Raw genomic sequence first — 107920 nt, 5'->3', positions numbered from 1 at the left:
TCCTCCCCACGCAGTGGGGAGGGGGACCGCATATCCTTCCCATCTCTGATGGGGAGGGGGACCCCGAAGGGGTGGAGGGCCGGTCGCGCAGCGACCGGTGGGGGTGGAGGGGCGATCCGCGTGAGTCCCCCGCGCCTCCGCCCTCTGAAAGAATTTGTCCATCGCCGCATCCGCCCCACAGGCGTCCGTGATCCCGCGATAGTCCCTGCGCTCCGCCATCTCCGCGATCTGCACCCTGAGCGCCGCCCGCGTCCGTTCCGGATTCCCGGGATCGATCACAGGCCGAGGCGGACCCACAAAGTCTCCTCCCCGTGCCTCCGGCATGGGGACGCAGCCCGGCTCCCCTTCGGCCCGTGACGGAGGGGGCGACACCGCGTCCACCGCAGACCCCCGCCGTCTCCTCCCCACTCCGTGGGGAGGTGGCGCGACGCATCTTCGCGTCGTGACGGAGGGGGCGACACCGTCTCTCCGCTCACCCCCGCCCGCAAATCCGCCCGCCGGATCCCCGCGCCTCCGCCTGCGAACAGATCGTCGCCGCCTTCACCCCGAACCGCACCACCAGAACCGTATCCGGCGTCCCCGCCGCCCTCAGGGCGAACAGAGCCCGCCACTGCCCCTCGGTCAGCCGGCTGTTCGGATGCCGATACTCATCCGCCCGATCCGTAAACGCCGGCGCCCCGCGCCTCGCGGGATGCCCCTCGGGCAGGTCCCCGATCCGCATCCCCAGCCGCTTCGCATGCGCCGACCAGGTGTCCGCCGAGACCCCGGCCTCGGCCCTCAGCGCGCGAGTCCTCCCCGCATGCCAGCGCCCGAACAGAGCCCGCCACGCCGCGTCGTCATGCTTCGAATTGAAATGCTTCCCCATCCCCAAAGGATAAGGCCCCCGCCCCCTCAGGCGGGCTCAGCGGCCGGGAAAAGCGCAAACCCAGGCGGGGTTTGGGATTGGGAGGCCGAGTTATGATGGCTGGCGGATTTGGACGGGGGCATCCAACCCCCCCTATGAGCAACCTTCAGTAGGAATCCCCCCGGACTACCTTCAACTGCCGAATCGACGTTCAATTGGGCCGCCAGCCACACGTATGGTCGGTTAACAATCCGTCGACCACAACATGTTGTGGGTAAGGCGTCGCTTTCGTCTAGACTCGCTACGAAAGGCGCCTTAGCTGCAGTTTCATTGAACACCGTTGCCGAGGAGGCTCAGCGAACGAACTAGCAACATTATTTTCTGGGTGGGGGCCTGCATGAGCAGGAGGATGCCAAGAAGACTGAGAGGAGCGGCGGGCCAAAGTTTCTGAGGCCGAGGACCGACCGCCCCCCTCTCGACAGCACCGAGATATGACGCTGTGCGAATCACTTCGCTCGCGCGGGCTTAGCACGCAAGACGGGTTGTCCACAGCGTCTCCTTTTCAATGTGAATCCCGTGGAGGATTCATACCGGAGACTACGACAATGGGCTTCAAGCCTGGATCCAATACCGGCCGCAATGGCGGCATCTTCCAAGAGGTGGGGCCGCGTGGCGGCTCCAAACCCAACTATGCGGCGGTGCCGGACAATCACCGGCTCCCGCCGACGACCGCGCCGGGTTCGACGTGGAAGCCGACCCATCGCACTCCCAACAGCACCCGCTGAGGTCAGTGTGATGGTTCAAATTCCGCAACGCCCTCTCGTGCCGAACGTCCCGTTCCCTTCGCGGCCTTCGGTTCCCTCAACGCCCCATCGGCCGTCGTACCCGACCGTGCCGCGTCCCGGGCATAGATAACAATGCGGCGGCTCGGAAATCCGGGCCGCCGTTCCATCACAACAGGATATCAAACATGGCAGACGTGCATGTCACCTGCATCAACAAAACGCCGCGCGATAATACCCATGAGGGCATCACGCATCTCGGCGGTAGCACTTGGAAGTGGACTCGAGAGCAGGTCATTTCCTCGATCGAGGCCAAGACGAACACCTTCTATACCAAGGTGAACGGCAATCGCGGCGATATCGGTGTCGTGAATGGGCCGAGCGGCAAATACGTTCGGACCTACGCAGACGGCAAATGGAACGACAACTTACTTTCTTTGCCTGAATGTGCATGAACATTTTGGGCCATGCGAACTCCGTTCGCATGGCCCAATTATTTTTCGCCGTCCTTGGTTAGCTCTGCCATTGAAACGACGTCTGCAGCCGTGACGCGGATTGAGCGGCTTATTCTGTTGTTGAATGGGCTTTCGTCTGTTGATTTGGATCCGTCCGGTTCAGTAACGCGACGACTGTCGCTCGAAGGTCTGGTATTTTTTCCAGTGCCCTTTGAAAGCCAGCGGAGGCCAACAGCGACTCGTAGGGACTGCTGTGCTCTTCCATCGACAGAAAGCGCAGTGGTGCTTCTTCGAGTCGATCTAAGGCAGACGCAAATAACCGAGCTTCAAGTTCTGGGTCTAGTCGAGCTGCCTCCTTACGGTATCCCTCATAGGCGCGCGCTACGGAGGCCTTAAAAGCATAGTCTTCGGCTAGCCGGAATCTCTGCCCGATTTGCCTCGTTGCCAGCCAAGCAAACCAAACCGGCGCGGCAATAGCGAATATTGACATGCCCGCGTTTAACCAAACCCATTCATGATCGATTGATTGCGCAGATATCAAGTCTTGGAGAGATTTTAGTCTGAAATATCCTAGATACCCTCCGGCACTCAAGGCTGTAAATAGAAATGCAACCCAAATCCAAGTCGATCTATTGAGTTGTGATGCTCTTTCCGTAAACGACGCAGCCAGTCCAGCGGTAGTGGCTGCGCTGTACGCGGCTTCAATGTTAGATATTAGCTTTTTAGCTTCCGACTCCTGTCTAGATATTGAATCTATGTCTAGAAGAGAAGATTGAAAGCTTTCTTGAATCTTATTTGAGTAATTTGATGCGGATTCTGAATATGAAACAATCTCGTCTCTAGCTTCCTTCAGCGATTGTAGGTCCGTTGGAAGGTCGAGGGCCGCTGCGTGGGCTTCGTTTATGCGTGCGACTTGATCATCCATCTCGGCTGTGCGAGGTTCTAGACGAGTAATTGCTGCTTCTAAATTTCGTATTCTTCGAGCTATATTGTGAGGAACCAAGCTCTTGTCATCGATCGCTTCCCAATTAGGGGTGTCGCTCGTCGATAAGGACTCAATGTTGGAGATTATTATCTCGAAGTTCGCCAGTACCTGAGGTGCTGAGCCTGTTATCTGTGGCACAGTATTTGCTTGAAACCATGAAATTTGCTCAGGCAATCTGGAGAGTTGACCTCTCGCTGCCGCGTCAAAACTCTCATCGCTCTGTTGAGACAGCCTGTGAGCTAACCGGCGGGCTCGGTTAGCCATATCGTCTCTACTAAGGGGTGGCATATTCCAGCCGCCGATCGCCAAATGGTATGGCTGCTCAGTCCAGTATTCTTCTATAAATGTCGCGAAGCCTTCCAAAGCATTTGTCGCGCTCACCACTTCAGACAGCATGATTTTCGTTCCTCCCTCAAGGTTGTAGCTTAACCTTAAGAGCGAGCGAGGCAATGTCGACCCGTGTGGAGAGCAGGCCCGCCGCCTAGTGCGCCTCGTCCCAGTTCTTCGCGGCCCGCGCATCCACCACCAGCGGCACGGACAGCTTCACGGCCGGTTCGTCCGCCGTCTCCATGACGCGGCGGATCACGACCATGGCCTTCTCCGCCAGACCTTCCGGCGCCTCGAAGACCAGTTCGTCGTGGACCTGAAGCAGCATCTTCACTTCGCCTAGCCCGGCCTCGGCCAGGGCCGCGTGCATCCGCATCATGGCGCGGCGGATGATGTCGGCGGCGGCGCCCTGGATGGGGGCGTTGATGGCGGCGCGTTCGCCGAACTGGCGCTCGGCGCCCGATTTGGAATGGATGGCCGGGATGTGGATCTTGCGGCCGAAGACGGTGGAGACGAAGCCCTGCCGGCGGACCTCGGCCTTGGTCCTGTCCATGTAATCGCGAATGCCGGGGAAGCGCTCGAAATAGGTCTTGATATAGGCGCCGGCCTCGCCCTGATCGATGCCCAGCTGGGCGGCCAGGCCGAAGGCCGAGATGCCGTAGACGATGCCGAAATTGATCGCCTTGGCGCGGCGCCGCGTCTCGGACGGCATGCCCTCGACGGGGACGCCGAACATCTCGGACGCGGTGGCCGCGTGGATGTCGAGCCCGGCCTTGAAGGCGCGTTTCAGCTCGGGGATGTCGCCGATATGGGCCAGCAGGCGCAGCTCGATCTGGCTGTAGTCGGCTGAAATCAGGACATTGCCGGGGGCGGCGATGAAGGCCTGACGGATCTGGCGGCCGATCTCGTTGCGGACCGGGATGTTCTGCAGATTGGGGTCGGAGGAGGCGAGGCGGCCGGTGGTGGCGGCGGCCAGCTGATAGCTGGTGTGGACGCGGTCGGTGGCCTCGTCCATGGCGGCGACCAGGGCGTCGGTATAGGTGCCCTTGAGCTTTGAGAGCTGGCGCCAGTCGAGGATGGCGCGGGGCAGGGGGTGGGTCTCGGCCAGGGCCTCCAGCGTGGCGGCGCCGGTCTCCCACTGGCCCGAGGCGGTCTTCTTGCCGCCGGTCAGGTTCATTTCGCCGAACAGAAGCTCGCCGATCTGTTTGGGGCTGCCGATCGAGAAGGGGCGGCCGGCGATCTCGTGGGCCTCGGTCTCCAGCTCGGCCATGCGGATGCCGAACTCGCTGGAGAGGCGGCGCAGGCGTTCGGGATCGACGCGGATACCCTCCAGCTCCATCTTCGACAGGGTCGTGGGCATGCCGCGTTCCAGCGTCTCATAGACGGTGGTCAGGCCTTCCTTGGCCAGACGGGGCTTGAGGATGCGCCACAGACGTAAGGTGACGTCGGCGTCCTCGGCGGCATAGGCGGTGGCCGGTTTCAGTTCGACATGTTTGAAGGATTTCTGGGCCTTGCCCGTGCCCGCGACGGTCTTGAACGGGATGGGGTCGTGGGCCAGATGGAGGCGGGCCAGCTCGTCCATGCCGTGGCCGTGCAGGCCGCCTTCGAGGACGTAGGAGATCAGCATGGTGTCGTCGGTCGGGGCGACGGCGATGCCCCTGCGCGCCATGACGGCGATGTCGTATTTGCCGTTCTGGGTCACCTTCAGCACCGCCGGGTTCTCCAGCAGCGCCTTCAGCCGGAGGAGCACCGTCGGCTTGTCCAGCTGCTGCAAGGGCTCTCTGGCGTCGGGCGCATCCCCGAAATCGAGCCCCCCCGACCCCGCCATCGGCTCATGCTCATGCGTCAACGGCACATAGCAGGCGTCGTTCGGCCCGATGGCCAGCGACACCCCGCACAGGCCCGCGTGGGTCGCGCTGAGCGAATCCGTCTCGGTATCGAAGCCCACGACCCCCGCCTCGGTCGCGCGGGCGATGAAGGCGTCCAGGGCCTCGAGGTCCTGAATGCAGGCGTAGGACTCGTGGTCGAAGACATGGGCCTCGACGTCGGCGTTGACGGCCTTGGGGGCATAGCGCGGGGAGATGACCGGCGCGCCGAGTTGGGGGATTTTGGGCGCGGCGCGGTTCTGGGGGGCGGTGAAGGCCTGGCCGTCGTGGTCGGAGGTCTTGCCGTCGCCGACGCGGCGGGCCAGCGAGCGGAACTCCATCTGGTCGAGGAAAGCCGAGAGGGTGGCGGGGTCCGGGTCGCGGACGGCGAAGTCCTCGATCGGCTCGGGCGCCGGGGCGTCGCAGGTCAGGCGGACCAGCTCGCGGCTCAGCAGGATCTGGTCCTTGAAGTTGATCAGGGTCTCGCGGCGCTTGGGCTGTTTGATCTCGCCGGCGCGCTCCAGCAGGGTGTCCAGGTCACCGTATTCGTCCAGCAGCTGGGCCGCGGTCTTGGGGCCGATGCCGGGGGCGCCGGGGACGTTGTCGACGCTGTCGCCGATCAGGGCCTGAAGATCGACCATCTTGTCCGGGGTGACCCCGAACTTCTCCATGACCGCGTCTTCGGCCAGCCTGCGGTCCTTCATCGGATCGAACATCACGACGCCGTCGCCGATCAGCTGCATGAGGTCCTTGTCGGAGGACACGATGACGGCCTCGCCGCCCGCCGCCCTGGCCTTGCAGGCATAGGTCGCGATCAGATCGTCCGCTTCATAGCCCGCCAGCTCGACGCAGTGGACGCCAAACGCCGCCGTCGCCTCCCTGACCAGCGGAAACTGCGGAATGAGGTCCTCCGGCGGCGGCGGCCGATGCGCCTTGTACTGGTCGTACAGCGCATTCCGGAACGTCTTCTCCGAATGATCGAAAATCGCCGCCAGGTGCGTCGGCCCGTCCGACCCCTGCATGTCCTGCAATAGCTTCCAGAGCATGTTGCAATAGCCCTGCACCGCCCCGACCGGCAGACCATCGGACTTGCGGGTCAGGGGCGGAAGGGCGTGGTAGGCGCGGAAGATGTAGGCCGAGGCGTCGATCAGGTAGAGGCGCAGGGGCGGGCCGTCCTGCGTCAGGGGGCGGGCGGCTTCGGTCGGATCGGCGGGGGTGTCGGACATGGCCGGCACCATAGGGGGCGTCGGCGGCGGCGTCAGCCCGGTTTAGAACTCGCGCCAGCTGTCGCCGGGGTCGCGCTCGCCGGGCGAGAGCGACTGCTGGCCCCAGGCGATGACCATCATCACCTTGTGACTGCGGATGCGGAAGGTGCCGATCATGGGGGTGACCGCGCCGAGCGGGGCCCCGGTCTGGGCGTCGTAGAGGAAGCCCGAGAACTCGGCGACGCCGACCCGGTCACGCCGGCTGTAGACCGACAGTTCGGGGATGGAGACGACGTTGAAGGTCTCGTTGATCGGCACGGCCAGCGGCGGCAGGCCGACGACGCGGCGCATCTGTTCCAGCGACAGGGCGCCGGCGCGCAGCTCGAACACGGCGTCGGCCTTGTCGCGGGTGTCGGCCAGGGCGTAGCCGGCCTCGGAGATGGCGGCGCGGATCGAGCTGATGGCGTAGCTGGGATTGTCGACGTTGAAGAAGGCGCCGTCGACGAAGATCCGGCTACCGACGGGCAGGGGCAGGGTCAGATGCTCGACCGCCCGGTCGGCGGCGCGGGCCAGAAGCAGCTGTTCGGTCGCGGTGCGGCCGGTGTTGCTTTCGGTCGTGGAGGCGCAAGCCGAGGCGAGGGCGCAGGCCCCGGCGAGGCCGGCCAGGCGCAGGGCGCGTCCTACCATGCGCCGACGTTGGGCATGGAGACCCAGGGCTCGGCCGGGGCGAGGGGCTCGCCCTCCTGCAGCAGTTCGATGGAGATGCCGTCCGGCGAGCGTACGAAGGCCATGTTCCCGTCCCGGGGCGGGCGGTTGATGGTCACGCCCGCGTCCATCAGCCGTTGGCAGGCGGCGTAGACGTTGTCGAACTTGTACGCCAGATGGCCGAAATTCCGGCCGCCCGTATAGACCTCGGGATCCCAGTTGTACGTCAGCTCGACCTCGGGCGACCGTTCGGCGGCCGAGCGGGTCCTGTCCCCGGGGGCGGCGAGGAAGACGAGGGTGAAGCGACCCTTCTCGTTCTCGGTGCGGCGCACCTCCTCGAGCCCGAGCGCGTCGCACCAAAAGCGCAGGGAGGCGTCGAGGTCGGCGACCCGGACCATGGTGTGGAGATAGCGCATGTTCGGAACCTTCGGGGGAGAGGCGGGGCCTTGTGAGCCCCAATCCGGACTTTCTGAAGTCGAGTCTCAGTGCGCCTCGGGCGGGCGGGCCGCCGGGTCGAGGTATTCGCTCTCGCTGTGCGGATGGGCCGACAGGACGAAGCGACGGTCGCAATAGCCGCACTCGATGAAGTCGTCCTCGCCCATGTCCAGATAGACCAGCGGATGGCCCAGCGTCGCGCCGTGCACGCCGTTGCCGCCGTCGCAGGCGACCCGTTTGGACGAGACCACGATCTCTTCGGGCGGCGGGACGGGAGTGTCGGACTGACGAGGCGGCATTTCGGAAGGCTCACAATATCCCGGCGGGCCGGGTCTTGGCGGGGAGGGCGGCGACGCATAGGTATGCCCGCGCGCTGCTTATCGTCAAACGGCGCGAACCGATAGACGCCCGAAAGCTCTTCATGACCGAGACCGAAGCCCTGCCCGTCAACGCCATCGAGGTGCGCGGGCTGGAGAAGACCTACGCCGGGACCAAGAAGGCGCCGCCCAAGACCGCCCTGCGCGGCGTGGATCTGGTGATCCCGCGCGGTTCGATGTTCGGCCTGCTGGGGCCGAACGGGGCCGGCAAGTCGACCCTGATCAACATCCTGGCCGGGATCGTCAACAAGACCGGCGGGACGGCCGCCATCTGGGGCCGCGACATCGACAAGTCGCCGCGCGACGCCCGCGCCGCCCTGGGCGTCGTGCCGCAGGAGATCGTCGCCGACGTCTTCTTCACCCCGCGCGAGGCGCTGGAGGTGCAGGCGGGCTTCTATGGCGTGCCGGCCAATGAGCGCCGCTCGGACGAGCTACTGGCTGCGCTCGGCCTGTCAGACAAGGCCAACGCCTATGTCCGGGCGCTGTCGGGCGGGATGAAACGCCGGCTGATGGTGGCCAAGGCCCTGGTGCACAATCCGCCGATCCTGATCCTGGACGAACCGACCGCCGGCGTTGACGTCGAGCTGCGCCGCCAGCTGTGGGAGTATGTCCGCCGCATCAACGCCGAGGGCGTGACCATCCTCCTGACCACCCACTATCTGGAGGAGGCGCAGGAGCTCTGCGACACCATCGCCATCATGAACCGGGGCGAGGTCGTGGCCTGCGAGCCGACGCCTCAGCTGCTGCGCCGTCTGGATACGCGCAATGTCGTGGTGACGCCGGAGCATGCGCTGGACGGTCTGCCGACGGTCGCCGGTTTCGATGTGGTCGCCCGGGCCAACGGGGCCTTCGCCATCAGCTACAAGAAGGGACAGTCGTCGGTCGAGCACGTCCTGGCCGCCGTCCGCGCCGCCGGGGTGACCATCGCCGACATCACCACCGAGGATCCGGATCTGGAAGACGTCTTCCTGGCCCTGACCTATGGCGACGCCAACGCGGTCAGTCCGACGAAGGACTGAGGGCAGGGTCGAGGGGCGAGGGTCCCCGCCTTCGCGGGGGTGAGCGGAACAGGGCGGCGCTCAAGCCGCGAGCGACCGCGTCGAGAGCATAGCGCCCCTTTAAAGCACCATCACCGTGCCCAGCAGCACGACCGCGCCGCGTTTGCGCAGGATCTTGAAGGTGGCGACCTGGAGGTCGTGGGCCAACTGGTCGAGGTCCGGGACCTGTCCGGGCAGCAGGGTCCCGGCGGTGGTCTGGATGACCGAATTATGGGCGTCGGCCAGGCGCGGAATGGCCTGGGTCGCCTTGGCGTGAAGTTCGGCGTCGGGGACGTCCAGGCCGATCTCGACCGTCATCACCCCGCGTTGGCCGTCGGGCCTCACCACCGTCGCGGTAAGGGTGCTCAGCCGCATGAAGCTTTCCTTGGGCGCTTCACTTTCGCCGCCCCCTCCGGAGGCCTGGGCGGGCAGGGCCGTCGCCGCCAGGGCGAGGCCGGCGAGCGGAGCGAGGGAGAAGAGGGCGCGACGGTTCATGCGCCCACCCTGACACACGGCGTTTAAGGTCGGGTTACGGGCGCTGGTGGGTCCGGGCGGCGGCCAGGTTGGCGATGGTCCGCAGGTCCGCGGCGCTGACGTCCAGCGGCTCGCCGAAGGTCTGGAGCGCCGCCTCGATGTCCGCCTCGCTGATGGGCGGGGGCGGCGCGACCGGGGTCGGAACGGCCTTGTGCGGCCAGGCGTGGCCGGTGAAGCGGTGGAACAGCCAGCCCGAGGCGACGACCAGAACGGCGTTGAGGCCGACCGGCACGAAGGCGAACATCCAGCCGTGGCTGGCCAGGGCCGGGCCGCCGAGGGCCGCGACCAGGGCCGACCCGCCGCCGGCCGGATGCAGGCTGCGGGTCGCCGACATGGCGGCGATTGAAAGGGCGACGGCGGCGCCCGCCGCGATCATCGGCTCGGGGATCAGATGGGCCGCGACGACCCCGGACAGGGCGGAGACGACATTGCCGCCGATCACCGGCCAGGGCTGGCCCATCGGGCTGGCGGGGACCGCGAACACCAGCACCGCCGAGGCGCCCAGAGGCGCGGCCAGCAGCATGGCCAGGTCGAGATCGCCGAGGATCGCGCGGCTGACCAGTCCGGTCGCGGCGATGCCGATCAGGGCGCCGAGGCAGGCGACGGCGCGGTCGCGCAGGGTGGCGCCCGCGAGAATGGGCGTGAAGGCCTTCATGCGTCGGATCAGGCTTGCAGCGGCTGCATCGGCTTCAGATCGAGCAGGGCGAACAGTTTCGCGTTCTCGTCCTGCTCCGGATTGGGCGTAGTCAGGAGCTTGCCGCCGACGAAGATGGAGTTGGCGCCGGCGAGGAAGCAGAGCGCCTGCATCTCCGGGCTCATGGTCTCGCGACCGGCCGACAGTCTGACCATGGCCCTGGGACAGACCAGGCGGGCGACGGCGACGGTGCGCACGAACTCGATCGGATCGATCTCGCCGGTCTTGAGGACCCGCTCGCCCAGCGGGGTGCCGGTGACGGGCACCAGGGCGTTGACCGGCAGGCTGTCGGGATGTTCGGGCAGGGTGGCCAGGGCGTGCAGCAGGCCGGCGCGGTCGCGGCGGCTCTCGCCCATGCCGACGATGCCGCCGCAGCAGGTCGACATCCCGGCGTCGCGCACGTGCTGAAGGGTGTCGAGCCGGTCCTGATAGGTCCGTGTGGTGACGACCTCGGCGTAATACTCCGGCCCGGTGTCGAGGTTGTGGTTATAGTAGTCCAGCCCGGCGTCCTTGAGCTGCTGCGCCTGATCGGCGGTCAGCATGCCGAGGGTGGCGCAGGTCTCCAGACCGAGCGCCTTCACCCCCGCGATCATGGTGGCAAGCTTGGGGGTGTCGCGGTCCTTGAGCTCGCGCCAGGCCGCGCCCATGCAGAAGCGGGAGGCGCCGCCGGCCTTGGCCGCCATGGCCTCGGCGATGACGGCGGTCGCGTCCATCAGCTTTTCGGCCTTCAGGCCGGTATCGAAGCTGGCCGACTGGCTGCAGTAGCCGCAGTTCTCGGCGCAGCCGCCGGTCTTGATCGACAGCAGCTGGGACTTCTGCACCTCCGACGGGTCGAACCAGCGGCGGTGCACGGTCGCCGCGTCGAAAACCAGTTCCATGAAGGGGCGGGCGAACAGGGCCTCGACCTGATCCAGCGTCCAGTCATGGCGCGGCAGGCTCAGATCAAAAGTCGCGGTGCGGATCGGGGATGCGTCATCGGCCATGCGGGATTCCGTAGACCTGTCGCTGCGTCCCGCCAAGCGATCGCGCTCACATAAGGATATCCTTATATGTTTATTGCCCGATTAACCCGGGCGGGTTATAGGGCGCTCAATCGCCAATTCGCGACCGGCTCCGGCCGTGCGCTCCAGGAGCCCCCTGCATGACCGACTATATCGTCCGCGACATCTCGCTCGCCCCGTTCGGCAACAAGGAAATCGCCATCGCCGAAACCGAAATGCCGGGTCTGATGGCTCTGCGCGAGGAGTTCGGCAAGCAGCAGATCCTGAAGGGCGCGCGCATCGCCGGCTCGCTGCACATGACCATCCAGACCGCCGTCCTGATCCAGACGCTGGAAGCCCTGGGCGCCGACGTCCGCTGGGCCTCGTGCAACATCTTCTCGACCCAGGACCACGCCGCGGCCGCCATCGCCGCCAACGGCACCCCGGTGTTCGCCACCAAGGGCGAGACCCTGGAAGAATACTGGGACTACGCCCACAAGATCTTCGAATGGGCTGACGGCGGCTATCCGAACCTGATCCTCGACGACGGCGGCGACGCGACCTTGCTGTGCGTGCTCGGTCCGAAGGCCGAGAAGGACCTGTCGCTGATCTCGAACCCGCAGAATGAAGAAGAGGAAGCCCTCTTCAAGGTCATGAAGCGCTACATCGCCGAGAAGCCCGGCTTCTACTCGGCCATCCGCGACGCCATCGGCGGCGTGTCGGAAGAGACCACCACGGGCGTTCACCGCCTGTACGAAATGGCCAAGAAGGGCGACCTGCCGTTCCCGGCCATCAACGTCAACGACAGCGTCACCAAGTCCAAGTTCGACAACCTGTACGGCTGCCGTGAATCGCTGGTCGATGCGATCCGTCGCGGCACCGACGTCATGCTTTCGGGCAAGGTCGCCGTGGTCTGCGGCTACGGCGACGTGGGCAAGGGTTCGGCCGCTTCGCTGCGCAACGGCGGCGCCCGGGTGATCGTCACCGAGATCGATCCGATCTGCGCCCTGCAGGCGGCGATGGAAGGCTATGACGTCCAGACCCTGGAAGACGTCGCCGACAAGGCCGACATCTTCGTCACCACGACGGGCAACAAGGACGTCATCCGCGTCGAGCACATGCGCGCGATGAAGAACAACGCCATCGTATGCAACATCGGTCACTTCGACTCGGAGATTCAGGTCGCCGGCCTGAAGAACTTCAAGTGGGACGAGATCAAGCCGCAGGTGCACCACATCGAGTTCCCGGACGGCAAGAAGATCATCCTGCTGTCGGAAGGCCGTCTGGTGAACCTGGGCAACGCCACGGGCCACCCCTCGTTCGTGATGTCGGCGTCCTTCACCAACCAGACCCTGGCCCAGATCGAACTCTGGACGAACATCAAGTCCTACGAGAACCAGGTCTACACCCTGCCCAAGCACCTCGACGAAAAGGTCGCCATGCTCCACCTCGGCAAGCTGGGCGCCAAGCTCACCGTGCTGACCCCGGAGCAGGCCGCCTACATCGGCGTGCCGACCGAAGGCCCGTTCAAGCCGGAAGCCTATCGCTACTGAGTGAGGGCGAAAGCCCGAACGAAAGAGCCCCGCGACACGGTCGCGGGGCTTTTTCTTTTGGCGTCGATAGGGTCTAGGCCGCCAGGGAAATACCGCCGGGGACGTCGTCGCGGCCGGTCAGGCTGACCTCGAAGTCGGCGAGGAGATCCAGCAGTTCTTCCGGCGACGGCATGGGCTTGCCGGGCGCCATCCGGTATTTCCAGAAGCTGACGATGTGCTGGACCGCGCCCAGCCGCTCGCCCAGCTTGGCGAACAGGTGCGGGGCGTCGCGCAGGAAGTCGCGGAAGCCGGCCGGGTCGCCTTCCTGCGTCAGACCGATGAAAGCGTCATCATAGACGCGCAGCATGGTCGCGGTGCTGTCGCAGGTGGACTGGATGCGGCGTCGCACCGTCTCGCGGCTGCGGTCGAGGGCGACATATTGCTGGTCCGTCGGACGGCCGCGCGGCTTGACCGTCCGCACCGCCTCGACGACCGCTCCGACGTCGCCGATGACGCCGCGCAGAACCCATTTGTAATAGAGGAAGCCCTTCCAGCAGAAGATGCCTTCCTCATACTCTTCGGGCCGCAGACGCAGCGTCATGCCGAGCGCCGAGAGGTCGTCGCCGGCCGAGTTGGACAGGATCTTGTCGGTCAGGCGGGCGACCGGGTTTTCGGCCGAAAGGTCAGCGTCCGGGCCCATCGACAGATCGACCAGCGGGGTGATTTCCTCGCCGACGAAGGCGATCATGGCCCCCAGGTCGGCCTCCGACAGGTTGAAATAGCAGGTCGCCGGGGTGACTCCGTTGCGGCGCAGGGCTTCGCGCAACAGGAAGGGGTCCAGGCCGGGCAGGGTGTCCATGACCTTCAGGGTGGCGAGGTCAGGGTGGTCGTGACCGATGCCGAAGACCTGCTGCATCGTGGCTTCGTAGCCGATCTCGCCGACGAAGATGTAGCGGCCGCCGACGCGCAGGTCGCCGGCGTCGATGGGCAGGACGATCTTGGTGGCCACGTGACGGCGCAGCCGGAACCGGTCGACTTCGTCGCGGCGCAGCCGGTGCTTGATGATCATGGCCCGGTTGAGCAGCGGGTTCCTGAACAGGGGCGCGTCGGACCAATCCTCGGTATGGCCGTGCTCGCGATGGACGGCCGTGAGGTTCAGGACCCGGGCTGTCGACGCCGAGTCTTGCAGATTGGCCAGGTTTCGGATCGAGCGGTCGGTCATCAAGGGTTCCGGGGAGGAAGCGCCACCGTACGCAGGAAAGGTTGACCAAGGCGCCAGCGAACACGGTCACCGGAGCGTTAACCCGCTTGACCGAAACACGTTACATACATAGTTATATATCGAGTTATATAGCTGGGTGCGCCATGGTCTCCGACGTCATTCGCGAACGGCCCTATCTGTTCCTCGGCAGCCGCCTGAAGCGGATCGGCGAGAGCATGCAGGCGGATGTGCTCAAGGTGGTCGAGCAGGCCGGTCTGCGGGTGCAGCCGGCTCAGTATCCGGTGCTGGCGGCGCTGGACCGGCATGGACCGCTCGGCGTCGGCGATCTGGTCGAGGCGACCGGGGTCAGCCAGCCCGGCGTGACCCGCACCTTGGCGAAGCTGACGGAGATGGGGCTGGTCGAGGCCGCCGCCGCCTCGGCCGACCGCCGTCGCCGCACGGTGCGGCTGAGCCCCGAGGGTCTGGAACTGATGGCCCGGTCGCGCGTCGCCGTCTGGCCGGCGGTGGAGGCGGCCGTGGTCGCCCTGTGCGCGGAGTTGAAGGGGAATCTGTTGGAACAGCTGGACGCCATCGAAGCGAAATTGACCGAAAAGCCTCTCGATCAGTGGGGCAAGGCCGGCGCACGGCCGACGGTCGAGATTCTGCCCTTCGACGACAGCCGGGCCGGAGACTTCCACGACATCAACGCCGAATGGATCTCCTCGATGTTCGTGCTGGAGCCGACGGACCGGGAGGTGCTGGAGAATCCGCAGGCGCGCATCCTCGCGCCGGGCGGCGACATCCTGTTCGCGAAGGCCGGCGATCTCGGCGTGGTCGGGACCTGCGCCCTGCAGAAGACCGGCGAGAACCAGTTCGAACTGACCAAGATGGGGGTGCGCGAAACCGCGCGGGGGCTCAAGGTCGGGGAGGTGCTGCTGGAGGCCGCCATCGCCCGGGCAGGCGAACTGGGCGCCGAGACCCTCTATCTGCTGACCAACTCGAAATGCGCCCCGGCCATCCACCTCTATGAGAAGCTGGGCTTCGTTCACGACGCGGACATCATGGCCCGGTTCGGGGCGCGCTACGCCCGCTGCGACGTCGCTATGCTCTATCGGGGGCGGTCGAAGGGTTAGGACGCGAAATCCGCTCCCGTCCCCGTCGGCGATGGGTTAGGGTCGGGGCATGGAAATGGTCTTCAACATCCTGATCCCGCTGTCGATCCTGGCCGTGGCGATCACCCTGGGCTTCGGTCTGTATTCGCTCTACCGGGGCGGGGACTATGCGCGGTCCAATTCCAACAAGCTGATGCGGTTGCGCGTCGCCCTGCAGGCCACGGCGGTGGTGATTCTGGTCGCCGGCCTGTGGTGGAAATCGACGCACGGGGCCTGACGCCTTGGTTGTCCTGAACAAGATCTACACCCGCACCGGGGACGCCGGGACGACCGGCCTGGCCTCGGGCACGCGGGTGTCCAAGACCGACGTCCGGGTCGAGGCCTATGGGACGGTGGACGAGCTGAACGCCGTGATCGGCGTGGCCCGGCTGCATTCCGGCCAGAACGACCGCATCGACGCCATGCTGGCCCGCATCCAGAACGAGCTGTTCGATCTGGGCGCCGACCTCGCCACGCCTCTGGATCCGCCGCCGAAATGGGAGGCGCTGCGCATCGTCGCCTCGCAGATCGACCGGCTGGAGGCCGAGATCGACTGGATGAACGAGAGCCTGAAGGCGCTGGACAGCTTCATCCTGCCGGGCGGCTCGCCCTTGGCCACCTATCTGCATCTGGCGCGCACCGTGGCGCGCCGGGCCGAGCGTGACGCCATCCGTCTGGTCGAGACCGGAACCCCGGTGACGCACGAGGCCCTGCGCTATCTGAACCGCCTGTCCGACCACCTGTTCGTCGCCGCCCGACGCGCCAATCGCAACGGGGCGGACGATGTGAAATGGGTTCCGGGCGGGACGCGCTAGCGTTTTACTTCGACATCCAGGGCTTGGACTTGCCGGCGGCGACGCGGGCGGCCTGTTCGCGCTGGAAGCGGCCGCCGCGAGGCGGCTTGGGCTTGGCGTCCTGGATCGCCTTCTTCAGGCGCAGAGCCTTCTGGATCGGGGTTTCGCCGGGAATGTCGTCGGTCGGGGTGTCGTCGCCGGTGTCGCTCATGCCGAGACTCTATCACGTCCTGCGGCCCAGGCCGCCTCTGCATCTGGATCCCGGCTTTCGGCGGGATGAGCGGAAGGAGGGATCAGTGGCCCTCGGCCTTCATCTTGGCCCGCTCCTTCTGGACGGCGGCGTCGATGGCGGCCTGCTGGACCACGGCCTGGTTTTCCAGCTTGACCAGTTCGGCATTCTTGGCGGCCGAGGCCTCGGCGCGGGTTACGCCGGCGGGGCGGTGGGTGATGTCGGGAATGTAGATCGGGGTCGCGCAGGTGCGGCTTTCGACGTCGTACCAGTTGCCGTCGGCCTCGCAGCGTTTGCCGGGATTCAGCCAGAAGGCCTGGAAGGTCATGGCGCCCGCGACAAGAACCGCGAAGAGGCCGAAGAACATGAAGCTCAGGCGTTTGATGCTCAGGAAGCGTTTCATCAGGTCTCTCTACGGCAAACTTTTCGAGCGGCTGGGCCCATTTAGTTCACGCTACGTTACGTTGACAGGGGCTTCGCCCCGTACCATTCCCTGCCCCAACAATTCGACGAAGATATGGATAGGCTTCCCATGAAGGTACTCGTCCCCGTCAAACGGGTGATCGACTATAACGTCAAGGCCCGCGTCAAGGCGGATCAGACGGGCGTCGATCTCGCCAACGTCAAGATGAGCATGAACCCGTTCGACGAAATCGCCGTCGAAGAGGCCGTGCGCCTGAAGGAAGGCAAGGAACACCACGCCGCCGGCACCGCCGCCGAGATCGTGGTCGTCTCCATCGGCGTGACCCAGGCCCAGGAAACCATCCGCACCGCCCTGGCCATGGGCGCCGACCGCGGCATCCTGATCCAGTCGGACGCTGATCTGGAGCCTCTGGCGGTCGCCAAGCTGCTCAAGGCCGTGGTCGAGGAAGAGAAGCCCGATCTGGTCCTGATGGGCAAACAGTCGATCGACGGCGACAACAACGCCGTCGGCCAGATGCTGGCGGCCCTGCTGGACTGGCCGCAAGCCACCTTCGCCTCGAAGATCGAGATCGCCGGCGGCAAGGCGACCGTGACGCGTGAGGTCGACGGCGGCCTGCAGACCCTGGCGGCGACCCTGCCGGCGGTCGTGACCGTGGACCTGCGCCTGAACACGCCGCGCTACGCGTCCCTGCCCAACATCATGAAGGCCAAGAAGAAGGAGATCGCCGTCAAGGCGGTCGCCGACTATGGCGTGGACGTCGCCGACCGGCTGAAGGTGGTCAAGGTGACCGCCCCCGCCACCCGCTCCGCCGGGATCAAGGTGGCCGACGCCGCCGAACTCGTGTCCAAGCTCAAGACCGCAGGAGCGCTGTAAGATGGCCGTTCTCGTCATCGCCGACCACGACGGTTCGGCTGTCCGCGACACCACCAACAAGACCGTGACGGCGGCTCTGGCCATCGGCGGCGACGTTGACGTCCTGGTCGTGGGTTCGGGCGCGAAGGCCGCGGCCGACAGCGCCGCGAAGATCGCCGGCGTCCGCAAGGTCCTGTTGGCCGAAAGCGCCGGCCTGGGCCACCAGCTGGCCGAGGACGTCGAGGAGACCGTTCTGGCCCTCGCCGGCGGCTATGACGCCATCCTCTCGCCCGCGACCATGGACGGCAAGAATTTCATGCCGCGCCTGGCCGCCAAGCTGGACGTCGCCCCGATCTCGGACATCGTCGAGGTCGTGAGCGCCGATACCTTCGTGCGCCCGATCTACGCCGGCAATGCGCTGGAGACGATCCAGTCGTCCGACGCCAAGAAGGTCATCACCGTGCGCCCGACGGGCTTCGCGGCGGCGGCTGAGGGCGGCTCGGCTCCGGTCGAGACCGTCTCCGGCGTCGAGGCCGGCAAGGCGTCGTTCGTCGGCGAAGAGCTGGTCAAGTCGGACCGTCCGGAACTGGGCGCCGCCAAGATCATCGTCTCGGGCGGTCGCGCTCTCGGTTCGTCGGAAGAGTTCCACGCCGTGATGGAGCCCCTGGCCGACAAGCTGGGCGCCGCCATCGGCGCCTCGCGCGCCGCGGTCGACGCGGGCTACGCCCCGAACGACTATCAGGTCGGCCAGACCGGCAAGGTCGTCGCGCCGCAGCTCTACATCGCCATCGGCATCTCGGGCGCCATCCAGCACCTGGCCGGGATGAAGGACTCCAAGACCATCGTCGCCATCAACAAGGATCCCGACGCCCCGATCTTCCAGGTCGCGGACTACGGCATCGTCGGCGACTACAAGACCATCGTCCCCGAGCTGATGAGCGCTCTGGGTTAAATGACTGCACTGATCGCGGGGCGGGCGTGACCGCTCGCCTCGCCGTCAGGCTGACTCCCGGAGCCTCCGCCGATCGGGTGGACGGATGGGATGTCGATGCGGATGGACGGCCTGTGTTGAAAGTCCGCGTCCGCGCCCGTCCGGTAGAAGGCGAGGCGAATGAAGCCCTTGTGAAACTGTTGGCGAAAGCGCTCGGTGTTCCGCGATCGTCGGTCGACCTGATGCGGGGCGCCCAGTCCCGGTTGAAGATGATCGCGGTAGACAATCTGGACGACGAGGCGGTCCGGACAAGATTGTCCGCTTCCTGATTTTCGACCTTTACAGGTCGGGGAACGCACCGTTTCTATGTCGCCGTTCGGAAAGCCCGGCGGTGGTCGGGGACACGGGGAATATCCATGAAGATGTCTCGCCTGCGGGGAGCCAGCCTCGGCGTGCTCGCCTGCGCCATGGTCGGCGCGCTCGGTCTGTCGGCCTGCGCCACGACCGGAACCTCCTCCTCGACGGCCGGCACGGAAAACAAGGGGCCTGAGCCGCTGGCGACCGGCCTCGACTATGCGGCCAACCGCGACCCCTATCCCTCGACCTACCAGCCCCTGCCGCGCCAGAACTCGGCGATCGTGGGCGCGACCGTCTTCACCGGCACAGGCCAGAAGATCGAGAACGGCGTCGTCCTGATGGCCGACGGCAAGGTGCAGGCGGTCGGCGGCGCCGATCTGGCCGTTCCGGCCGGCTATACGGTCATCGACGCGCGCGGCCGCTGGGTGACCCCGGGCGTGATCGACGTGCACTCGCACCTCGGCGTCTATCCTTCGCCGGGCGTGCAGGGGATGTCGGACGGCAACGAGGCGACCAACCCCAATACCGCCCAGGTCTGGGCCGAGCATTCGGTCTGGCCGCAGGATCCGGGCTTCAACACCGCCCGCGCCGGCGGGGTGACCACCCTTCACATCCTGCCCGGTTCGGCCAATCTGTTCGGCGGTCGCGGCGTGACCCTGCGCAACATCCCGGCGATGAGCGTTCAGGGCATGAAGCTGCCCGACGCCCCCTATTCGCTGAAGATGGCCTGCGGCGAAAACCCCAGCCGCGTCTATGGCTCTCGCAACCAGTCGCCGGCCACCGGCATGGGCAATGTCGCCGGCTATCGCGCCGCCTTCATCGCCGCGCGCGACTACAAGGCCAAGTGGGACAAGTGGCGCGACACGGGCAAGGGCGATCCGCCGACGCGCAACCTGCAGCTCGAGACCCTGGCCGACGTTCTGGACGGCAAGATCCTGGTCGAGAACCACTGCTACCGGGCCGACGAGATGATCGTCATGCTCGATATCGCCAAGGAGTTCGGCTACCACGTCACGACCTTCCACCACGCCATCGAGGCCTACAAGATCGCACCCCTGCTGGCCCGCGAGCACGTGTGCGCGGCCATGTGGTCGGGTTGGTGGGGCTTCAAGATGGAGGGTCTGGACGCGGTCGAATCCAACGCCGCCCTCGTCGACGCCCCGGAAGGTTCCTGCGCGGTCATCCACTCCGACGACCCGCAGCTGACCCAGCGCCTCAATCAGGAAGCCGCCGCGACCCTGGCCGCCGGCCGCGCCGCCGGGCTGAACATTCCGGAAGAACGGGCGGTGGCCTGGTTCACCCTGAACGCCGCCAAGGCCATCGGCATCGCCGATCAGACGGGTTCGCTGGAAGCCGGCAAGCGCGCCGATGTGGTGATCTGGTCCGCCGACCCCTTCTCGGTCTACGCCCGCGCCGATCAGGTCTTCGTCGACGGCGGCAAGGCCTTCGACCGGTTCGACCCGGCCTATCAGCCGACCTCCGACTTCGAGCTGGGCCAGCCCGGCTATGGCCTGCAGGCCGCCACCGTGAACGAGGGAGCCCGCTGATGCGTCGCCTCATGACCCAGAGCGCCCTCATGGGCGCCGCCGTGTCCCTCACTGGGGCCCTCGCCCTCGCACTTCCGCTTGGGGGCGCGGCCTTCGCCCAATCCACTCCGGTCGCCATCACCGGCGGCAAGGTGCTGACCGGGACCTCGGTGATCGAGAACGGCACGGTGGTGATCCAGAACGGCCGGGTGGTCTCGGTCGGGACCGGTCCGGCCCCGTCCGGCGCCCGCGTCATCGACGCCACGGGCAAGACGGTCTCGCCCGGCTTCATCGCGGTCGACAGCGGCCTCGGCGGCTCGGAAGTGTCCTCGGTGCAGGGCTCCAACGATCTGGCCAGCGGCGCCAATACGATCTCGGCGTCGTTCGACGTGTCGTATGGCCTCGACCCCTGGTCCTTCACCCTGCCGGTGGCGCGTCTGGGCGGCATCACCCGCGCCATCGTCGTGCCGAACCATCCGGGTGGCGGCGGCGGCAACCACAAGGACGACGGCGAGGACGATTTCGCCGGGCTGGGCGGCGGTGGTCTGCAGTCGCCAGGCCTGTTCGCCGGTCAGGCGGCCATCATCACCCTGGCGCAGGGCAATGACATCCTAATCAAGCCGCGCGTGGCCATGATCGCCCCGTTCGGCGAGGCGGGCGCCCGTGTCGCCGGCGGCGCGCGCGGGGCCGAGTTCATCCAGTTCAAGGAAACCCTGGCCGAGGTCCGCCTCTATGCCCGCAACAAGGCGGCCTATGACCGCGCCGCCCTGCGCGATCTCAGCCTGTCGCGCGCCGATCTGGAGGCCCTGATCCCGGTCGCCAACGGGACCATGCCGCTGATCGTCACCGTGCATCGCGCGGCGGACATCCAGCAGGTGCTGCGTCTGGCCAAGGAGGAGGGCGTCAAGGTCATCCTGGACGGCGCCGAGGAAGGCTGGCTGGTCGCGGCCGACATCGCCGCCGCGGGCGTGCCCGCCCTGATCAACCCGATCGACAACCTGCCCGGAAACTTCGAGACCCGGGCGGCGCGGATGGAGAATGCGGCGGCCCTGAACGCGGCCGGGGTGACCATCGCCATCAAGGGCAATGAGGGCTCGATCCACCGCGCCCGCGAGATGCGCTACAACGCCGGCAACGCCGTGTCCCACGGTCTGCCCTATGCGGCGGCCATCGCGGCAATGACGATCAATCCGGCGAAGATCTTCGGCGAGGCCGGTCAGGCGGGCGAGCTGACGCCCGGCGCAGCCGCCGACGTCGTGGTCTGGACCGGCGATCCGCTGGAGCCTCTGACCACGGCGACCAATGTCTTCATCGCCGGTCAGGAACAGCCGATCTCGAGCCGTCAGTTCCTGCTGCGCGACCGCTATCGCAACGGCGGGACGCAGGCGAGCGGCATGCCGGCGGCGTATAATCCGCAGTGACGTGACCTCACCTCTCCATTCGCGTAGGCGAATGGAGAGGACAGATCGCGTAGCGATCAGGAGAGGGTGACGCGGTGCGAGACGATCGGCGACCAATCGGCAAGGGCGGCGTCGCCCCCTCCTGGTCGTCGCTGCGCGCCAACCTGTCCTCATTCGCCTACGCGAATGGAGAGGTGAAATGACCGCGCTCCCCCGCCTCTTCATCGATGCCGACGCCTGTCCGGTGAAGGACGAGGTCTATCGGGTGGGCGCGCGCTACGGCCTGCATGTGTTCGTGGTGTCCAACAGCTGGATCAACACCCCGCGCGAGAAGTGGATCGAACAGGTGGTGGTCGATGCGGGGCCGGACATCGCCGACGACTGGATCGCCGAGCGCGCCGTCACCGGCGACGTGGTCATCACCGCCGACATTCCGCTGGCCGACCGTTGCCTGAAGGCCGGAGCGCAGGCGATCAAATCGAACGGCCAGTTCTTTACGCCCGACATGATCGGCTCGGCCCTGGCCGGGCGGATGGTAGGCGAACATCTGCGCTCGATCGGTGTGGCGACCTCGGGGCCGCCGCCGTTCGGGCCGAAGGACCGGTCGAACTTCCTGCAGGCGCTGGATCAGGCGGTGGTGAAGGCGAAGCGGGCGCTGGCGATGCAGGCCGCGGGGGCGCCGCCACGATGACCGTCATCCCCGAGAGCGAGCTGGAGTTCCGCTTCTTCCGCGCCGGAGGACCGGGCGGCCAGAACGTCAACAAGGTCGCCACCGCGCTCCAGATGCGGTTCGACGTCAAGAATTCGCCGTCCCTGCGCGATCCGGTGCGCGAGCGGCTGATGAAGCTGGCGGGCAGTCGGCTGACGCTGGACGGGGTGATTGTGATCACCGCCGTCCGTTTCCGCACCCAGGAACGCAACCGCGCCGACGCCATCGAGCGGCTGCAGGAACTGGTCGACAAGGCCTCGGTGGCCCCGACCTATCGCGTGCCGACGCGGCCGACGAAGGCCTCGAAGGAGCGGCGGCTGGTGGCCAAGTCGCATCGGTCGGGCATCAAGAGCGGTCGCGGCAAGCCCGCCGCGAACGATTAGACGGCGGGATCAGCGCGGCGGGCCGCCCCGCCCGCCACGTCCGCCTCGGCCCATGCCGCCACCCTGCTGAAGCTGGGTCTGGGGCAGTTCGGACAAGGTCAGGCCGCCGTCCTTGTCCGTGTCCAGCAGGTCGAACCAGCGGTCGCCCGCGCGCGACCATTCCTCGGGGGTGATGCGCTGGTTGATGTCGACGTCGGCCGCCTTGACCGGTTCGGGCACATTGAGCAGCCCGGCCATGGCGAGGATGGAGGTCGCCGCGCCGCCGCCACGCGGGCCGCCGCTGCGGGGACCTTCGCCGCCGCCGCCGCGAGGACCGCCGCGACCGCCACCGCCGGGTCCGCCCATGCCGCCGCCAGGCATGCCCATGCCGCCGTCCTGAATACTGGCCTGATCATTGCCGGCGAAGGACAGGCCGCCGCCGGGACGGCCGCCCCAGCCGCCTCCGCCCGGACCTCCCGGGGCGCCGCCGGGACCGCCAGGACCGCGCATGCCGCCGCCGAGTTGAGCGGCCATGGCCTCATAGGCGACGATCTCGGCCTGACCGATGACGCCGTCCCGGTTGACGTCCAGCTTGCCGAACCAGCGGACACCGTCGTCCATGAACTCGGCGCGGGTCAGCTTGCCGTCGTGATCCGTATCGGCGCCCGCGAACCAGGCGGCGACTGGATAGGGTTCGCCCGGTTCGGAGCGGAAGGGCTCGCCGAAGGGGCTGACGAACAGGCCCGGCGCCATGGGCGGCGCGCCGTCAGGCCCGCCCGGCCCGCCAGGGCCACCCGGGCCGTGTTCAGGGCCGGAGGCGCAGGCGGCGCAGGTCATCGCAAGGCAACCGAGCGCGACTGGGCCGAGGGCGGCCAGGGACTTTCGCATGGGGGTATCCGGATGGAGAGAGTGGAGAGAAGTCAGGTCGGCGGCGCGGCCGGGGCCGGGCGGAACAGCAGGGCGTTGATCTTGCCCTCGGGCGTCAGGTTGATGATCCACTGGGTCGGGGCGTTGGCGAACATGACCAGGAACAGCTCGGCGCCCTCCTGTGTGCCCACGTGCTGGAGACCGTTCAAGGCGCCGAAGCCCTGGATCAGGGGCGTGACCGTCGTGGCCTGCGCGCGCACCTTGGCAGCCAGGTCGGGGGTCATGGCGTCATAGTTGGGCGTGCCCGCCTGCATGGCGGCGATGGTCGCCTTCAACGCCGTTTCAGCGGCGGCGATCTCAGCTGGACTGGAGGGGGCGGCCGGTGCGGCCTGGGGCGCGGCGACGGGCGGCGCGCTGCGGGCCGCCGCAGGCTGGTCGAAGGTATTGGGCAGGGTGCCGGCCGCGCCAAGGTTCTGTGCCGAGGCGCCGGCCGGTATGGCGAGAGCGGCGACGAGGGCGGCCAGAGCCGTCAGGGTGGTCTTGGTCATGGGTGATCCGCGAAACCGGTCGTCACCGATGGATGATCGACCAAATGGACAGAAGAAGGGCGCCGATGGAGGCGCTTGTTGCAACGCTGATACAAACCACCAGCCAGGCGGGTGTTCCCGACTTCTGGATGACGACCGTCTCGGGGCGCGGCGGGTCCTGAACCAGACGCGACAGGGCCCGGGCGCCGGAGATCAGTTCGCGCACCCCGTCACGGATCTGGGCTCGGGGGCCGAGTTCGCGCAGGATCCAGCGCTCGACCACCGGCCGGGCGGCCGCCCAGAGGTCGTGGTCGGGGTTCAGGCGGCGGGCCACCCCCTCGACGGAGACCATGGTCTTCTGCAGCAGGATCAGTTCGGGCCGCAGATGCATGTCGAACAGGGCGGTGATCTCGAACAGCTGGCCCAGCAGCCGGCCCATGGAGACCTGGGACGCCTGTTTGCCGATGACCGGCTCGCCGACCGCGCGCAGGGCCTGGGCGAAGGCCTCGACCGAATGGTTGGGCGGGACGTATCCGGCCTCAAAATGCACCCGGGCGATGCGCGGGTAGTCGCGTTGCAGGAAGCCCCAGAGGATCTCGGCGAGGTAGCGCCGCTCGCCCGGACCGAGGCGACCCACGATGCCGAAGTCGACGGCGGTCAGCTCGGCCGGGGCCGAGGCGAACAGATTGCCCTCGTGCAGGTCGGCGTGGAAAGCGCCGTAGTCCAGCGCCTGGCTGAGGAAGGCGCGCACGACATTGTCGGCCAGGGCGTCCTTGTCGAGGCCCGGCTGTTCGATGCACAGGGGATCGGTCATGGGCATGCCGTTGGCCCATTCCAGCGTCAGGACGCGCTTGCCGACCCCGTCCCAGACCACGCCCGGCGCGGTCATATGGGCCCCATCCTCGGACGCTGCCTTGTCCATGATGTCCTTCATCTCGGAGGCGGCGGCGGCCTCCAGACGCATGTCCAGCTCCAGCTCCATCGAGCGGGCGATGGTCTCGACGAAGGCGTCGGGCTCGAGCCTGCGGGCGACGGGCACGAGCCGGTGCACCATCCGGGCGGCGAGGCGCATGGAATCGAGGCCCCGCGCCACGCGGCGTTCGACGCCCGGCCGTAGCACCTTGACCGCCACCTTGCGGCCGTCGGCGAGATAGGCGGGGTGGGCCTGGGCCAGGGACGCCGCGCCGATCGGGTCGCCGAAGTCGAGGAACAGGCTGTCGACCGGCCGGCCGAGCGACCGCTCGATCTCGCGCCTTGCCTGATCGGTCGGGAAGGCGGGCAGCTTGTCCTTGAGGCGGCCGAGGTCGGTGGCGAACTCACCGCCGAAGATGTCGGCGCGGGTGGCCAGCACCTGACCGAGCTTGATGGCCACGGGCCCCAGATGTTCGAAGGCCTTGCCCAGACGCTGGCCGGGGCGGCCCTCGCGGCCTTCGCGGCCGGCGAACAGATGGACGAAGGCGGCGATCGGCCGGACCCAGGCGGGCAGCAGGGGCGTGATCTCGCGCGGGATCAGGGCGTCGTGACGGGCGAGGACCGAGCCCCAGCCCATCAGCCGCCAGGCGGCGCCGACGGGATCGCGCACGGGCACGGCCTTCGGCGCGGCCGGAGCGACCCGGAAGGTCGCGGGATCAGGAGGCGGCGGCGTGGTCAGATCGCCCACCCGAAGTGGATGGCCGCGACCCCGCCCGACAGATTGGTCACCGAGACATTGCGGAAGCCCGCGGTCTCGATCATCGCCTTGAAGGTCGACTGGTCGGGAAAGCGGCGGATGCTCTCGACCAGATACTGGTAGCTGTCGCGGTCGTGGGCGACCCACTGGCCGATGGCCGGAATGGCGTGGAAGGACCAGGCGTCATAGGCCTGACGGATGACCTCGGTCGTGGGCCGCGAGAACTCCAGGCAGAGGAAGCGGCCGCCGGGCTTGAGCACCCGGCGCGCCTCCGACAGGGCGACCGCGATGTCGGCGACGTTGCGGATGCCGAAGCTGATCGAATAGGCGTCGACCGAGGCGTCGGGCAGGGGCAGGTGCATGGCGTCGCCGACGGTCCACTGCATCTCCGGCTCGCCGCCCTTCTGCACCCCCGCCATGATCATCTCGGCGTTGTAGTCGAGCACGATGACCGAGGCATCCTCGCCCCCGCGCCGCTCCTGGGCCCGGCGCGCCATCCTGGAATAGCGCCGCGCCATGTCGCCGGTGCCGCCGGCGACGTCGAGGATGGTCTCGCCCGGGCGCGGGTTCAGCTTGGCAGCGGCCGCGTCCTTCCAGAGCCGGTGCACGCCGCCGCTCATCAGGTCGTTCATCAGGTCGTAGCTGGAGGCGACGCTGTCGAAGACGCCGCGCACCATCTTCACCTTCTCCTTCGCGTCGACGTCGCGGAAGCCGAAGGAGGAGGTGTCGCCGGAGGAGTGCGGGCCGTGCGGGGAAGCGCTGGTCATGAGAGCGGTTTAGCCTCTGCGGAAGCCCGCGTCACCGGGCCGCGTGATCGATCGCGTCGGTCAATTCGACCCAGACCGGGGCATGATCGCTGGCATGATCGGCGCCGCGCACGGCCCGGTCCACGCCCGCGTCGGTCAGTCGCTCCGCGGCCGGGCCGTTCAGCAGCATATGGTCGATCCTGAGGCCCGCGTTGCGCGCCCATGACTCGCGGAAATAGGACCAGAAGGTCCATTGCGGTTCGTTCGGGAAACGCGCCTCGAGCGCGTCGGTCCAGCCCTGTTCCAGCAGCCGGGAGAAGGCGGCGCGGCTTTCCGGCTGCAACAGGGCGTCCTTCTTCCACGAGCGGGTGTTGTAGATATCGGCGTCGGTCGGGACGACGTTGTAGTCGCCGGCCAGCACGACCGGGGCGCCCGTGTCGAAAAGGCCGGCCGCATGGGCGTTGAGCCGTTCGGCCCAGGCCAGCTTGTAGTCGAACTTTGGTCCCGGGCGCGGATTGCCGTTGGGTTGGTACAGGCAGACGATCAGGACGCCGTTAACCGCAGCCTCCAGATAGCGGCTCTGGCAGTCGCGGGGATCGCCCGGCAGGGTCCGGCGGGTGACGATCGGTTCGGCGTCCCGTGAGAGGATGGCCACGCCGTTCCAGCGATGCTCCCCCTGCCAGACAGTGTGGTAGCCGGCGTCGGCAATGGCTCCGGCCGGAAACTGCGCGTCGGTCGCTTTCAACTCCTGCAAACAGACGACATCGGGGCGGGTGTCCTTCAGCCAGGCCAGCAGATTGGCGAGCCGCGTGTTGACGCCGTTGATGTTGAAGGTCGCGATCCTCACCCGGTGACGGCTTACGCGGCTCGGGGCCGAGGCAGTCCGAGATCCTTCATCACGCCGCGCATGATGCCGTAGCAGCCGCACGAGGCCTGTTCGAGCGCCTCGCGGTCGGTGACTTCGACCCAGCCGCGTCCGCGTTTGATCAGGTGTTTGCCTTCCAGCAGGGCGCCGACCTCGCTGACGGTGGCGCGGCGCACGCCCAGCATGCCGGCGATGTCGGACTGGGTCAGTTCGAAGCGGTCGCCGTCGGACCGGTCATGGATGGTCAGCAGCCAGCGGGCCAGACGCTCGTCCAGCCGGTGCTGGGCGTTGCAGGCGGCGGTTTGTTGCACCTGGGCGAACAGGCCCTCGGTGAACTTGGCCAGAGAGGTCCGCATGGCCTCGCTCTTCTCGAGCGCCTCGGAGAAGACGTCGTTGGGCAGGCAGGCGGCGACGCCGTCCGACTGGGAGATGGCGCGGCTGAAGGCGCGGGCATTCATGGGGCCGCAGGTGACGCCGATCAGGCCTTCGCGGCCGATGGCGGCGGTCTCGATCATCTTGTCGTCGGGCAGCATGGTCATCAGCGAGACTACGCCCTTGAGCGGGAACCAGACCTCGTCGACGGCCTCACCGGCGTCGTAAAGCATCTGACCCTGATCAAAGGTCTTTTCGTGCAGATGGGGCTCGATCCGCTTGCGGTCGGCGGGCTCGAGCGAAGCGATCCAGAGATTGTCCATGGGTTCACCCCTTGCTTTGCCGTTTCAACGGCGACGCTCGGTAACGCTCAAGCTTTGGACTGCGTTCCTTTGTCGCGAAGCCGACTTGTGACGAACCTTCGAGCGGGTTAGGGCGGAGGCAGGCGAGGAACAGAAAATGGCGCAAATGCCTGTTGACGTTGCGGAAACCCTGGCCGGGTTGCCCCTGTGGAGCCGCGCGGACGACCCGCGTCCGGCCCTTTCCCGTACCTTGATCTTCAACGATTTCAACGCCGCCTTCGGCTTCATGACCCGCGTCGCCCTGATGGCCGACAAGATGGATCACCATCCGGAATGGTCGAATGTCTACAACCGGGTCAGCGTCGTCCTGACCACCCATGACGCCGGCGGCGTCACCGAGCTCGATATCAAGATGGCCCGTTTCATCGACGAGGCCGCGCAAGCGCTGGGAGCGAAAGAATGAGCAAGTCGGGACGCGTCGAAGGCAAGAAGGCCCTTATCACGGGCGCCGCCGGGGGGCTGGGCGAAGCCTTCGCCTGGATGCTGGTGCGTGAAGGGGCCAAGGTCGCCCTCAGCGACATCGACGGTGGTCGCGCCGAGGCTCTGGCCCAGGCCATTAATGCCGAAATCCCGGGTTCGGCCTTCGCCTACGCCCACGACGTCGCCTCGGAAGAGCAGTGGATTTCGGTCGTCGCGGCCGCCGCCGCCGATCTGGGCGGGCTGTCGGTGCTGATCAACAACGCCGGCGTCGGCGGGCCCCTGGTTTTCGTCGAGGAAGACACGGCCGAGAACTGGCAGCGCCAGTACGAGATCAACCTGCGCTCGGTGATGTTCGGCTGCAAACACGCCATGCCGCACCTGCGCGCCGCCGCGCCGGCCTCGATCATCAACATCTCGTCCATGGCCGGTCTGGCCGCCGCACCCGGCATGGGCGCCTATAACGCCACCAAGGCCGGGGTCTGGAACTACAGCCGCACCATCGCCCTGGAGGCCGCCAAGATGGAGTGGAATGTCCGCTCCAACTCGGTCCATCCGGTCTTCATCAAGACGCCGATCCTGGATCCCTTCGTCGCCATGGCCCACGGCGACGAGGCCAAGGCCCATGAACGGCTGGCGCGGGGCATTCCGCTGAAACGGATCGGCGAGCCGAACGACGTGGCCTATGCGGTCCTTTATCTGGCCTCTGACGAGAGCAAGTTCGTGACGGGTTCCGAGTTCCGCATCGACGGCGGCATGCTGGCGCAATAATTCCGCTCATCCCCGCAGAGGCGGGGACCCAGATCTGTGGGCGACTGGCGCGGCGGGGAGCTCGCGCCCTCAATCCAACAGGCAACGTGTGAAAGCACTGGGTCCCCGCCTTCGCGGGGATGAGCGGCCTTTTTACGCGCGTTCCATCACCAGGCAGGTCGAGGTCGCGGTCGCATAGAGCTTGCCGTCCGTGCCTCTGAGCTCGGCTTCGGAGAAGGCGGCGCGGCGGCCCATCTGGACGATCTTGCCCACGGCGCGGACCGGGATGTCGGCCTTGAGCGCCTTGTGGAAGACGGTCTTGAGCTCAAGCGTCGTATAGGTCTGGCCGGGCTTCAGCATGGAATGGACCACGCAGCCGCAGGCCGAATCGAGCACCGTGGCCATCCAGCCGCCATGGACGGTGCCGAGCGGATTGTAGACGGCGCGGGTCGGGACGGCTTCGAAGACCACCCGGCCCTCCTCGACCTCCACCAGGTCGAAGCCGACGGTCTTGGCGATCGGCGCGATCGGCGCCTTGCCCTCCATGCCGAGGCGAAGCTGCTCGAGCCCGGACAGGTCGGTGAGGGTGGCGGTGATGGAATCGGACATGCGACGCTCCGGGGAGGATGCGATAGGGTCCGTTTACAATAAGGACGCACAAGCCGGTGGCAAGCGCGTCCTTATCTCAAGTGCGTGAGTGCGAGCCCTAGAGGCCCGGCAGCTTGAAGCCGTTGGAGCGGCGTGGCTGGATGCTGATGCCGGAATTCGTGCCGGTCAGGGCTTCCAGGCGGGCGTGTTCACTGGCGGCGTCGATGGTCACGGCGCCGGCGGCGGTCTGGCTGACCGTCGGGGCCTGGCTCTCGGCGCTGTCCTTGCGCCAGAACATGACGCGATTGGCGAAGCTTTCTTCCTTGTGCGTCAGGTCGCCGAACTCATCGTCGACGACATAGCGGGCCAGCGGATCGGCGCGCTCGGCGCCGGCGGCGGTGACCAGGGCGGTTTCACCCGGGGTGCGGGTGATCGACTGACGCTGACCCAGAAGAATCTGGCGGGCGGCGCTTTCCGGCGCCAGCTCCTGCGGGCGCGGCTGGCCGGGCGCCGGCGGACGCAGGCCGTATTCCGGCGGCACGCTGAGCGGGGCGGTGGAGACGGTGACGAACTCGTCCGGAACGACCTTGGTCAGGCCGATGCTTTGCTTCAGGCCGCCACAGGCGCCGAGCGCCAGGGTGGAGACGGTCAGCAGGCTGACGGCGGCGAGGCTGCGAATGCGCATGTGTGGGCTCAACTCCGGCGGCGCTTGAGGGTGCGCGCCCCTGGGAAACTCAAGAATGGGGAAACACTCAAGAGCGGCTGATTACGACTTTTCGTGGACAACGCCAACCTGAGCGGCCCTGCGATCCGACAAAACGCTGTCGAGGATAAGCAGAACCACGCCGATGGTGATGGCGCTGTCGGCGATATTGAACACCCAGGGGAAGACGCCGGTGCCGGAAAAGTCGAGGAAATCGACGACATAGCCGAATCGGATCCGGTCGATGGCGTTGCCCAGAGCCCCGCCGATGACGAAGCCGATGGCGGTGATCAGCAGGCGACGGTCGGCTTGGGTGGCCCACCAGGCCAGGCCTGCGGCGACGACGACCGAGAACAGCGACAGCACCCAGCGCGCCGAACCGCCGCCGAACAGGCCGAAGCTGACACCCGTGTTTTCGACGTAGCTGATGTTGAACACAGGCGGGAAGACGAACACCCGGCCTACGTCACGCAGCTCCAGGCCGTTCAGGATCCAGGCCTTGCTCCACTGGTCGAGGACGATGATGGCCAGGGCGAAGCCATAGGCGGCCCAGGCGATGCGGGGGATACGGTCGGGGAATTTCATGCGGTGCGGTGGTTAGCAGGATGAAGGGGGAGGGTCGAGCAAAAGCGCGCCGCCCCTATTTCAACAGATCCACCGGCAGGATCTGGCTGGCCAGCAGGGTCTCCATCCCGCGCCAGTGGTCCGGACCCTGACCTTCGACCCAGGCTTGAACGGTGTCGCGGCCGAGGCCGTAGTTGATGATGTAGCTGCGATAGGTGTCGATGAAACGCAGGCGCTGGGCCGCTTTGTCGGGCTGCATCAGCAGATATTTCGACAGCATGGCGATGCTCTCTTCGCGACCGACCCGACCGGACAGATAGTCGTCGGCGATGGTGTATTCAGCGCGGGCCAGCTGACGGGTCAGCCGGCCGAGCTCGGCGTCGGCGGCGATGTCGGCGGGCGGCAGGCCCGCCAGCGGCATCAGCACGTCCCGCGTGAACGCCTGGGCCTCATTGCCCGGGAAGGCCAGGTCGATGCCGTAGTTGGCGCTGCCCTCGGCGACGAAGGACATCGGCGAGAACAGCGGATAGACGCTCATCTCCACCCAGCCCTTCTCCTTGACGAAGGTCCGCTCCAGCAGGGCGTTGTAGACATGGTGACCGGGGTAGCCCTCGTGGCAACCGAGATCGATGGCGCGGTCGACGTCGATGGGGAAGTCGGCGTTGATCTCGATCTTCGAGGCCGCGTCGCCGAGGTAATAATTATAGCCCGACCACGGTTTGTCGCCGACGAAGGCCAGGGTGAAACGCTCATTGGCGGGCAGGGCGATATGAGCGGCCGTGCGGCGGCGGCATTCGGTGATGGCGGCCGAGATGACGGGCTCCAGCCGGGCCTTGGGAATGACGAAGCCGGCCTTGAAGGCCGCGATGCGGGGCGTCAGCGGACCGGTCCCGGGGACGAGGGCGTCGATGCGGGCCAGGATCGGGTCGTAGTCCGCCAGAGGCTTCAGCTCGGGCCGGATGCCGAACAGGGCCCAGGCCTCGTCGGCGAAGCTCATCTTCTCGCCCGACAGCATGCGCAGGCGGGCCGAGGCGGCGGAGACGTGGGCCTTCAGATACTTGCGCCGCTGCACGCTGGCGGCGTCCTGACCCCTGTCGGACACGGCGTCGAGGCGCTGGGTCAGAACGGCGGCGCCCTGGATGAGCTGGGGCAGGGTGCGCGGGTTCGCCTTCGCCGCCGCCTGCCACTCCGCCGGGCCGTAATAGGCGTCGACATAACCGGGCTCGCGCTCGCCGATTTCCAGCGTCAGGGCGACATAGTCCTTCGCAATTCGGTCCAGGCTGTCGCCGGTCGGATCCGCCCTCGGCATGGTGGCGCAGGCGCCCAGCAGGAACAGCAGCATCAGGACGGCGGCGCGCATGGCGGAACTCCGGGATCAATCAGGGGCGGACGCTAGGCCCGCCGTCGGGGTTCGCCAAGTCCTGCGAACCGGTTTGCCGTCGGTCTTCATCGCTTTGGGATTGAGGCCGCCCGCGTCCTGCTGTAAGGCCCGTCGTCCGTCGCGTCGTCGCCGGAATGCACCCGTAGCTCAGCTGGATAGAGCGTTGCCCTCCGAAGGCAAAGGTCACACGTTCGAATCGTGTCGGGTGCGCCATTTAGCTGATTTGAAATCAGTCACTTAGCCAATTCGATAGGTGAATCCTGTGGCAGCTCCGGCGAGCTGGTCATCACATGGTCATCACGGAATTCCGCGCATCCTTGCCCTCGGAAAGCACGTCTCCAGCCGCCCTAGCTGCCGATCGAGCGCGGCGATCCCGGGCCGCTAGCACTCGCCGCGCGTACGAATCTGATTGGCGGGATTACCTGTCCGCCTGCCGCGATTTCGGTTTGCCGGAGCGCCCCACCACTGCCAGCGTCGCCATATACCTCGACCAGTTGGCCAGGCGGGGCGCTAAGGTCTCGACGATCCGCCGGCGCCTGGCCGCAGTCAATTACCGCCTGCGAATGTCAGGCAGCCCAGCGTTGTCAGCCCGCGATGAGCCCCTAGCCTCGGTGCTCCTCGGTATACGTCGAGAGATTGGGGCGCCTCTCAGACAAGCCCGGCCGATCGAGGTCGCCGAAATCCGCAGTCTGGTGGCAGCTTGTCCTTCCAACAGAAAAGGGATGCGGGATCGGGCCTTGCTTCTGCTCGGCTTCTCGAGCGCCCTTCGCAGATCTGAACTGGTCGGCTTGGACTGGGATGCTGACGGCGATGGTGACGGCTGGGTGGAGCGCGTCCCCGAGGGGCTTCGCCTGCATCTGCGCCGCTCGAAAACAAACCAGATGGGCAAGCTCGAGGAAGTTGCGGTTTGCCGCGGCGCGTTCGCGGCAACCTGCCCTGTCGCCGCCCTTGAGGCTTGGCGACAGGTGAGCGGAGGGAAAGGGCCGGTCTTCGTGACGGTCAGTCGCCATGGGCAGCAGGGCGGCCGAATGTCCGGGGGCAGCATAGCTCGCGTTCTGAAGCGATGCGTCGCTCGCGCATCGAGCGCAGCGGGAGCGAGCGATGAGGAGGCTGGGCGCCTCACAGCCAGGACGTCTGGGCACTCGCTTCGTGCTGGACTTGTCACTGCCGCCTTTGCCGCCGGCCTTACCGCAGAGGACGTCATGCGCCAGACGCGACATCGTGACGTGAAGGTGCTGCTTGGCTACCGCCGGCACGCCACGGCGTTCGTTGGGAACGTCAGTGGACGGGTGGGTCTGTGATTGCAGAACCGACGGACGCGCCGTTCGACTTCGAGCTGGCCAAGGGGTTAGCGAGACGGTTTATGCGAACTCGATTTTCTGAGCGCTCCTAATTTTTCAGAAAGAGACGAGGCGATTCCGTCGGGTAGGTTTATTTTCCTATCATGAGCTCGCCTGAGCTCCGCCGTCCCGCATCCTCCTCGAGTAGCCGCTGCACACCGCACCGGCACTTTTGGAGACTGAAAAATGACTGACACCGTTGGAGACGTCATCGTCACTGGCCAACGCCGGCCTGCTGGCAGCAGCGAACCCTTTCCCAAGGACGAACCTGTAATCGTCAATGGTCCTGTGGATCCGAACGACGCCACGATTGGCGAAGAATCCACCACGGTTCAGGAGCAGCAGTGCGCCATCCCGAAGAACCGGAAAATCTGGGATGCCGATGCTCGGGCAGCCCAGGGCGTGAAGGATTTTATGACCTATTCGGCTGGCCAGAATATCTTTGGCCGGGAACACCAAGCTTATATCCGCTTCAACGGAACGCAGATGGAGTTGGGCAATATCAGTGTCGGCCCGGTTCCTCAGCCCGGCCAAACCCCATACGTGTCCCCCAACATTACGGGCATCACTGGCGCCAACTGGATGGGCGACGTGCACACTCACGTCAGCACCATCGGCCAGCCGAGCCAAGAGGACATCAATGACTTCAACATGTGGTACGATCAAGCCGTTGCGGCTGGCCGCACCGACTTGGCTGATGTCGCCATGTACATCGCAGTACGGGACTCGAGCGCTCCCGACGGCTATCGCATCTACGCCTACACCAAGACGTCCGATCCGAACGTCAACGGTCGCGAGGTCGATCCGAACGGTCAGCCTTGCCCGGCGTAAGGCCTTCCGTCCCCGGTCATCAGATTGAGTAGAGCCAGGCCGGGGAGACGTCTCCGGCCTGACCTTCTCATTAACTTCGAAGGAGCAACCGATGCGTCGAACAGTAGGGGCGCCAACGATTAAAACCGCGCCACAGCACGATGAGCGCATGGCCATCGCTATGGAACGGATCGCTGACAGCCTCGACGATTTGAAGCCTGCGGCGGATGTCGTTCATGACTTGGCCGATCGCCTCGGCCGGCTGTGTCAGTTCGTTCGCAAGCGGGGACCGTGGATCCTCGGAGCCATCCCTGTTGTGCTCTCAGCGATCGGCGCGATCACGCCGGAGCTGGCTCAAGGCCTGAAGAGAGTGATCGCCGCCCTGTCCAGCCTGCCACAGTGATCGCAGCCCCGTTGTGATACTCTCCCGTCATGGCCGAACCGCTGCTCCGGGGACGACGACGACCTCTCCGACCTGCGCCCGAAGACCTTCTGGGAAAAGCACGGGTTCAAGGTCCTGCTGGCTGGCTTCGCCGTGGCCATGTTTGCCGCGCGGCTGACTTTCGGATTGCGCTTCCTCCTGACCCGCCGGCAACATCGGCCGCGCCGCCTTCATCGACGGCGATACGATCGAGATCCGCGGCAAGCGGATCAGGCTATGGGGCGTTGATGCTCCCGAAGCAGGTCAGACCTGTACGCAAGCCGGCGAAACCTATCGGTGCGGGACTGAGGCCGCCAGGGCGCTGCGTGCTGGCTTGCGGGCCGAGCCGTTCCAGATGCTTGGGAGTGGCGGGCGGCGAGGTAACACCTCAGACCCCGTACCGCTTGTTGCCGCCCGAGGTGATGCAGTACCGGCCGCCGCGTGGGCCGATGCAAACGTGGTGCCCGCGGCAAGGGCATATGCCAGCGTACGAGTAGTCCGGCGTGCGCCGACGCGTTGTCGATGAGCCCGACGAGCGTCGCGTCGATCCCGACGAGTTGCTGCTGCGCCTTGTGTCCGAGGTGCTTTCGGTCGATGCGAACTCCCGCACCCTCACCGGCGGCGGAGACGTGTTGAGATAGCGGGTGCTCACCCAGCACGGTGTCGGGCGATCCAGAAGTGACCAACCCCCTTTGTCCTGGACCACGCCGACCGACGCGCCGCTCGTGAGGGATTCAACACGGACAGCCGAAGCACTGCCTGAAGCCCGGCAATTGAGTGACGGCGCCGAGACGTAAACGGTACGCTGGACGTTCGGCTTTGTGGACGCCGCCGCTGCCAGTGAGCTGGCTGGCGGCGAGCTGTTCCCCACGCACTTCCCCATCAGCGCCAAGGCCAGAAGTCCAGCTACACCCCATCCCGTAGCGGCCGCTTTGCCTGCCATCATTCACTCCCCGAGTTGCCAGCATCTGGCCGGCAACCATGGCGAGAGTCTACACGGTTGCGTCACAGGCCATGTTCGCGATCCACAGCGAATGAGAACAATTCAGGAACACGCCTCTGGCGACAAACCGGGTTTGCCCGTAGGAGTCAGTTTCCTCGGGTCGGCAAACCGGAGGCGAACATGAAGAACGATCGAGCCTTAGCCGACATGCTGGCTGAGTTAGACGCGGAGCTTGCGGCGCGCGCGGATGCATGGCCGGCAGCGCGCGAAATCCTGACCCGCGTCGAAGGTCGGAGCCCGGGCTCCGTCCAGCGCCTGGCGGCAGAGCAGCAGTTGCGCGCGCTGAACTGCCGCGCAGCCCAGTACGTCCTGTGACGCTATGCCGGATCCGAATCGCTCCCGGACCGCCCGGGAAGACATTGCGCCGAAGGTCGGCCGGCGGATGGTCGTGCGCTGTGAGCGTATCGGCTGTGGCCACGCGGCACTGATCGATCCTCGCCCCCTTTTCGGCCCGACGGGCTGGCCCCGGGAAGGGCGATCCAACCGCTTTCGCTGTGTCTGCGGCTGCCGCGACAGCCAAGTCACCTACACGCGCAATACGGACCAGAAGGACGGCCCGATCAGTGGCGCCGCGCTCGCTCTGTGGGTTTGATAGAGCGGCGTTGAGGCCATGAGCTATGTGAAGCTGGAGCGGCGACCGATCAGTTGGTGGCGTGTGCGTGCGAACTCGATCGGCCAGATGATCGATCAGGGGTGGGTCGTCTGGTCCGTCTGCAACCGCTGCCTGCTGGTCCTTCCGGCGGATTTGGAGTGGCTGGCCTGGAAGCTGGGCGACGGCGAGACGTTGTGGAATCGACACCCAAGTTGCCGGCGGTTCGGGTGCGAAGGAGTGATCACCTTCCACGGCACGCCGCCAGAAACCAACCGGTGCATGGAGCTGAAGGCCGATTGGCCCAAGGAATGGCAGGGGGAAACACCATCGATCCCACCCCGCCTGGCGCCCGAGAAGCGCGCGGAACCCTTGGCGGATCCGAAAACACCTGAGGCTGCGAAACGGCCTTGGGCGCGTTAAACCGACCACTTGAACGTCTGGGGTTTGATTCCGGCCGAACCCAGCAAAGCGTCATAAAACGCCTACGCGTCGTCCATCGGTCGATCCGCCCAACCGAGGTGGATATTGGCGCCCAACCCCGATCTGATGCATGATGCCTGCCTCCGGCTGTCAACGATACAGACCCTTGGCGACAGGCCCGCGAGGGCATCAGCCGATCCCAGTGCGACTAGTGGCGTTCTCCATGACTTACTTCTGCTTCATCGAGACCCGCGCCGCGTCCGTACCCCATATGGAGCCGCTGGACGCCGAAGATCTCCCTAGCGCTACCGCGGAGGCGCGCCGACTACTCCGTCAGCACACAAGCGCGATCGCGGCTCATATTTTCGAGGGCGATCGACGCCTGGTCACTCTTCATCCCGGCGACTGACCTTCGATAGGGCGCGCCAGTATGCCGCCATGCCGGCGTAGGCGGTCTTGAGAAACTCGTCAGTTTCCGCTGCAGCCAACCGGTCGAGAAAGTCAGCGTGCTCAAGGCATTCGGCATCCGTCAGCATGGATGCAAGAAGGCGCTGAAGACCTTAAGGTTCACGGCTCGGCTTGGGTCTAAGCGGAACCACCCCGGCACGCCCGCGCTGAGTCCGGTCATTTGATCGGACGTGCTGCGATGGCGGTCAGAAGGACGCTGTTGAAGTCGGACACCGGCGTCTGCCTGACGCAGGTTGACGAGGTCGCCGGCGTGAAGGTTAGGGCTACCCACTATCGGCTCACGACGCTCCGGCCGAACCAGCCGCGCGTGATCGCTGACCACGACCTGGCCGAGCAGGCCTTCGCAGCCGAGGTGGCGGCGTCGAAGCGGGATCCGATCGCCGTCCGCATGGCCGACACGCTCTAGCGTCGGTCTCCGCACACAGGAACCGGTCGCCGCCGTGTCGATTCCTTCCGGTGGAAGGAGACCACCATGTCAGACGACAAGACCAAGACCGGCGGCCAAGACCGCGAACTCATCAGCCTCAGCGAAGATTACGAGGCTCGCGACTGGGCCGAGAAGTTCGGGGTGAGCGAAGACGAGGTCCGTGCGGCGGTTCAAAAGGTCGGCAATCGCGCTGAGGATGTCGAGCGGGAGCTTGGCAGGGCGTGATGAATCCCAGCAATCATCCTGCGCCAGGCATTGCGACCGTTGCCTCGATCGGCTCGCTCGTCGGTAGTATCGTCGGCTTAGCGATCTACTGGCTCTGTCACGCGGTCTGACCGGGAGAGTTCCGACATGGGCGAGATCAAAGACAGCGAAGCCGATCGGAGAGCGGTTGTCGCCCTGGCCGAGCGATTTGATTGGCCGCCCGACCTTCATGAGGCGACGGTCGCGGAGCTGAACGACACATGGGCCCAGATCGCCGCAACTCTTTCCGCCAATCCGGCAGAGTTAGCGGCCCAGATCGCCTACTTCGGCTCGGGGCCCGACCTTGATCCCGAAGGCGCCGCCCGCGCCGTGAGCCTGCTCGAAATCGTGCTCGACTTCCAGCTGGAGGATGAGACGCTTGAGGCAGTGGGGATGTTCAATGACCAGAACGATGAAAGCCCGCCACCCCGTGAGGCGTGACGGGCTTTGATTTGCAGGACATGCGGTTCGGTATCAGCAGGCCGCTTTAGCCGCCTCGGCCTTCGCGGCGTTGCTCGCCAATCGACAGGCTTTCAGCCACCCAGGTCATGAACAGCCGGAAGGCGTCCTTCTCCGCTTCAGTGACGGGCTGGACGACTGACGCACCGGCAGGCATGGGCGACGCGTGTCGGACCTCAGTGCAGAGACTGGGCGAGAGCGGCTTGGCCGCGGGCGCCCGGCTGAAGAGCGTCCCGCAACTCGTCAGCAGGAACAAGCTCGCGAACAGCGCAGCCTTGGGTATCGACATGGACAGTCCTCGTGATGATGCGTTCGATGGTCTGGGCGGTTGGCGGGCGTTGGCCTCGCGGGCGTCGCACTGGGTGGCCTGCGTCTGGGCGTCGCGATCGGCGACGTCGAGGCGGGCGGCCAGCGCCTTCACCTGTTCTCGCGACAGGGTGAGGTCGTGCTTCACCCTGTCGATGCGCCACGTCTGGACCCCGGCTAGGACGAGGGGCAGCCCAAGGACGGCGATCAGGTTCCGGATCATCGGGCGAGCTCGAAATGTGGGCCGTCGATGAAGTCCGGGCCGGGATGACGGCGCGCAGTAGGCCGAGACAGCCGCCTGAATGCCCTTGGCGTCCGCAGGGAGGTCGGAGAGCGCTTTATCCCTGACGCCACCCCAGCGAATGGCCACGCCCTGCTCAATGGCGGCCTCTCGCACCGCCCGGGCGATTTCATAGATCGGACCCCATTCCCAGCGCGGCGATCCGTCGATCCAGGGCACGAGGTCTACGGCATGGCCGACACCGTCAGCCTGCTTGATGTGCATCGAGTGCATGGTCTTGCTGGCACCCGAGGCAACGAGCTTCTTCTGACGATCGACGGTCCGCAGGCCCTCATAAACGGTGAAGTCCTGCCGGCTCTTCGCGATCGCCGCGATGACGACAGCAGCCAGCTTCGGCGCGACGCCGACGAGTTTGGCGCGCGACTTCGCACCCAGCGAGTAGGTCATGGTGGCCTCCAGATTGTCAGGATGGGCGGGGGCGACCTAGAATGTGGCCATGCCGATGAAGCACGACCGACCGAACCCGTTCTGGCCAGCCGCGCCGAAGTTGCGCCGGCGCCGTTCAGGGAGGCGCATCTGGGTCATAGTGGTGGTGGTGGTCGTGGTCGCGCTTATCGCGGTCCGCTTCGCAGCGCGGGTGATACTTGGCTGATCATCACGCCCTCAAGCTCGCCTGGGGCGAGGGGTCCGCTATTAGGCGGCAGGCGAAAGACCGCTCTCGACCCATAGCGGACTTAAGAAGGCGAGCTTTCCAGTGCCGGTCAGGCATGCAAACATTTAGCCATGCGTGAACAGCTCTACGCCGTTTCCTTGTGCGCCGCCTTGGCATTCGCCTCATGTGCCAACGCGACTGTCTTGTCACAAACAACGGATAGCCAAGCCCGTCAGCAGGCGCGCGTCGCGCCTGCTGAGAGCGGCGATGACGTCCTGTGGAACCACCGCTCGCCATCGCTCGGTTGGCGCTGGAGGGATGCCTTTCAGACCTTGTCAGGCTCGGTCTCGATCTATTTCGACCCCACCAGCGAGGGGGCTCCGGAAGGGCAGCCAACACGTCTTCGCTTGGTCGCGCGTCAACTGGATCGCCATGCGGGGAAGCCGGATCAGATCAGTTGGACTGATAGTGACCGCTGCCCCACCCTTTTGCGTTTGGTGCAGGAATTTCAGTCGTTCACCCCGCCCCGCACCGTCATACCGGGAATGACATGGCCGCCGGAGTTTCCGGTCATCGTGCTGGACGGCACGAGTTGGACGCTCTGGAGCAGCACCGCGCAGCAGGCAGAGCGTTATCCCGCCTACGTGGAGTTTTCCTCGAACGCCGGCGCGATTGCGGATTGGGGCATCGCCGCACGAAACGCCACGGAAGGCTGTTGGGAGCGACAAGAACCGCCGGGTAGAACCCACTCAAGTTGATCCAAGGCCTACCCGCCCGCGTTCAGGTCTTCAACACGTCCGCTTTCAGACAGGTCCGCCAAGGTCCGCTTTCGGGCTGAATGCCGAGGACTGAAACCGACCCTTAGGAGACCTTCGGCGGTTCGCGCCTTGCCACCGCCCCGCGATGAACCCGGCTGCGCTTCCCGCCGCCCAAAGCGAGAGCGGCAGTGCCGCATAAATCAGAGCAACGAGCCAGGTCCACCGCCCAAACATTCCGGACGGAGAAAGCGCACCCCATGCGGCGAGCGCGATTGCAGGGGCGACGATCCACGCGGCGATCAGCATCCCGCGCAAACGAGCAGGCGAAATCCACCCGATACCAAGGCCACCTGCCGACCCGATCAGAATGGCCAAGCCAAGCATCATCATCGTTCAAGCTTTACCTAAGCCGGGGTCCGGGGCAAGCCAGACTTTTGCCGCCCAGATTGGGCAAAGCGGGAGGGACGAAACTGCCGCGCTCGACGACCGCTCTCCACCCCTAGCAGACTTCCGGAAGGTCCGCTTCCTCGCCAAGACCAACTCCCGTTTGTGTGAGGGCGTGGGCAGGTCGCCCTGTGCTATGCCGTTGAAGCGCGACAGAAGCGGCTGGAGTCCGGGACAAGAGGTTCTAGAGCACTATGGGAGCCAGAACGTCTCCTTCCGCCCCGCTTGAGAGATCCCGACACGCCAGCTCGTGAGGGCTGAAAGCGTCCCTCTCGCGGCAAGCCTTTGGCCAGTATCCAGGTCGATAGCGCCCATGCGCTCGCCTCCATAAAGGTCGACCTTTATTGCTGCGACCAACGCTCCGCCCGAAGCCAGGAAAAGGCCTCGGCCAAGGGTCTTAGTCCCAACCGGAAAGATCGGGTCGCCTTCCCTGGGCTCTAGCACCAGCTCCCCATCTATCTTTCCGAGCGACTCCCTAAGCTCGGCCAGCTCGTAAGCGACCGGGAAGTGACTGCAATCCGCGTCCTCGGCCCAGAGCCCGACAAAGAGGTAATCCCTGTCGTCGTCGGTCCCGACCACGCCGACCGCACGGGCCCCAGAGGGCAGGCGGGCAACAACCACGTCTCCAAGAGCGAACTCTTCCCAAGCAACTCGCCGGGCGAACCCAAATGCCTTCACCGTCATGATCCTGAACTCCTGATGATCAGTTCGCGGGCCTCAGTCGGCGCGCCGCTGAGGCGATAGGTTACGCCGACGGGCTCGATATGAAAGGCGTCGTCGGCGAACAGGGCGCGGGTTTCGGGGCGGTCGTTGTTGGTCAGGATGAAGCGCCCCTTAGCGGCCGCTAAGCGGTCCCTGAGGGTGTCGAAATCGGCCCTTGAGAACATGCCTTTCCCATAGTCGTCCTCATTGCCCCAGTACGATCGCCCCGATCTATGTGAGGGCGTGGGGCTTAAGCCGGCCTCAACGGTCTCGTGGCAGAAGGCTCAGATGAAGCGAAATCGACGCCACCGCGAGTTGATCGTTACGCTAATCGCCCCCATCGAATGGTGGCGCGGCCTCAAGGTGCTCTGGAACCTTGTCGACTGACTCGTCAGGGACGTGGGGGCTTGCGCGGGCCAGTGGTCCATCGGACAGTAGATCGCTACGCGGTGCCTGACAGCTTGCGCAGCAGGCGGCCCGGCACACCCCACCCAACCGGCCGGGCCGCCACCCGAATCGTCTGAGGCGTGGTGCGTTAAGGCTACTGCAAGGTCACCATGTCATCTTCGCTCTGCCTCCGGGGGGAGGCTTGCCGCGCGGCGGTCAGTCCTCAACCTCAGGCGCAACGAGCGCCGCGCGTGCCCATTCTCGCTGGGAGCGATGGGGTCTGGGCGCACGCTGAAACTCTGATACGACAGCGGTATGCATGGACCGCCGCCGCCGCTTACTGCCGACCAAATTGCAGCGGGTTACGCCCAATGGATGGTTTTCTGGAACAGCCTGATCCTCATGCTGTCGATCCCCGCAACCAGATCAATGGCGAGGCGGACACGAGAACCGATCGGCAAAACCATCTTCTATGGGATGGCCGTCTTTTGTGCGGTCTTCGCTACCTTCGCTGGCGTCCGACTGGCCGGTCTCGAAGCGATTGCGGCCCACGCAATACTCCAGAAATTCTCGGCCCCTGCCTGCGGTCGCGCCTTGGACCGCGTCGATCTGCAACGGCTGGTCCGACGTGTTTGTTAGCTTCAGATATTGGGTCAGACCGCTATCAAGCCGATAATTCTGCTCTCCGATCATCAAGGGACACGAGACTTGGTTGGTGCGGGAGTTGGCGCAGGTCGCGTCTCTGGTGACGGCCGCAGCGGGAGCTTCCTGGCAGTTACTGAGCAACCATGCCGCAAATAGCGATGTCACGACGACGGCGGCCGAATGATGGAGCTTCAAGGTGGCCGTCCCTTCAGCTTGGCGGGTTGAGCCGCTGCGGTTTCGAAAGTTCCAGGTCTCGCAACGAGCAATCAGGTTAGTCGCGAGTTAAGACGCTCGTCGAAGATGGCGGTTTCTGGGAAATCACTCTCGGCGCCAGTCGTGACGCCATCTTAGCGTTGAAGGCTTCGCCGGCGAACGTGCCGACACTTACCCAAGGGGTCATAGCCGCTAGGCCATGACCTGTTCAACGATGGTGGGTGCCGTGGTTCCGGTGAACCGTTCCCAACTCCCGCCCTGATCGACCACCAGCTCGCCCGACGTATTGGGCAGCAGCACGTCGTTCACCTTGTAGGTGTTGCCCGTTCCGCCACCGAAATAGATCCGCTTGGTGAAAGGGGTGGTGTTGTATTGAATCACGTTGACGGGCGGTGCGGGAATGGCCTGAGTGACAGCATAGTTGGAGTTCGCATTGCCGGAGACGCGACGCTGCAATGACGGGGCGGCGTTCGGGGCGAGCATCCAGGCCTGAACCGCCCCTTGCGCATAGGCGTCGACCGAATAGGCGTCGCAGTCCGCACCGATCTTCACCCCATAGGCCGATTGAGAGGTGAACCCGATGGCGGGATCGGTGCCGCCGCATCGCGTCGCTGCAACCGTGAAACGGGTACATCCTGCAGCGAACTCCAGGGCCCCGCGCGGCGCTGGGTCCGCCGCACCGATCATGTCGGTTTGATAGACTTGGACGCCGTTGATCACAGTGTCCTCGACGCCTTTGTCGATGAGGATGCCTTGATACCGGGACAGGAAGAACTCGCCGTCAACGATCGTGACGCGCTTGATGAGCGACCCTGCGCCCGGGTTCGTGTCACGGTCCGTCGCGAGCCGAAGCGCGAAGCTCCCGAGGCCTTGGTGATAACCTGACACCTTGACGAAATGGATGATCCCGCCGTTCTGGGCGCGCATCGTCACGCTATTGTTGACGTAGTCGTTGACACCGCTTCCATCTACCTGGACGCAGTAGACGATGTTCCCCGCACTCGCGCGAATGAAGACGTTCCGGTCGAAGCGCTGGAGGAAGTTGCGGCCGATCAGCGCCGTGTCGAGATCACGATCCACCGACGCAAAGAAGAAGGTCCCCGCCGCGACGTTGACCGGCGCGAAGGCTACCGGAGGCGCGACGCCCGCCACATAGAAATCGTTGTCGTCGGCAAAACGCCCGTTGCCGTAGCGATGATCGAGCGTCGGCTGTCCCGAGTTGCCGACGAAGCCGTAGTTGCGGTGGAAATGGATCGACGCGACCGGCTTGGTCGGGTCCGTGCCGTATTGGATAATGCGGACGCTTCGCTCGAAGTTGTTGTTCTCGAAGCGCAGGTTCGAGCAGTTCGACAGCTCGAACAGTAGGGTCGTCGCGTCGCCCATCACTGGGTAGCGATAGTGCACCTGGTAGGACCCGCCGCCGTCGATCGTGTTGGCGGCATTGTTGCCCCACTGAAACGCAACGCAGTCCTTCGGCGGGACGAGGATGGAGGAGTCGCCGTCGCCGCGCAGCCGGAAGTCGTCGCAGACGATGCGCGTGAACGGCCCGAGGTTCGAACAGTCCCACGTTCCGGCGGGGATATAGACGACGCAGTTCGACCCCAGAAGGTTCGCCTTGGCGATGCAGCGGTTCATCGCCGCGTGATAGTTCGAGGCCGGGTCCTGCTGGCGACGGTTCTGGACGAGGTTGAACGTAAACGGCTCGTTGTTCTGGCCCTGGATCGTGACCTTGGCGATAGCCACGTCCGTCCCGACGTAGGTCGGATCGGAGGGCGGCGGGATGTTGATCGTCGCTCCCAGGATCGCGTCGGCGAAGCGGAACTCGTTGACGCTGTTCAACTCCCACGTCCCGCCGAGCACGTTCAGATAACCAGCATTATGCTGGATATGGCAGAGGTGCGTCGCCCACGACCGATGACCAATGATCTCGACCACGGCGGACGGATAAGGGTCAGCGTCTGGCGCGTTGTCGATGATTATCGATGAGCCCTGCGCCGCAGTCTGGCACGCCATGATCTCTACCGAGCGCGAGCCCGGCCCCACATAGATGCCGATAGTGTCCGTCTTCGCCAGCGAGTTGACGTTGTCGAAAGCGCAGCCCAGCAGCGTAATGTGGTCGGCCTGCTGTGTGTTGGTCCCCTGACCATAGCCGAAAGAGAAACAGTTGGTCGCCTTCAGCCAGTCGCCTGTCCCGGAGTAGCGATAAGCGATGCCGTCGCGGAACAGGATGTTCTGGTCGCCGCCCGGGGCGACATAGGCCGTCAAGAAGGGCCAGAAGTGGCAGTTTTCCAGACGGGTCACGTCGTAGCTGTCGGTGATCCAGATGCCATTCAGGCAGTCGCCTTTGACGTTATCGCACGTCAGGCGGCCGTAGCCGTTCGAACGGATCGCAAGCTCAAAGCCGAGGGGCATGATGTTGGTGATACGGCAGTCTTCGCCCTGCACCGTGATCGCAATCGAGCCATCGTCCCAAGTCGCGAGATCATCCAGAGCCGCTGCGTTCGAGCCATATGGAACCGAGCGCCCGGCGTGGATAATCACAAAACCGTCGATCGACGCGCCCGGCATCAGCTTGATGGTCTTGCCCGCAGCCATGCGGATTGTCCCGCGGCTGAAGTCATAGTTCGCGCTATTCAACTGCGCCGGCGTGAGAGGGCCTTGCAGATGCACACCCTCGGGCACGACAATGTCGCCCGTCGCGTTGATGAAATCGTTGAATAACAGCGGTCCGTAGCCGACAGTCGGGTGCACTGCGAGCGCGTTAACCAGCTTGGCATAGGCCGTGGCGCCGGTGCGGTCTTCGACGTTGGAGGTGCGGCGCAGCTTGTCTTGAATGCTCTGAAGGAGTGCGGCGGTTCCAGCTGGCAGGAAGGAAATCCCGGCAGCCAGAGTAGGATTGAAGCCGCCGTCGAACTGACGCTGCAGGTCTTGCTGCGCGGCTGTCAGACGGTTTAGCGCCTGATCGATTGAGCCGACCGGCACGGTGTTTGCGGGCGCAAACTGGCTGGCGCGCACGGGGGCGACAAAGCGGCTGATGATGACGACCTGGCCGGCAATAGCAGCAGTGTTGAGAGTGACCACACCGCCCTGATAGCCGCCGGACTCGGTGATTGGGCCGCTCAGCACAAAGTCCGACTGGCCCAGCGGGGCGCCGTCAACAGTGACCCTAAGGTCCGCCTTGGCAAACACTGCGAACGTAAACGGAAACACGGCCTGCGCCGTCGTGACCGTGTACGTCTGGAACGTCGGTTCGTCGGGAATGTTGAGGCGCGCCAAATGCAGTCTCCAATGCGGAGATCAGTGTCGGCGGTCAGATGAGGTGGTGCGACGCACGCTCCGCCGCGGCATCAGCGTCGTCGGTTAAGATGTGGCGCACCTCAAACCGACGACGCTTCAGAGCCGCGCGTAGGGGAGCGGTCCAGCGCAGAGTGTATCCGGTCCGGTGTTGATCACGCGACGCACGGCTTGGTGGTCTGGACCTCTCTGAGAAAATTCGCTCTCGGGCTTTGGAAGGGATGTCTGCATGGGGCTCAAAGCGGCTGTTCGCAATGTCCGCTTGCGGCCATCCTGTCCGCCTTCGGCGACAGCTCAGACACGGCGTCGGATTCGGCGTTACGATCTCAGTCCTTCGTCACGCTGACGCTCCGGGAGGATGCCCCGAGCTATGGGCGTGATGCGTGCTGACCTTGCTCAAGCAGGCTGCTTACGGGCCGGCAAGAGCCACAGTTACCGAAGCGTCGTCGCTCATTATGTCGGGAGGTTATGATTACCGGGTTTAAAACTCCTCCCAGCCGTCGTGCACAGTCCGCAGTTGAGGCTTATGGGCTGCGCCGCCATGACCAACGGTGCGCAGTTGGGCGACAGGACGGTGGGCCGGAGTAGCGGACGGGCGCGTTGAAGTTTGCGGAGTGCGAGCCGGAGCCGCTGCCCCGCGCGCAGACGAGGCCGGCGAGCCGATCTTGAAGCGCGCGACCGATCCGGCCAGGCTTTCAGCCTCCTGCGACAGCGAGTGGCTGGCGGCGGTCGACTGCTCGACCATGGCGGCGTTCTGTTGCGTGACCTGGTCCATCTGGTTGACGGCGGTGTTGACCTGCTGGAGGCCGGTCGCTTGTTCCTGGGCCGAGGCTGCGATCTCGGAAACCAGGCCGTCGATTTCGGCGACGCGGCCGACGATGCGCTGCAGGGCCTCGCCGGTCTGGCCGACCAGATTGACGCCGGCGTTGACCTGGGTGGTCGAGGCCGAGATCAGCACCTTGATCTCCTTGGCGGCTTCGGCCGAGCGCTGGGCCAGGGCCCGGACTTCCGAGGCCACGACCGCGAAGCCGCGACCGGCGTCACCGGCGCGCGCCGCCTCGACGCCCGCGTTCAGGGCCAGAAGGTTGGTCTGGAAGGCGATCTCGTCGATCACGCCGATAATCTGGCTGATCTCCTGGGCCGACTTCTCGATGGCGCCCATGGCCGAGACGGCGTCGCGCACAACGTTGCCCGAGGTCTCGGCGTCGCCCTTGGCGGCCTGGACCGTGTCCGAAGCCTGACGCGCGCCCGAGGCGGTGCGATTGACGGTCGCGGTGATCTCGTCCAGCGCGGCGGCGGTCTCTTCCAGGGAGGCGGCCTGTTGCTCGGTGCGGCGCGACAGGTCGTCGGCAGCCTGGCTGATCTCGCCCGAGCCGGAGCGGATGGCCGCGACATTGGTGACGACCACGGACATGGCGTCCTGCAGCTGCGCGATCGCCGCGTTGAAGTCGGTCTTCAGCTTCGCGTATTCCGCAGGGAAGGGCTGTGTCAGGGTGTAAGTGAGGTCGCCCCGCATGAGGTGATCCAGCCCCTCGCCAAGAGCCGAGACGACGGCGGCCTGTTCGCGCGCCGCCGCTTCCGCCGCGCGCTGGTGTCGTGCGCGCTCCTCGTCTGTCTGACCGCGCAGGGCGGCGCCCTCGGCTTCCAGTCGCGTCTTTTCGATCGCCGCATCCCGGAACGCCAAGACAGCCCGGCCCATCTCACCAAACTCATCCCTGCGGCCGCTCTCAGCCACCTCGAAAGCGGTGTCTCCGCTGATCAATCGACGCATGTGGCCGACCAGAGTGGCGACGGTGCCGCCGATAGCGCGAGCCAGAAGCATGGCCATCGCGGCGGCCATGGCCAAGGCTACCAGTCCCCCGACGATAAGGCCCATCACGGCGGCCTTCACGCTGGCGTTTAGGTCGTCAACGCGGCCATCGTTCTTCTGGTCCAGCAACGCTGTGATGGCCTCGGCTGACTCGCGTGATGCCTTCAATCGGCCCTCCAGCGTCATGGCGGCTGCCTGTTCCAGGGTCTGTGGATTGTCGGCCAGATTCATCTGGCGTTCGAACTGGCTCTGTACGGCGTCGAGCTTGATCGAAAGGTCCTCGATCCCAGCCTTCACATCCGGTGAAATCGCCGTTTCGCGGGCGGTTTTGAGAGCCGCATCCATAGTCGCGCGTTCACCCGCGAACGCCGCCCGGAAGCTCAGATCGCGCGTCAGCACATATCCGCGGACGGCCGCCTGCTGCGCGACTGCTGCAGACCACATGTCGTCGACCGCAGTTGCTGTTTCTTCGCCGCGGATGGCCTGATGGCTTTTCGCATCCACCGTCCTGAGGTTCATGAAGACGACGACGGTCATGACGGCGATCGTCAGGAGAATCGCACCGAAGGCGATCAGCAGCTTGTGCAGGACCTTGATATGTCTGAGCATCGGATAAACTTTACGGGCTGTGGGAGCGAGCGCCCTAACCTTGGCGTGTGTCCTTCCTAAAAATCGTTAACAATGGGGGTGTTCGACGCTCTATCGGAGCTTCGCGCGGCCGATGCGCTTATCGAGAGTCCGCGGATCGAGATAAAAACATCGCCGCCGGCGAAGCCTTCAACACCCCCTGTCCGCCTCGCATAGCGTGGTTGAGGATGGTTCAACCTAGTGAGGTTCTTGGGGGATGACTGACGAAATGCAGCCGCTTTGGCCGCCCACGGTGAGTGGCTTTGAGCTTCCTGCCACCGCCGACCTTGAAATCGTCTCAAAGCTGGCTTTCAGCCGCAGCTACAATGTCCGGTGTTGGCGCAGGCCCAGAGTCGCAGTTTGCGCCATTAGTGCCGGGGGGCTTACGCTTGCGTGATCCTGAACAGCCGCTCGGCATTGGCGTGGCAGATGCTGGCGCGCTGCGCCGGCGTGAGGGCTGCCTGATCAATGAAGGCCGCAGCGTCTACCGAGGACTCGAACGGGTAGTCGATGGCCCACATCACATTATCGATCCCTGCACGATCGATCACGAGGTTGAGGGCTGCTTCATCCTCGAAGCCGCTTGTGGTGACGGCGAAGTTCCTTCGAAAATATTCGCTGGGCGTGAGCGAAGTGGGGGTCAGTCTGCCGTCCCTCGCACGCCGCCGATACATGTGGTCCAGCCTCCACATCCAGAAAGGAAGCGCCTCACCCATGTGTCCGAGCACGATGCGCAGCTTGGGAAAGCGGTCGAATGTGCCGCTCAAAATGAGCCGAACGGCGTGAGTTCCCGCCTCCATGCCGAAGCCCCAGATGGATCCGCCCAGCCCATATTCCCGGAATGGACCGGCCATGCCGTTCGAGGGTGCCCTCGGGTGAAGATAGATCGGTCGGTCCAGCGCCTCCGCCGCTTCGAGGATCGGTGAAAAGCGCGGGTCGTCGAGATAAAGGTCGTCGGTGTGCGAGTTGACGATGAACCCGTTGAGCTTGAGTTCGGTGACAGCGCGTTCCATCTCGCGGGCGGCCCCTCGCAACGACTGGGGAGCGAAACAGGCCAACCCCGCGAAACGCGTCGGATGTTTCGCGATCGCGGCGGCAAGGTGATCGTTCGTCGCGATCGCCAGGGCGTCCGCCCGGTCAGGGGCGAACATCTGGACCCCAGGTATGGTAACAGACAGAAGCTGGACGTCGACACCGGCAGCATCCATTTCCTGCAAGCGTTCGGTTTCGACATCGAGCAGCTGCCGTCGAAAACGATCCTGGTTCGACCCCGGCGCGGGATCGTTGAAGATCGACAGGATTCCCGTGGGGACATCGAGACTCGCCGCATGGCTGTTTTTCGCGACGTCCAGCCAGGCCGTCTGCAATTCTGTCGTGGCGAACGCTTCCTCAGTCGCGATCTTGCGGAAGCGGGGCGGAGGCCCGGCTATAGCCCGGCTGGCCATAGCTGATGCGGCAACGCCGGCCGATGCCGCTGCAAGTAGAGTTCGACGGTGGATGCTCACGCAGTACCCCTCAAGCTCAAGGTCGAAGGTGGAGCCTATCACCAAATGCAGGCAAGGCATGCCCTCACCGGCAGATGACTATGGGCAGGCAGTAGTCTAAAACGCTTTCAAGATTGGGGCTAACTCTGGCTTCTTGAGATTCGCTAGCGGCGGCGCTTAGCTCCTAAGCGCTAAGGCAAGATCGATCACGGAACGCGCTCGGCTTCGGCAGCCTGCGACATCTCGCCGAGCCAATCCCGGATCACTGCGGAGCACTGTGATGCGTTCAGGGGCTCGGAGCCGTATCGTACGACGCCTCGGTCAAACTCTTCCAAACCTTCTTGTATGACCTCCCGTCCAACGACGGTATCGGCGAGAACGCTGTCGTCCCACCACGTCTTCCAGTGTTCGATCTGATCAGCGCGCAAATGCGTATGGCAGCGCCCCATAAGGTGCATGCCTTCGCCCCAGAGCAGGACTTCAATGAAAACCTGCTCGCTGAGCCCTTCCGCTTCGAACCGGTCTAGGTAAGCGGCCCGGTCCTGCCGACTGGCTTCTGCTACTGCAGGCCCGCTGGCCGAAACGAGAAGAGCGAACCCGTAGACGATCTTGAGCACCGCCTTGCCCACGCGCTTCATTTCACTCTCCGGTATCAGTTTAAGGTCTTCGCTCCCGCAGGGACGGCCGCGCAGTCGGATTCGCCGGCGACTTGTCGCCGACGAGACAAGGGTCAAAGCAAAGAATCCTGCCCGTCAAGCCTTGCGTCCTGGTTGGATCAGAGATGGTATGTCGTAAGATGCAAGTCAGGCTCCAGGGGGAAAGATGAAATCGCTTCTGCTCGCGCTCGCCATCGTAGTGACGGCGTCATCGCCAGTTGTGGCTACGCAGAGCCCGGACCGGGTCATCGTCCAGTTCGCGTCAGACAGTGACGAAGTTCCGGCCGCTAGCCTCGCAGAGCTCGCGCGCTTTGCGCGTGCGCATCCAGACCGGGATTTCTCGATCGAAGGCCACGCCATCCTGAGCGAGTCGGACAACAGTCCGAACTACGCGATCGGTCTGTCACACCGACGGGCAAACCGTGTTCGCGCAGCGATCTGGAATGATGATTTCGAGCGCTGGCAGCTGTCGAGGTCACGCACGATGATCGTGTCAGCCTATGGCGCAAGCCGACCCCTCGCCGGGGCGGCGCCGACTGACGGACGTAATCGCCGCGTTGAAGTTATGATCACCGAATCGGCGACGGGCCGGTAGCTTGCGCTCCGCAGCGGTCGAGGGGCTATCGGGCGCCGGCGCTGGCCCGGCGGGGTAGCCGTAGCCTCACACAATGGCGAATCCGCGTGTTGGCGTCCGTCAGCGGTCAGGCTCCCTTGGGTTTGGGCAATCGGGCGGTCAGACGCCTAGGGCGATTCTAACGCGCTCAGGAAATCGATAAGGTCCGAGCTATTGGTCGCTTCGAGTCTGAAGTCGTGGGCCTGATCCCGTGGCAGGGCGTCGAAGCGTGTCCGTATTGAATGTGCATGCCCACCACTGGTCAGCGTCACGGTCGCCGAGCAAATGACCTGAATCCGGTCCGGATGTTCGAAATCGAAGCGTTGATCGGAGAAGGCTACATCCATCGCATCGCGCTGGGCGGCGCTGAATTTCCAGGTCGGAAGAAGGCCCTTCACCACAACACTGGCGCGCATCCACACCTCGGGGTGGGAGCAGAACCGTGCATCCTCCTGGTCCAGCAGTTCACGCGCGGACTGGGCGTTCACAGGGTGCGCGAGAAGGGCGACGTACAAGCCGGCGGCAGTTGCGGTGAGGATGCGGTTCATAGGAAGTCCCGGAGTTGATCACCTCAAGATTACGGGGAGGCGATGGACAATCAAGCTTGGCAACCCCCTTGCCATGACGCTCGTCGTCAGATGTGATCAGGGGTGCCAGCCTAGGCTGAGAGAGATAATCGGGTGCTGCAGGGAGTGATGACAATGAAGGTCGCGACCGGTCTCATCATTTGCGCGGCGCTAGCTGCCCCGGATGTCGCAAACGCCTGTCGGCGATCGCCCGACCCCGGGACGCTCATGTCGCGTGACTACGCGACTGTCGCGATCGTAAGAATCGAGGAAGTTGTTCCGACAACGCTGTCCAGGCCAGAACTTGAGTGGCGGGCGATGGCGTCCCGGGTGAGTGTGGTGGCAGGAGCTGAACCCGCCCTGAACCTGCAACTCGGGCATGCGGAAATCCCGAACTGCCGGGAACGCCGACCGGCTCCACGCACCGGCGAGTACTGGGTTGCGTACATTGAGGGTATCGGCGGCCCGGACAGCGTCGTTTACAACGCCTGGCCGCTCGATTTCGCCCGGAGTCTCGATCCGAGATTTAGCGGCACGCCGACGCGGTAAGGGAATCGGGCATGACTGTATACGCTTCCATCATCGGCGCATTTGCGGTGCAACTGGGACCGCCGCCGCCCCTGATCTCGGTTGTCGAGCTTGCCGACCAGAGTGCTTCGGCGGAAAGCCGCGCCGCTACGGAGTTGATCATCGGGAAGTTGCAGCCCGGTTACGTCCGGCTCCGACGCAGTGAGGTGCCAGCCGCGGCGCTAGAGGCCTGTCGCACGGACCCGGCAGCCGCGGCGTCCTGCTTGTCGGAAGCGTTGAGCCAAGCTGGTGCGGGTTCGGGACATGTCGTGCTGATCACTCTTGAGCAGGAGGGGGACCTGCACTGGCTTTGCGTCGGCAGAAATGCTGGACCGTTCACGGCATCGCGCCAATCCGTATCGCTTGGACCATTGACGGATCTGTATGCCGACGGCGAGAGCGAAGTTCTCCATAGGGCAGCGGCATGCCTCACCTATGCCGGCAATCAGAGCGGCTGGTAGGCTTTGACGCTTCATTGGCGGCGCGGCAGGACTGTGCTGCTGTCGCAGTGGTCACCGGGTCGCCGCAGACGACCCGTCACAAGCATGTCGGCCTCTGGAGCTTCGTCGGGGAAGACATTGGCGAACATGGGCGCGTTCGATCCATCTCGCCGGTCTTCCACGCGCCACCGACCGATCACCCCTGCCTGATCGGAGGTAATTCGCAGCGTGTAGGCGCGAGACTCGCCGCTCGACGACGGCTCGCCGGCGGCTTTGAAGAACGCTCCGGTTTCAGCCCCCCCTCGCTCGTCGGAGATGCGGGCGACGACCTGTCCCGCAGGATCGATAACCTCCAGCACAGCGTTGAAGTCCGGCGACGAGACGCTCAGCCAGATTTGCTGAGCCGGGGCGAGGCTCGTCCCGCTGGTGTGAGACCACCACCCCGCCTGGTCGAGTCGATCGTGCAATCTGAGCCAAGCACGCCCCGCAGACCCGTGCCTGCCGCCAACGGGGGAGGTCGTCCCGGCATGGTCGGGGGGAGGGGAGGCGGTCCTGTGCTGAAAGCACCAGACCGACGTAAACGGCAAGCTGGATCATGGCGACACCATGAGGTTGAGAGCTCTACGGTCTGGCTGGACAGTCGGGCAACCGTGTTCGCCAAGGTCTGGAAATGGATAGTGTCGCCTGCCCGAGCTCAATGTCCAGTCGCGGGCTGTCATAGACTGGTCGGCTCTTGGCTGGGTGCTTCCTGGATTGACCGCCTGGGAGGATGAAGCGGACCATTGTCCCGATGCCCCCTTGCTCCCGACTGGCATCTCACCGGGTCGCATTCCATCTTCAAGAGCCAGTGAAGGATGACGTCGATGATCTCCGGTCTTCTGGCGCGCTTTAGCGGTGGCCGTGCGACACGAGGAGCTCTGTCGGTGGCCACGTCGGCGACGTCACACGGCCATCTCAGGATGGAGGTCGCCTATGCCTGCGCCGATCAGGATGAGCCGGTCATACTGGAAATCATTGTCCGAAAGCCCAGGCGGGTCGTCGCTGTCTGCGAGTCGCTGAGGAGCTGGACGATTAACGAAGAGCTTGGATGGAAGGTTGTCGCCAAGGCGGACATGGACCGGGCCCGGCGGGCCAAGGCGCCCATGGTGCTGGACAGGCCTTTGGGCCAGGCGACAACAACGGCATATCTGGCCGATTTTGGCGAGGGGTACCGATACAGCGTGTCTTCGGGCGAAGTGACTTTGCGGGTTATCGACGCGACGTCCGGCCGGTGCCTGCTATCCCGGCGGATGACAATCGAGCCAGCGTAGCGAGCCTCTGCATCCGTCTGTTGAGCCGAGTTCAGAGTCTTAAAAGCCGATACCCTACGGATGTCTGCTTCGGGGCGGCGGGCCATTGTCAGTTCATGGCGCGTTTCGGGCTCGATAGGAGTATGATGGACTAGGGGTCTTGTCCTGAGGAGATGGCCATGGGCCAGCTCGATCTTTTCCGCTCACCTCGCGCCCCTTGGAACGTCGGTCGGATGATCGGCGCGAAGGCACCGCTCAAGCCCAAGCATATCTGGGCAATCCGCTATCATCTGAAAATTCGCGGAGCGGTGCGAGATCTTGCGATGTTCAACATCGCGCTGGATGCCAAGCTCCGCGGCTGCGATCTCGTGAAGCTGCGTCTGTCCGACGTCATCCACGGCGGTGAAATCCGCCAGCGGTCCGTCGTTGTCCAACAGAAGACGGGCAGACCAGTGCCCTTCGAGATTACAGAGCCGGCGCGCGAGGCGCTTCGAGCTTGGCTTGAACAGCGCGGAGCTCGCTCCAATGATTGGCTGTTCCCGAGCCGGAGCCGGGACGGGAGCCACATCGGGACACGGCAATACGCGCGTCTAGTTGATCAATGGGTCCAGGCCATATCGTTGGACCCTGCAGGATACGGAACTCACAGTCTGCGCCGTACCAAGGTGGCCCTGATCTACAAAAAGACCGGGAACCTGCGCGCAAGTCAGTTGCTGCTCGGCCACGGCAAACTCGAGAGCACCGTGCGGTACTTGGGCATCGAAGTGGATGATGCACTCGAGATTTCTGAGCAGATCGACCTCTGACGTCAGACGCCTAACGGATGTTGGAGGCCGAGAAGGTCGGAAGTGGCCGGCTCCTAGTTTTAGACCCCTGCAGGTTTCCGAGGACTCACGGTTTCGGAGACTTGGCTGACGATTGGTCGACGGGAGAGGCTATAGCTCTCCGGTCTCCGCTGCGCCGGTCGGCCTGCCTCATGCCGCCGTTGCCCATCATGAGTTCAAGACGTATTTCGATGAGCCGCTGCTCGAGACTTCCGAGCATCAGGGCGAAGAGGGAAGTCACAACAGCAGCCGCGCTCACCGCCAGGGCCATCCAAGGGATTTGGGTCGAAACGAGGATCGTCGCCAGAAAGACGATTGCGAAGATCGCGAACGACATGCCGGTCGCCCAGGCGCCGTAGGCCTTCATCATCGAGCGCCGTGGCGCCGCCTTGTTGATACGGCCGCCGACCCGGCGTTCCTTGCCGCGTCGCTCCGACCGGGCTCGCCGGTCGTTCGGGGACCGTTCGGCCGCCTCGAGGACTCGTTCAGCTTCCAGCGCCATGGCTCTTCTCCTTGGTCCTATTGGACAAGTTGTGATCCGCCATCGCGCGGACCCACGCCGGTCGGGACCGGCACATCGGTGGACGCATAGTTGGCGTTGATAATGAGAGACGGCGCGCCCTTGAGCTGGAGGGATCTCGCCACGATGACTGTCCAGGCGCTGTCGCGCGCGATGTCGGCCTTGCCGCCTTCGACGATCAACTGGGCGTCCGGGACATAGATGACGCCGAGCAGGCTCTCGACGTGATCGCTCGATATCCCGAAGTCCTGGGTATTGCCGCGCGCGGCGACCATGACCATGCCCGCCCAGGCGCCGCGTTTGCGGCCGTCCAGATTGACGGTGGAGTGGTCCTTGAAGTCGAAATTCGACTTCTTGTCGAAGAAGAGGACGACATCATTTCCTTCAAGGCGGGAGTTTCCCTTCATCTCGAGCTTGCCCTCCAGAAACCAGTGCTCCCCAGGGTCGAGCACGAGCACCGAGTCTCCCGCCATCTTGAACTGTCCGCAGTGCACGCCGGGGGCGAGGTGGAAGGTGCCTGTCAGGACGTCCGGGACCGCAATGTCCACCAACGGACAGGGAGACTGCTCCTTGAGGCTCAGTGTCTTGAACGGGTCGTCGATCGGTCGGGCGCCCGTGCCCGGATCCGGCGAAATTATCCCCCGCGCGGAGGTGACGGCCTGGACCTGGTAGGCTTCCAGGCTCCCGCCCTCGACAAGGATGTCGCGGTTTGAGTGAACCAGGCATTTGGGGGCGGAGATTCGTCCCGTGTCCTTGATGTTGAGAAGCTTCGATCCGGCATCCCCACTGACGAGGACGCAAAGCGGCGTGAGGCCGACGGCGACCGCGCGCGCCTGGGCCTCATAGTTCCAGCCGCCGGGCGGAAGCATATTGGCGAAGAAGGAGGGATTGTGACCCTTGAGCACGACCTGGATGACTCTTTGCCCATCGCGCGAGAAGACCGTTACATCCGACTGGATCTCCGGCGCGCCGTCCCATTCCGCCACATGTCCGCGCACAAAGGCGTCGGCGCGCTCAATCGCGGCCTTTTCGTTGATGGCGAGGCCGAGTTCGTTGGCTCCGGCCAAGGCGGCGGTGTCGGCGACGTCCTGCAGCCTGACCCGACTGGACTGCACATGGGCGAGATCGATGGCGCCGACCGAAAGAAGGATCACCGCCGGTCCGCACAGGGCGAACATCAGCGCGATGTTGCCCCGTTCGTCGGTGTGGAAGGCTCCAAGCCGCTGCTGGAGCCAGGTCAGGGCGCCTCGCGCAAGACCTCGCCTCACCGTGGGACGGCCAGACGTAGCGCAGCCTCGGCGCGCGCGGCCCGCAAGGTGAAGCGCAGCTGGTAGGACAGGAGGCGCCAGTTCAGGGGTTTGGTGACGAAGGCCGTGGCGCCGGCCCGGAAGGCGCGGTCGATCGCCTCCACATCCTCGCGGCCCGTCTCGACGACGATGGGGAGATGAGCCGTGGCGGGATCGGCGCGCAGATGGGCGAGGAGCTCGAAGCCGTCCATGCGGGGCATGTCAAGATCGACGAGCAGGAGATCGTAGCGGTGGCGCGAGAGAGCCTCCAGCGCTTCTACGCCGTCGGCCGCGACATCGACATCGGCTGCGGCGGAGGCGAGGTTCACCTGGGCGAACTCCCTCAGGATCGGGTCGTCATCGACGAACAGAAGTCGTGCCTCGTCGTCGAGGACATAGAAGAAGCTACTCATCAGAACATCCCGAGGCAGCAGCCTCTCCAGTCCCCCGACTAGACGCTCACCTTAAGGGTCGGGTCATTAACATCGCGTATAACCAAAGCAGTACAGTGACTTGGGAGCGCTTGAGTGTACGCAAGCCGACTTATTGCTCGAGGCGGCATCGCGCGAAAGCTGACCGGCTTGGTGCTGGCCTCTTTGCTGGCGTCTTTTCTGGTGACGGCGACGGTGTCGACCTGGATCGACCTTCGCCGACAGACGGCTCTGGAGACCAATCGTCTGACCCAGACGGCGCGCGTCATCGGCTCTCTTGCCTCCGATGCCGTGGCTGCCGACGATCGGACAGAGAGCTTCAAGGCCATTCGTTCCGTCGCGCAGATGCCCGGCATCACCTATGCGAGGCTGCGGTCCAGTCGGTCAGGTCTGCTGGCGGAAACAGGCGCCGGCGCCCGGCTCATTTCGGATGCGACCGTCGATGGCGCAGAGGGAAAGCTCTCGATCTGGTCCGTTCTGAGTACGGGATCCATTCAGGTCACGGCTCCGGTCATGAGCGAAGGCGAGACGGTTGGAACCATCACAATCTTCAGCCGGACGCCCGAGCTGCGGGGACGCGTTCTCTCGACGATCTGGACCACATTGGCCGGGGCTTTGGTCGCCGTCGTCGCGGGGCTGATTGTCGCCCAGCGGATGGCTCGCAAGATCAGCGCGCCGATCGTCGCCTTGGCCGGCCTGGTCCGTCGGGTCGATGAGACCCGGGATTTCTCAGCCAAGATCGACATCGAGGCGGACGGCGAGGTCGCGGATCTGGTCGCCGGCGTCGATACCTTCCTGGCGGGCATTCGCGAGCGGGACGCGCGTATCGCGGCGCAGGTGGAGGGACTTGAGATCGAGGTCGCCGCGCGCACTGAGGAGCTGGTCGTGGCGCGTGACGCGGCCGAGCAGGCCAATGCCGCCAAGTCAGATTTCCTGGCGGTGATGAGCCACGAGATCCGCACTCCGTTGAACGGCATTCTCGCGCTTAGCGACATGCTGGCGACCTCCGATCTGCCCCAACGCCAGCAGCGATACGCTGACGTCATTGCCAAATCGGGCAGGTCGTTGCTCAGCATCATCAACGACATCCTCGACTTTTCGAAGGTCGAGGCTGGCAAGATGGATCTGGAGACGGTCGAGGTCGATCTGGCGGAAGCCGCGGAGGATGTGGCGAGCCTGTTCTCCGAAAAGGCCGCCAGCAAGGGGCTCGACCTCGCCGTCTTTGTGGATCCCCGTCTGCCCTTGGTCCTCGCCGATCCGACCCGCCTGCGGCAGGTCATCGGGAATCTGGTCAACAACGCGATCAAATTCACCGACGCGGGGGGCGTGCTCATCGCCATCGACCGCGACCCGGACGGAGGCGATCATGTGCGCGTCTCGGTTCAGGATACGGGGCCCGGGATTGCGGAGGACAAACTGCCCACGCTGTTCGAGGCCTTCGCCCAGGCGGACCAGAGCACAACCCGCACCCATGGCGGCACGGGCCTCGGCCTGGCCATCTGCGATCGTCTCGTCCGCTCAATGGGCGGTGTCTGGGCCTTGTCCAGCACTGTCGGCGAGGGATCGACCTTCGCCTTCAGCGCTCCGTTCGAACGGGCGGGGCCTGTGATCGAAGCCTCTGCGGTCGCCCTCGGAGGGAACATCATCGTTCGCGGCCTTGCGGGCCAGACCCGGGCCGCCGTACTGCGCTATCTCTGCGCATGGGGCGTCGGGGCAAACGGGGTCGAAGATGGGGCCGCGATCGTGGGGGCCGGCGCGCCGGTTCCCGCGTTCGGGGTGACGATCTGCGACAGCGAAGACGCCGCGGAAGACATCGTGAAGACCGCGGCGGACGCCTGCGTCCTGGTCAAACCTGTCCGGCGCGCGGATCTGAGCGAGGTCGTCGGCCAGATGCGCGACGGCGTCCGACCTCGGTTGACCCACAGGTCGGGTCAGCCCCGCGCCGGAACGACCTTCCCGGGCGTCCGCGTCCTGGTCGTCGACGATTCCGACGTGAACCGGGAAGTCGCCGTCGAGGCGCTGTCGCGACTGGGGGTGGAGACCTTCACGGCTGAAGACGGACGCCAGGCGGTCGAACGGCTGCGCAAACAGACCTTCGATCTCGTGCTCATGGACGGTTCGATGCCTGTCATGGACGGCTTCGAGGCGACCCGGGCGATCCGCGCCGAGGAGGCGGTCACGCAAAGACCCCGCGCCGCCATCGTCGCCCTGACGGCCCATGTGGTCGGATCGGGCGCCGACGCTTGGAAGGCGTCGGGTATGGACGGTGTCGTGCACAAGCCCTTCACACTTGAGGATCTGGTCCGCACCCTCGGGCGGTTCTGCGCCGACCGCGCCGTGGTCGAGGCCGATCAGCCGAGGGTCGCCGTCCTCGCGCCGCCTTCGGCGACCGACGCGGGCCAGGACGACGTGCGGACCGATCTTTTCGATCCTGTGGTTCGGGGCGAACTGCTGGCCATGGGCCGGAACGGACGCGCGGACTTCGTTCAACGGGTCCATGGCCTCTATGCCGCCAATGCGCCCCTGCGTCTGGCCGAGATCGTTGAGAGCGCAAACAACGTCGATCGGGACGGCCTGGCGCGGGCCGCCCATGCGCTGAAATCCATGAGTCTCAGCCTCGGCGCCGCCGCCGTGGCGCGCGAGACCTCCCGGATCGAGACCGCGGCGCGGTCGGGCGAGGCGATCCCGGCGATTGGCGTGGACGACATTCAGTCCCTCGTCTCGCTCACCCTGGCCGAGATGGAGGGCGCGGGCCCGGCTCCGGCCGCAGCCCTGACCGCCGAGGAGGAACTGGCGGCGGGCATCGAGCGCGGGGAACTGCATCTGGTCTACCAGCCGCTGGTCGATAGGCGAGGCCAGCTCTCCGGCAAGGTCGAAGCCTTGATTCGCTGGATCCACCCGCGACAAGGGCGTCTGAACCCTGACGACTTCATACCCCGACTGGAATCCGAGGGCGGGATCGCTCGGCTCACCGATTTCGTCATGACCCGCGCTATGCAGGACCTTGGGGATCGGCCCGACGTCACGGTGTCGATAAACGCGTCCGCCTCAGAGTTCCAGGCTCCGGGCTTCGCTGATCGGGTCGCCGCCGCGGCCGCGGCTGCCCGCTTTGCGCCCCAACGGCTCGAGGTCGAGGTCACAGAGACTGCAATGCTGGACGTGCCGGCCGCAGGCCGGACCATCGACGCGCTCCGGGAGAAAGGGTTCGGTGTCGCCCTGGACGACTTCGGTGCGGGGTTCACCAGTTTGCACGCCCTCAGGGAACTGAAGTTCACCACACTCAAGGTCGACCGGAGCTTTGTCGAACGCTGCACCCATGACACGGCGTCTGCGGCGATCATCCACGCCGTGATCGGAGTAGGCCGGGCGCTAGGCATGAAGGTCGTCTGCGAAGGGATCGAGACGGCCGAACAGGCGGAGTTTCTGCGTATCGCCGGCGCCCACTATCTGCAGGGCTATCACTTCTACCGACCGCTCACACTGGACGCCCTGCCCGGGGCTGACGAGGAAGCCGCATGACTGAAACCGTTCCCTACTCGAGAGCGACGATCCTCATCACGGATGACGATCCGACGCTGCGCGCCATTGGGGCGGAGCTCCTCGCCTGTGAGGGCTACCGGGTTCTTGAGGCGCAAGATGGCGACGAAGCCCTTCGCCTGATCGAGGCCGCGCCCGTTGATCTGCTGATCCTCGACATGCTCATGCCGAACAAGGACGGGCTGGAAACCATCATGGAGCTGCGACGCCGCGGATCCGAGGTCCGGATCCTTGCGATCTCTAGTGGCGGGAGCATGGACATCAACACCCTGCTGCGATCCGCGATGGTGTTCGGCGCCGACCGAACCCTGTCCAAGCCCCTCCCTATCTCGACCTTCGCCGATACGATCGCCGATATGCTCCTGAAGCCAGCCGTCAAGAATGATATGTTCACGTGAAGAGGTCGCGGGAACGATGCCCCGGATGTCTTAGGAAGGGACCGGCCGATCAGCGCTCGTCCGGTTTAGGGGTTGCATCGTCCAGTCCCTCAAGGTCGCGCGCCTTGGCCTCGAATTCCTCGGCAAGTTTGAGGAACTCGGTCTTGATCTCAGGATTGGACGAAAGCTCCGCCGCTTTTAGGCATTTCCGGGCCTTGGCTCTGGATGAGGCGGAGGTCAGACGTTCACGCATCACTGAAGTATAAGGGAAATTACGGACGCTGAAACACGTTGAATTGTAAAATTCCCTAAGCCTTCAGCGTTGGACCGGCGCGTCTGTTTGCCGCCGTACCGCGTGCCCGCCACAAGAGACGGGCACGGCGCTCTCCGTAGGACACAGCGGCCTTGAAGCGGGCCTCAGCGAACTCCTCGTCAGAGGACGAAGGCAGCGAGAATTGTCGCGAGAGTGATCGAGAACCCGCACGCGGCTGCGAGGCCGACAACCATGAGGGCGCGATCTTCCTGGATGCGTTTGATCATCTTGTTTCCCACAGCCTCTAAGCCGTCTCGTCAACCTAATGGCAACTGGCGGACATCGTTCCGATCTAGTGGCACCGCAGGTTTGGCGTGGTGCCGAGCTGGCTAACAGCGCAGTGGTTCGGCAGGGGAGTTGCATGATGTCCGACGACAACCCCAATACTGGCAGCCAGCATCAAGAACACTCTAGTCACGCAAAGGACTACGAGATGCGAAGATTGTCCGAGACGTTCGGGGTCATTTCGCTATCGTGTTGAGCCGTTGTCGTCAGCGTTTGGAGCGCCCTGTCCAGTTTCCGGCAGTCTGCCAATGTCTGCTCTTGGCGCAAATCAGACCCTCGCTACGCGCCTGCACTGCCTGATATTGGAGCTTCACGAAGTCCCAAAAATCTGAGCCAAAGCCTTTTGGCGCTCAAAAAATATGGGGCGGACCCGGGTCGTAAGCGGTGAGTGCCGCATTTTTTCCCTACCCCCACCCCACATTCAGATCGCGCGAATTAAGCCGGAGATCCGAGCCGCGCCCCCAGACACGGGCCGCGAACGGCGCCCCGGAAACAGAGGCCGAATTACAGGGCGGGTGTGTGCTACCGGCTGTCCTCAACGTCGCCGACCCGAGCCTCAAGGTCATCGATCCGAGCCTCCAGTTCGTCAGCCCGGATCTCGGCTTGCTCGGCCCGATAGTGCGCCGCGTTGGCGCGCTCCTCCGCAGCCGATGCTTGGTCTCGCGTTTCTTGGTCCGCACAGGCTGTGAGGAGCACGCAGGCCGAAATCGCAAAGCCTGTTCGCGTCATTCGCAGCCCACGCCATCGCCGTCGCGGTCGAGATGCCGGCCATATCCCGGCTCACCGCGGCGGACAGGAGCGGCGCCGGCTGCTCTGGCAGCAGCGCAATTTGCGAACGCGCCGCCCGCTGAGCTGGACAATGCCTGTGGGCGGGAAGGGGCAGCGCTAGAGCGTCCTCCGCCATGGCAGTGCCTGATGCCTGTTCTGCTGTCCCGATGGCAGCCCTCTCGGTCAGTGCCGCCGCTGTGGGCGGAAGCGCTCGCCGGCACGACTGTGAGCAAGGCTGCGACGATGATGAGCGATTTCATGGCTTCCCCCGAAGTTGCTGCATAAGGCGCGCGCTCGGGAGAGTTGTCTAGGGCACTGAGCTCTCATCCTCAGGCCGACCCGACAGAATCAACCGCACCTCATCGTCATCTTCGGCCACCAGGATGCTCAGTGACCCGGACAGGAAGATGCGCGTGCCGTCCTCGGAGCTGACGAAAGCTTGGACGCGGTTCTCACGGATGTAGACGCGAGCGCCCTCGGGCGTGGTGAAGCGGACGAACATTGGTGGGCTATACCCGCCGCCCGCGTGCCACGCGAGGGCGTCAGCTTGTGTGACGCCCCTCCGCGAACTCCTCGATCATCTTGGCGCAGAACGCTGGCAGGTCATCGGGCTTGCGGGAGGTCACGAGGCCCTGGTCGACCACGACTTCCTCATCGACCCAGTCCGCGCCGGCGTTCCGCAGATCGGTTTCGAGGGACGGCCAAGAGGTCATGCGGCGGCCGCTGACGGCGCCGGCGTTGATGAGCGTCCACGGGCCATGACAGATGGCTGCAACAGGCTTGCCGTTCTGGGTGAAGCCTTGGATGAACTCGATTGCCTTAGGCTCCAGTCGCAGCGCGTCCGGGTTGATCACGCCACCAGGCAAGACGAGGCCGTCGTAGTCGCTTGAGGAGGCATGCTCGAGCGTCTTGTCGACGGCGATCATGTCGCCCTTGTCGTGATGTTCGAAGCCCTGAATCTCGCCCGCCTTGGGCGACACGATCTCGACCTTGGCCCCGGCGGCCCTCAGAGCCTCGACGGGCTTGGTCAACTCCACCTGCTCAAAGCCGTCGGTCGCGAGCACTGCGATGGTTTTGCCGTTGAGCGAAGGGGTGGTCATTTGAGGCTCCTGATCAATAGGTCAGGTCTCAACGGAGAAATGCCGTCTTCGTTCAGGCTTTGCTGCAGGTAGGCTAGGGCGGGCATTGACCCAACCTGGCGCCTGGCTTGCCGTCGCCCAGCAGTTCTACGCCATGATCGGCGAAAGCTTGGGCGATCTTGGTGGCCGTTGCCGCCTGGGGAGGGCGTGGCCGCTTGCTATTTTCGATCGCGTTGATGGTCGCCAAGGCGACGCCGCTCTCTCGCTCCAGATCACGCATCGTCCATTTGAGGAGCGCGCGGGCCGCTCGCATAGCTGCTGGGGTGAGTTCGGTCATAGCAGACCAATAACGACAACGGACGTACTTGACCAGCGGCAAAAACGAGCGCACCTGTTATCAAGTTAACCATGCCGGTTAGCGGAACGAGGCGGCTGGCAGCGTTTGCGAGGCCCTGCCAACCGTCTCTCAGCCAAGGGACTGAACCCCATGACCACCACCACCATATCCGAATGGAACGCTCTCGTCGCGACGCACAAAGCCGCGCTGGCAGCGGAGATCGCGTCAAACGACCCCAATGCCTCTCTCTCCGAGGCAGAACACGACCTGATCGACGGCGCCGAATGGCAAGCGCGGAAGACCGTCCTGCACGCTCCTGCCCCCGACCTGAACGGCATGGCTTACAAGCTCTGGCTGCTCGTGGACCTCGAGGGCTCCTGGGCTGGAGATCAACCGGACAACCTGGCCTTCCTGCAGCGGCTGCTGGACGACGACGACATCGATGGCGGCTTTCCCATCGTGCGGCTACTGCAAGACTGCCTGCGACTGGCGGGCGTCGACTCGCCTATCCTCGCCCTCACTAGGTCCGAGGATAAGCAGTGGCCTGAGCTGGTCGAGGCGTTCAAGGAAGCCCACGCTTACATCAACCGTCCCGGCCCGGACGAAGTCACTGAGGAAGAGGCCGCGAACTTCGGTCCGATCAGGGACGCGCTCTACGTCTACCCGGTGGCGAACTTGGCAGAGCTGCGCGAGAAGTTGGCTCTCATCAAGTCGGACGACGGAGGGGATGACCGCGGCTTCAAAGCGATCGCCGAGGACATCGAGCGTCTAAGCGGGATCGCGGCGTAACTGCAGTTCCTGCCGGCGATTGGCAGAGCACCGACGGGCCCGGCGCATCACGCGTCGGGCCTATCTTCTTGCGGGATCAAACCCCGCTTGATTTGAGCATTTCTGGCCACCGTCCCATCCCGCGGCAGGTAGGTCGACAAGATACCGTTCACCGACCCGAACGTGTGGCCTGTGATGCTGGCGATCTCCGGCACGGTACATCCGGCCCGAGCAAGCTGGATCACACACGAGTGCCTCAATTGCCGGAGGACGAGACCGCGACCACCCGCCCTCTCCACCGCGGTCCGAACCCGCCGGAACTCGTGGCTCAGACGGTAGGTGTCGAAGGCATTGCCTGTCGCTTCATCCAGGAACAGCGCCTCGCCGTCGGAGCGACACAAGTCGGCGAGAACGCCACGCAACATCGAACTGACCGCAATCGTCACCTGTGCGCCTGTCTTGGACTGAGCGAACGAGAAAACACCGCGACCAGCGTCATAGTCGATGCCGGCCTTGAACTGTTGAAGGTCCGTCAGCCGCTGACCAATCTCCCAGACCAGGATGATCATCGCCGCGACGCTGTGCCGGCCTTGCAGGGTGGCCTCCGCCGAATAGGCGTCGACGTCGCTCTGCTCCCAGATCGCCAGTTTGGGCGTCTTGGGAAGGCGAATACGGATGCCCTGAACCGGGTTGTCCGTGCGCCAGCCAGCCGCCACCGCCTCGCCCATGATGAGCCGCAGCACCTTGGCGACATGCTTACGCGTGGTCGGCGTTTTTTCGAAGTTCGCGAGGAAGGAGCGAACCGCGGGCTGGGTCATCAGCCGGGGGTCAGGATGTCCGCACTCCCGCGACCATGCCATGACCCGAACAGCGTAGTAGGCGTATCCCTGGCGCGTCTTCGGGGTGAGGAGGCGCCATTCCGGGGACGTCTGCCACCTATGAACCAGCGTTGCCATTGGCGTGCGGGGTGTGGGGGCGATGCGACCGGTCAGCTGCGCGCGCTTCATATCGGCATAGGCCTTGGCGGCGTCCTCCCGTATCGCGGCGATTTCGAGCGCGTCCAGGCGGCCGGTTCGCTGGTCAGAGTGGGGAAGGGGAATGACTGGCGGCCAACCCGGAGGGCGGATGCGCGCCGGGACCTGAAACAGGATCCTATAGGTCCCGTTTGGCCGTGGCTTTGCTACGACGTACTTCCCAAGCGAGAGCTTGCTGATATCGCTTAGGATCAGACATCCATGGGTCTTCCACCCGGGCCTCTTCATCCGGCATCAATCCTATGCGTTTGAGGAGCTCGTCGCGAACCAGCAGCTTGGCCGCCGCTCCCGGCGCGAAAGGCGGGATCAGTCCGGAAGTCTGGTGACGTTTGAACTGCGCCGGCGTGCAGTCGATCAGCGCGCAGACCGTCGCGATGTTGAGCAAGGGAGGCAGCTCACGCGGGTCTGCCGGGATGGGAAGAGGTGCGCCGATCGCCATACGGGCAACCGACCATTTGGCAGGTTGAGGCACAAGCTAAGCCACCCTCACATCCGCGTTCCCTGAAGCCCGATAATCGGGTGTTATCAGGCCTTAGAACGCCGTGGCATCAATGACCGCCTATTGGCGCCGCGGACAGCTTCTCTCGCTGTACGATCCATCGAACCACGAGGATCGTCCATGACCAGTCAAGCCCATCAGCCCGAGGTTAGGGCGGCGCAGTATCTGCGGATGTCTACCGAGAGCCAGAGGTACTCGCTCGACAACCAGGCGAACGCTATCCGCGATTACGCTCAGCAAAATGGCTACTCCGTCGTCGAGACCTATCGGTATGCCGGCAAGAGCGGAGTGACCATCAAAGGCCGGACCGGATTGGCCAACCTCCTTTCCGAGATCATCAGCGGCAAGTGCGGGTTTGAGGCGCTTCTCGTTTACGATGTCAGCCGCTGGGGGAGATATCAGGATCCCGACGAGGCCGCGCACTACGAGTTCATGTGCCGGCAGGCTGGGGTTCGCGTCGTGTACTGCAGCGAGAGCTTCGGCGACGATCCAGCAGGCTCGATCATGAAACAGCTCCGCCGGGTAATGGCTGGCGAGTACAGTCGCGACCTCTCGCGACGCGTCTCCCGCGCCAAGGTCCATTTGGCCGAGATGGGGAATGTGTCAGGGGCGGCCTGCCCAATCGGAGTCGGCCGCGTCGAGGTGAACCCAGATGGATCGCTCGGGCGGTTGTTGTTGCGCGGCGAACGAAAGAGCCGGGCTACGCAGACCGTGCGTCACATGCGCGGCGATCCGGCCGAGATCGCCATCGTGCGACGGATATTCAGGCTGACCCTCGACAAGAACATGCGCCCCTCCGAGATCGCGCGCGCCCTGAACAAACGCGGCGACACCTGGATCGACGGGACGCCCTGGACAAACCAGCGGGTTCGACACGTGCTGACGTGCGAGTTGCTGACGGGCGTAGTGACCTTCGGAAAGACGACCAAGCGCTTCCACGGCGCCGCCATCGCGAAACCGGAAGATCAGTGGATCAGGCGGCAAGCCTTCGACCCGATCATTACCAAGTTGGATTTTCGCCGGGCGGCTGGGCTTAGGGGAACGCCAGGCTACCGCCGCCACCGCACGAACCAGCAGATGCTCGATGATCTCAGATTGGTCGTCGCACGACACGGACGCGTGTCCCACTCGCTGATCGACCGCACCCTGGGGCCGGACAAGGCGTCGAACTACTACAAGCGCTTCGGGTCACTCTCGAACGCCTCTGAGCTGGTCGGCCAGCCGCGCATCACCAACCGGCTCGGCAGACCAATAGGCACTCGCATTTCCGACGAGGAGATGCTGGGAGCGCTGAGAGCATTACACGCGCGCGAGGGGCGGATTTCGACGGGATTGATTTCAGCGGATCGGTCGATGCCGTCGCTGACCGCCTACCACAAGCGGTTTGGTTCGATGCGCGCGGCCTATGCGGCTGCGGGAGTGGGTTTCCCAAAAAGCGAACCTTAGACCTCCCCGTACACTCGAAGGGCGAAGCACGAATAGGACGTTGCCGCCCGCGGGTAGGTGCCAGCCGGCGCGTTTCGCTTCACGCGACCGACATGGCTCGACAACGCGGATCGGTCGATCTGGTAATGGTCCGCTGCCACCGGCACGCCCAGGCGAAGCGCCATTGCGACAGCATCCTCAAGCTGGGGAGGAAGCGGCTCATCCCCCGTGGGCTCGTTCGGAGCGGGCAAGGCAAGCCGTCGCGCTTCAGCAATCGCGATCCGGTCTGGATCGGGCCCCACGCGAAAATGGGTCGAGCCGACCACTTCAGCTCACACTTGGCCGATGCGTTGGTAGAGGGCCTGCATCGCGGTCTCGATGGCTTCGGCCTCGGCCTTCAATGTCGGATCCGCTGCGACATACGGATGATCGATCACGGCCGCGCGAAACGCTTCGGCTGCGACGTGGGTGCGGTCGAGGACTTCGAAAGCAGGGGCTGACATAGCGGCGTACCTTCCACTGACAACTCGGCGGCGGGCATGGCCCTGGGCCGTTGGATTTGTTCGGGGTGGGCGAGGGGGCGCGGGTTTGGCGCCTATGAGGTCGGCGGTGGCTCCGTCGACGAGGACGAGACGAAGCCCCAGCGCGGTCAGCCAGAGTTCCGCCATCCCCGAGCAGCGAACCGACCCGCCAGGCAGGAACTCCGTAGGAAACTCGAAGTGAAAGCCCAGCTTGCCGGACGGCGAATGGGGGTTTTCCAGCTTCGTTGCGAACCTATCCGCCCAGCCGGTGTGAGCGTCGAACTCCTCGCAGGTTAGGCCGAGTGATAGCCGGCGCTGTGCCAAGGCGTGGGCGAGGTCGCCGCGCTCATGGACCAGCAGAGGCGGGAAGGGCGCCTCAGTCTTCATCGTCGACGTCCGCGGTGGCGGGCAGGGACGGGCTAAATGGCTCCGCTTCGAACACTCCGGCGGAGTTCGGCTGCGTAATCACCACGCCAGTTCGATCGGGGGACGAGTTGATGATGATTTGAACGGCCTGATGCCCGCTGCTGCCCTTGTCTGACGGCGGCAGAAGTTCGCCGGCGCGCTCAATGAAGACCTTCAGGCTCTTGTGGCGGACATCCTCCGAGATGGCGCTGGAAGCCAGCTCAGCCATACCAACCCATGCCTCGAAGGTTTTGGAGGCGAACCACTCACGCCTGACATCTGCTATCCGGTCCACGATCCATGGCTTGCGAAGGGCGATGGCGAGAGATTTCTTCGCCATTCCAACGGAATGCGCTGCGTCCGCAATGCTGGCTCCGCGGGTCACGATTTGCTGAATCGCGGCCTCAACTGGGGGTCTAATCTGCCGAGCGCGCGGCTTTATCGCTTTGATGTCGGTGGTTTCGCCGTCCATGGATGCATTTGAAAGCAGCGCACGGCCCTATTCCACGCACGCTCAGAAACGCGCTCACTTCCGACACACAGCGTCCAGGCTCACGACTTCGCAGGGCTTGTAGAACGACCCTGCACGAGCGAGCGCCAGGTCGTAGGCGAGGAACCGGGTTCGGAAGAGGTATTCCCGTTCGTCAGCGTCGGGAGCTGTCCAGCGCTCCTCGCAAGCACGAGCATGTTCCTTGGCGGCTTGGTCGCGAAGGGGCTCCATAGCGGCCGGATCGAGGGCGACGGCCACCTGCACCAGATCCTGGATGAGGGTGCTTTGGGCTTGGACCGTTCGGACGAGCTGGGTGAGGCAGGCCTCGATCTCGTCGGGGGAGAGGTCGGATGGAGCATTGGTCATTCGAACGACCGAGCCTGGCGAGCTGGCGAGTTTTGAATTCTTTCAAGGGGAGGGGGGTACGGACCTGTTTCGTTGAATTTGACGGAGGTCCCTCTCTCTTCTTGAAAGAATCGATGTTGTCCGGCGCGACCAGTGGTGGCGGGCATTTGCGGGCCGCATTCTTTCAAATAGGCACCTTGAAAAATCGCGAAAGAATTGCCCATCAGAGTGCGAAATAGCCAGTCGGCTTTCGCCCGGCCCCTTTCCGATCCGATTCTTTCAAGCGGACCTGACCCGCATCCACCAGCCCTTCAAGCACGAGATCGAGCACACGTCCGTCGAACCGGTGGTTCACTTTGCGGCACAGCGCAGTGCGGGAGAGGTAGCGGTCCGGCGCTTCGTTCAAGTGACGAAGAACGAACTTGGCGCGGGCTTGGTGGTCCGACTCGCTCATGTAGGCGGCGGTGTCGGCAATCATGCGCCGAGCGCTCCATGTTGCGACATCCCGACCCCATTCGATATCCGCAACGGTGACTACCGCGTCCGGGCCAGCGATGCCGATCGCGCGAATGGTTGCGAGGCGACAGGCAATCTCTGCGGTGCGCTTCATGAGCGTCTCGCTCTCAGGCTGAAGCCGGCAGAACTCCTGAAAGGCCTTGAACACCTGATGAGCGGGCCCGCCTCGTCCGCCTTCCCATGGGACCCTGACCATTGGGGCAGACGTCTCGCCGTGATGCATCGTCATGTTGGACAGCGCGCCGCCGTGCTCGACGAGGTCGCGCAGCCGTTGGAGAAGCGTCTCGGACACGTCGAAGACGCTTTCATCAGGGTCCTGCTCGGGGACATCCTGGTCGCTCGCCAAGACGATAAACCTGTTGGCGAACCCGTTGCTCAGATCTGAGCCGGCAAGCGCCTCCCAGACCGCCTCTGGTACTGACAGGCCGAGAAACGAATAAGCGGGCGCACTGATCGGCTCGACGGTTTGTCGGTCACGGGATGCGGCCCAGCCTGGGGGCGTGTGGATGCCCCAGTTCACGCCCCAGAGTTCACGCATCACCCCGGAAACGCCACGCTCATGCGTCGATGCGCCCTTGCTGTTCAGGCGACCAATAAACTCGCCGACTTCGTCACTGAAGGATACACACGCCGGGTTCCGGCTGACATGCTGGACCAGCGCCGAGTCACTTTTCCAGCTCGACGGGGCGATGAAACGTTTGAGGCCGGCCGCAGCGAGGATGTGCGTGGCGGCTCGGCGTGGGTGGTCCTTGCCTTGCCCCGTGCCTGCCAGCCCGAGAATGTAGAGGTGCGTGCCGCCCTCTGTCGGCGTGGCCCATTTCCGGGCCGCGAGGGTGCCGACAATACAAAGGGCGGCACCCAGATTGATGATCGGCAGAGGCCGCTGCGCAGTGCGCGACATCCAGGCCATGAGATCGCCCACGAGGCCCGGGACCTGCAGCAGGTGCGCGGGCATCTCGGTCGGAGCGGAAGGGCCCGCCACCGCTCCGACGTTATCCTCAGCACGGCCAATCGCGCCGTCGGACCCGGCAAACGCCGGCGCCGTCGTCAGCGGGCGCTCAGAGAGCCCCCTCAACGGCTCGGGCAGGTCTCGCTCTTCCTGGCTTGCAAGAAGTGCCTCGACGTCGATCACCACGCCCGTGTCATCCAGTCCCAGCCGCTCGCGCAGCCAGCTCGTCGCCGCCGACTGATCCACGTCGAGCGCCGCCATGACGAGGTCGATCGCCGAATAGGTGTCGTTGGTCCCGAAGTCCTTGATGCCTGTGGCCTGGATCGACAGGTTCAGCTTGCGCTCGGCCATGGGGCGACCGGTGGACGACGGACGCCAGTGCGCGACAGCCTCGTAGCCACCCCGTGCAGGACGACATCCATACAGGTTGAGGGCCGGAACCCATTTGGGGAGATCGGCGAGTGCGGCGGACTTGGTCTCGGACCAGATGTCGTCGGGGTCAACGGCGTCAGATGTCCGCTCCTTTCGGACAACTGCACCCCCTGCACGCCCGCCACGCTCCCAGCCGCACTGCTCCAGCGCCTCCTCCAGCGCCTCCATGTCATCCTCTGACAGGACGGGCAGGTCAGACGCCGCGACCGGACCCTGGAGCCATTCATACGGACGAAGAGTGTCGGGGTGGATGCTGGGCGGCACGACGGTCTGGCGCGTGTCGAAGCCGGTCAGCAGGTCGAGCAGCCGTCCGTCCGGGCCGTCGTAGGGCTTGGACTTCAGCGTCTTGGGCGCGAGATAGAACCGAGTCTCCCCGGTGCGGCCGCGCTTGACCATGGGGCTGGCCGGCGCCGCACGCAGCAGGGTGTCGAGCGCATCCGCATCCTTGGCGTCGAAGTCCAGCGCCACGACGTGCAGGTCACGCCGCCCGGTCGAGCCGAGAACCAGGCCGATGTTGGCGTCCGGCCATTTCGTATAGAGGCCGAGCTCGAACGCCGAGGGCGTGCTGTCGCGAAAGCGCTGCCATTTCGACAGGCCCTGCCATGCCGACGAGCGGTACTCGCCCGGGGCCTTTCCGCGTCCGGCATGCTTGGTCCAGTCGCCCGGGATTACCGGAAGGACGTGGTAACCGAGAGCGAGAAGGTCAGGGGCGGCGGAGGCGAAGGGGCTCATCGCGACTTCACCACCTCGCCACCGGCTCGCTCGTCCCGGATCGCTTCCATCTCTGCGCGAAGGAAAGCGAGGGCCTGCTCGAAGTCAGGAGAACGGGCGATCCGGACACACTCGGCCGTCAGATGCAGGCGCCGGTAGATACCGTATTGGAGGTAGCCGTCGTCGCAATCGCAGTTCGGCTGATCTTCGAGGATGAAGACGATGTCGTGGGCCGGGGCGAGATCCCGGATGCGCTGAAGGACTTCCATCACGCAGCCACCTTGGCATCGCGCTCGGATGTGCTTGAGGCCGAGCGACTTTCGGCCCAGGCCAACAGGGCGCCGCGACGGTAGCGAACGCCGTCAGCGCGCGAGCCACTGCCGAGCGTCGAGAAGGAAGGGCCACCTCCGGTCAGCCGGAGCTTGCGAAGATAGGAAGCTGACAGACTGAGCAGTGTCGCTGCCTGGTCTGTGTTGAGGAACTGGTCGGGATCGCTAGTGGACATCGTTTTGTCTCCTGCGCACGTTGTGTGCTGACAGGAACCAACATGTCTTCACGGCCTGAGCCGCGCGACGCACGGGTCCGAACAGATGCGAACGAACTAGTTCTGTTGCGCTTTGCGTCTCATTCGTCCTGGCCTGCGCAGGGACTCCACCGACGAAAATTCGATCGGTGCGCCATGGTCCACGAGATACTTATGCAAGGCCCGCGATCGATCGATGGGGCGCGGCGCACGCTCGCCGTGGGCGGCCAAGATGTCGTCTATGAATGCTGTTGCCTCATCCGATGAAACCCATGCAGAGGTGCTCGAGAAGTCGCGCCATGGCCTGACCGGGTCTCGCGCCACCGTTAACTCGACATCGGGCTCTTTGCCGATCGCCGCGAAGGTTCCTTCGTCGACGACAGCTGTACAGCCCACGTAGTAAGGCTCGAAAGCCGCTCCCGTCAGGCAGTCGTCAGCGATTGATTGCATCGCATTTTCCAGAGCGCCCGGCTCTTGGGACAAATTGAGCCACGTCGTCGATGGTATGCGGCTGACTGCTCGGTCGGGAGACACGGCGTAAGCCTGCACCTGTCCTGAAACTAGCTGGTTTAGAACTGCAGGGATGGAGGCGTCAGCAAGGTCTTTTTGAGTGCGATCATCCGGCGCGTCTAACCGGTCAAGTGATGCGCGGACCCATCGATCACACACTTCAGCAAGCGTCCAGTAACCCGGAGGAATAGGGAGGGGCCCAACTCTCAGGGCGACGTCGCCGCGTGACGCGTCCCAAGTCCCAGAATGCTTCTCGCGTTGCATGTGCGCGATTGCTGCTGCTCTCCGGTCTGCCCCGATACCCATCACTTCCCACCTCTCATCGCCGCATCCGCCAATCCCGACACGCGATCCGCCGCTTGGCGCAGAGGTGAATCGGCAAGGTGAGCATACCGGCTCGTCGTCTTGACGTCCTTGTGGCCCAGGATGGCGCCAATGACCTGGAGTGGCTGGCCGTCAGCCGCGGCAAGTGAGGCGTGGCCGTGTCGCGCGTCATGCAGTCGGACATCTGGGAGGCCCGCCCGCTTCCGGACGACATTCCAGATCCGAGGCGTCCCGACAAAATAGCCCTCCCCTGAAGCTGCTGGGAACACCCAACCGTCCTCGATCTGATTGCCGCGCCGGTTCTGCAAAATCTCAATCACCGCGTCCCCGACCGGAATAGCTTTCGCACCGGTTTTACTGTCGCCGAGCCTGAGCCACTTCGAACTGAAGTCGACCTCCGACCAGCGGAGTTGCTCTATCTCGCCCTTGCGGGCCCCGGTCAGGAGAAGCAGGCGGATGATCGTCAGTGCTTGATCATTGTATCCGTCAGCCGTGCAGGCCTCTAGCGCCGCGCCCAAGCGGCCGTACTCTTCGACCGACAGAAAGCGCTCGGCCGCCTTGCCCTTGAATCGCTGTACGCCGCGAACCGGATTTGTGGCAACCAGATCTCGGCCGACGGCATAGGAGAAGATGCCGCCCAGCAGTCCCATGGTCCTTGTCGACGCGCCTTTGCCGCCTGTCACTGGCGCGTCTGCGCGAGTCCGCTTGCCTTTGGGCTTAGTAGCGACGGCGGTGGTGCCCTTTGCGATATCATCTCGGAACTTCTCTACGACTGCCCGGGTGACCTCCGTGATTTTCAGGCCGCCGAGCAGCGGTTTGATGTGCCGCTCGATCCGACTGCGATCGACGTAGAGTGTCGATGCTTTCTTCGTTGAGACGCCATTCTGCAGGTAGTTGTCGCAGAGCTCCGAGATAGTCATCTCCTGGCGCTTTTTTTCTCGGCTGGTTTGGGGATCTCCGCCGGCCGCGACCTCTGCAAGCTTGGCCTTCGCGATCTTCCGCGCTTCATCGGGTGCAAGGGTGCCGTGGCGGCCGATCGTGAGCTGCTTGAGCGTGCCCGTTCGTCCCCCACCTACGCGGTAGCGGACGAGGTAAGTTTTTGCGCCAGGACCTATGCGGATACCAAAGCCCTTGAGTTCAGTATCCCAGACCGTGAAGCGGCTGTCGCTGCTCGACAGGGCATCGACGAGCGTCTTATTCAACTTGGCCGTCTTCTGGTCATCACGCACGGCAAGCCCCATTGGTCATCACATGGTCATCACCGAGAAGTAACACGTAAAAACCTCTGTGGCGCTAGGTCGCTTGCCTTCGATTGATTTTGCATGCAATTCTATCGCTACGTATTCACAAGGGAACCTAGAGTAAGCCGGAATATTTGCCCTCCGAAGGCAAAGGTCACACGTTCGAATCGTGTCGGGTGCGCCATTTCTCCCCGAATGTATACTTCAGGTTGAAAACCTGACCCGTGCCGCCTGACGCGAGGTGAATTTCATCCCTCGACGGGCTGGACGTCGGGTTGCGGACAGTCATGATCGTGGCGAAGAGCCAGAATGGTTCGCGCGTATCGGGTTGGGGAACACGATGGAACGGCCGCTGTCGCCTATGCAGCTGGAATGTCTTCGTCGGGCGGCGAGCACCGACAAGGAAATCGCGCGCGCCCTGAACATCTCACCCGATACGGTCAGCAATCACATCCGCGAAGCGATGCGTCGGCTAGGCGCGTCGGACCGGCGCGACGCCATGGGGCGCCTAGCGGTTCATCCGCTATACGGCGCGATCGACATACCCGGGGTGACGATTGTGGCGCCTCCTGCGATGGCGACAGCCGCTCCGTCGCCGCCGGAACCGATCCTCCCGCGTCCCCAGCTCTTCGGCCGTGACCTCCCGGTTCTACCGGGAACCTCTGGCCGGTTGCGATGGGTCGTCCTGACCTTCCTGGGCCTTACCGGCCTGGCCTTGCTCGGGATCGCCCTCGTCAATGCGCTGGCGGATCTGGGCAATCGGCTGGCGCCGCCCGGAGCGACCTGACGCGATTTCACGATCGCACCCTTGGGGGGGACAGAACCATGACCAACAAGCACGAAGCCGGCATCAAGATTGCTCGCCAGCTGCGCACGACCGAACATGCGGTCGACGCCGCCCTGGCCGAGATGTTCCGGCTGGGAGCCCAGATGATCGATGGACGCAAGGCCGCCAATCTCGCCGCCGCCGTCGGCCAGGAGAGTCTGACGGAGATCGTCAGCGGCCTGTCGGCCCTGAACGCCGCGCGGATGGCGACGGTCTCGGCCCACGGCGGGCTTCTGGAGGTCGCTCAGGATCACGGCGTCGTCTGGCGCATGGACGGCGCCACCGAAAGCAAGCCCGGCACGACCGGCGGAACGACCGGCCGCCTTTCGGTCGTCGCCTGAGGGTCATGATGTGCCGGGGATCGTGTTCACGCCCTTCGTGGTCTTTTCCTTCGCTTCCCTCTTCGTCCTGGGGGCTCTGGGAGGATGGCCCGAGCGGCGTGGCGCGGTCCTGCTCGTCGGCATTCTGCTGCTGACGCCCTTCATCGAGACCTACACGGTCGGTGGGTTTCGCTGGGCCGTGGCGCTGTCGTCCCTGGCGCTGTTCGTCATCCTGCTCTGGATGGCCCTGACCCGGGATCGTTGGTGGCTGGTCTTCGCGGCCGGGTGTCAGCTGATGGCGCTGGCGACCCATGTGGTGGCCCTGTTCAGGCTCGATACTCTCGCATGGACCATGGTCTCCATCCGCTGGTTCTCATGGTTTTTCATGATGAGCATCGCCCTGTTCGGCGCCTGGGAAGGGCGGGCCCTGACCCGCATCGCCCGGGACCACCGGCCGGCCGCATAAGCCTTTTTACCGTGCGGCGTCCGCCGCGCTCCCTACCCCGTATCGGAGAACCGCCATGGCGGAGATTGATCACAAGGCCTTCATGAGCCACGCCTTGCTCTGGGCCGAAAACGCCGAGACCCTGTCGTCGCCAGATCTCGAACTCGAGGACGAGAACGGCCTGACCGTCATCGATCTGGCCGAAGCCAGCATCCTGTCGCATGCGCCCGAAAACTCCGCCCAGATGATCGTGCAGCTGGAGATCATCGCTCAGGACCTGGGCGAAGGGGCCCGGTACGACGGTCTGGACCTGCACGCCATTCGCGGCATTCAGCGCGCGCTCATCGACACCCGACTGGCGGGAGACGGCGAGTTCAGTCGCTTCGCCGCGATCCGTCTGGCCTCTGGCAAGTTCACCGAAAGCCCGTTCGGCGGGACGGGTCTGGGTCTGAGGAATTAGGGCGTCAGAAGCTGACGGTGGCGATCACGGCGATCTGGGTGTCGTGCTTGGCCCTTCGCGATGAAGGCGGCGATGACGAGATCGCCTTGATCCAGTCCCGGGCGGTCACCGGCCGGCTGTTCGAGAGCTGGACCGTGCTCGGCGACGACCCCGACCTGGTTCAGGACATCCTGCGCAAGGATGTCTGTATCGGCGATCGGTTCCACCCCGGGGAACTTTCGCCCGCGGCCGTCATGGGGCTGTTCATCCTGCTGCTGCTCGCCCAGACGCCGCATCGACGGTAACGACGGCCTTTCGGCTTGAGGGTCCGCGTCAGGATCGTCGAAAGAATCGACCTCGGCGGTAAAAACCGGCTAGTTGTCCCGGCTATGCGCGGCTATTCCATGCGCGCCCAAAGTCCCTTGCGAGAGACCGTCCATGACCGCCGCCTTTACCCGCGTTCCCCATCCGTCGCTCGTCACGGCCGCCGACCGCGCCGTGCTGATGGAAGATCCGGGCTTCGGTCGGGTGTTCTCGGATCACATGGTGACGATCCGCTACACCGCCGGTCAGGGTTGGCACTCGCACAAGGTCGAGCCGCGCGGCCCGATCCCGCTCGATCCCGCCGCCTCGGTCCTGCACTACGCCCAGGAAATCTTCGAGGGGATGAAGGCCTACAAGACCGACGACGGTCGCGTGGCCCTGTTCCGCCCCGAGCAGAACGCCCGCCGCTTCGCCGCCTCGGCCGAACGTCTGGCCATGCCGGTCCTGCCGGAAGACCTGTTCCTCGAAGCCGTCGCCGAACTGGTCAAGACCGATGCCGACTGGATCCCGGAAGGCGAGGGCAGCCTGTATCTGCGCCCCTTCATGATCGCCACCGAGGCCTTCCTCGGCGTGCGCGCGGCCAATGAATATCTGTTCGTCGTCCTGGCCTCGCCGGTCGGCGGCTATTTCAAGGGTGGCAAGAACAGCGTCACCATCCGCGTGTCGGAGCACTACACCCGCGCCGCGCGCGGCGGCACCGGCGCGGCCAAGTGCGGCGGCAACTACGCCGCCAGCCTGATCGCCCAGGCCGAGGCCGTGGCCAACGGCTGCGACCAGGTCGTCTTCCTCGACGCCGCCGAGGGCAAGTGGATCGAGGAACTGGGCGGGATGAACGTCTTCTTCGTGTTCAAGGACGGCTCGCTGCAGACCCCACCGCTGGGCGGCACCATCCTGCCGGGCGTGACCCGCGCCTCGATCATCCAGCTGGCCAAGGACGCCGGCGTCACGGTTCGGGAGGCGCCTTACGCCTTTGAGCAGTGGCGCGCCGACGTGGCCTCGGGCGAGGTGGTCGAAGCCTTCGCCTGCGGCACCGCCGCGGTCCTCACCGCGATCTCCAAGGTGGTCTCGCCCGGCGGCGATTTCACCATCGGTGACGGCAAGCCCGGCCCGGTGACCACCGACATGCTCGGCAAGCTGGTCGGCATTCAGCGTGGCCGCGTCGCCGACCCGCACAACTGGGTCCAGACGGTGATCGAAGCCTAAGAGGCTTCAACGCGAAGCGCTTCCGAAAGGGCGGCCGAAAGGTCGCCCTTTTCCATGACCTCGACCCGCTCCAGCCCCAGCCAGCCGGCCATGGACCGCAGCTGTTCAGCGAGGACGCGCGGCGTCTCGGCATTGGCGTCCGGCTCGCGCCAGGCGGCCTGGACCAGCAGCGCTCCGCCCTTGCGGTCGCTCTTCAGATCGACACGGGCCGTGATCGCCTCGTCCTGCAGCAGGGGCAGGACGTAGTAGCCGTGCTCGCGCTTGTGGGCGGGCGTGTAGATCTCCAGCCGGACCCGGACCCCGAACAGCCGCTCGGTCCGGTCGCGGAACCAGATCAGATTGTCGAACGGCGACAGAAGCGCCGCGCCCTCGATGCGGCGCGGCTTGCGTGCGGCGGGATCAAGGAAGGCCGGCTTGTTCCAGCCCTTGACCGTCACCGCGATCAGTTCGCCCGCCTCGACCAGTTCGTGGATCCGCGCCCGGCTGTCGGCCAGCGGCAGGCGGAAATAGTCGCGCAGGTCGGCGGCCGTGGCGATCCCCATGGCCCGGGCCGAGATACGCACCAGTTCGCGCTGGGCGTCCTCAGGGCTCGGCGTCGGCGCCTCGACCACGGCGCGGGGCAGGGCGCGTTCGGGCAGGTCATAGACCCGTTCGAAGCCGCGCCGGGTCAGGGTGGTGATCCGTCCGGTCCAGAACAGCCACTCCAGCGCCCGCTTGCCATCCGACCATTCCCACCAGCCGGGCGCCCCGCGCGGCCCTGTGGCGAAGTCGCCGCCGGTGACGCCGCGCCGTTTCTCGATCTCCCTCAGTATGCCGTCGACATAGTCGCTCTTCTCGTGACCGAAGCGGGCGATGGAGCCCCAGATGCCCTCGCCCGCCTCGGCGGCCGCCATCCGCCAGCGGAACAGGGGCTGGGTCTCCACCGGCAGCAGCGAGGCCTCATGCCCCCAGTATTCGAAAAGGCTGCGCTTCCTGCCCCAGGCCTCGCTCTCCAGCAGGTCGCGCGGATAGGCGCCCAGACGCGAGAAGGCGGGCAGATAGTGGGTACGGGTCACCACATTGACGCTGTCGATCTGGATCACGCCGAGCCTGCGCGCCGTCCGGCGAAAGGCTGTCGCGCCAAGGGCTCCCGGCGTGGCCCCAAAGCCCTGCGCGGCCAGGGCGATGCGGCGCGCCTGGGCGGCGGAAAGGGTTTCAGTCATGGGGCTCTCCGCGACTCGGTCCGCCAGTGAACGACAGAGTGTCGCGGAACGCAAAGGGAACGGCAGCGCTTGCGATCCGGTCCATCGTGCATAGATGGGCTACAGACGCTTCGGCGTCCCACCCTCCTTCCAGGGTGTTTCCTCCCAAGAAAAACTCCGGCCGTGTCGTCTGACGCGGCCTTTTTTCTGTTCTGAGCCTAGACCCCGCCACCTTCCGAGAACTCCGGATCGGGCCGCAGATAGCCGCCCTGACGCAGGCGTTCGACGATCATCTCGGCCGCCTGTTCCGGGGTCATTGAGGCCGTGTCGACCACGATCTCCGGACTTTCGGGGGCCTCATAGGGGCTGTCGACACCGGTGAAATTCTTCAGCGTTCCAGCCCGGGCCTTGGCATAGAGCCCCTTCACGTCGCGGGCCTCGGCGACCGCCAGCGGGGTGTCGACATGGACCTCGAAGAACTCGCCCGGGCCCAGCAGTTCGCGCGCCAGTCGCCGCTCGGAGCGGAAGGGGGAGATGAAGGCGGTCAGGACGATCAGACCGGCGTCCAGCATCAGTTTCGCCACCTCGCCTACGCGGCGGATGTTCTCGACCCGGTCGGCATCGGTGAAGCCCAGGTCGCGATTCAGCCCGTGACGGACGTTGTCCCCGTCCAGCAGATAGGTGTGCTTGCCCTCGAACCGCAGCTTCTTCTCGACCAGATTGGCGATAGTCGACTTGCCGGCGCCCGACAGGCCGGTGAACCAGATCACTGCCGGCTTCTGGCCCAGATCGGAGGCCCGCGAGGCCTTGGTGACGTCCAGCGCCTGCCAGTGGATGTTCTGCGACCGCCTGAGGGCGAAGCGGATCATCCCCGCTCCGACCGTGGCGTTGGTCATCCGGTCGATCAGGATGAAGCCGCCGGTGTCCGGAACCTCCGAATACGGATCGAAGCCGATCGGCCGGTCAAACGACAGGTTGCAGACCGCGATGCCGTTCAGCGGCAGGGACTTCGCCGCCCGCTCCTCGAGCGTGTTGACGTTGATCTCGTGCTTGATCTCGGTGATCTGGGCCGAAACCGTCCGGGCGCCGATCTTGAGCAGATAAGGGCGGCCCGGCAGCAGGGGTTCATCGGCCATCCACACGATGGTCGTCTCGAACTGGTCGGCGACCTCGGGGGCGGAGGTCGCCGCGGCCAGGATGTCGCCGCGCGAGCAGTCGACCTCGTCGGCCAGGGTCAGGGTCACCGACTGTCCGGCGACGGCCTGATCCAGATCGCCGTCTTTCGTGACGATACGCGCGATGGTCGATGTCCTACCCGAGGGCTCGACCCGCACCGCGTCGCCGGGCCGCACCACGCCCGAGGCGATCAGGCCGGAGAAGCCGCGGAAGTCCAGATTGGGCCGGTTGACCCACTGCACCGGCATCCGGAAGGCCTTGGCCTGCAGTCGGTCTGCGTCCAGCTCGACCGTCTCCAGATGCTCCATCAGGGCCGGGCCGGAATACCAGGGGGTCTTGTCGCTCTTCGACGCGATATTGTCCCCCGCCAGACCCGACAGGGGAATGGCCAGCACATCAGCCAGCCCGACCTGCGCCGCGAAGGCGGCATAGTCGGCGACGATGGCGTCGAAGACCGACTGGTCATAACCGACCAGATCCATCTTGTTCACCGCCAGCACCACATGGCGGATGCCCATCAGCGACACGAGGAAGCTGTGTCGCCGCGTCTGGGTGAGGATTCCCTTGCGCGCATCCACCAGGATGACCGCCAGGTCGGCGGTCGAGGCGCCGGTGACCATGTTGCGGGTGTACTGCTCGTGTCCCGGAGTGTCGGCGACGATGAATTTGCGCCGGTCGGTGGCGAAGAAGCGGTAGGCCACGTCGATGGTGATGCCCTGTTCCCGCTCGGCGGTCAGGCCGTCGACCAGAAGGGCGAAGTCGATGTTCTGGCCTTGCGTCCCGACCCGCTTCGAATCCGCCTCCAGCTGGGCCAGCTGATCCTCGAAGATCTGGCGCGAGTCATAGAGCAGCCGGCCGATCAGGGTCGATTTGCCGTCGTCCACCGAGCCGCAGGTGATGAAGCGCAGCAGGGACTTGGTCTGGTGGGCGGCCAGATAGGCGTCGATATCCTGACCGATCAGGTCCGACGGCTTGTAGGCGTTCGGAGCGGTGGGGGTGGCGGTGTCGAGAGCCATCAGAAATAGCCCTCCTGCTTCTTCTTCTCCATCGAGCCGGCCTGATCGTGGTCGATGGCCCGGCCCTGACGCTCCGACGTCGTGGTCAGCAGCATTTCCTGGATGATGGCGGGCAGACTATCCGCCGTACTTTCCACCGCGCCGGTCAGGGGATAGCAGCCGAGCGTCCTGAACCGTACGGATTTCATCTCCGGCGTCTCGCCGGGCTTCAGCGGCATCCGGTCGTCATCGACCATGATCAGCTGGCCGTCGCGCCGCACCACGGGCCGTTCGGCGGCGTAGTACAGCGGCACGATCGGGATGTTCTCCAGATGGATGTATTGCCAGACGTCCAGCTCGGTCCAGTTGGAGATGGGGAAGACGCGGATGCTCTCGCCCGGGCTCTTGCGCGCATTGTAGAGCCGCCACAGCTCGGGCCGCTGCGCCTTGGGGTCCCAACGGTGGCCGGCCGAGCGGAACGAGAAGATCCGCTCCTTGGCCCGCGATTTCTCCTCGTCGCGCCGGGCGCCGCCGAAGGCTACGTCGAAGCCGTGCAGGTCCAGCGCCTGCTTCAATCCCTCGGTCTTCCAGAGGTCGGTGTGCAGGGCCGAGCCGTGGTCGAACGGATTGATGCCCTTGGCCAGCGCTTCGGGATTCTGGTGGACCAGCAGTTCGAAGCCCAGCTCGCGCGCCATCCGCTCGCGCATCTCGTACATGGCGCGGAATTTCCACGTCGTATCGACATGCAGCAGGGGAAAGGGCGGGAGAGAGGGCCAGAAGGCCTTTGCCGCCAGATGCAGCATCACCGCCGAGTCCTTGCCCACGGAATAGAGCATGACCGGACGCTCGGCCTCGGCGACGACCTCGCGCAGGATGTGGATGCTCTCGGCCTCCAGGCGCTGGAGGTGGGTCAGGGTCGGCAAGGCGAAATCCTCGGTACTTGAGGGGGCGACATAGCCGGGCTGCATCGGAGGCCCCTCACGAAATAAGCTGAAGCCAGACCATAGGGATGCTTATCGCGTCTTTGATCGGGCTGCAGGTTTCGCATCGTTTCCGATCCCCAACATTCCCGGCCAGCCGCCGCTGGTTAGCAGGGCCACGTCCAGCAGGGCCAGCGGCAGGGGCGTCGAAACCGGGGCGGCGATGAAACGCGCCTTCCAGTCAGGGGCGAATTTGGACTTGTAGCTGCGGAGGCCCTGGAAGCCGTAGAGGGCGCCCCCCTCCTCGAATACCAGGGCGCCGACGCGGGCGAAGACGGGCGCCAGCCGGCGGTCCTCCAGCCCGGCCAGGGGCGCCATGCCCAGGTCGAAGGCTTCGAACCCTTGCGTCATCGACCACTGGATGGCGCGGATGAACAGATAGTCCATCACCCCCGGAGGGGCGTCGGGCAGGTGGCGCATCAGGTCGATGGCGACCTCGCGGTCGTTCCCCTCGCCGGGCAGCAGGTTGGCGAAGGCGACGATGCGGCCGTCTGGCGTTGCTTCAGTTGTCTGGCGCACCACGGCCAGGGGCGTCAGGTCCAGATAGGCGGGATCGAACCGGCCCAGCGAAAACGCCTTCTCTGCGCCGTTGTGGTCCGCCAGCCAGGCGTCCGACACGGCCTTCAGTTCGGCGACGAGGGCGCTGGCCGATCCGGGCGGCAGGACCTCGAAACTGGCCCCCTCGCGCTCGGCCCGATTGATCGCGGTGCGCAGGTTCTGCTTGGACTTGCCTTCCAGCGAGAAGTCCCCGACCGACACGACGGCGGTCTCGCCGACCTTGCGCATGGCCAGCCCCATGGTCGCCAGATCGGCCAGAACGCCCTCCCCGACCGAATAGAAGACCGCCGCCCCGCCATAGCTGTCGGCCAGTTCGGCGAAGGCCCACAGCAAATCCTGTCGCTCGCTCCTCAGCCCCGCCGGTTCGCCCATGGCGATCCAGCGTCGGCCGCGCACCCGGTAGGCCAGGAAACTGCGGCCAGAGGGGCTGAACAGCAGGGTCTTGTCGCCCAAGGTCGCCAGCCAGGCCTCGGGCGTGGCGTGATCGGCTTCGGACAAGGCCGCCAGCGCCCTGGCGCGGTCCTGCGGATTGGCCAGCCGCCGCCGTCCCGATCCGGGGGAGGACAGCAGGGATACTGCGGCGATGGCGAGGGTCAGGATCGCCAGGATCGCCACCGCCCTGAGGAAGCCAGAGGCCTCGCGGTCGGTCAGGAAGCTCCACCACAGCTGGTCGGTATAGGCGATGTCGCGATAGGCGAAGAAGCCCAGCCAGATCGCCGCGATCACCGCCGTGGTCAGCAGGATCAGCCAGCCGGGCCGCAAGGGCTCGACCAGCCGCGACCGCCGGTTGAAGGCTGTCCGGCAGGGGATCAGCAGGGCGGCGATGATTGCGAGTGCAAGGGCCTCTTCCCAGTCCAGACCCTTGAGCAGGGAGAAGACCACCCCGGCCCCCATGGCCCCCAGGGCGGTCCAGTAGGCGCCGCGCCGGCGCCGCCACAGGCCCGCCGAGAGCAGCAGCAGGAGGAAGCCAACCACGCTGGCTGCGAAATGGGACAGTTCGATCAGGACCGGCGACACCGATCCGCTCAATGCGCGCAGGCGGTCGGAAAAGGCCGGGGTCACTGCCGAAATGATCATCAGGGCGCCGACCGCGAAGACGGCCACCGCGAAGATCTGGGGTGTCGCCTCCTTGGCCAGGCCCGCCAGGCGGCGGGCGACGCCGCGTCGCGGTTCGGCTTCGTTCGTCATCCGACCCTGATGCCACGATCCCGTGAATCGTCCAATCGTGTCGGCTCCGGGGTCATTTCTGGGCAGAGGAAACAATCAGAAACATTGCGAGTTTGTAACCTGCGGCGCCCCGGCCGCGCAGATATTCGGAGAACGGACATGATCCGCAAGACCGCCCTTCTGACCGGCATCGCCGGCCTGATGCTCACCGCCGCTCCGGCCGCCTTCGCGCAGGACGCGACCCAGGATCCGGCCCCGGCCCCTACCCCCGCGCCTGCCGCCGCCCCGGCTACGGCTACGGCTCCGGCCCAGCAGCCCGGCACCCTGTCGCTGCAGCCCGGCTCGGACGTCAAGGGCTCGGACGGCGCCGTCCTCGGCAAGCTCGAAGGCGTTCGCGACAACGCCGGCGCCCAGGAGCTCACCGTGCGCGGTACGGACGGCCAGCTGAAGGGCGTGCCGCTGGCGGGCCTGAAGCCGGAAGGCGCGGGTGTCGTCGTCGGCTGGACCACGGCCGAGTTCACCGCCGCCCCGGCCATCCCGGGCAGCGCCCCGGACGCCGCTTCGTCTGCGGCTCCGGCCTCGACCGAAGCCCCGCCGCAGCCCGCTCTGGATTCCGCCTCGCCTGAAGCTACCCCGTCCACGACGGAGACTCCGGTCACCGAGCCGACCCCGACCGAAACTCCGGCGCCGGAAGAGCCGGCCGCCCCGCCGGTCCAGCCGCAGGCCTGATCTGCGACTGATCCCGCTTCGGATCGTTAACTCTGTGAAACGCGTCGGCCTGCCGGCGCGTTTCTCTTTTTATCGGCGTCCCCTCGGCGCCCAACAATGAGGAAACCAGGATGCGTACCCTTCTTTTGACCACTGCGGCGGCCGCCCTCGCGATCGCTGTCCCCGCCTCGGCCCAGATAGTGGGTGGCTCCACCGGACAGGTTGGCGCCCAGGTCGGCGTGGGCGTGGGCCTGCCCCAGACCGCACCGATCACCGGCCAGGTCGGTACGACCGTACGCGGCGCAACTGACATGACCCGCAGCACCGTCCGCGATGCCCGATCGGCCGCGAGCAGCGCCGCCGACGCCTCGGCTTCCGCCTCGGTCCAGTCGGATACCCAGGTCGCCGCAGACCGGAACGGCGCGGACGCCAGCCTCAACATCTCGACCGGCGCCATGGTCCATGGATCCGACGGCAATATGCTGGGCTCGGTCGTGCGCCTGACGCGCAACTCCGCCGGCCGCGTCGAGAGCTTCGTGGTGCGCTCGGCCGACGGAACCCTGCGCTCGGTGCCGGCTTCCGGCGCCAGCGTCCAGGGCGACGCCGTGGTCACGGCCTGGAGCTCCGGCGAGTTCAACCGCGCTCCGCCGGTTCAGTAAGTCCGTCCTGCGGACATGAAGAAGGGGCGGCCCGCAAGGACCGCCCCTTTTCGTTGTTCGGCGCTGTCGGTCAGGCGCGGCGCTTGACCAGACCCAGCAAGAACAGGAGCAGGCAGGCGCCGCCGAACGCCACGATCAGGGTGACGATATTGAAGCCCCCGACCGGAATGCCCAGCAGGGCTCCGGCGATCCAGCCGCCAAGGAACGCGCCGAGCACGCCCACGATGAGGTTGGTGATCAGGCCGTGATTGCGGCCCATGACCTTTTCCGCCAACCACCCGGCGACAATGCCGATGATCAGCCAACCGATAATTCCCAGACCCATGATGTCATCCTTCCAAGCTTGACTAGCTGGTCGGGGTAACACCCGCGGTCGCGGTAGGTTGCGTCACGGTAAACCTCATCAGGCCTAACCCCTATAAATTGTTCGCCGAACGTGGCTACTCCCTCCCTTGGGGAAAGCGGCACATCGTTTGCGGCGATCAAGGCGAGCCGTTCCATTTCGGGACAGCCCGCCAAACGGGGAATATGGGGCCATGGCCACCGACATCGATCTTCACCTGGGCCGCCGCCTGCGTCGCCGCCGTCGCCTTCTGGGCCTGACGCAGCAACAGCTGGCGCTGCAAGTCGGCATCCGCTTCCAGCAGATCCAGAAGTATGAGTGCGGCGCCAACCGCATCTCGGCCGCCCGCCTGTGGCAGCTGGCCGAGGCGCTGGAATCGCCGGTGAACTATTTCTACGACGGCCTGACCGAGGCCATGGAACGCAAGGAAGCGGCCGGGGCCAACGGCGGTGAAATGTTTTCCCGCAAGGAAACCCTCGACCTGATCCAGGCCTATTACCAGCTCGGCGAGCGCCCGCGCCGGCGCCTGCTGGACCTGGCCAAGTCTCTCCACGCCGAAGAGCCGGCGGCTTAAGCCGCAGGGCCTGCGCTTCGGAGGGGGCGAGGCGACGGGGGCCGAGGATAAGAACCGAAGCCGGTCCTTGGGGGAGGACACCGGCAAACGGGCGGGGTAGAGGTCGTGTCGACCCTGACCCCACATCCTCGGCCCTCGCTCCTCATGACTGAATTCGAAGCCTTCGCCGTCGAACTGGCCCGTGAAGCGGCTGGGGTGACCCTGCCCTTCTTCCGCGGCGACTATGCCGAGGAGAACAAGGCCGGTCCCAATTCTACGGGAGTAGGCGCCTTCGACCCGGTCACCCAGGCGGACAAGGACGCCGAGGCCGCCATCCGCCGTCTGATCGCCGCCCGCTATCCCGACCACGGGGTCATCGGCGAGGAATATGGCGAGGATCGTCCGGACGCGGAGCATGTCTGGATTCTGGATCCCATCGACGGCACCCGCGCTTTCATTTCCGGCCTGCCGCTCTGGACGACACTGATCGGCCTGAGGGTCGCGGGGGAGCCGTCTGTCGGCGCGATTTCCCAGCCCTATATCGGCGAGCTCTTCCTCGGAGGGCCCTCGGGCGCCGTGCTGATGAGCCGGGGCCAGACGAAGCCGATCAGGACCCGCGCCTGCGAGCGCCTGACCGATGCGGTCATTTCCACGACCGATCCTGAAATCTTCACCGGCTCGGAACTCGGCGCATGGACCCAGGTGCGGGCCGCCGCCCGCCTCGCCCGCTACGGCTGCGACGCCTATGCCTATGCGATGGTGGCGGCCGGTCGAATGGATCTGGTCGCAGAGTCGAGCTTGAAGCTTTGGGACTGGTCGGCCCTCATTCCGGTGGTCGAGGCCGCCGGCGGCGAGGTCACCAACTGGCGCGGCGAACCGGTCGACGGCACGGGGCAGATTCTCGCCGTCGGCGACGTCCGCATTCGCGAACAGGCGCTGGTCACGCTGAAACGCGCGGCGCTCTAGCCGAAACGGACTCGGAACGCGCTCAAGCAGCGAGCGACCGCGTCGCGAGCGATAGCGCCCTCAAGAATCAAGCCGCGCCGACCTCGACGTCGTCGGGTTGGGGCAGGGGGCGCAGATCCTGGGTCGGAGCGACGTAGTCGGCCATAGCGTCGAATTCGCTGAGGAAATGCGCCCTCAGGTCGTCCGTCTCCATGATGATTTCGTGCTTGGCGCCCGGGACCTCGACGTAGCGGCCGCGGCCTAGGCGTTTGGCCGCCCATTTGTTGGTCTGTTTCCAGACGCGGTCGTCCTCGCCCGCCTGGACGAAAGTACAGGGAATCTTGACGTTTTTCAGTGCCTTGGGCTTGAGCGCCCGCTCGCCCGCGTCGAGCCCGAACGCCAACCAGCCCCAGGTCGGCCCGCCAACCGCCAGGTGTGGGCAGGCGTACAGCTGCTGCCGCCACAGTTCGTAGCGGGTCTCGTCCGTGGTCAGGGCGTCCTTCTCGAAGGTGTGGTCGAAGGGATCGTCCGGATCGTCCAGAACGAAGTCCCCGGCCTTGCCGTGACGCAGGTTCCAGCGCACGGCCAGCTTGACCGACCACATCGAGCGCTTGCCCGTCTTGATACGGAGCATCGGTCCCGAGAGGACCGCGCCCGAGAACCGCTCCTCGCCGTTTTCCAGCGTCAGCAGGTTCAGGGCCGCGCCCATCGAATGGCCGACCATGATCCAAGGCTTGGGCGCGCGGGCCTCGAAGGCGTCGAGCAGGCGGTGATAGTCGTCGAGGAACTCCTCGACCGCCCGGGCGTGGCCTTTCAGCCGGTCGGGCAGCAGGCGGGCCGACAGGCCTTGGCCGCGCCAGTCATGGGCCAGGACGCAGAAGCCGCGTGCGAGGAAATTGCCGATGACCTCGAAATATTTCTCGATCGGCTCGGTGCGGCCGGGCGACAGGATGACGGTGCCGCGCGGCTTGGCGGCGACCAGGGTCGAGGGCGTCCAGAAGGCGGCGCGCAGCCGAAGGCCGCCGGCCCCGCGGAACCAGTCACCCTGGCCTCCGGGCGGCGACGAGGCGCCGGGCACGCCCATCAGCGGGGCGTTGGCGGCGAAGGCTTGGGCGCGGTTCACTCAGGTTTCCTGAACTTCAAGGTCATGCGGTCGCTCTCGCCGATCGCATCGTATTTGCTGCGATCGAACGTGGGATCGGGCGCCTGGCCTTGCGGAGCCGTCAGGCTTTGCGGAGGCAGGGTTCCGACACCGAACGGATGATCCTTTGTATCTGTTGCATTCGCGTTGATTTCCGACGACGCGACGAAAACAAATCCGGCCTCGGCGGCCAGCTGTTTCACGAAGGCTTCCTGCACATAGCCGTTGGCGGCGGCGGGATCCTGATCCTCGTCCGGGGCCAGACGATGCTGTTCGATACCCAGGACGCCGCCTGGTCGCAGGGCCTGGAAGGCGTCGGCGAAGGCCTTTTCGGCGATGCCGGTGGCCATCCAGGCGTTGATGTTGCGCATGAACAGGACCAGGTCCGCCGTGCCCGGAGGCGCCACATCGTCCGACGACGGTCCGAAGGCGGAGAACTGGATGTCGCCGTACAGTTTCTTGTCGGCGGTGAAACGGGTCTGATAGTTGGCCATCAGGGCCGCCTGGGCCGGATCGGCGCCGGGACCCGTGCTGAACCCCGCCGCGAAATAGGTCCCGCCGCCGCGCGACAGATAGGGGGCCAGGATCTCGGTGTACCAGCCGCTGCCGGGCCAGAAATCGACCACCGTCATGTTCGGCTGCAGGCCGAAGAAGCGCAGGGTCTCCATCGGGTGACGCCATTGATCGCGTGGGCGGTCGGCGGCGCGCCAGGGGCCCTGGATCGCCCATTCCAGCGAGCCTTCCGGCGGGCCGGCGGGCGCGGTCGGGGCCGGGGTCTCGACCTTGGGCTCAGGCTTGGGCTTGCGATCGCAGGCGGCCAGACCCAGCGGGGCGACGGCGACACAGGCGCACAGGCCCGCCAGCAGGGATCGGCGCGATCCCGTCATCGCCTGTGGTCTCCGCTCGGGCGGCGCGCTTTCATGCATAAGGGTCTCCCCCCGAGCCGCCCCCAAACCGTACGGTCCTGGACCTTGCGGCCCTGCTCGGGTTGAACGGGCTTAACGGGCTTCGTCGCGGTCGTCAAAGCCGCACGCGAAGGCGTGATCGCCGCCTCGGGGACGGTCGCCTCAGAACGGCTTTCTGAAGCGCAGGGTCATGCGGTCGCTCTCGCCGACGGCGTCCAGTTCCGCCCTCTGCGCGGGGGTCAGGGCGCCGGTTCCGTCGCGCGCCTGCGACTGGCGCACAGGCTGCAGGCTCCAGACCCCGAACGGATGGTCGTGGTCGTCCTTCGCATTGGCGTTCACCTCGCTGCGCGCCTCCAGCACGAAGCCGGCGGCCTGGGCGGCGCGAATGACGTAGCTTTCGGGCACATAGCCGGTGGGCGCCGTGGTCGCGACGTTCAGGCCCTCGGCGCTGCGATGCTGTTCGATGGCCAGGATCCCGCCGGGCTTCAGCGCCTTGAAGAAGGCCGCCAGATAGGGCTCGGTGCGGCCGTCGCGGGCCCAATTGTGGAAGGCGCGGGCCACCACGACCATGTCGGCAGTCCCGTCGGCGACGCCCATCCCCTCCAGCGGCTTGCCGACCGGGACATAGGTTCCGCCGGTCGCGGCGGCATAGGGCTCCAGGATGTGACGCCACCAGCTGGCCGAGCCGGGCTCGATCTCGATCACCGTCAGACCGGGCGTCAGGCCCCAGAAGGTCAGGGTCTCCAGCGGATGGCGCTGGCCGTCGCGGGCGAGGTCGGCGGCGGGGCGGGTCGACGATCCGATCGCGGACTGAAGCGCCTCGTCCTCCTGCAGCACCGGCGGCGGCATGGCCGCGCGGCGCGCTGCGCGCTGGGCCGGGGTCTCGCCGACGCTCGGCGCGTCCTGGGCCAGAACCGGGGCCGACATTGCGGCGAGAGGCAGGGCGGCCGAGAGGGCAAGGGCGATCAGGCGCATGGTCGTCTCCAGAAGGGTTCCGCCATCCCTAACCGCTCGGGTGGCCGAAGCAAGGCGACGAAACGTCCGGAAATCCGTCCCCCTTGCGCGCCCGAAACCGCATCCCACATCGGTAGCGAAGGCGCCGATCACCGGGCCTTCTCAGACCCTCGGGGCCCAATCGGGACCGCGGACCTGACCACCCAAGGCGGCTCCGGGCAAAACGCGGAGCAGCTCCATCTTGCTGATCATCAGGAGATCGACATGCGTACCATCGACTTCACCCCCCTCTATCGTTCGGCCGTCGGCTTCGACCGTCTGGCCCGCCAGCTGGAAAGCGCCGCGCGCACCAGCGAGGCCGCCGGCTGGCCGCCCTACAATATCGAGACGACGGCCGAGAACGCCTATCGCGTCGAGATCGCCGTCGCCGGCTTCAAGCCCGAAGAGCTGAACATCGAGGTCAAGGAAAACCTGCTGACCGTCACCGGCCGCAAGACCGCCAACGACGACACCGCGCCGCAGAAGACCTATCTGCATCGCGGCCTGGCCGAGCGCGACTTCGAACGCCGCTTCCAGCTGGCCGACTATGTCGTTGTGACGGATGCGAACCTCGACAACGGCCTGCTCGCCATCAGCCTGAAGCGCGAGCTGCCCGAGGCCCTCAAGCCCCGCCGCATCGAGATCGGCACGGCCCCCAAAACCGAGGGCAAGACGCCGCTGATCCAAGGCGAAGCCGCCGCCGCTTAAGCGCAGCGCGACACCTGGCCTCAAGCAGTGAGCGACCGCGTCGCGAACGATAGGCCAAAAGGAATGAAAAGGGCGACGCGTTTGCGTCGCCCTTTTTTATGCGGCTTCGACGGCGGCGATGCCGTTGGTGTGGTCCACACGGGCGTCCTTGAAGGTCACGCCCTGCAGATTGGCCCCGCGCAGGTCGGCGCCGGACAGGTCGACCCGATCCATACAGGCGCGACCCAGATCGACATTTCTCAAACAGGCGTAGCGCAGGCGGCTGTCGGCCAGGGTCGAAGGCAGGGACCGCCCGCCGCCCATGGGCAGGGGCCCCAGCTGGGCGCCGGTCAGATTGGCCTTGTTGAGCAGGGCCCCGATCAGGCGGGCGCCACGCAGATCCGCGCCCGACAGGTCGGCGCCGCGCAGATCGGCCTTTTCCAGATTGGCGCCCTGAAGCGCCACGCCCCTCAGATCCATCCCGACCATACAGGCGCCCCGGGCGCTCAGGGCGGGCAGTTTCAGCGTGTTCAGTCGCGTGCCGAGCGGGCGCAGGTCCTCGCCGTCGAACACCGCGGGCAAGCCCAGAACGCCGCCGCTCTCGGCCCAGGCGTTGGCGTCCAGCGCCAGGGTCATCAGGGCCTCGGCGCGCTCGACCGCCGGCGCCGAGGGGGCTCTCAGGCTTCCGGAAAGGTCGGTCTTGTCCAGCCGGGCGGCTTCCATCTTCACGCCCGACAGATCGGCGCCGATCAGTCGGGCGCCGGCCAGGTTGGCGCCCGAGACCTGGGCGTTCTCCAGCATGGCGCCGGACAGGTCGGCGTCCTTCAGATTGGCGCGGGTCAGGACGGCGCCGCGCATCGAACAGTCGGTGAAATCGGCCTTGTGCGCGCTGACCCCGTCGAAGCGCGACCCGTCAAGGGTGGCGCCGGCGAAGCTGGCCCCGTCGGCCAGACCGGTGCGTTTCTCGTGCTTGACCTCGGACAACCCTTGCGTCGCGTGCGGAACGGCGATGACGCCCTCGCGGAAGTCGGCCTGGGTCAGGTCGGCGTTTTCCAGACTGGCGCCCTGCAGGCAGACGCCGCGGATGTCGGCGCGGATCAGTATGGTGTCGGACAAATCGGCGCCGCGCAGGTCGCAGCCGAACAGGATGGCCCGTTCCATCCGGGCGCCCTTCAGCTTTGCATTCTCCAGCGAAGAGCCGGTGAAGTCGGCGTCGTCCAGCAGGCGACCACTGAGATCCAGCCCGGTCAGGTCCATGAATTTCATCGACAGCCGGCGACCGTTGGCCTTGCCCTCGACGAAGCGGGCGTGGGCGGCCATCAGCACGTCCAGGTCACCCTGCGCCAGTTTGCGGCGGGCGACGGTCATGCGGCGTGATCCTTCGGATCATAGCCGCGCGTCCCGATCAGGGTCGCGCCGGTGAAGTCAGCGAGCCGGGCGTGAGCGCCGTGCAGACTGGCCCGGCTGAGGTCGGCGTCGCAAAGGATGGCGCGCCGCAGGTCGGCGCCCGACAGGTCGGCGCCGCGCAGCGAGGCGCCGGTCAGGTCAGCAGGCAGAAGACGGTCGGGGCCAAGCATCAGCGGGCCCAGCTGGGCCTCGCGCAGATCCGCCCCGCCGAGACGCGCCCCGTTCAGCCGGGCGCCGCGCAGGTCGGCGCGCCGCAGCTTGGTCGAGCGCAGGTCGGCCCCCTGGAGCTGGGCGCCCTGAAGCTGAACGCCCTCCATGTCGAGGCCGTAGAAGACGCCGCCCTTGGCCGACAGGGCCGTCAGGTTCAGGCCGGTGATCGAGCCCAGGCCGCGCAGGTCGACGCCGTCGAACACAGACGGTTGTCCCTTGGCGCCGCCGCTTTCGCACCAGACCGCGTGCTCGTGAAGCATGTCGGCGGCGGGCATCCTGGCCACCGGCGCGCCGGCCGAGGCCTTGTCTGTCAGGGCGCCGTCCATATTGGCGCCGTCGGCGCGCCACATGGTGGCGGTGATCCCGACCAGGACGGCGTCGCGCAGGTCGGCGCCGGTCAGGTCTGCGCCCGACAGGTCTGCGCCCGCCAGATCCGCGCCCCGGAAATTGGCCGATTTCAGATTGGCCCGGACCAGCTTGCAGTCCTTCATGATGGCGTCGGAGAAGTCCGCCGATTGGGCCGCGACGCCCGACAGGCGCGACCGCTGCAGATTGGCGCCGGCCAGACAGGCGCCTTGGGCCTGGGTCTGATTGCGCTTCGGCTCGACGATACGAAAGCCGTCCCTGGCGTTGGCCGTGGCCAGGGTGCCTTCGCGCAGATCGGCCTCGAACAGGTCGGCGCCCGACAGGTCGGCGCCGCGCAGACAGGCGCCGCGCAGGTCTGCGCGCCTCAAGCTGGCGTCGACCAGAATGGCTTCCTGCATGTCGCTGCCGAAGAAGGTGGCGTTATCCAGCTTGCAGCCGGTCAGGTCGCAGCCGCGCATTTCGGCGGCGGAGAAGTCGGCGTCGGTGAGATTGCGGCCGCTGAGATCGAGGCCCGAGAGATCCATCCAGGCGAAGACCGCACGCGCTCCGCCCGGCCGCGCCTGCCACAGGCGGTCGTGTCTGGCGCAGATGACGTTCAGCTCTTGCTGGCTGATCCGCTTGCGAAGTTGTTCCTCTGACAGGGCTCCCATGTCGCCCAATATCCGCTCGCGCGCTTAAGGAAGCCTTGAGAAAACCGAGGTTTCGTCCGGCCGGATACTGTCCGTAGGCGCACCAGAAACTGAACGCCGGTCAGTCAGGCGGTAGGCCCCTCAGGACGTCAGCAGGCCCTGCTCCGCCAGGGCGTCCGCCAGTTCGCCGGGCCCGGTCCACAGACGGGTGTAGCCCGCCTCGCCCAGCCGCTTGAGCTCGGTCACGAGATCGGCGCGTGGCGAGGCGACGAAGCGGGCGTCGAAGCCCTGGCCGTCCTCGCTGATGCGGACCATCGGCCGGCCGGTCTCCAGACGGTGCAGGAAACCCTCGCACAGCACCTTGCCCTCGTCGCACATCAGGCCGGTTTCGACGGTCAGCCCGGCCTGACGCAGCCGTTCGGTGCCGCGGCCCGAGGCGAAGGGCGAGGGGTCAAGGCAGGCCACCACCACGCGGGCCACCCCGGCCTCGGCCAGATAGTGGGCGCAGGACTGGCGTCCGGACGATCGTGCGCCGCAGGGCTCCAGTGTCACATAGGCTGTCGATCCGGCGACGTCCGGACCGGCAGCGGGAACGGCCTGTTCTTCGGCATGAGGCCGGCCGCCGGGCGCCGTGGCGGCTTCCGACAACACGCGTCCGTCCTTGACGATGACGCAGCCGACGGCGGGGTTCGGCCAGGTCTCGCCCATCCGCCCCATGGCCAGTGCGATGGCCTGGGCCATGAAACGGGCGTCGTCTGCCTCCGAAGCGGTCACGCGATGGCCGGCAGGCTTTCGGCCCGTCCCGCGTCAAGGTAGCGCGCCGAGACCGGCTTCAGCTCGGCGTCCAGGTCGATTTCCAGCGGATTGCCGGTCGGAATCTCGACCCCGACGATCTTGTCGTCGGGTACGTCGAACAGGTGTTTGACGATGGCGCGCAGCGAATTGCCGTGGGCGGCGATCAGCACGTCCTCTCCGGCTTCAAGGCGGGGAGCGATGGCGCTGTTCCAGTAGGGCAGGACGCGGTCGAGCGTGGTCTTCAGGCTCTCGGTGTCGGGGATGTCCTGACCGGCGTAGCGCGGGTCGGCGGTAAAGTCCCATTCGCCGCCGGGGGCCAGGGGCGGGGGCGGCACATCGTAGCTGCGGCGCCAGACCTTGACCTGATCCTCGCCGTGCAGCTTCGCCGTCTCGGCCTTGTCCAGCCCGGTCAGGCCGCCGTAGTGGCGCTCGTTCAACCGCCAGTCCTCGATCGTCGGCACGTCCTTCAGTCCGGCCGACTGCAGGGCGATGGCGCCGGTGCGTTTCGCGCGCGTCAGAACCGAGGTGAACATCACCGCTGGCTTGAAGCCGGCTTCCGCGATCAGCTCGCCGCCCCGCCGCGCCTGGGCCTCGCCCTCGGCCGTCAGATCGACATCGACCCAGCCGGTAAAGCGGTTCTCCAGGTTCCACTGGCTCTGGCCGTGACGGAGAAGGATCAGACGGGGCATGGTCGGCTCCGGCGTCGAGCCGGAGGGGAGCCGACCGCGCGATTTGGAATTTTCTGGACCCTCGGCCTAGGACGGGGTCCGGCGAGGGTCAAGCGGCGAGCGTGACGGATTGATGAACAGTGATAGGTCGCGGCTTCACCGGTTGTTCCCCGCGCAGGCTCTCGCTATAGCTTCGCCCATGTCGGATCGCGTGTTCTTTATCCTGGCCGCTGTGAGTGCGGCGGCCATGACGTCGCTTGCGCTGGTCTGGCCCTGATCTCCCTTTTCCCTTGGAATCCCGAATGTTGAAGCCTCGCCAGGATCTGGTTCCGAACACGGCCGATTACGAGACGGTCCCGCTGGTGAAGCCCACCGGCTTCCGTGAATACGACGCCCGCTGGATCCTGGAAAAAGAGATCAATCTGCTGGGCATTCAGGCCCTGGGCCTGGCGCTGGCCACCTATGTTCATGAGATCGGGGTGCAGCCGCGCATCGTTGTCGGTCACGACTTCCGGTCCTATTCGCTCAGCGTCAAACAGGCCCTGATCCTGGGTCTGCTGGACGGCGGAATGGAGGTGCTGGACATCGGCCTGGCCCTGTCGCCGATGGCCTATTACGGCCAGTTCGCCCTGAACGCGCCCTGCGTCGCCATGGTCACCGCCTCGCATAACGAGAACGGCTGGACGGGTGTCAAGATGGGCGCCCAGCCGCCCCTGACCTTTGGTCCCGACGAGATGGGCCGGCTGAAGACCCTGGTGCTGGAAGGCAAGGGCGTCTCGCGCCCCGGCGGGCGTCTGGAACGCGTCGAGGGCTTCCGCGAGCAATATATCGCCGATGTCGCCGCCAAGACGAAGCTGACCCGTCCGCTCAAGGTGGTCTGCGCCTGCGGCAACGGCACGGCCGGCGTCTTCGCGCCCGAGGCCCTGCGCCTGATGGGCGCAGAGGTCATCGAGATGGATACGTCGCTCGACTATACCTTCCCGAAATACAATCCGAACCCGGAAGATCACGCCATGCTCGTCCAGATGGCCGAGAAGGTGAAGGAGACGGGCGCCGACCTCGCCCTGGGCTTCGACGGCGACGGCGACCGCTGCGGCGTGGTCGACAATACGGGCGAAGAGATCTTCGCCGACAAGATCGGCCTGATGCTGGCCCGCGACCTGTCGGCGATCCACAAGGACGCGACCTTCGTCGTCGATGTGAAGTCGACGGGCCTCTACAAGACCGACGAGGTCCTCAAGGCCAACGGCGTCACGACCGTCTACTGGAAGACCGGTCACTCCTACATCAAGCGCAAGACCGCCGAACTGGGCGCCCTGGCCGGGTTCGAGAAGTCGGGCCACTTCTTCCTCTCGGGGCCGCTGGGCCACGGCTATGACGACGGCATCGTCGCCGCCGGCGCCGTCCTGGCCATGCTCGATCGCAACCCGGGCAAGAGCCTGTCGGAGCTGAAGACGGCCCTGCCGGACGCCTGGACCTCGCTGACCATGTCGCCGCACTGCCCGGACGAGACCAAATATCAGGTGCTCGAAAAGCTGGTCGCCGAATACGAGGCCCTGTTCGCCGCGGGCGGTTCGATCCTGGGCCGCAAGATCGTCGAGGTGATCACCGTCAACGGCGCCCGCGTCCATCTGGACGACGGCTCCTGGGTCCTGATCCGCGCTTCGTCGAACAAGCCGGAGATGGTCGTGGTGGTCGAGAGCATGCGCTCGGCCGACGACATGCGCGACCTGTTCCGTCAGGAGATGAAGCCGCGCCTCGCCGCCCACGGGGTCACCGACTACAATCAGGAAATCTAGGCTGCGGCCGTCTCCTGCGGTTTGACGCCGCAGGCGACCCGGTCCAGAACCGGGGCATGAGCCGGGGTGGTCGTGACTGAGTCTGAGAAGCGGATCGCGATCGTCGGCGGCGGGTTTTCCGGCGCCATGCTGGCCGCCCGGCTGGCCGAGAGCGGCCTGCCTTCGGTCCTCATCAATTCCACGCCAGAGGTCGGTCTCGGCGTCGCCTACTCGACCCCGTTCGAGGGCCATCTGCTCAACGTCCGGTCCAACCGGATGACGGCGGTCGAGGGGCGGCCCGACGACTTCGTCGACTGGCTGAAGGCCAACCGGCCCGAGCTGGGCGAGCCCTCCGACTTCGCTCCGCGCAAGGTCTATGGCGACTATGTCCGCGCCCGGCTGGCGGCGGTGGAAGCCGCCCATCCGGGGCTGATCGAGCGCCGGGTGGCGAGCGTCGCCGCTGTGACGCCTTCCCGCCTGATCCTGTCGGACGGCGAGGCCCTCGAGGCCGATACGGTCGTCCTGTGCACCGGCAATCCGGCGCCCAACGCGGGTGACGCTCGCGGTGACCGGATCATCGGCGATCCCTGGGCGCCGGGGGCGCTGGACCGGATCGGCCTCGCGGACGACATCGTCATTGTCGGCACGGGCCTGACCATGGTCGATATGGTTCAGGTGCTCGTCGCGCGCGGCTGGATCGGCAAGGCGACGGCCGTGTCTCGGCGGGCGCTGATGCCCAGGCCGCATAATCTGTTTCCGGACACCCCGACGCCCCTGCCGCCCGAGGCCCTGTCCGGTCCGCTGTCGCGGCGGCTCAAGGCGGTGCGCGCCCTGGCCCGGCAGGGGTGCTGGCGCTGCGTGATGGAGGCCTATCGTCCGATCACGGCCGATCTCTGGATCGCCGCGACGCCCGACCAGCGCGCCCGGATGGTGCGGCACCTGCGGCCCTGGTGGGACGTCCATCGCCACCGGATCGCGGCCCGGATCGGCCATGCGCTGGACGCCCTGAAGGCGGCCGGGCGGCTGAGCGTTCTGGCCGGGCGGCTGGGCCGGGTCGAGTGCGGCCCGGACGCCGTGACGGTCCACTGGTCCCCACGCGGAGGAGGCGTCGCCGCGCCCCTGACCGCCGCCTGGATGATCGACTGCACCGGGCCGGGCCATTCGGCGGCGACCGATCCGCTGACGGCGCCGCTGATCCGGAGCGGCCGGGCGCGGATGGACCCGCTGCGGCTGGGGCTGGAGCTCGACGCCGCCGGGCGGGTGCTGCACGCCGACGGGACGCCGGACCCTTCGCTGTTCGTCCTCGGTCCTCCGGCGCGGGCGGCCTTCTGGGAGACCATCGCCGTGCCGGATATCCGTAAACGGATCGAGGCGGTCGTCGCCGCCCTGAGCTGATTACTGAGCGCGCGCCGGGAAGCTGGGCAGGCGACCGTCCGGCGTGGTCACGTCGTAGGAGATCGGCACCGAGCACTGGCCGATGCGGCGCTCCAGCAGGAGGGTGACGCTGACCGGGTCGCCCTGACGGAACATCAGATCGCTGAGCGGCGAGCGGGTGTCCGCCCCGCGAACGGTTGCGCTGTCCCCGGCCTGATGCACCTCGCCATTGCGGCAGTCCCGTTGTGCGGCCTGCTGCGCCGCGGCGACGCGGCCGATCACCTCATCGGCGTCGATCATCCGGACGGGCGGCGCGGCGGGCGGAGGCGTCGGGGCGCCGGCGAGGGGGTCGGCGACCAGCATCAGCATCAGGGGCAGCATGGGCGTTCTCCGTGACGAGAGCCGAGCGTAATCCCGGCGGGCGGCCGCCGCCAATCACAACTGCGGGTCATGCCGCCGCACCCGCACCCGTGCCCGCGCCCAAAGCCTTCCAGCCGAACTCCAGCAAGGGGCGGGCGTCGGCGGCGAAGGCGGCGACGACCCGGGGCAGGGCGTCCGAACCGATCTCGGCGCCGGTCAGCCGACGACGGACGATCCAGCGGGTGCGCTTGAGGGCGGGGTCCAACGGGCCGCCGGACTGGTCGGCGAAATCCCTCGGCATCTTCTTGACCGGATCGCCGGGCGCGAGTTCGAGGCCGGCCTTTTCCAGCGCCTCGACCATGGCGAAATACGCCGCCGGATTGGCGACCATGGCGCGGCGGACGGCGTCGATATTGGGCCGTTCCGACAGCCAGAAGCCGGCGGCGACGAAGGGGCCGGAGCCGGAATAGTCGCCCTCATCGTTCGGCTTCACCTCGGTTGCGGCATCGGGTGCGATCCCGCGCGCCGAAGGCAGGGTGGAGGGATCCAGCGGGTCGATGCTGTCGGGATCGAAGTCGAGGACCGGCGCCCGCGACCCGCCCTCGGGCTCGATATGGATATAGACCATGCCCGGCGACATCTTGCGCCATTCGCCGTCGGGGCCGGTGCGGCTGACGGTGGCGGCGACATGCACCTTGTACGGACATTTGTCGTTGGAGAAGCGCACGTCGCGATGAATGCGGAACTGGCTCTTCCTCGCATCGCCGCGCAGGGGCAGGCCGCGCGCCGCCAGCAACGGATTGAGATCCTCGATCAGGGCCGCCAGCCCGGGCTTGAGCCCCTCGTCATAGGCGGCGCGATGGGCGGTGAACCAGTCGCGGTCGTTGTTGGCGGCAAGGCCGGTCAGGAAGGCGAGGTCGGAAGCGGCGAAGCCTGAGAAGGTCATGGAGGTGATCCAGGGCGTCTCGCCGCCGAGGTAAGTCTTCGGTGAGCGAGACGTGTCAGTGAGCAAGGGGTGAGCAAGGATCGAGGCGGCGATACAGGCCCCTCACGTCTTGCTCACTAACACCTCTCGCTCACCCCGCTAAAGGCGGTCGATGCGGACTCCAGAACAGGGTCCGATGAGTCCGCTGACTCCGCTTCGGTCCCGATCGCGTCGCCCCGGTGGAAGCGCAGGGCCTCGTCTTCCTCGATCATCCGCTCGCCCTCGGCCTCGACGGCCTCCATGACCAGACCGACACGACGCCAGCGCAGGGCCTCGACGGCGTCGCCGCGCATCACCGCCCGCAGCATCCGCCGATGGGCGATCCAGGCCAGTTCGCCATAGTCGACCCGGTCGAGATCGCCGCCGACCCGGTCCTCCAGCGCCCGGCCCTCGTCCCACGGGTCGAGCCGTGTCGGCGGAGTCCAGGGCTGGTCCCGCCGCCGCCAGCCCTCGCGCGCCGCCCGGGTGCGCAGGGCGGTGCGCCCGACCCCGTGGCGCGCACAGACCTGGGCCGCCGACATCCCCTCCAGATAGTCCGCCCGCGCCTCGGCCCAGACGGCTTCGGATGCGACGCGCCGCCCGTGGCGGCGCGCGTCCCCGGCGCCTGTTTCGATGGTGACGACATCCTCGTCCCCGTTCTGGGCCCCGTCCTCGTTCTCGGCCATGATCCTGATCCCTGCCTGTGCAGCCGCCAGTTTACGGGCGGTCTGGACCATGCATGGTCGAAGGGCGACGACGGCGCGCGATCCCTTGCCGGGCAAGGGGTTGGCGGCGGAAATCGCGAGGGCTCGGCTGCTGGAGTGCGCATTCCATCCCGGCTTTGGGCCGGGCAGCGGCAGTCCTAGAGCCGCTCGATCCGCCCGATCCTGAGACGGCCCACGCTGAGCTCATCGACATGCAGCCGACGCACCCGCGCCCGGTTCACGCCCAGCCGGCCGATCGACAGCCGGCCGATGGCCAGAGCCCCGATCGCCAGGGCCCCGATGGCCAGCGCCCCGATCGCCAGGGCGCCCAGAGCCAGCGAGCCGATCGCCCCGGTCCCGAGCGCCCCCGCGCCCGACGCCACGGCGCCGGCCTTGGCCGAGCGGACTTCGACGGGCGGGGTGAGTGGGTGGGTCATGGGAGGGAGAATGACCGAGGTATGGGAGCGTGCAAGGGGGATGTTTCGCCCGCCTTCCCCTCTCCCGACGGGAGAGGGCTTGAGCCTCGGAGAGCCGCACGCGATCCGCAAGGCGAAAGGGTGAGGGGCTGGCGACCCGCAACGTCTCCGCCCGCTGACGCAGGAAGTATACGGCTATAGAGGGCTTCTATTCAGCCGAGCGTATAGCTAGGATTACTCCCTCACGACCAACTAGGCCTCTGAATGTCACTCCTTCCCCAAGAACGCGCGATGTGGGAGCGTTACCCTCTTCCACCCGAAACTGCACTTTCGGATGGGCAGATCAGTGAGAAGTATCTTCGTGGCGAAGGACGTATCGTCCTAGAAAACAATCGTGAAAAGCTTCCCGGATTCGTGGAGCAACTTGAACGATATGAGTACATGGATCTTCGTCCTTTTTATCAACGTCGTCCGAAATGGGACGTTGAGCGCCAAAGTCGACTAATTGAGTCTTTTATAATAAATGTGCCGGTGCCACCCGTCTTTCTTTACGAGAGAAATTTCAATTCGTTTGAAGTGATGGATGGGCAGCAGAGAATTACCGCCATACGTGATTTTTATAATAATAAATTTGCACTAAAGGGTCTGCAGTACTGGCCAGAGCTGAACGGTAAGCGTTACCATAGCCTTCCATCCGTGGTAAGATCGGGTATAGATCGGCGGTCGATATCATCGATCGTCATGCTTAAGGAATCTGCTTACCAAGACGATGAGGCGGCGATACTGAGACAGATCGTTTTCGAGCGCCTCAATACGGGTGGAGTCGAGTTAAAGCGACAAGAGATTCGAAATGCGATGTACCAAGGTGCCTTTAACGATGCGCTGTTGGACATGTCGAAAAATAATGTGATCCGAGATGCGTGGGGACTGCCGCGATACGATCCAGAAGAGATGAGCAGTTCTGATGCGCCTATTCTCAAAAAATCGTTCTTCTCAGACATGGAAGACGTAGAGATAGTACTGAGATTTTTTGCTCTTAGATGCGTTGATCAATACCGTGGCGGAATGCAGAATTTCTTGGACCAATATATGGTCAGATCGCGAGATTTTTCAGATTCCGACATTTCTCAGCTGCAATATATGTTCGATAAAACTGTTTGGAGAGCCGGTTCTATCTTTGGAGATCGCGTATTTTGTTCGTTTGATCCCAAAAAAGACCGTTGGACTCAGGCACCCCAGAAAGCAATTTTTGACGCCGTTATGGTCGCGTTGTCGAACATAGATGATCCGCTCGACGATTTGGCCAAACGTCGAGACTTGGTCGTAGATGAGACGCGGAGAATGATTCTCGACAATCCGCCGGGCACTTTCACGGGGCGGGGTAACACCAAGAAGGACATCATTGCCCGGATCGGCTTGTTCGAGGCACTTTTCCGGCGCGTTATTTCGCTTTGATCGTGTTTTCTACAACTTGGGAAATACTCGAAAGAGATCTTGCCTCACTCCGAGCGTTTGCTGTCACCAGCGAGGCTCTGAGAAAACTGGTGCTCGCGTACGGCGATGAGTCTGAACCAAGTCTCTTGGGGTACGAGCTGATTGAAGTCAAAAGGTCGGCACCCTCCAATGCTGCGTGGAGAGTTGCAGAGCATGCCGCAGCCATTGGCCGGCTCTATGCCGTATATGAGCATTTCGTTGAAGAACTGCTTGCCAAATGGCTGCTAATGCGTACCCAGGGAATCACGTATGCGACCATGCCATCGGAGTTCCGGGCCGCATATGAACCACTATTTGCTTCGATGCTCCAACGAGCGGGCGAAGGTCGTTATGACCACCTTTCCTATGAGGCGATGATCGCAGATCAAGCAGTCGCTTATTCTGGTGTAGATGAGTGGCGGATTTATCCAGAGTGCTTGATCCATCATGATCGAAATTTGCGCTTTGAAACGCTAAATGAGATTGCGTCTAGGTGTGGCGTATCAGATCTTTCAAATTGGGTGAGCCGAAGTGCTAGTTTGGCGACTTATTTCGGGGATCGAAGTTCGTTGCTGGAGAGGACGCAAAAAACTCTCAAAGAAATTATACAGTATAGAAATGAAGCGGCTCACGCCCACACATCTATTGATGAGACCGTTGGGCTTGAGCAATTTTTGCAGTATGTTGACTTTATGGAGGCTCTTTGTAGGTCGTTTTATGAACGCGTGTCTTGGCTATCTGTTGAATCTCTTCAGCTAAAGCAAAGATGCCGATCTATAGGGCGTGTTACTGAGGTTTATACGCCCGGTACTAGAGTGGTGGTTATAGTCGAAGGTATAACCGTCCGTGTGGGTGATAGCTTTATATTAAGGTCAGAATCCTCGTGTTTTATTAGATCGGTCGTTAGCATCCAAGATAATGGATCTGCAATTGATCAAATCGTGGTCGCTAACTCCAAGGAAGTCGGCCTTGGTTTCGATAAGCCTGTCCGAGTGAACGACCAAGTATTCGTCGCTCAGGTCTGACTCCTCACACCTTCACCTCCACCACCCCGCCGCCCGCGCGGAACTTCGCCGACATCTCCGCCATCCCGGCCTCCGCCTCGACCAGGCTCGCCCCGGCATCGTTCTGGGCCGCCGCATCCCTCCGGATGTCCTGGCTGATCTTCATCGAGCAGAATTTCGGGCCGCACATGGAGCAGAAGTGGGCGGTCTTGTGGGCTTCTTTCGGCAGGGTCTCGTCGTGGTATTTGCGGGCGGTTTCGGGGTCGAGGCCGAGGTTGAACTGGTCTTCCCAGCGGAACTCGAACCGGGCGCGGGACAGGGCGTCGTCGTGCATCCGGGCGGCCGGGTGGCCCTTGGCGAGGTCGGCGGCGTGGGCGGCGATCTTGTAGGTGATGACGCCGTCCTTGACGTCCTGACGGTCGGGCAGGCCGAGGTGCTCCTTGGGCGTGACGTAGCAGAGCATGGCCGTGCCGAACCAGCCGATCATGGCCGCGCCGATGGCGCTGGTGATGTGGTCATAGCCGGGGGCGATGTCGGTGGTCAGCGGGCCAAGCGTATAGAAGGGCGCCTCGTGGCAGTGCTTGAGCTGCTCATCCATGTTCGCCTTGATCTTGTGCATCGGCACGTGGCCGGGGCCCTCGATCATCACCTGACAGCCTTTCGCCCAGGCGATCTTCGTCAGCTCGCCCAGGGTGCGCAGCTCGGCGAACTGGGCCTCGTCATTGGCGTCGGCGATCGAGCCGGGACGCAGGCCGTCGCCGAGGCTGAACGACACGTCATAGGCCCGCATGATGTCGCAGATCTCCTCGAAATGTTCGTAGAGGAAGCTCTCGCGGTGATGGCTCAGGCACCACTTGGCCATGATCGAGCCGCCACGCGAGACGATGCCGGTGACGCGTTTGGCGGTCATCGGGATGAAGGGCAGGCGGACGCCGGCGTGGATGGTGAAATAGTCGACGCCCTGTTCGCACTGCTCGATCAGGGTGTCGCGATAGACCTCCCAGGTCAGGTCCTCGGCGATGCCGTTGACCTTCTCCAGCGCCTGATAGATGGGCACGGTGCCGATGGGGACGCTGGAATTGCGGATGATCCAGTCGCGGATGTTGTGGATGTTGCGGCCGGTCGACAGGTCCATGACGTTGTCGGCGCCCCAGCGGGTGGCCCAGACCAGCTTGTCCACTTCATCGTCGACGGAGCTGAGCACCGCCGAGTTGCCGATGTTCGCATTGATCTTCACCAGGAAGTTGCGGCCGATGATCATAGGCTCGACTTCGGGGTGGTTGATGTTGTGCGGGATGATGGCCCGGCCGCGGGCGATTTCCTGACGCACGAACTCCGGTGTCACGAAGTCGGGGATGGATGCGCCGAAATCCTCGCCGTCGCGGATGCACGGCGCGTTCTGCTCGCGGCGCAGGTTCTCGCGGATGGCGACATATTCCATCTCGGGCGTGATGATCCCGGCCTTCGCATATTCATACTGTGTGACCGGGCGGCCCTCGACGCCCTTGAACACCTTGTGGTTCGAGACGTCGAAGCGGGGGGCGAGGTGGCGGCCCGAGGCGTGGCCGTTGTCCTCGGGCTTGACCTCGCGGGGCTCGAGGACGGGGGCGATGTCGCCGCGGTCCAGCTGCCAGCTGGATTTGACGAGGGGCAGACCCTTCTTGATGTCGATGACGGCGGTTGGGTCGGTGTAGGGGCCGGAAGAATCGTAGATGGTCACCGGCGGCTCGTTGGCGCTCGGGTGGACGGCGACCTCGCGGAAGGGGACGCGGATGTCGGGGAAGAGTTCGCCGGCGACATAGACCTTCTTCGAGCCGGCGCGCTCGCCGGTCGGGATGGTCCCGGTTTCCTTCATCACCGCCTCGCGGGCGTCCTTGAGCGCGAGCTCGACGTTGGGTTCGTGGCTATCGCTCGCGACGCGGTCGCTCGCTGCTTGAGCCACAGGGGACTCTTCCGGCAGGGCGGCCAGAGTCTGGGCAGGAGTGACTTGGATGTTCATGGCGGCCTCAGGTGTTGAGGGCTCCGCCGACGTCGGGTGCGAAATTGGTCCTGTGGCGTGTGGACCGAAAGCGTACTCATCCCTTCGCCGGCATGACCCGGATCAGGTTCGGCCGGTCAGAGGACTACCTCAATCTCAGCGGCTCGAATGCCGCCCCCGGGAGAACGCGGTGACCCTAGGGCAATCAGAGACGGGGCTCAACCGGGGCGCGGGGCTGAATTGAGGCGCGTTTAAGGCGTATTTGACTCGCCCGCAAGCGAGGGTTGTCATATTTCCCTGTTCGATCAGGGCCTTATGGGTTTGGAAAGGTTTACAGGAAATGGTCGTTTCCTAGTAAACCCGCTTCCCCCTCCCCAGGAACGCCATGACAAAGACGCTCCAGCGACTGGTGTATCGCAGCACGGCCACCGGTAGCACGACCTCCCTGCTCAATCTGGTGGCCATCCTCGGCGAGAGCCAGCGCAACAACGACCGCGACGAACTGACCGGCGCCCTGGCCTCTCACAACGGCCGCTATATCCAGGTGGTCGAGGGCGCGGCGAGCACCTTGGACAGCCTGTTGCGGCGGCTGGAGCGGGACCCGCGCCACAAGGACATCAAGCTGCTGGAGCGCGACAACATCACCACGCGCGAGTTCGGCCGCTGGGCCATGGCCAACGCCGTGGTCACGCCCGAGGCGGCGCCGGTGCTGGAAGGCCTGATGGCCTCGGACTTCCCCTCGGCGGCCATGATCGTCGAGGCGCTCAAGGCGGCGGTCAGCGTTCAGCACGCCCAGACAGTCTAGTCTTCGCAGCGTCGTCCAGGCGGCGTAGGAGGGGTCTGCAAACCGGAGCCCCTTCATGCATCTCGCCCGCTTCCCCCGCGTCCGACTGGCCCACCTGCCCACGCCGCTGGAGCCCCTGCCGCGTCTCTCGGAAGCGCTGGGCGTCGAGCTGTGGATCAAGCGCGACGACTGCACCGGCCTGGCCGGCGGCGGCAACAAGACGCGGAAGCTGGAGTTCCTGCTCGGCGACGCCTTCGAACAAGGGGCGGATACGCTGGTGACGCAAGGCGCGGTCCAGTCGAACCATGTGCGTCAGACGGCGGCGGCCGCAGCCTCGCACGGGCTGAAGTGCGAGATCATCCTCGAAGAGCGGACGGGATCGAAGGCGACCGACTACACCCGCAACGGCAATGTCCTGCTGGACCGGCTGTTCGACGCCTCGATCCGCACCGTGCCGGGCGGGACGGACATGGCGGCCGAACTGGAGATCACGGCCGAGGCGGTCAGGAAGCGCGGCGGCAAGCCCTATGTCATTCCCGGCGGCGGCTCCAACCCTACGGGTGCTCTGGGCTATGTCGACTGCGCGCGTGAGATCGTGGTCCAGGCCGATGAGCTGGACATGCAGATCGACAGGATCGTGACGGCGACGGGCAGCGCCGGGACCCATGCGGGTCTGGTCGCGGGTCTGGCGGTCATGGGCGCCGACATCCCCGTGCTGGGCATCGGGGTCCGGGCGCCGAAGGACAAGCAGGAGGCCAATGTCCTCAAGCTGGCCAAGGAAACCGCTGCCCTGCTGGGTCGTCCCGACGCCGTGACCGACGCCATGGTCGTCGCCGACTGCGACTATGTCGGGGCGGGCTATGGGCTGGTCGACGAGGCGGTGATCGAGGCGCTCAAACTGGCGGCGCGCACCGACGGCATCGTTCTGGACCCCGTCTATACCGGCAAGGCCATGAAGGGTCTGATCGCCCTGGCCCGCGCCGGCCGTTTCGAGAACGAGACGGTCGTCTTCCTGCACACGGGCGGGGCGCAAGGCCTCTTCGGCTATCAGGGCGAGATCGAGGGTTCGCTGTAATGAAGGTGTTGGGCGTGCTGGGCGGTATGGGGCCGGCGGCGACGGTGGCGTTTCTGGCGCGGGTCCAGGCCCTGACGCCCGCCGAGGGCGACGCCGATCATATCCGTGTCCTGATGGACATGAACCCGCAGGTCCCCGATCGGAACAGGACGCCCGACCAGGCCGAGGCGGTGCTGGGTCAGATGGCGGCGCGGCTGCGTGACGCCGGGGCCGAGGTCATCGCCATGCCGTGCAACACGGCCCATGCTCAAGGGGCGGGCATTCGGGCGGCCGGGCTGCCCTTCATCGACATGATCGCCGAGACGACGGCGGCGGTGGTCGCCACCGGAGCCCGGCGCGCGGGGATTCTCGCTACCCCCGGCGGCGAGGCCCTCTACACGGCGGCCCTGACGGCAGCGGGGGTGCAGCCCGTGGTGCTGGACGGCGCCGACCGCGAGGCCTTCATGGCCCGGGTCTATGGGGTCAAGGCCGGTGACATGGGCGAGGCGGCGCGGACCCGCATGGCCCAGCTGGCCGCGGCCCTGGTGGCGCGCGGGGCCGATGTGGTGATCGCCGG

120 protein-coding genes, 1 tRNA gene and 1 riboswitch (1 of these 122 cut by a window edge) are annotated in these 107920 nt (G+C 65.4%); of the genes, 54 read left to right on the top strand and 67 right to left on the bottom strand.

Annotated features, from left to right (window positions below):
- Positions 1 to 472: 472 nt before the first annotated feature.
- Positions 473 to 865: a hypothetical protein gene (locus IFJ75_RS14700; RefSeq protein ID WP_207868954.1), complete on the bottom strand. Its 393-nt coding sequence runs from the start codon at positions 863 to 865 to the stop codon at positions 473 to 475.
- 584 nt (positions 866 to 1449) lie between these two features.
- Here IFJ75_RS14700 and IFJ75_RS14695 point away from each other — a divergent pair.
- Both IFJ75_RS14695 and IFJ75_RS14690 read left to right on the top strand, forming a co-directional pair.
- Positions 1450 to 1629 (top strand): YjzC family protein, encoded by a 180-nt coding sequence (locus IFJ75_RS14695; RefSeq protein WP_207868953.1) that lies wholly within the window; start codon positions 1450 to 1452, stop codon positions 1627 to 1629.
- 185 nt (positions 1630 to 1814) lie between these two features.
- Positions 1815 to 2081, top strand: coding sequence for a DUF3892 domain-containing protein (locus IFJ75_RS14690; protein WP_207868951.1), 267 nt, complete (start codon positions 1815 to 1817; stop codon positions 2079 to 2081).
- Positions 2082 to 2190: 109 nt separating this feature from the next.
- On the opposite strand, the gene IFJ75_RS14685 is transcribed toward IFJ75_RS14690, so the two are convergent.
- The 5 genes from IFJ75_RS14685 to IFJ75_RS14665 all read right to left on the bottom strand — a co-directional run bounded on the left by IFJ75_RS14685 (position 2191) and on the right by IFJ75_RS14665 (position 7902).
- Positions 2191 to 3462, bottom strand: a complete 1272-nt coding sequence (locus IFJ75_RS14685) for a hypothetical protein (RefSeq protein WP_207868949.1) — start codon at positions 3460 to 3462, stop codon at positions 2191 to 2193.
- A gap of 85 nt (positions 3463 to 3547) precedes the next feature.
- Positions 3548 to 6484 carry a DNA polymerase I gene (gene polA / locus IFJ75_RS14680; RefSeq protein WP_207868947.1) on the bottom strand — a complete coding sequence of 979 codons (2937 nt, stop codon included), beginning with the start codon at positions 6482 to 6484 and terminating at the stop codon, positions 3548 to 3550.
- A 42-nt stretch (positions 6485 to 6526) separates the two neighbouring features.
- On the bottom strand, positions 6527 to 7150 hold the full coding sequence (locus IFJ75_RS14675) for a DUF6655 family protein (protein WP_207868945.1): 624 nt from the start codon (positions 7148 to 7150) through the stop codon (positions 6527 to 6529).
- Positions 7144 to 7584, bottom strand: a complete 441-nt coding sequence (locus IFJ75_RS14670; RefSeq protein WP_207868943.1) for a VOC family protein — start codon at positions 7582 to 7584, stop codon at positions 7144 to 7146. The genes IFJ75_RS14675 and IFJ75_RS14670 overlap by 7 nt, the downstream gene beginning before the upstream one ends.
- A gap of 66 nt (positions 7585 to 7650) precedes the next feature.
- Complete coding sequence (locus IFJ75_RS14665) at positions 7651 to 7902, bottom strand: zinc-finger domain-containing protein (RefSeq protein WP_207868941.1); 252 nt, start codon at positions 7900 to 7902, stop codon at positions 7651 to 7653.
- 122 nt (positions 7903 to 8024) lie between these two features.
- On the opposite strand from IFJ75_RS14665, the gene IFJ75_RS14660 reads away from it, so the two are divergent.
- Positions 8025 to 8999, top strand: a complete 975-nt coding sequence (locus tag IFJ75_RS14660) for an ABC transporter ATP-binding protein (protein WP_207868940.1) — start codon at positions 8025 to 8027, stop codon at positions 8997 to 8999.
- Positions 9000 to 9098: 99 nt separating this feature from the next.
- Here IFJ75_RS14660 and IFJ75_RS14655 read toward each other — a convergent pair whose 3' ends face one another.
- The 3 genes from IFJ75_RS14655 to bioB are packed head-to-tail and all read right to left on the bottom strand — an operon-like array spanning position 9099 to position 11228.
- A complete protein-coding gene (locus IFJ75_RS14655) occupies positions 9099 to 9512 on the bottom strand; it encodes a Tat pathway signal protein (RefSeq protein WP_207868939.1) in 414 nt (137 codons plus the stop codon).
- 34 nt (positions 9513 to 9546) lie between these two features.
- Positions 9547 to 10206 (bottom strand): HPP family protein, encoded by a 660-nt coding sequence (locus IFJ75_RS14650; protein ID WP_207868936.1) that lies wholly within the window; start codon positions 10204 to 10206, stop codon positions 9547 to 9549.
- An 8-nt stretch (positions 10207 to 10214) separates the two neighbouring features.
- The gene (gene bioB, locus IFJ75_RS14645) at positions 10215 to 11228 is read right to left on the bottom strand and encodes a biotin synthase BioB (RefSeq protein ID WP_207868934.1); all 1014 of its coding nucleotides are present in this window, start codon (positions 11226 to 11228) and stop codon (positions 10215 to 10217) included.
- A 158-nt stretch (positions 11229 to 11386) separates the two neighbouring features.
- On the opposite strand from bioB, the gene ahcY reads away from it, so the two are divergent.
- The gene (gene ahcY / locus IFJ75_RS14640; protein ID WP_207868932.1) at positions 11387 to 12778 is read left to right on the top strand and encodes an adenosylhomocysteinase; all 1392 of its coding nucleotides are present in this window, start codon (positions 11387 to 11389) and stop codon (positions 12776 to 12778) included.
- Between the two features lie 73 nt (positions 12779 to 12851).
- Here ahcY and IFJ75_RS14635 read toward each other — a convergent pair whose 3' ends face one another.
- Positions 12852 to 13979 carry a hypothetical protein gene (locus IFJ75_RS14635; protein ID WP_207868930.1) on the bottom strand — a complete coding sequence of 376 codons (1128 nt, stop codon included), beginning with the start codon at positions 13977 to 13979 and terminating at the stop codon, positions 12852 to 12854.
- A 143-nt stretch (positions 13980 to 14122) separates the two neighbouring features.
- On the opposite strand from IFJ75_RS14635, the gene IFJ75_RS14630 reads away from it, so the two are divergent.
- The 3 genes from IFJ75_RS14630 to IFJ75_RS14620 are packed head-to-tail and all read left to right on the top strand — an operon-like array spanning position 14123 to position 15924.
- Positions 14123 to 15091 carry a bifunctional helix-turn-helix transcriptional regulator/GNAT family N-acetyltransferase gene (locus IFJ75_RS14630; RefSeq protein WP_207868928.1) on the top strand — a complete coding sequence of 323 codons (969 nt, stop codon included), beginning with the start codon at positions 14123 to 14125 and terminating at the stop codon, positions 15089 to 15091.
- A 49-nt stretch (positions 15092 to 15140) separates the two neighbouring features.
- Positions 15141 to 15347, top strand: coding sequence for a twin transmembrane helix small protein (locus IFJ75_RS14625; RefSeq protein ID WP_207868925.1), 207 nt, complete (start codon positions 15141 to 15143; stop codon positions 15345 to 15347).
- Between the two features lie 4 nt (positions 15348 to 15351).
- Positions 15352 to 15924 carry a cob(I)yrinic acid a,c-diamide adenosyltransferase gene (locus IFJ75_RS14620; RefSeq protein ID WP_207868923.1) on the top strand — a complete coding sequence of 191 codons (573 nt, stop codon included), beginning with the start codon at positions 15352 to 15354 and terminating at the stop codon, positions 15922 to 15924.
- Positions 15925 to 15928: 4 nt separating this feature from the next.
- On the opposite strand, the gene IFJ75_RS14615 is transcribed toward IFJ75_RS14620, so the two are convergent.
- Together IFJ75_RS14615 and IFJ75_RS14610 are read right to left on the bottom strand one after the other, a co-directional pair.
- Complete coding sequence (locus tag IFJ75_RS14615; RefSeq protein WP_207868921.1) at positions 15929 to 16114, bottom strand: hypothetical protein; 186 nt, start codon at positions 16112 to 16114, stop codon at positions 15929 to 15931.
- Positions 16115 to 16196: 82 nt separating this feature from the next.
- On the bottom strand, positions 16197 to 16535 hold the full coding sequence (locus IFJ75_RS14610; RefSeq protein WP_207868919.1) for a hypothetical protein: 339 nt from the start codon (positions 16533 to 16535) through the stop codon (positions 16197 to 16199).
- Positions 16536 to 16664: 129 nt separating this feature from the next.
- On the opposite strand from IFJ75_RS14610, the gene IFJ75_RS14605 reads away from it, so the two are divergent.
- The 7 genes from IFJ75_RS14605 to arfB all read left to right on the top strand — a co-directional run bounded on the left by IFJ75_RS14605 (position 16665) and on the right by arfB (position 22714).
- On the top strand, positions 16665 to 17429 hold the full coding sequence (locus tag IFJ75_RS14605) for an electron transfer flavoprotein subunit beta/FixA family protein (RefSeq protein ID WP_207868917.1): 765 nt from the start codon (positions 16665 to 16667) through the stop codon (positions 17427 to 17429).
- Between the two features lies 1 nt (position 17430).
- Positions 17431 to 18360: an electron transfer flavoprotein subunit alpha/FixB family protein gene (locus IFJ75_RS14600; protein WP_207868915.1), complete on the top strand. Its 930-nt coding sequence runs from the start codon at positions 17431 to 17433 to the stop codon at positions 18358 to 18360.
- Between the two features lie 26 nt (positions 18361 to 18386).
- On the top strand, positions 18387 to 18668 hold the full coding sequence (locus IFJ75_RS14595; protein ID WP_207868913.1) for a DUF167 domain-containing protein: 282 nt from the start codon (positions 18387 to 18389) through the stop codon (positions 18666 to 18668).
- Between the two features lie 87 nt (positions 18669 to 18755).
- Positions 18756 to 20243: an amidohydrolase gene (locus tag IFJ75_RS14590; RefSeq protein ID WP_207868911.1), complete on the top strand. Its 1488-nt coding sequence runs from the start codon at positions 18756 to 18758 to the stop codon at positions 20241 to 20243.
- Positions 20243 to 21643, top strand: a complete 1401-nt coding sequence (locus IFJ75_RS14585) for an amidohydrolase family protein (RefSeq protein WP_225896839.1) — start codon at positions 20243 to 20245, stop codon at positions 21641 to 21643. The genes IFJ75_RS14590 and IFJ75_RS14585 overlap by 1 nt, the downstream gene beginning before the upstream one ends.
- 178 nt (positions 21644 to 21821) lie before the next feature.
- Positions 21822 to 22313, top strand: a complete 492-nt coding sequence (locus IFJ75_RS14580; RefSeq protein ID WP_207868909.1) for a YaiI/YqxD family protein — start codon at positions 21822 to 21824, stop codon at positions 22311 to 22313.
- A complete protein-coding gene (gene arfB / locus IFJ75_RS14575; protein ID WP_207868907.1) occupies positions 22310 to 22714 on the top strand; it encodes an alternative ribosome rescue aminoacyl-tRNA hydrolase ArfB in 405 nt (134 codons plus the stop codon). The genes IFJ75_RS14580 and arfB overlap by 4 nt, the downstream gene beginning before the upstream one ends.
- Before the next feature lie 9 nt (positions 22715 to 22723).
- On the opposite strand, the gene IFJ75_RS14570 is transcribed toward arfB, so the two are convergent.
- The 6 genes from IFJ75_RS14570 to IFJ75_RS14545 all read right to left on the bottom strand — a co-directional run bounded on the left by IFJ75_RS14570 (position 22724) and on the right by IFJ75_RS14545 (position 28062).
- Complete coding sequence (locus IFJ75_RS14570) at positions 22724 to 23581, bottom strand: EF-hand domain-containing protein (protein WP_207868905.1); 858 nt, start codon at positions 23579 to 23581, stop codon at positions 22724 to 22726.
- 32 nt (positions 23582 to 23613) lie between these two features.
- On the bottom strand, positions 23614 to 24108 hold the full coding sequence (locus tag IFJ75_RS14565; protein ID WP_207868903.1) for a hypothetical protein: 495 nt from the start codon (positions 24106 to 24108) through the stop codon (positions 23614 to 23616).
- A gap of 22 nt (positions 24109 to 24130) precedes the next feature.
- Positions 24131 to 25636 (bottom strand): 2-polyprenylphenol 6-hydroxylase, encoded by a 1506-nt coding sequence (ubiB, locus tag IFJ75_RS14560; protein ID WP_207932627.1) that lies wholly within the window; start codon positions 25634 to 25636, stop codon positions 24131 to 24133.
- 98 nt (positions 25637 to 25734) lie between these two features.
- Positions 25735 to 26523, bottom strand: a complete 789-nt coding sequence (locus IFJ75_RS14555) for a class I SAM-dependent methyltransferase (RefSeq protein WP_207868901.1) — start codon at positions 26521 to 26523, stop codon at positions 25735 to 25737.
- Positions 26524 to 26554: 31 nt separating this feature from the next.
- On the bottom strand, positions 26555 to 27349 hold the full coding sequence (locus IFJ75_RS14550) for an exodeoxyribonuclease III (protein ID WP_207868899.1): 795 nt from the start codon (positions 27347 to 27349) through the stop codon (positions 26555 to 26557).
- Positions 27350 to 27360: 11 nt separating this feature from the next.
- Positions 27361 to 28062 carry a Crp/Fnr family transcriptional regulator gene (locus tag IFJ75_RS14545; protein ID WP_207868897.1) on the bottom strand — a complete coding sequence of 234 codons (702 nt, stop codon included), beginning with the start codon at positions 28060 to 28062 and terminating at the stop codon, positions 27361 to 27363.
- Between the two features lie 136 nt (positions 28063 to 28198).
- On the opposite strand from IFJ75_RS14545, the gene IFJ75_RS14540 reads away from it, so the two are divergent.
- A complete protein-coding gene (locus IFJ75_RS14540) occupies positions 28199 to 28504 on the top strand; it encodes a 4a-hydroxytetrahydrobiopterin dehydratase (RefSeq protein WP_207868895.1) in 306 nt (101 codons plus the stop codon).
- Entirely contained in the window at positions 28501 to 29289 is a 789-nt protein-coding gene (locus tag IFJ75_RS14535) for an SDR family oxidoreductase (protein ID WP_207868894.1), read from the top strand. Before IFJ75_RS14540 ends, IFJ75_RS14535 begins: the two co-directional genes overlap by 4 nt.
- Positions 29290 to 29421: 132 nt before the next feature.
- On the opposite strand, the gene IFJ75_RS14530 is transcribed toward IFJ75_RS14535, so the two are convergent.
- The 4 genes from IFJ75_RS14530 to IFJ75_RS14515 form a co-directional block, all read right to left on the bottom strand.
- The gene (locus IFJ75_RS14530) at positions 29422 to 29877 is read right to left on the bottom strand and encodes a PaaI family thioesterase (protein WP_225896838.1); all 456 of its coding nucleotides are present in this window, start codon (positions 29875 to 29877) and stop codon (positions 29422 to 29424) included.
- Between the two features lie 97 nt (positions 29878 to 29974).
- Positions 29975 to 30541, bottom strand: a complete 567-nt coding sequence (locus IFJ75_RS14525; RefSeq protein ID WP_207868893.1) for a DUF3035 domain-containing protein — start codon at positions 30539 to 30541, stop codon at positions 29975 to 29977.
- Positions 30542 to 30622: 81 nt separating this feature from the next.
- Positions 30623 to 31144, bottom strand: coding sequence for a signal peptidase II (gene lspA, locus IFJ75_RS14520; protein WP_207868892.1), 522 nt, complete (start codon positions 31142 to 31144; stop codon positions 30623 to 30625).
- A gap of 55 nt (positions 31145 to 31199) precedes the next feature.
- Complete coding sequence (locus tag IFJ75_RS14515; RefSeq protein WP_207868891.1) at positions 31200 to 32483, bottom strand: hypothetical protein; 1284 nt, start codon at positions 32481 to 32483, stop codon at positions 31200 to 31202.
- 157 nt (positions 32484 to 32640) lie between these two features.
- On the opposite strand from IFJ75_RS14515, the gene IFJ75_RS14510 reads away from it, so the two are divergent.
- The 7 genes from IFJ75_RS14510 to IFJ75_RS14480 all read left to right on the top strand — a co-directional run bounded on the left by IFJ75_RS14510 (position 32641) and on the right by IFJ75_RS14480 (position 37090).
- Positions 32641 to 32717: transfer RNA gene (locus IFJ75_RS14510), tRNA-Arg, on the top strand.
- Positions 32718 to 32794: 77 nt separating this feature from the next.
- Complete coding sequence (locus IFJ75_RS20115; RefSeq protein WP_207868890.1) at positions 32795 to 33805, top strand: tyrosine-type recombinase/integrase; 1011 nt, start codon at positions 32795 to 32797, stop codon at positions 33803 to 33805.
- 225 nt (positions 33806 to 34030) lie between these two features.
- Entirely contained in the window at positions 34031 to 34675 is a 645-nt protein-coding gene (locus IFJ75_RS14500) for a hypothetical protein (RefSeq protein ID WP_207868889.1), read from the top strand.
- 91 nt (positions 34676 to 34766) lie between these two features.
- Positions 34767 to 35057, top strand: a complete 291-nt coding sequence (locus tag IFJ75_RS14495; RefSeq protein WP_207868888.1) for a hypothetical protein — start codon at positions 34767 to 34769, stop codon at positions 35055 to 35057.
- Positions 35058 to 35578: 521 nt separating this feature from the next.
- Positions 35579 to 35716, top strand: coding sequence for a hypothetical protein (locus IFJ75_RS14490; protein WP_207868887.1), 138 nt, complete (start codon positions 35579 to 35581; stop codon positions 35714 to 35716).
- A gap of 482 nt (positions 35717 to 36198) precedes the next feature.
- The gene (locus tag IFJ75_RS14485; protein WP_207868886.1) at positions 36199 to 36393 is read left to right on the top strand and encodes a hypothetical protein; all 195 of its coding nucleotides are present in this window, start codon (positions 36199 to 36201) and stop codon (positions 36391 to 36393) included.
- Positions 36394 to 36688: 295 nt separating this feature from the next.
- Positions 36689 to 37090 (top strand): hypothetical protein, encoded by a 402-nt coding sequence (locus IFJ75_RS14480; RefSeq protein ID WP_207868885.1) that lies wholly within the window; start codon positions 36689 to 36691, stop codon positions 37088 to 37090.
- Positions 37091 to 37476: 386 nt separating this feature from the next.
- Here IFJ75_RS14480 and IFJ75_RS14475 read toward each other — a convergent pair whose 3' ends face one another.
- On the bottom strand, positions 37477 to 37626 hold the full coding sequence (locus tag IFJ75_RS14475; protein ID WP_207868884.1) for a hypothetical protein: 150 nt from the start codon (positions 37624 to 37626) through the stop codon (positions 37477 to 37479).
- Positions 37627 to 37757: 131 nt separating this feature from the next.
- Here IFJ75_RS14475 and IFJ75_RS14470 point away from each other — a divergent pair, with 131 nt between their 5' ends.
- The 3 genes from IFJ75_RS14470 to IFJ75_RS14460 all read left to right on the top strand — a co-directional run bounded on the left by IFJ75_RS14470 (position 37758) and on the right by IFJ75_RS14460 (position 38669).
- Positions 37758 to 37964 carry a hypothetical protein gene (locus IFJ75_RS14470; RefSeq protein WP_207868883.1) on the top strand — a complete coding sequence of 69 codons (207 nt, stop codon included), beginning with the start codon at positions 37758 to 37760 and terminating at the stop codon, positions 37962 to 37964.
- A 66-nt stretch (positions 37965 to 38030) separates the two neighbouring features.
- A complete protein-coding gene (locus IFJ75_RS14465) occupies positions 38031 to 38210 on the top strand; it encodes a DUF3606 domain-containing protein (protein ID WP_207868882.1) in 180 nt (59 codons plus the stop codon).
- 126 nt (positions 38211 to 38336) lie between these two features.
- A complete protein-coding gene (locus tag IFJ75_RS14460; RefSeq protein WP_207868881.1) occupies positions 38337 to 38669 on the top strand; it encodes a hypothetical protein in 333 nt (110 codons plus the stop codon).
- A 46-nt stretch (positions 38670 to 38715) separates the two neighbouring features.
- Here the strand turns inward: IFJ75_RS14460 and IFJ75_RS14455 are convergent, their stop codons facing one another.
- A complete protein-coding gene (locus IFJ75_RS14455) occupies positions 38716 to 39681 on the bottom strand; it encodes a M15 family metallopeptidase domain-containing protein (RefSeq protein WP_207868880.1) in 966 nt (321 codons plus the stop codon).
- Positions 39682 to 40017: 336 nt separating this feature from the next.
- Here IFJ75_RS14455 and IFJ75_RS14450 point away from each other — a divergent pair, with 336 nt between their 5' ends.
- Positions 40018 to 40644 carry a hypothetical protein gene (locus tag IFJ75_RS14450; RefSeq protein WP_207868879.1) on the top strand — a complete coding sequence of 209 codons (627 nt, stop codon included), beginning with the start codon at positions 40018 to 40020 and terminating at the stop codon, positions 40642 to 40644.
- 636 nt (positions 40645 to 41280) lie between these two features.
- On the opposite strand, the gene IFJ75_RS14445 is transcribed toward IFJ75_RS14450, so the two are convergent.
- From IFJ75_RS14445 to IFJ75_RS14420, 6 genes are all read right to left on the bottom strand, one after another.
- Positions 41281 to 41772 carry a hypothetical protein gene (locus IFJ75_RS14445; protein WP_207868878.1) on the bottom strand — a complete coding sequence of 164 codons (492 nt, stop codon included), beginning with the start codon at positions 41770 to 41772 and terminating at the stop codon, positions 41281 to 41283.
- A gap of 831 nt (positions 41773 to 42603) precedes the next feature.
- Positions 42604 to 43017 carry a hypothetical protein gene (locus IFJ75_RS14440; RefSeq protein WP_207868877.1) on the bottom strand — a complete coding sequence of 138 codons (414 nt, stop codon included), beginning with the start codon at positions 43015 to 43017 and terminating at the stop codon, positions 42604 to 42606.
- A gap of 210 nt (positions 43018 to 43227) precedes the next feature.
- Complete coding sequence (locus IFJ75_RS14435) at positions 43228 to 46311, bottom strand: hypothetical protein (protein ID WP_207868876.1); 3084 nt, start codon at positions 46309 to 46311, stop codon at positions 43228 to 43230.
- A 499-nt stretch (positions 46312 to 46810) separates the two neighbouring features.
- Positions 46811 to 48748: a methyl-accepting chemotaxis protein gene (locus tag IFJ75_RS14430; RefSeq protein WP_207868875.1), complete on the bottom strand. Its 1938-nt coding sequence runs from the start codon at positions 48746 to 48748 to the stop codon at positions 46811 to 46813.
- A gap of 401 nt (positions 48749 to 49149) precedes the next feature.
- Positions 49150 to 50271 (bottom strand): amidohydrolase family protein, encoded by a 1122-nt coding sequence (locus IFJ75_RS14425; protein ID WP_207868874.1) that lies wholly within the window; start codon positions 50269 to 50271, stop codon positions 49150 to 49152.
- 185 nt (positions 50272 to 50456) lie between these two features.
- A complete protein-coding gene (locus IFJ75_RS14420; RefSeq protein WP_207868873.1) occupies positions 50457 to 50888 on the bottom strand; it encodes a hypothetical protein in 432 nt (143 codons plus the stop codon).
- Positions 50889 to 51072: 184 nt separating this feature from the next.
- Between IFJ75_RS14420 and IFJ75_RS14415 the strand changes: the two genes are divergently transcribed.
- Positions 51073 to 51501: an OmpA family protein gene (locus tag IFJ75_RS14415; protein WP_207868872.1), complete on the top strand. Its 429-nt coding sequence runs from the start codon at positions 51073 to 51075 to the stop codon at positions 51499 to 51501.
- 146 nt (positions 51502 to 51647) lie between these two features.
- Here the strand turns inward: IFJ75_RS14415 and IFJ75_RS14410 are convergent, their stop codons facing one another.
- Positions 51648 to 52067, bottom strand: a complete 420-nt coding sequence (locus IFJ75_RS14410) for a hypothetical protein (protein ID WP_207868871.1) — start codon at positions 52065 to 52067, stop codon at positions 51648 to 51650.
- A 153-nt stretch (positions 52068 to 52220) separates the two neighbouring features.
- On the opposite strand from IFJ75_RS14410, the gene IFJ75_RS14405 reads away from it, so the two are divergent.
- Both IFJ75_RS14405 and IFJ75_RS14400 read left to right on the top strand, forming a co-directional pair.
- Entirely contained in the window at positions 52221 to 52634 is a 414-nt protein-coding gene (locus tag IFJ75_RS14405; protein ID WP_207868870.1) for a hypothetical protein, read from the top strand.
- Positions 52635 to 52645: 11 nt separating this feature from the next.
- Complete coding sequence (locus tag IFJ75_RS14400; protein ID WP_207868869.1) at positions 52646 to 53113, top strand: hypothetical protein; 468 nt, start codon at positions 52646 to 52648, stop codon at positions 53111 to 53113.
- Positions 53114 to 53124: 11 nt separating this feature from the next.
- On the opposite strand, the gene IFJ75_RS14395 is transcribed toward IFJ75_RS14400, so the two are convergent.
- A complete protein-coding gene (locus tag IFJ75_RS14395) occupies positions 53125 to 53559 on the bottom strand; it encodes a hypothetical protein (protein WP_207868868.1) in 435 nt (144 codons plus the stop codon).
- Between the two features lie 387 nt (positions 53560 to 53946).
- On the opposite strand from IFJ75_RS14395, the gene IFJ75_RS14390 reads away from it, so the two are divergent.
- Together IFJ75_RS14390 and IFJ75_RS14385 are read left to right on the top strand one after the other, a co-directional pair.
- On the top strand, positions 53947 to 54402 hold the full coding sequence (locus tag IFJ75_RS14390; RefSeq protein WP_207868867.1) for a hypothetical protein: 456 nt from the start codon (positions 53947 to 53949) through the stop codon (positions 54400 to 54402).
- Positions 54403 to 54560: 158 nt separating this feature from the next.
- Positions 54561 to 55187, top strand: coding sequence for a tyrosine-type recombinase/integrase (locus IFJ75_RS14385; protein WP_207868866.1), 627 nt, complete (start codon positions 54561 to 54563; stop codon positions 55185 to 55187).
- A gap of 85 nt (positions 55188 to 55272) precedes the next feature.
- On the opposite strand, the gene IFJ75_RS14380 is transcribed toward IFJ75_RS14385, so the two are convergent.
- The 3 genes from IFJ75_RS14380 to IFJ75_RS14370 are packed head-to-tail and all read right to left on the bottom strand — an operon-like array spanning position 55273 to position 57424.
- Positions 55273 to 55707: a hypothetical protein gene (locus IFJ75_RS14380; RefSeq protein ID WP_207868865.1), complete on the bottom strand. Its 435-nt coding sequence runs from the start codon at positions 55705 to 55707 to the stop codon at positions 55273 to 55275.
- 17 nt (positions 55708 to 55724) lie between these two features.
- Positions 55725 to 56993, bottom strand: a complete 1269-nt coding sequence (locus IFJ75_RS14375) for a TadE/TadG family type IV pilus assembly protein (RefSeq protein WP_207868864.1) — start codon at positions 56991 to 56993, stop codon at positions 55725 to 55727.
- Entirely contained in the window at positions 56990 to 57424 is a 435-nt protein-coding gene (locus tag IFJ75_RS14370; protein WP_207868863.1) for a response regulator, read from the bottom strand. The genes IFJ75_RS14375 and IFJ75_RS14370 overlap by 4 nt, the downstream gene beginning before the upstream one ends.
- A 171-nt stretch (positions 57425 to 57595) precedes the next feature.
- On the opposite strand from IFJ75_RS14370, the gene IFJ75_RS14365 reads away from it, so the two are divergent.
- Both IFJ75_RS14365 and IFJ75_RS14360 read left to right on the top strand, forming a co-directional pair.
- Complete coding sequence (locus IFJ75_RS14365; protein WP_207868862.1) at positions 57596 to 60961, top strand: EAL domain-containing protein; 3366 nt, start codon at positions 57596 to 57598, stop codon at positions 60959 to 60961.
- Positions 60958 to 61377 carry a response regulator gene (locus IFJ75_RS14360; protein WP_207868861.1) on the top strand — a complete coding sequence of 140 codons (420 nt, stop codon included), beginning with the start codon at positions 60958 to 60960 and terminating at the stop codon, positions 61375 to 61377. The genes IFJ75_RS14365 and IFJ75_RS14360 overlap by 4 nt, the downstream gene beginning before the upstream one ends.
- A 49-nt stretch (positions 61378 to 61426) precedes the next feature.
- On the opposite strand, the gene IFJ75_RS14355 is transcribed toward IFJ75_RS14360, so the two are convergent.
- From IFJ75_RS14355 to IFJ75_RS14335, 5 genes are all read right to left on the bottom strand, one after another.
- Positions 61427 to 61609 (bottom strand): hypothetical protein, encoded by a 183-nt coding sequence (locus IFJ75_RS14355; protein ID WP_207868860.1) that lies wholly within the window; start codon positions 61607 to 61609, stop codon positions 61427 to 61429.
- 1070 nt (positions 61610 to 62679) lie between these two features.
- Positions 62680 to 62982 (bottom strand): excalibur calcium-binding domain-containing protein, encoded by a 303-nt coding sequence (locus IFJ75_RS20220; RefSeq protein ID WP_210766918.1) that lies wholly within the window; start codon positions 62980 to 62982, stop codon positions 62680 to 62682.
- A 47-nt stretch (positions 62983 to 63029) separates the two neighbouring features.
- Entirely contained in the window at positions 63030 to 63224 is a 195-nt protein-coding gene (locus IFJ75_RS14345; protein ID WP_207868859.1) for a hypothetical protein, read from the bottom strand.
- Between the two features lie 40 nt (positions 63225 to 63264).
- A complete protein-coding gene (locus IFJ75_RS14340; RefSeq protein ID WP_207868858.1) occupies positions 63265 to 63822 on the bottom strand; it encodes a type 1 glutamine amidotransferase domain-containing protein in 558 nt (185 codons plus the stop codon).
- A gap of 73 nt (positions 63823 to 63895) precedes the next feature.
- Complete coding sequence (locus IFJ75_RS14335) at positions 63896 to 64138, bottom strand: helix-turn-helix domain-containing protein (protein WP_207868857.1); 243 nt, start codon at positions 64136 to 64138, stop codon at positions 63896 to 63898.
- 150 nt (positions 64139 to 64288) lie between these two features.
- Between IFJ75_RS14335 and IFJ75_RS14330 the strand changes: the two genes are divergently transcribed.
- The gene (locus tag IFJ75_RS14330; protein WP_207868856.1) at positions 64289 to 64927 is read left to right on the top strand and encodes a hypothetical protein; all 639 of its coding nucleotides are present in this window, start codon (positions 64289 to 64291) and stop codon (positions 64925 to 64927) included.
- 47 nt (positions 64928 to 64974) lie between these two features.
- Here IFJ75_RS14330 and IFJ75_RS14325 read toward each other — a convergent pair whose 3' ends face one another.
- Together IFJ75_RS14325 and IFJ75_RS14320 are read right to left on the bottom strand one after the other, a co-directional pair.
- Entirely contained in the window at positions 64975 to 65724 is a 750-nt protein-coding gene (locus tag IFJ75_RS14325) for a tyrosine-type recombinase/integrase (RefSeq protein WP_207868855.1), read from the bottom strand.
- Between the two features lie 334 nt (positions 65725 to 66058).
- The gene (locus IFJ75_RS14320) at positions 66059 to 66379 is read right to left on the bottom strand and encodes a hypothetical protein (protein ID WP_207868854.1); all 321 of its coding nucleotides are present in this window, start codon (positions 66377 to 66379) and stop codon (positions 66059 to 66061) included.
- A 180-nt stretch (positions 66380 to 66559) separates the two neighbouring features.
- On the opposite strand from IFJ75_RS14320, the gene IFJ75_RS14315 reads away from it, so the two are divergent.
- Positions 66560 to 67885, top strand: coding sequence for a recombinase family protein (locus tag IFJ75_RS14315; protein WP_207868853.1), 1326 nt, complete (start codon positions 66560 to 66562; stop codon positions 67883 to 67885).
- A gap of 311 nt (positions 67886 to 68196) precedes the next feature.
- Here the strand turns inward: IFJ75_RS14315 and IFJ75_RS14310 are convergent, their stop codons facing one another.
- The 8 genes from IFJ75_RS14310 to IFJ75_RS14280 form a co-directional block, all read right to left on the bottom strand.
- Positions 68197 to 68772 carry a hypothetical protein gene (locus IFJ75_RS14310; protein WP_207868852.1) on the bottom strand — a complete coding sequence of 192 codons (576 nt, stop codon included), beginning with the start codon at positions 68770 to 68772 and terminating at the stop codon, positions 68197 to 68199.
- Complete coding sequence (locus IFJ75_RS14305) at positions 68762 to 69262, bottom strand: hypothetical protein (protein ID WP_207868851.1); 501 nt, start codon at positions 69260 to 69262, stop codon at positions 68762 to 68764. Before IFJ75_RS14305 ends, IFJ75_RS14310 begins: the two co-directional genes overlap by 11 nt.
- A gap of 54 nt (positions 69263 to 69316) precedes the next feature.
- A complete protein-coding gene (locus IFJ75_RS14300) occupies positions 69317 to 69646 on the bottom strand; it encodes a hypothetical protein (protein WP_207868850.1) in 330 nt (109 codons plus the stop codon).
- Positions 69647 to 69848: 202 nt separating this feature from the next.
- Positions 69849 to 72254, bottom strand: coding sequence for a bifunctional DNA primase/polymerase (locus IFJ75_RS14295; RefSeq protein ID WP_207868849.1), 2406 nt, complete (start codon positions 72252 to 72254; stop codon positions 69849 to 69851).
- Positions 72251 to 72502, bottom strand: coding sequence for a hypothetical protein (locus tag IFJ75_RS14290; RefSeq protein WP_207868848.1), 252 nt, complete (start codon positions 72500 to 72502; stop codon positions 72251 to 72253). The genes IFJ75_RS14295 and IFJ75_RS14290 overlap by 4 nt, the downstream gene beginning before the upstream one ends.
- The gene (locus tag IFJ75_RS20215) at positions 72502 to 72738 is read right to left on the bottom strand and encodes a helix-turn-helix transcriptional regulator (RefSeq protein WP_404822044.1); all 237 of its coding nucleotides are present in this window, start codon (positions 72736 to 72738) and stop codon (positions 72502 to 72504) included. Before IFJ75_RS20215 ends, IFJ75_RS14290 begins: the two co-directional genes overlap by 1 nt.
- Positions 72739 to 72834: 96 nt before the next feature.
- Positions 72835 to 73206, bottom strand: coding sequence for a hypothetical protein (locus tag IFJ75_RS14285; RefSeq protein WP_207868847.1), 372 nt, complete (start codon positions 73204 to 73206; stop codon positions 72835 to 72837).
- A gap of 365 nt (positions 73207 to 73571) precedes the next feature.
- Positions 73572 to 74819 carry a site-specific integrase gene (locus IFJ75_RS14280; protein ID WP_207868846.1) on the bottom strand — a complete coding sequence of 416 codons (1248 nt, stop codon included), beginning with the start codon at positions 74817 to 74819 and terminating at the stop codon, positions 73572 to 73574.
- Between the two features lie 352 nt (positions 74820 to 75171).
- Between IFJ75_RS14280 and IFJ75_RS14275 the strand changes: the two genes are divergently transcribed.
- The 6 genes from IFJ75_RS14275 (at position 75172) to IFJ75_RS14250 (ending at position 78388) form a co-directional block, all read left to right on the top strand.
- Positions 75172 to 75618: a helix-turn-helix domain-containing protein gene (locus IFJ75_RS14275; protein WP_207868845.1), complete on the top strand. Its 447-nt coding sequence runs from the start codon at positions 75172 to 75174 to the stop codon at positions 75616 to 75618.
- A 38-nt stretch (positions 75619 to 75656) separates the two neighbouring features.
- On the top strand, positions 75657 to 75998 hold the full coding sequence (locus IFJ75_RS14270; protein ID WP_207868844.1) for a hypothetical protein: 342 nt from the start codon (positions 75657 to 75659) through the stop codon (positions 75996 to 75998).
- Between the two features lie 10 nt (positions 75999 to 76008).
- On the top strand, positions 76009 to 76443 hold the full coding sequence (locus IFJ75_RS14265; protein ID WP_207868843.1) for a hypothetical protein: 435 nt from the start codon (positions 76009 to 76011) through the stop codon (positions 76441 to 76443).
- A gap of 55 nt (positions 76444 to 76498) precedes the next feature.
- Complete coding sequence (locus tag IFJ75_RS14260) at positions 76499 to 76882, top strand: hypothetical protein (protein ID WP_207868842.1); 384 nt, start codon at positions 76499 to 76501, stop codon at positions 76880 to 76882.
- A 47-nt stretch (positions 76883 to 76929) separates the two neighbouring features.
- Positions 76930 to 77166 (top strand): hypothetical protein, encoded by a 237-nt coding sequence (locus tag IFJ75_RS14255; RefSeq protein ID WP_207868841.1) that lies wholly within the window; start codon positions 76930 to 76932, stop codon positions 77164 to 77166.
- Between the two features lie 133 nt (positions 77167 to 77299).
- A complete protein-coding gene (locus tag IFJ75_RS14250) occupies positions 77300 to 78388 on the top strand; it encodes a branched-chain amino acid aminotransferase (RefSeq protein ID WP_207868840.1) in 1089 nt (362 codons plus the stop codon).
- On the opposite strand, the gene IFJ75_RS14245 is transcribed toward IFJ75_RS14250, so the two are convergent.
- The 4 genes from IFJ75_RS14245 to IFJ75_RS14230 all read right to left on the bottom strand — a co-directional run bounded on the left by IFJ75_RS14245 (position 78385) and on the right by IFJ75_RS14230 (position 84466).
- Entirely contained in the window at positions 78385 to 79590 is a 1206-nt protein-coding gene (locus tag IFJ75_RS14245) for a winged helix-turn-helix domain-containing protein (protein WP_207868839.1), read from the bottom strand. The genes IFJ75_RS14250 and IFJ75_RS14245 overlap by 4 nt on opposite strands.
- Positions 79591 to 79787: 197 nt before the next feature.
- On the bottom strand, positions 79788 to 81761 hold the full coding sequence (gene cysN / locus IFJ75_RS14240) for a sulfate adenylyltransferase subunit CysN (protein WP_207868838.1): 1974 nt from the start codon (positions 81759 to 81761) through the stop codon (positions 79788 to 79790).
- The gene (gene cysD / locus IFJ75_RS14235; protein ID WP_207868837.1) at positions 81761 to 82708 is read right to left on the bottom strand and encodes a sulfate adenylyltransferase subunit CysD; all 948 of its coding nucleotides are present in this window, start codon (positions 82706 to 82708) and stop codon (positions 81761 to 81763) included. The genes cysN and cysD overlap by 1 nt, the downstream gene beginning before the upstream one ends.
- A gap of 45 nt (positions 82709 to 82753) precedes the next feature.
- Positions 82754 to 84466, bottom strand: coding sequence for a phosphatidylglycerol lysyltransferase domain-containing protein (locus tag IFJ75_RS14230; protein WP_207868836.1), 1713 nt, complete (start codon positions 84464 to 84466; stop codon positions 82754 to 82756).
- Positions 84467 to 84604: 138 nt separating this feature from the next.
- Here IFJ75_RS14230 and IFJ75_RS14225 point away from each other — a divergent pair, with 138 nt between their 5' ends.
- The gene (locus IFJ75_RS14225) at positions 84605 to 85174 is read left to right on the top strand and encodes a superoxide dismutase (RefSeq protein WP_207868835.1); all 570 of its coding nucleotides are present in this window, start codon (positions 84605 to 84607) and stop codon (positions 85172 to 85174) included.
- A gap of 110 nt (positions 85175 to 85284) precedes the next feature.
- On the top strand, positions 85285 to 85812 hold the full coding sequence (locus tag IFJ75_RS14220) for a hypothetical protein (RefSeq protein ID WP_207868834.1): 528 nt from the start codon (positions 85285 to 85287) through the stop codon (positions 85810 to 85812).
- 70 nt (positions 85813 to 85882) lie between these two features.
- Here IFJ75_RS14220 and IFJ75_RS14215 read toward each other — a convergent pair whose 3' ends face one another.
- Positions 85883 to 86137 carry a GlsB/YeaQ/YmgE family stress response membrane protein gene (locus IFJ75_RS14215; protein WP_207868833.1) on the bottom strand — a complete coding sequence of 85 codons (255 nt, stop codon included), beginning with the start codon at positions 86135 to 86137 and terminating at the stop codon, positions 85883 to 85885.
- A gap of 211 nt (positions 86138 to 86348) precedes the next feature.
- Here IFJ75_RS14215 and IFJ75_RS14210 point away from each other — a divergent pair, with 211 nt between their 5' ends.
- Together IFJ75_RS14210 and hisN are read left to right on the top strand one after the other, a co-directional pair.
- Complete coding sequence (locus tag IFJ75_RS14210) at positions 86349 to 86729, top strand: helix-turn-helix domain-containing protein (RefSeq protein ID WP_207868832.1); 381 nt, start codon at positions 86349 to 86351, stop codon at positions 86727 to 86729.
- A gap of 144 nt (positions 86730 to 86873) precedes the next feature.
- Entirely contained in the window at positions 86874 to 87674 is an 801-nt protein-coding gene (gene hisN, locus IFJ75_RS14205; RefSeq protein ID WP_207868831.1) for a histidinol-phosphatase, read from the top strand.
- Positions 87675 to 87741: 67 nt separating this feature from the next.
- On the opposite strand, the gene IFJ75_RS14200 is transcribed toward hisN, so the two are convergent.
- The 3 genes from IFJ75_RS14200 to IFJ75_RS14190 form a co-directional block, all read right to left on the bottom strand.
- Positions 87742 to 88776 (bottom strand): alpha/beta fold hydrolase, encoded by a 1035-nt coding sequence (locus IFJ75_RS14200; RefSeq protein WP_207868830.1) that lies wholly within the window; start codon positions 88774 to 88776, stop codon positions 87742 to 87744.
- Positions 88773 to 89681, bottom strand: coding sequence for a class I SAM-dependent methyltransferase (locus IFJ75_RS14195; RefSeq protein ID WP_207868829.1), 909 nt, complete (start codon positions 89679 to 89681; stop codon positions 88773 to 88775). Before IFJ75_RS14195 ends, IFJ75_RS14200 begins: the two co-directional genes overlap by 4 nt.
- A gap of 180 nt (positions 89682 to 89861) precedes the next feature.
- Entirely contained in the window at positions 89862 to 90674 is an 813-nt protein-coding gene (locus IFJ75_RS14190; RefSeq protein WP_207868828.1) for a class I SAM-dependent methyltransferase, read from the bottom strand.
- Between the two features lie 243 nt (positions 90675 to 90917).
- On the opposite strand from IFJ75_RS14190, the gene IFJ75_RS14185 reads away from it, so the two are divergent.
- Positions 90918 to 91400 (top strand): Hsp20 family protein, encoded by a 483-nt coding sequence (locus IFJ75_RS14185; RefSeq protein WP_207868827.1) that lies wholly within the window; start codon positions 90918 to 90920, stop codon positions 91398 to 91400.
- Positions 91401 to 91496: 96 nt separating this feature from the next.
- Here the strand turns inward: IFJ75_RS14185 and IFJ75_RS14180 are convergent, their stop codons facing one another.
- From IFJ75_RS14180 to gpmA, 4 genes are all read right to left on the bottom strand, one after another.
- Entirely contained in the window at positions 91497 to 92747 is a 1251-nt protein-coding gene (locus IFJ75_RS14180) for a pentapeptide repeat-containing protein (protein WP_207868826.1), read from the bottom strand.
- Positions 92744 to 94012: a pentapeptide repeat-containing protein gene (locus IFJ75_RS14175; RefSeq protein ID WP_207868825.1), complete on the bottom strand. Its 1269-nt coding sequence runs from the start codon at positions 94010 to 94012 to the stop codon at positions 92744 to 92746. Before IFJ75_RS14175 ends, IFJ75_RS14180 begins: the two co-directional genes overlap by 4 nt.
- A gap of 120 nt (positions 94013 to 94132) precedes the next feature.
- Positions 94133 to 94732, bottom strand: a complete 600-nt coding sequence (locus IFJ75_RS14170; protein WP_207932624.1) for a bifunctional diaminohydroxyphosphoribosylaminopyrimidine deaminase/5-amino-6-(5-phosphoribosylamino)uracil reductase RibD — start codon at positions 94730 to 94732, stop codon at positions 94133 to 94135.
- A gap of 29 nt (positions 94733 to 94761) precedes the next feature.
- Positions 94762 to 95475: a 2,3-diphosphoglycerate-dependent phosphoglycerate mutase gene (gene gpmA, locus IFJ75_RS14165; RefSeq protein ID WP_207868824.1), complete on the bottom strand. Its 714-nt coding sequence runs from the start codon at positions 95473 to 95475 to the stop codon at positions 94762 to 94764.
- Between the two features lie 281 nt (positions 95476 to 95756).
- Between gpmA and IFJ75_RS14160 the strand changes: the two genes are divergently transcribed.
- Together IFJ75_RS14160 and IFJ75_RS14155 are read left to right on the top strand one after the other, a co-directional pair.
- Positions 95757 to 97253, top strand: coding sequence for a phosphomannomutase/phosphoglucomutase (locus IFJ75_RS14160; RefSeq protein ID WP_207868823.1), 1497 nt, complete (start codon positions 95757 to 95759; stop codon positions 97251 to 97253).
- Between the two features lie 72 nt (positions 97254 to 97325).
- Positions 97326 to 98627: an FAD/NAD(P)-binding protein gene (locus IFJ75_RS14155; protein ID WP_225896836.1), complete on the top strand. Its 1302-nt coding sequence runs from the start codon at positions 97326 to 97328 to the stop codon at positions 98625 to 98627.
- On the opposite strand, the gene IFJ75_RS14150 is transcribed toward IFJ75_RS14155, so the two are convergent.
- The 4 genes from IFJ75_RS14150 to IFJ75_RS14135 form a co-directional block, all read right to left on the bottom strand.
- Entirely contained in the window at positions 98628 to 98987 is a 360-nt protein-coding gene (locus IFJ75_RS14150) for a hypothetical protein (protein WP_207868822.1), read from the bottom strand. It lies immediately after the preceding gene.
- 67 nt (positions 98988 to 99054) lie between these two features.
- Positions 99055 to 99912, bottom strand: coding sequence for a DUF2461 domain-containing protein (locus tag IFJ75_RS14145; protein WP_225896835.1), 858 nt, complete (start codon positions 99910 to 99912; stop codon positions 99055 to 99057).
- Between the two features lie 116 nt (positions 99913 to 100028).
- Complete coding sequence (locus IFJ75_RS14140; RefSeq protein WP_207868821.1) at positions 100029 to 100667, bottom strand: hypothetical protein; 639 nt, start codon at positions 100665 to 100667, stop codon at positions 100029 to 100031.
- Between the two features lie 125 nt (positions 100668 to 100792).
- On the bottom strand, positions 100793 to 101071 hold the full coding sequence (locus IFJ75_RS14135; protein WP_207868820.1) for a hypothetical protein: 279 nt from the start codon (positions 101069 to 101071) through the stop codon (positions 100793 to 100795).
- 243 nt (positions 101072 to 101314) lie between these two features.
- Here IFJ75_RS14135 and IFJ75_RS14130 point away from each other — a divergent pair, with 243 nt between their 5' ends.
- Positions 101315 to 102505 carry a DUF262 domain-containing protein gene (locus IFJ75_RS14130; RefSeq protein WP_207868819.1) on the top strand — a complete coding sequence of 397 codons (1191 nt, stop codon included), beginning with the start codon at positions 101315 to 101317 and terminating at the stop codon, positions 102503 to 102505.
- A 2-nt stretch (positions 102506 to 102507) separates the two neighbouring features.
- On the top strand, positions 102508 to 103548 hold the full coding sequence (locus IFJ75_RS14125; RefSeq protein WP_225897115.1) for an MAE_28990/MAE_18760 family HEPN-like nuclease: 1041 nt from the start codon (positions 102508 to 102510) through the stop codon (positions 103546 to 103548).
- A gap of 4 nt (positions 103549 to 103552) precedes the next feature.
- Here the strand turns inward: IFJ75_RS14125 and thiC are convergent, their stop codons facing one another.
- On the bottom strand, positions 103553 to 105382 hold the full coding sequence (gene thiC / locus IFJ75_RS14120) for a phosphomethylpyrimidine synthase ThiC (protein ID WP_207932621.1): 1830 nt from the start codon (positions 105380 to 105382) through the stop codon (positions 103553 to 103555).
- A gap of 205 nt (positions 105383 to 105587) precedes the next feature.
- Positions 105588 to 105696, bottom strand: a riboswitch (TPP riboswitch).
- 194 nt (positions 105697 to 105890) lie between these two features.
- Between thiC and IFJ75_RS14115 the strand changes: the two genes are divergently transcribed.
- The 3 genes in view from IFJ75_RS14115 to IFJ75_RS14105 are tightly spaced (at most 55 nt apart) and all read left to right on the top strand, a layout consistent with a single transcriptional unit that may run on beyond the window.
- The gene (locus IFJ75_RS14115; RefSeq protein ID WP_207868817.1) at positions 105891 to 106310 is read left to right on the top strand and encodes a BLUF domain-containing protein; all 420 of its coding nucleotides are present in this window, start codon (positions 105891 to 105893) and stop codon (positions 106308 to 106310) included.
- Between the two features lie 55 nt (positions 106311 to 106365).
- Positions 106366 to 107364, top strand: coding sequence for a D-cysteate sulfo-lyase (locus tag IFJ75_RS14110; protein WP_207868816.1), 999 nt, complete (start codon positions 106366 to 106368; stop codon positions 107362 to 107364).
- On the top strand, positions 107364 to 107920 hold the 5' portion of the coding sequence (locus tag IFJ75_RS14105; RefSeq protein ID WP_207868815.1) for a cysteate racemase. The gene runs 103 nt beyond the window's last position; only the first 557 of its 660 coding nucleotides appear in the window; it begins with the start codon at positions 107364 to 107366; the stop codon falls past the right edge of the window. The genes IFJ75_RS14110 and IFJ75_RS14105 overlap by 1 nt, the downstream gene beginning before the upstream one ends.

The organism is Brevundimonas goettingensis (assembly GCF_017487405.1).
GTDB lineage: Bacteria > Pseudomonadota > Alphaproteobacteria > Caulobacterales > Caulobacteraceae > Brevundimonas > Brevundimonas goettingensis.
Note: the sequence above shows the minus strand (reverse complement) of the source record. Positions and strands in the feature narration are given on the sequence as shown.

Coding starts and splice junctions, on each gene's coding strand:
- cysN (WP_207868838.1), bottom strand. CDS start 81,761: ATGGCTCTCGACACCGCCACCCCCACCGCTCCGAACGCCTACAAGCCG.
- IFJ75_RS14675 (WP_207868945.1), bottom strand. CDS start 7,150: ATGGTAGGACGCGCCCTGCGCCTGGCCGGCCTCGCCGGGGCCTGCGCC.
- IFJ75_RS14445 (WP_207868878.1), bottom strand. CDS start 41,772: ATGACGGTGAAGGCATTTGGGTTCGCCCGGCGAGTTGCTTGGGAAGAG.
- IFJ75_RS14450 (WP_207868879.1), top strand. CDS start 40,018: ATGCGTGAACAGCTCTACGCCGTTTCCTTGTGCGCCGCCTTGGCATTC.
- IFJ75_RS14170 (WP_207932624.1), bottom strand. CDS start 94,732: ATGGCCCAGGCCATCGCACTGGCCATGGGGCGGATGGGCGAGACCTGG.
- IFJ75_RS14655 (WP_207868939.1), bottom strand. CDS start 9,512: ATGAACCGTCGCGCCCTCTTCTCCCTCGCTCCGCTCGCCGGCCTCGCC.
- IFJ75_RS14135 (WP_207868820.1), bottom strand. CDS start 101,071: ATGACCCACCCACTCACCCCGCCCGTCGAAGTCCGCTCGGCCAAGGCC.
- IFJ75_RS14545 (WP_207868897.1), bottom strand. CDS start 28,062: ATGGACAATCTCTGGATCGCTTCGCTCGAGCCCGCCGACCGCAAGCGG.
- IFJ75_RS14325 (WP_207868855.1), bottom strand. CDS start 65,724: ATGACCCAGCCCGCGGTTCGCTCCTTCCTCGCGAACTTCGAAAAAACG.
- IFJ75_RS14410 (WP_207868871.1), bottom strand. CDS start 52,067: ATGAACCGCATCCTCACCGCAACTGCCGCCGGCTTGTACGTCGCCCTT.
- IFJ75_RS14145 (WP_225896835.1), bottom strand. CDS start 99,912: ATGACCTTCTCAGGCTTCGCCGCTTCCGACCTCGCCTTCCTGACCGGC.
- IFJ75_RS14370 (WP_207868863.1), bottom strand. CDS start 57,424: ATGAGTAGCTTCTTCTATGTCCTCGACGACGAGGCACGACTTCTGTTC.
- IFJ75_RS14555 (WP_207868901.1), bottom strand. CDS start 26,523: ATGACCAGCGCTTCCCCGCACGGCCCGCACTCCTCCGGCGACACCTCC.
- IFJ75_RS14460 (WP_207868881.1), top strand. CDS start 38,337: ATGGGCGAGATCAAAGACAGCGAAGCCGATCGGAGAGCGGTTGTCGCC.
- IFJ75_RS20220 (WP_210766918.1), bottom strand. CDS start 62,982: ATGAAATCGCTCATCATCGTCGCAGCCTTGCTCACAGTCGTGCCGGCG.
- IFJ75_RS14465 (WP_207868882.1), top strand. CDS start 38,031: ATGTCAGACGACAAGACCAAGACCGGCGGCCAAGACCGCGAACTCATC.
- IFJ75_RS14615 (WP_207868921.1), bottom strand. CDS start 16,114: ATGAGCGACACCGGCGACGACACCCCGACCGACGACATTCCCGGCGAA.
- polA (WP_207868947.1), bottom strand. CDS start 6,484: ATGTCCGACACCCCCGCCGATCCGACCGAAGCCGCCCGCCCCCTGACG.
- IFJ75_RS14430 (WP_207868875.1), bottom strand. CDS start 48,748: ATGCTCAGACATATCAAGGTCCTGCACAAGCTGCTGATCGCCTTCGGT.
- IFJ75_RS14660 (WP_207868940.1), top strand. CDS start 8,025: ATGACCGAGACCGAAGCCCTGCCCGTCAACGCCATCGAGGTGCGCGGG.
- IFJ75_RS14310 (WP_207868852.1), bottom strand. CDS start 68,772: ATGAAGACTGAGGCGCCCTTCCCGCCTCTGCTGGTCCATGAGCGCGGC.
- IFJ75_RS14140 (WP_207868821.1), bottom strand. CDS start 100,667: ATGGTCCAGACCGCCCGTAAACTGGCGGCTGCACAGGCAGGGATCAGG.
- IFJ75_RS20115 (WP_207868890.1), top strand. CDS start 32,795: ATGGTCATCACGGAATTCCGCGCATCCTTGCCCTCGGAAAGCACGTCT.
- IFJ75_RS14685 (WP_207868949.1), bottom strand. CDS start 3,462: ATGCTGTCTGAAGTGGTGAGCGCGACAAATGCTTTGGAAGGCTTCGCG.
- IFJ75_RS14600 (WP_207868915.1), top strand. CDS start 17,431: ATGGCCGTTCTCGTCATCGCCGACCACGACGGTTCGGCTGTCCGCGAC.
- IFJ75_RS14590 (WP_207868911.1), top strand. CDS start 18,756: ATGAAGATGTCTCGCCTGCGGGGAGCCAGCCTCGGCGTGCTCGCCTGC.
- lspA (WP_207868892.1), bottom strand. CDS start 31,144: ATGAAATTCCCCGACCGTATCCCCCGCATCGCCTGGGCCGCCTATGGC.
- thiC (WP_207932621.1), bottom strand. CDS start 105,382: ATGAAGGAAACCGGGACCATCCCGACCGGCGAGCGCGCCGGCTCGAAG.
- IFJ75_RS14295 (WP_207868849.1), bottom strand. CDS start 72,254: ATGAGCCCCTTCGCCTCCGCCGCCCCTGACCTTCTCGCTCTCGGTTAC.
- IFJ75_RS14250 (WP_207868840.1), top strand. CDS start 77,300: ATGACCGCCGCCTTTACCCGCGTTCCCCATCCGTCGCTCGTCACGGCC.
- IFJ75_RS14635 (WP_207868930.1), bottom strand. CDS start 13,979: ATGACCGACCGCTCGATCCGAAACCTGGCCAATCTGCAAGACTCGGCG.
- IFJ75_RS14315 (WP_207868853.1), top strand. CDS start 66,560: ATGACCAGTCAAGCCCATCAGCCCGAGGTTAGGGCGGCGCAGTATCTG.
- IFJ75_RS14180 (WP_207868826.1), bottom strand. CDS start 92,747: ATGACCGTCGCCCGCCGCAAACTGGCGCAGGGTGACCTGGACGTGCTG.
- IFJ75_RS14605 (WP_207868917.1), top strand. CDS start 16,665: ATGAAGGTACTCGTCCCCGTCAAACGGGTGATCGACTATAACGTCAAG.
- IFJ75_RS14130 (WP_207868819.1), top strand. CDS start 101,315: ATGTCACTCCTTCCCCAAGAACGCGCGATGTGGGAGCGTTACCCTCTT.
- IFJ75_RS14695 (WP_207868953.1), top strand. CDS start 1,450: ATGGGCTTCAAGCCTGGATCCAATACCGGCCGCAATGGCGGCATCTTC.
- IFJ75_RS14360 (WP_207868861.1), top strand. CDS start 60,958: ATGACTGAAACCGTTCCCTACTCGAGAGCGACGATCCTCATCACGGAT.
- IFJ75_RS14485 (WP_207868886.1), top strand. CDS start 36,199: ATGAAGAACGATCGAGCCTTAGCCGACATGCTGGCTGAGTTAGACGCG.
- gpmA (WP_207868824.1), bottom strand. CDS start 95,475: ATGCCCCGTCTGATCCTTCTCCGTCACGGCCAGAGCCAGTGGAACCTG.
- IFJ75_RS14670 (WP_207868943.1), bottom strand. CDS start 7,584: ATGCGCTATCTCCACACCATGGTCCGGGTCGCCGACCTCGACGCCTCC.
- IFJ75_RS14420 (WP_207868873.1), bottom strand. CDS start 50,888: ATGAAGCGCGTGGGCAAGGCGGTGCTCAAGATCGTCTACGGGTTCGCT.
- IFJ75_RS14415 (WP_207868872.1), top strand. CDS start 51,073: ATGAAATCGCTTCTGCTCGCGCTCGCCATCGTAGTGACGGCGTCATCG.
- IFJ75_RS14245 (WP_207868839.1), bottom strand. CDS start 79,590: ATGACTGAAACCCTTTCCGCCGCCCAGGCGCGCCGCATCGCCCTGGCC.
- IFJ75_RS14610 (WP_207868919.1), bottom strand. CDS start 16,535: ATGAAACGCTTCCTGAGCATCAAACGCCTGAGCTTCATGTTCTTCGGC.
- IFJ75_RS14380 (WP_207868865.1), bottom strand. CDS start 55,707: ATGGCGCTGGAAGCTGAACGAGTCCTCGAGGCGGCCGAACGGTCCCCG.
- IFJ75_RS14530 (WP_225896838.1), bottom strand. CDS start 29,877: ATGTCCGATTCCATCACCGCCACCCTCACCGACCTGTCCGGGCTCGAG.
- bioB (WP_207868934.1), bottom strand. CDS start 11,228: ATGGCCGATGACGCATCCCCGATCCGCACCGCGACTTTTGATCTGAGC.
- IFJ75_RS14270 (WP_207868844.1), top strand. CDS start 75,657: ATGACCAACAAGCACGAAGCCGGCATCAAGATTGCTCGCCAGCTGCGC.
- IFJ75_RS14150 (WP_207868822.1), bottom strand. CDS start 98,987: ATGCTGCCCCTGATGCTGATGCTGGTCGCCGACCCCCTCGCCGGCGCC.
- IFJ75_RS14215 (WP_207868833.1), bottom strand. CDS start 86,137: ATGGGTCTGGGAATTATCGGTTGGCTGATCATCGGCATTGTCGCCGGG.
- IFJ75_RS14330 (WP_207868856.1), top strand. CDS start 64,289: ATGACCACCACCACCATATCCGAATGGAACGCTCTCGTCGCGACGCAC.
- IFJ75_RS14570 (WP_207868905.1), bottom strand. CDS start 23,581: ATGCGAAAGTCCCTGGCCGCCCTCGGCCCAGTCGCGCTCGGTTGCCTT.
- IFJ75_RS14210 (WP_207868832.1), top strand. CDS start 86,349: ATGGCCACCGACATCGATCTTCACCTGGGCCGCCGCCTGCGTCGCCGC.
- cysD (WP_207868837.1), bottom strand. CDS start 82,708: ATGCAGCCCGGCTATGTCGCCCCCTCAAGTACCGAGGATTTCGCCTTG.
- IFJ75_RS14190 (WP_207868828.1), bottom strand. CDS start 90,674: ATGCGCCTGATCGCCCTTGCCCTCTCGGCCGCCCTGCCTCTCGCCGCA.
- IFJ75_RS14625 (WP_207868925.1), top strand. CDS start 15,141: ATGGAAATGGTCTTCAACATCCTGATCCCGCTGTCGATCCTGGCCGTG.
- IFJ75_RS14355 (WP_207868860.1), bottom strand. CDS start 61,609: ATGCGTGAACGTCTGACCTCCGCCTCATCCAGAGCCAAGGCCCGGAAA.
- IFJ75_RS14320 (WP_207868854.1), bottom strand. CDS start 66,379: ATGGCGATCGGCGCACCTCTTCCCATCCCGGCAGACCCGCGTGAGCTG.
- IFJ75_RS14290 (WP_207868848.1), bottom strand. CDS start 72,502: ATGGAAGTCCTTCAGCGCATCCGGGATCTCGCCCCGGCCCACGACATC.
- ubiB (WP_207932627.1), bottom strand. CDS start 25,636: ATGGGCTGGGGCTCGGTCCTCGCCCGTCACGACGCCCTGATCCCGCGC.
- IFJ75_RS14495 (WP_207868888.1), top strand. CDS start 34,767: ATGCGTCGAACAGTAGGGGCGCCAACGATTAAAACCGCGCCACAGCAC.
- IFJ75_RS14525 (WP_207868893.1), bottom strand. CDS start 30,541: ATGCGCATTCGCAGCCTCGCCGCCGTCAGCCTGCTGACCGTCTCCACC.
- IFJ75_RS14400 (WP_207868869.1), top strand. CDS start 52,646: ATGACTGTATACGCTTCCATCATCGGCGCATTTGCGGTGCAACTGGGA.
- IFJ75_RS14185 (WP_207868827.1), top strand. CDS start 90,918: ATGCGTACCATCGACTTCACCCCCCTCTATCGTTCGGCCGTCGGCTTC.
- IFJ75_RS14340 (WP_207868858.1), bottom strand. CDS start 63,822: ATGACCACCCCTTCGCTCAACGGCAAAACCATCGCAGTGCTCGCGACC.
- IFJ75_RS14630 (WP_207868928.1), top strand. CDS start 14,123: ATGGTCTCCGACGTCATTCGCGAACGGCCCTATCTGTTCCTCGGCAGC.
- ahcY (WP_207868932.1), top strand. CDS start 11,387: ATGACCGACTATATCGTCCGCGACATCTCGCTCGCCCCGTTCGGCAAC.
- IFJ75_RS14515 (WP_207868891.1), bottom strand. CDS start 32,483: ATGCGCGCCGCCGTCCTGATGCTGCTGTTCCTGCTGGGCGCCTGCGCC.
- IFJ75_RS14700 (WP_207868954.1), bottom strand. CDS start 865: ATGGGGAAGCATTTCAATTCGAAGCATGACGACGCGGCGTGGCGGGCT.
- IFJ75_RS14385 (WP_207868866.1), top strand. CDS start 54,561: ATGGGCCAGCTCGATCTTTTCCGCTCACCTCGCGCCCCTTGGAACGTC.
- IFJ75_RS14455 (WP_207868880.1), bottom strand. CDS start 39,681: ATGACCTACTCGCTGGGTGCGAAGTCGCGCGCCAAACTCGTCGGCGTC.
- IFJ75_RS14305 (WP_207868851.1), bottom strand. CDS start 69,262: ATGGACGGCGAAACCACCGACATCAAAGCGATAAAGCCGCGCGCTCGG.
- IFJ75_RS14405 (WP_207868870.1), top strand. CDS start 52,221: ATGAAGGTCGCGACCGGTCTCATCATTTGCGCGGCGCTAGCTGCCCCG.
- IFJ75_RS14650 (WP_207868936.1), bottom strand. CDS start 10,206: ATGAAGGCCTTCACGCCCATTCTCGCGGGCGCCACCCTGCGCGACCGC.
- IFJ75_RS20215 (WP_404822044.1), bottom strand. CDS start 72,738: ATGTCCACTAGCGATCCCGACCAGTTCCTCAACACAGACCAGGCAGCG.
- IFJ75_RS14260 (WP_207868842.1), top strand. CDS start 76,499: ATGGCGGAGATTGATCACAAGGCCTTCATGAGCCACGCCTTGCTCTGG.
- IFJ75_RS14335 (WP_207868857.1), bottom strand. CDS start 64,138: ATGACCGAACTCACCCCAGCAGCTATGCGAGCGGCCCGCGCGCTCCTC.
- IFJ75_RS14480 (WP_207868885.1), top strand. CDS start 36,689: ATGAGCTATGTGAAGCTGGAGCGGCGACCGATCAGTTGGTGGCGTGTG.
- IFJ75_RS14300 (WP_207868850.1), bottom strand. CDS start 69,646: ATGACCAATGCTCCATCCGACCTCTCCCCCGACGAGATCGAGGCCTGC.
- IFJ75_RS14540 (WP_207868895.1), top strand. CDS start 28,199: ATGGCGCAAATGCCTGTTGACGTTGCGGAAACCCTGGCCGGGTTGCCC.
- IFJ75_RS14535 (WP_207868894.1), top strand. CDS start 28,501: ATGAGCAAGTCGGGACGCGTCGAAGGCAAGAAGGCCCTTATCACGGGC.
- IFJ75_RS14580 (WP_207868909.1), top strand. CDS start 21,822: ATGACCGCGCTCCCCCGCCTCTTCATCGATGCCGACGCCTGTCCGGTG.
- hisN (WP_207868831.1), top strand. CDS start 86,874: ATGACTGAATTCGAAGCCTTCGCCGTCGAACTGGCCCGTGAAGCGGCT.
- IFJ75_RS14475 (WP_207868884.1), bottom strand. CDS start 37,626: ATGCTGACGGATGCCGAATGCCTTGAGCACGCTGACTTTCTCGACCGG.
- IFJ75_RS14160 (WP_207868823.1), top strand. CDS start 95,757: ATGTTGAAGCCTCGCCAGGATCTGGTTCCGAACACGGCCGATTACGAG.
- IFJ75_RS14690 (WP_207868951.1), top strand. CDS start 1,815: ATGGCAGACGTGCATGTCACCTGCATCAACAAAACGCCGCGCGATAAT.
- IFJ75_RS14585 (WP_225896839.1), top strand. CDS start 20,243: ATGCGTCGCCTCATGACCCAGAGCGCCCTCATGGGCGCCGCCGTGTCC.
- IFJ75_RS14285 (WP_207868847.1), bottom strand. CDS start 73,206: ATGCAATCAATCGCTGACGACTGCCTGACGGGAGCGGCTTTCGAGCCT.
- IFJ75_RS14390 (WP_207868867.1), top strand. CDS start 53,947: ATGACGTCGATGATCTCCGGTCTTCTGGCGCGCTTTAGCGGTGGCCGT.
- IFJ75_RS14565 (WP_207868903.1), bottom strand. CDS start 24,108: ATGACCAAGACCACCCTGACGGCTCTGGCCGCCCTCGTCGCCGCTCTC.
- IFJ75_RS14115 (WP_207868817.1), top strand. CDS start 105,891: ATGACAAAGACGCTCCAGCGACTGGTGTATCGCAGCACGGCCACCGGT.
- IFJ75_RS14225 (WP_207868835.1), top strand. CDS start 84,605: ATGATCCGCAAGACCGCCCTTCTGACCGGCATCGCCGGCCTGATGCTC.
- IFJ75_RS14220 (WP_207868834.1), top strand. CDS start 85,285: ATGCGTACCCTTCTTTTGACCACTGCGGCGGCCGCCCTCGCGATCGCT.
- IFJ75_RS14110 (WP_207868816.1), top strand. CDS start 106,366: ATGCATCTCGCCCGCTTCCCCCGCGTCCGACTGGCCCACCTGCCCACG.
- arfB (WP_207868907.1), top strand. CDS start 22,310: ATGACCGTCATCCCCGAGAGCGAGCTGGAGTTCCGCTTCTTCCGCGCC.
- IFJ75_RS14230 (WP_207868836.1), bottom strand. CDS start 84,466: ATGACGAACGAAGCCGAACCGCGACGCGGCGTCGCCCGCCGCCTGGCG.
- IFJ75_RS14500 (WP_207868889.1), top strand. CDS start 34,031: ATGACTGACACCGTTGGAGACGTCATCGTCACTGGCCAACGCCGGCCT.
- IFJ75_RS14275 (WP_207868845.1), top strand. CDS start 75,172: ATGGAACGGCCGCTGTCGCCTATGCAGCTGGAATGTCTTCGTCGGGCG.
- IFJ75_RS14665 (WP_207868941.1), bottom strand. CDS start 7,902: ATGCCGCCTCGTCAGTCCGACACTCCCGTCCCGCCGCCCGAAGAGATC.
- IFJ75_RS14195 (WP_207868829.1), bottom strand. CDS start 89,681: ATGACGGGATCGCGCCGATCCCTGCTGGCGGGCCTGTGCGCCTGTGTC.
- IFJ75_RS14345 (WP_207868859.1), bottom strand. CDS start 63,224: ATGTTCGTCCGCTTCACCACGCCCGAGGGCGCTCGCGTCTACATCCGT.
- IFJ75_RS14175 (WP_207868825.1), bottom strand. CDS start 94,012: ATGGGAGCCCTGTCAGAGGAACAACTTCGCAAGCGGATCAGCCAGCAA.